The organism is Streptomyces sp. NPDC096105, assembly GCF_044763335.1.
Lineage (GTDB): Bacteria > Actinomycetota > Actinomycetes > Streptomycetales > Streptomycetaceae > Streptomyces.
Window position 1 is genome coordinate 54,734 of record NZ_JBIWGC010000011.1, and the last position, 114,735, is coordinate 169,468.

95 protein-coding genes and 3 pseudogenes (2 of these 98 only partly in view) are annotated in these 114,735 nt (G+C 74.4%); 48 read left to right on the forward strand and 50 right to left on the reverse strand.

The genetic code is table 11. From position 1 onward, the window contains the following. On the forward strand, positions 1-214 hold the 3' portion of the coding sequence (locus ACIQ8B_RS19145) for a DUF4440 domain-containing protein (protein ID WP_403548161.1). The gene continues 176 nt to the left of window position 1, outside the view; 214 of the gene's 390 nt are visible here — the last part of the coding sequence; its start codon lies off the left edge, out of view; the stop codon is at positions 212-214. Positions 215-253: 39 nt separating this feature from the next. On the opposite strand, the gene ACIQ8B_RS19150 is transcribed toward ACIQ8B_RS19145, so the two are convergent. After that, positions 254-1,138: a LysR family transcriptional regulator gene (locus ACIQ8B_RS19150; protein ID WP_403548163.1), complete on the reverse strand. Its 885-nt coding sequence runs from the start codon at positions 1,136-1,138 to the stop codon at positions 254-256. A gap of 120 nt (positions 1,139-1,258) precedes the next feature. On the opposite strand from ACIQ8B_RS19150, the gene ACIQ8B_RS19155 reads away from it, so the two are divergent. The 4 genes from ACIQ8B_RS19155 to ACIQ8B_RS19170 all read left to right on the forward strand — a co-directional run bounded on the left by ACIQ8B_RS19155 (position 1,259) and on the right by ACIQ8B_RS19170 (position 5,798). Further along, positions 1,259-1,930 carry a succinate dehydrogenase gene (locus ACIQ8B_RS19155; protein WP_290003399.1) on the forward strand — a complete coding sequence of 224 codons (672 nt, stop codon included), beginning with the start codon at positions 1,259-1,261 and terminating at the stop codon, positions 1,928-1,930. A gap of 2 nt (positions 1,931-1,932) precedes the next feature. Further along, the gene (locus tag ACIQ8B_RS19160; protein WP_403548165.1) at positions 1,933-3,882 is read left to right on the forward strand and encodes a fumarate reductase/succinate dehydrogenase flavoprotein subunit; all 1,950 of its coding nucleotides are present in this window, start codon (positions 1,933-1,935) and stop codon (positions 3,880-3,882) included. Next, entirely contained in the window at positions 3,879-4,628 is a 750-nt protein-coding gene (locus tag ACIQ8B_RS19165) for a succinate dehydrogenase/fumarate reductase iron-sulfur subunit (protein ID WP_403548167.1), read from the forward strand. The genes ACIQ8B_RS19160 and ACIQ8B_RS19165 overlap by 4 nt, the downstream gene beginning before the upstream one ends. A 198-nt stretch (positions 4,629-4,826) precedes the next feature. Further along, positions 4,827-5,798: a DUF2382 domain-containing protein gene (locus ACIQ8B_RS19170; protein WP_403548169.1), complete on the forward strand. Its 972-nt coding sequence runs from the start codon at positions 4,827-4,829 to the stop codon at positions 5,796-5,798. Positions 5,799-5,838: 40 nt separating this feature from the next. Here ACIQ8B_RS19170 and ACIQ8B_RS19175 read toward each other — a convergent pair whose 3' ends face one another. Further along, positions 5,839-6,858: an LLM class flavin-dependent oxidoreductase gene (locus ACIQ8B_RS19175; protein ID WP_290003074.1), complete on the reverse strand. Its 1,020-nt coding sequence runs from the start codon at positions 6,856-6,858 to the stop codon at positions 5,839-5,841. Between the two features lie 59 nt (positions 6,859-6,917). Between ACIQ8B_RS19175 and ACIQ8B_RS19180 the strand changes: the two genes are divergently transcribed. After that, positions 6,918-7,427, forward strand: a complete 510-nt coding sequence (locus ACIQ8B_RS19180; protein WP_403548172.1) for a hypothetical protein — start codon at positions 6,918-6,920, stop codon at positions 7,425-7,427. Positions 7,428-7,438: 11 nt separating this feature from the next. On the opposite strand, the gene ACIQ8B_RS19185 is transcribed toward ACIQ8B_RS19180, so the two are convergent. Continuing rightward, positions 7,439-7,654, reverse strand: coding sequence for a dodecin (locus ACIQ8B_RS19185; protein WP_106411160.1), 216 nt, complete (start codon positions 7,652-7,654; stop codon positions 7,439-7,441). A gap of 213 nt (positions 7,655-7,867) precedes the next feature. Between ACIQ8B_RS19185 and ACIQ8B_RS19190 the strand changes: the two genes are divergently transcribed. Beyond that, on the forward strand, positions 7,868-9,118 hold the full coding sequence (locus ACIQ8B_RS19190) for an extracellular solute-binding protein (protein WP_403548174.1): 1,251 nt from the start codon (positions 7,868-7,870) through the stop codon (positions 9,116-9,118). Between the two features lie 30 nt (positions 9,119-9,148). Here the strand turns inward: ACIQ8B_RS19190 and egtD are convergent, their stop codons facing one another. Genes egtD through egtA form a run of 4 tightly spaced genes read right to left on the reverse strand, consistent with a single transcriptional unit; the run spans position 9,149 to position 13,516 of the window. Then, positions 9,149-10,111: an L-histidine N(alpha)-methyltransferase gene (egtD, locus tag ACIQ8B_RS19195; protein WP_403548176.1), complete on the reverse strand. Its 963-nt coding sequence runs from the start codon at positions 10,109-10,111 to the stop codon at positions 9,149-9,151. Beyond that, a complete protein-coding gene (gene egtC / locus ACIQ8B_RS19200) occupies positions 10,108-10,863 on the reverse strand; it encodes an ergothioneine biosynthesis protein EgtC (RefSeq protein ID WP_106411157.1) in 756 nt (251 codons plus the stop codon). Before egtC ends, egtD begins: the two co-directional genes overlap by 4 nt. After that, positions 10,863-12,182, reverse strand: coding sequence for an ergothioneine biosynthesis protein EgtB (gene egtB, locus ACIQ8B_RS19205; protein WP_403548179.1), 1,320 nt, complete (start codon positions 12,180-12,182; stop codon positions 10,863-10,865). Before egtB ends, egtC begins: the two co-directional genes overlap by 1 nt. Then, on the reverse strand, positions 12,179-13,516 hold the full coding sequence (egtA, locus tag ACIQ8B_RS19210) for an ergothioneine biosynthesis glutamate--cysteine ligase EgtA (RefSeq protein WP_403548181.1): 1,338 nt from the start codon (positions 13,514-13,516) through the stop codon (positions 12,179-12,181). The genes egtB and egtA overlap by 4 nt, the downstream gene beginning before the upstream one ends. A gap of 297 nt (positions 13,517-13,813) precedes the next feature. On the opposite strand from egtA, the gene ACIQ8B_RS19215 reads away from it, so the two are divergent. Next, a complete protein-coding gene (locus ACIQ8B_RS19215; RefSeq protein WP_403548183.1) occupies positions 13,814-14,674 on the forward strand; it encodes a TIGR02452 family protein in 861 nt (286 codons plus the stop codon). Here ACIQ8B_RS19215 and ACIQ8B_RS19220 read toward each other — a convergent pair. Both ACIQ8B_RS19220 and ACIQ8B_RS19225 read right to left on the reverse strand, forming a co-directional pair. Further along, a complete protein-coding gene (locus ACIQ8B_RS19220) occupies positions 14,649-15,095 on the reverse strand; it encodes a type II toxin-antitoxin system PemK/MazF family toxin (RefSeq protein WP_365421146.1) in 447 nt (148 codons plus the stop codon). The genes ACIQ8B_RS19215 and ACIQ8B_RS19220 overlap by 26 nt on opposite strands. A gap of 94 nt (positions 15,096-15,189) precedes the next feature. Next, positions 15,190-15,426 (reverse strand): annotated as a pseudogene (locus ACIQ8B_RS19225) (pyridoxamine 5'-phosphate oxidase family protein); the annotation flags it as partial. A 101-nt stretch (positions 15,427-15,527) separates the two neighbouring features. On the opposite strand from ACIQ8B_RS19225, the gene ACIQ8B_RS19230 reads away from it, so the two are divergent. The 3 genes from ACIQ8B_RS19230 (at position 15,528) to ACIQ8B_RS19240 (ending at position 17,477) form a co-directional block, all read left to right on the forward strand. Then, positions 15,528-16,064, forward strand: coding sequence for an isochorismatase family cysteine hydrolase (locus ACIQ8B_RS19230; RefSeq protein WP_290003099.1), 537 nt, complete (start codon positions 15,528-15,530; stop codon positions 16,062-16,064). Between the two features lie 40 nt (positions 16,065-16,104). After that, positions 16,105-16,890: an aminoglycoside adenylyltransferase domain-containing protein gene (locus ACIQ8B_RS19235; RefSeq protein ID WP_290003102.1), complete on the forward strand. Its 786-nt coding sequence runs from the start codon at positions 16,105-16,107 to the stop codon at positions 16,888-16,890. A 191-nt stretch (positions 16,891-17,081) separates the two neighbouring features. Beyond that, positions 17,082-17,477 (forward strand): hypothetical protein, encoded by a 396-nt coding sequence (locus ACIQ8B_RS19240; protein WP_403548186.1) that lies wholly within the window; start codon positions 17,082-17,084, stop codon positions 17,475-17,477. A 176-nt stretch (positions 17,478-17,653) separates the two neighbouring features. Here the strand turns inward: ACIQ8B_RS19240 and ACIQ8B_RS19245 are convergent, their stop codons facing one another. Then, entirely contained in the window at positions 17,654-18,889 is a 1,236-nt protein-coding gene (locus tag ACIQ8B_RS19245; protein WP_403548188.1) for an MFS transporter, read from the reverse strand. Positions 18,890-19,123: 234 nt separating this feature from the next. Then, the gene (locus ACIQ8B_RS19250) at positions 19,124-19,579 is read right to left on the reverse strand and encodes an archease (protein WP_106411148.1); all 456 of its coding nucleotides are present in this window, start codon (positions 19,577-19,579) and stop codon (positions 19,124-19,126) included. 122 nt (positions 19,580-19,701) lie between these two features. Here ACIQ8B_RS19250 and ACIQ8B_RS19255 point away from each other — a divergent pair, with 122 nt between their 5' ends. Continuing rightward, positions 19,702-20,352 (forward strand): phosphoribosyltransferase, encoded by a 651-nt coding sequence (locus tag ACIQ8B_RS19255; protein WP_403548190.1) that lies wholly within the window; start codon positions 19,702-19,704, stop codon positions 20,350-20,352. Positions 20,353-20,525: 173 nt separating this feature from the next. On the opposite strand, the gene ACIQ8B_RS19260 is transcribed toward ACIQ8B_RS19255, so the two are convergent. Together ACIQ8B_RS19260 and ACIQ8B_RS19265 are read right to left on the reverse strand one after the other, a co-directional pair. Further along, positions 20,526-21,716 carry a CaiB/BaiF CoA transferase family protein gene (locus tag ACIQ8B_RS19260; RefSeq protein WP_403548192.1) on the reverse strand — a complete coding sequence of 397 codons (1,191 nt, stop codon included), beginning with the start codon at positions 21,714-21,716 and terminating at the stop codon, positions 20,526-20,528. A gap of 125 nt (positions 21,717-21,841) precedes the next feature. Beyond that, positions 21,842-22,081, reverse strand: coding sequence for a hypothetical protein (locus ACIQ8B_RS19265; RefSeq protein ID WP_290003111.1), 240 nt, complete (start codon positions 22,079-22,081; stop codon positions 21,842-21,844). A 134-nt stretch (positions 22,082-22,215) separates the two neighbouring features. Here ACIQ8B_RS19265 and ACIQ8B_RS19270 point away from each other — a divergent pair, with 134 nt between their 5' ends. Together ACIQ8B_RS19270 and ACIQ8B_RS19275 are read left to right on the forward strand one after the other, a co-directional pair. Continuing rightward, positions 22,216-23,121, forward strand: a complete 906-nt coding sequence (locus ACIQ8B_RS19270) for a LysR family transcriptional regulator (RefSeq protein ID WP_403548194.1) — start codon at positions 22,216-22,218, stop codon at positions 23,119-23,121. A gap of 286 nt (positions 23,122-23,407) precedes the next feature. Further along, positions 23,408-23,494: pseudogene (locus ACIQ8B_RS19275) on the forward strand (XdhC family protein); the annotation flags it as partial. Positions 23,495-23,897: 403 nt separating this feature from the next. Here ACIQ8B_RS19275 and ACIQ8B_RS19280 read toward each other — a convergent pair. Next, the gene (locus ACIQ8B_RS19280; protein WP_403548196.1) at positions 23,898-24,464 is read right to left on the reverse strand and encodes an NADPH-dependent FMN reductase; all 567 of its coding nucleotides are present in this window, start codon (positions 24,462-24,464) and stop codon (positions 23,898-23,900) included. Positions 24,465-24,583: 119 nt separating this feature from the next. On the opposite strand from ACIQ8B_RS19280, the gene ACIQ8B_RS19285 reads away from it, so the two are divergent. Beyond that, positions 24,584-25,237: a TetR/AcrR family transcriptional regulator gene (locus ACIQ8B_RS19285; RefSeq protein WP_290003116.1), complete on the forward strand. Its 654-nt coding sequence runs from the start codon at positions 24,584-24,586 to the stop codon at positions 25,235-25,237. Positions 25,238-25,331: 94 nt separating this feature from the next. Next, positions 25,332-26,369 carry a LacI family DNA-binding transcriptional regulator gene (locus ACIQ8B_RS19290; RefSeq protein ID WP_403548198.1) on the forward strand — a complete coding sequence of 346 codons (1,038 nt, stop codon included), beginning with the start codon at positions 25,332-25,334 and terminating at the stop codon, positions 26,367-26,369. Between the two features lie 257 nt (positions 26,370-26,626). Here the strand turns inward: ACIQ8B_RS19290 and trxA are convergent, their stop codons facing one another. Continuing rightward, positions 26,627-27,079, reverse strand: a complete 453-nt coding sequence (gene trxA, locus ACIQ8B_RS19295; RefSeq protein WP_403548335.1) for a thioredoxin — start codon at positions 27,077-27,079, stop codon at positions 26,627-26,629. Positions 27,080-27,136: 57 nt separating this feature from the next. Between trxA and ACIQ8B_RS19300 the strand changes: the two genes are divergently transcribed. Next, positions 27,137-28,594, forward strand: a complete 1,458-nt coding sequence (locus ACIQ8B_RS19300; protein WP_403548200.1) for a dihydrolipoyl dehydrogenase family protein — start codon at positions 27,137-27,139, stop codon at positions 28,592-28,594. Positions 28,595-28,618: 24 nt separating this feature from the next. Here ACIQ8B_RS19300 and ACIQ8B_RS19305 read toward each other — a convergent pair whose 3' ends face one another. From ACIQ8B_RS19305 to rhaI, 9 genes are all read right to left on the reverse strand, one after another. After that, the gene (locus ACIQ8B_RS19305; RefSeq protein ID WP_403548201.1) at positions 28,619-29,263 is read right to left on the reverse strand and encodes a peptide deformylase; all 645 of its coding nucleotides are present in this window, start codon (positions 29,261-29,263) and stop codon (positions 28,619-28,621) included. Between the two features lie 4 nt (positions 29,264-29,267). Next, positions 29,268-29,621 carry a tetratricopeptide repeat protein gene (locus tag ACIQ8B_RS19310; protein WP_403548203.1) on the reverse strand — a complete coding sequence of 118 codons (354 nt, stop codon included), beginning with the start codon at positions 29,619-29,621 and terminating at the stop codon, positions 29,268-29,270. A gap of 106 nt (positions 29,622-29,727) precedes the next feature. After that, positions 29,728-30,117, reverse strand: a complete 390-nt coding sequence (locus ACIQ8B_RS19315) for a VOC family protein (RefSeq protein ID WP_403548205.1) — start codon at positions 30,115-30,117, stop codon at positions 29,728-29,730. A gap of 197 nt (positions 30,118-30,314) precedes the next feature. Further along, positions 30,315-30,947, reverse strand: coding sequence for a lactate utilization protein C (locus ACIQ8B_RS19320; protein ID WP_403548207.1), 633 nt, complete (start codon positions 30,945-30,947; stop codon positions 30,315-30,317). Beyond that, positions 30,944-32,422 carry a LutB/LldF family L-lactate oxidation iron-sulfur protein gene (locus ACIQ8B_RS19325; protein ID WP_403548209.1) on the reverse strand — a complete coding sequence of 493 codons (1,479 nt, stop codon included), beginning with the start codon at positions 32,420-32,422 and terminating at the stop codon, positions 30,944-30,946. Before ACIQ8B_RS19325 ends, ACIQ8B_RS19320 begins: the two co-directional genes overlap by 4 nt. Then, positions 32,419-33,174 carry a (Fe-S)-binding protein gene (locus ACIQ8B_RS19330; protein WP_290003136.1) on the reverse strand — a complete coding sequence of 252 codons (756 nt, stop codon included), beginning with the start codon at positions 33,172-33,174 and terminating at the stop codon, positions 32,419-32,421. Before ACIQ8B_RS19330 ends, ACIQ8B_RS19325 begins: the two co-directional genes overlap by 4 nt. Before the next feature lie 74 nt (positions 33,175-33,248). Continuing rightward, a complete protein-coding gene (locus tag ACIQ8B_RS19335) occupies positions 33,249-34,697 on the reverse strand; it encodes a rhamnulokinase family protein (RefSeq protein WP_403548211.1) in 1,449 nt (482 codons plus the stop codon). Further along, complete coding sequence (locus ACIQ8B_RS19340) at positions 34,694-36,730, reverse strand: bifunctional aldolase/short-chain dehydrogenase (RefSeq protein WP_403548213.1); 2,037 nt, start codon at positions 36,728-36,730, stop codon at positions 34,694-34,696. The genes ACIQ8B_RS19335 and ACIQ8B_RS19340 overlap by 4 nt, the downstream gene beginning before the upstream one ends. Positions 36,731-36,845: 115 nt before the next feature. Then, positions 36,846-38,006 carry an L-rhamnose isomerase gene (gene rhaI / locus ACIQ8B_RS19345; RefSeq protein ID WP_403548215.1) on the reverse strand — a complete coding sequence of 387 codons (1,161 nt, stop codon included), beginning with the start codon at positions 38,004-38,006 and terminating at the stop codon, positions 36,846-36,848. A 262-nt stretch (positions 38,007-38,268) separates the two neighbouring features. On the opposite strand from rhaI, the gene ACIQ8B_RS19350 reads away from it, so the two are divergent. The 9 genes from ACIQ8B_RS19350 to sigJ all read left to right on the forward strand — a co-directional run bounded on the left by ACIQ8B_RS19350 (position 38,269) and on the right by sigJ (position 47,517). Next, positions 38,269-39,786, forward strand: coding sequence for a sugar ABC transporter ATP-binding protein (locus ACIQ8B_RS19350; RefSeq protein WP_403548217.1), 1,518 nt, complete (start codon positions 38,269-38,271; stop codon positions 39,784-39,786). Beyond that, positions 39,783-40,823 (forward strand): ABC transporter permease, encoded by a 1,041-nt coding sequence (locus tag ACIQ8B_RS19355; protein WP_403548219.1) that lies wholly within the window; start codon positions 39,783-39,785, stop codon positions 40,821-40,823. The genes ACIQ8B_RS19350 and ACIQ8B_RS19355 overlap by 4 nt, the downstream gene beginning before the upstream one ends. After that, positions 40,816-41,832, forward strand: coding sequence for an ABC transporter permease (locus tag ACIQ8B_RS19360; RefSeq protein WP_290003154.1), 1,017 nt, complete (start codon positions 40,816-40,818; stop codon positions 41,830-41,832). Before ACIQ8B_RS19355 ends, ACIQ8B_RS19360 begins: the two co-directional genes overlap by 8 nt. Positions 41,833-41,860: 28 nt before the next feature. Continuing rightward, positions 41,861-42,943, forward strand: a complete 1,083-nt coding sequence (rhaS, locus tag ACIQ8B_RS19365; protein WP_403548222.1) for a rhamnose ABC transporter substrate-binding protein — start codon at positions 41,861-41,863, stop codon at positions 42,941-42,943. Between the two features lie 35 nt (positions 42,944-42,978). Further along, positions 42,979-43,299 (forward strand): L-rhamnose mutarotase, encoded by a 321-nt coding sequence (locus tag ACIQ8B_RS19370; protein WP_106411127.1) that lies wholly within the window; start codon positions 42,979-42,981, stop codon positions 43,297-43,299. Positions 43,300-43,402: 103 nt separating this feature from the next. Continuing rightward, the gene (locus tag ACIQ8B_RS19375) at positions 43,403-44,422 is read left to right on the forward strand and encodes a LacI family DNA-binding transcriptional regulator (RefSeq protein WP_106411126.1); all 1,020 of its coding nucleotides are present in this window, start codon (positions 43,403-43,405) and stop codon (positions 44,420-44,422) included. Between the two features lie 100 nt (positions 44,423-44,522). Then, positions 44,523-45,824: an alpha/beta fold hydrolase gene (locus ACIQ8B_RS19380; protein ID WP_106416118.1), complete on the forward strand. Its 1,302-nt coding sequence runs from the start codon at positions 44,523-44,525 to the stop codon at positions 45,822-45,824. A 47-nt stretch (positions 45,825-45,871) separates the two neighbouring features. After that, positions 45,872-46,615, forward strand: coding sequence for a PIG-L deacetylase family protein (locus ACIQ8B_RS19385; RefSeq protein WP_403548225.1), 744 nt, complete (start codon positions 45,872-45,874; stop codon positions 46,613-46,615). Further along, a complete protein-coding gene (sigJ, locus tag ACIQ8B_RS19390) occupies positions 46,612-47,517 on the forward strand; it encodes an RNA polymerase sigma factor SigJ (RefSeq protein ID WP_403548227.1) in 906 nt (301 codons plus the stop codon). The genes ACIQ8B_RS19385 and sigJ overlap by 4 nt, the downstream gene beginning before the upstream one ends. Before the next feature lie 266 nt (positions 47,518-47,783). Here the strand turns inward: sigJ and ACIQ8B_RS19395 are convergent, their stop codons facing one another. Next, entirely contained in the window at positions 47,784-49,301 is a 1,518-nt protein-coding gene (locus tag ACIQ8B_RS19395) for a cytochrome P450 (protein ID WP_403548229.1), read from the reverse strand. Between the two features lie 111 nt (positions 49,302-49,412). Here ACIQ8B_RS19395 and ACIQ8B_RS19400 point away from each other — a divergent pair, with 111 nt between their 5' ends. Next, positions 49,413-50,021 (forward strand): TetR/AcrR family transcriptional regulator, encoded by a 609-nt coding sequence (locus ACIQ8B_RS19400; RefSeq protein ID WP_403548231.1) that lies wholly within the window; start codon positions 49,413-49,415, stop codon positions 50,019-50,021. A gap of 86 nt (positions 50,022-50,107) precedes the next feature. Continuing rightward, positions 50,108-50,836 (forward strand): DUF2470 domain-containing protein, encoded by a 729-nt coding sequence (locus ACIQ8B_RS19405; protein ID WP_403548233.1) that lies wholly within the window; start codon positions 50,108-50,110, stop codon positions 50,834-50,836. Here the strand turns inward: ACIQ8B_RS19405 and ACIQ8B_RS19410 are convergent. From ACIQ8B_RS19410 to ACIQ8B_RS19420, 3 genes are all read right to left on the reverse strand, one after another. After that, on the reverse strand, positions 50,804-51,988 hold the full coding sequence (locus ACIQ8B_RS19410; protein ID WP_403548235.1) for a lactonase family protein: 1,185 nt from the start codon (positions 51,986-51,988) through the stop codon (positions 50,804-50,806). The two genes, ACIQ8B_RS19405 and ACIQ8B_RS19410, sit on opposite strands and share 33 nt — an antisense overlap. A gap of 130 nt (positions 51,989-52,118) precedes the next feature. Further along, positions 52,119-53,360 carry an aromatic acid exporter family protein gene (locus tag ACIQ8B_RS19415; RefSeq protein WP_290003167.1) on the reverse strand — a complete coding sequence of 414 codons (1,242 nt, stop codon included), beginning with the start codon at positions 53,358-53,360 and terminating at the stop codon, positions 52,119-52,121. Positions 53,361-53,458: 98 nt separating this feature from the next. Then, complete coding sequence (locus ACIQ8B_RS19420) at positions 53,459-53,947, reverse strand: FBP domain-containing protein (RefSeq protein ID WP_403548237.1); 489 nt, start codon at positions 53,945-53,947, stop codon at positions 53,459-53,461. Between the two features lie 207 nt (positions 53,948-54,154). Here ACIQ8B_RS19420 and ACIQ8B_RS19425 point away from each other — a divergent pair, with 207 nt between their 5' ends. Then, complete coding sequence (locus ACIQ8B_RS19425; protein WP_403548239.1) at positions 54,155-55,147, forward strand: phosphotransferase family protein; 993 nt, start codon at positions 54,155-54,157, stop codon at positions 55,145-55,147. A 196-nt stretch (positions 55,148-55,343) separates the two neighbouring features. Here ACIQ8B_RS19425 and ACIQ8B_RS19430 read toward each other — a convergent pair whose 3' ends face one another. The 4 genes from ACIQ8B_RS19430 to ACIQ8B_RS19445 all read right to left on the reverse strand — a co-directional run bounded on the left by ACIQ8B_RS19430 (position 55,344) and on the right by ACIQ8B_RS19445 (position 58,959). Next, positions 55,344-55,616: a hypothetical protein gene (locus tag ACIQ8B_RS19430; protein WP_106411116.1), complete on the reverse strand. Its 273-nt coding sequence runs from the start codon at positions 55,614-55,616 to the stop codon at positions 55,344-55,346. Positions 55,617-55,679: 63 nt separating this feature from the next. Continuing rightward, entirely contained in the window at positions 55,680-56,711 is a 1,032-nt protein-coding gene (locus ACIQ8B_RS19435) for an SDR family oxidoreductase (RefSeq protein ID WP_403548241.1), read from the reverse strand. 339 nt (positions 56,712-57,050) lie between these two features. Further along, positions 57,051-58,256, reverse strand: a complete 1,206-nt coding sequence (locus ACIQ8B_RS19440; protein WP_403548243.1) for an aromatic acid exporter family protein — start codon at positions 58,254-58,256, stop codon at positions 57,051-57,053. 46 nt (positions 58,257-58,302) lie between these two features. Next, the gene (locus ACIQ8B_RS19445) at positions 58,303-58,959 is read right to left on the reverse strand and encodes an HAD family hydrolase (protein ID WP_290003177.1); all 657 of its coding nucleotides are present in this window, start codon (positions 58,957-58,959) and stop codon (positions 58,303-58,305) included. A 357-nt stretch (positions 58,960-59,316) separates the two neighbouring features. On the opposite strand from ACIQ8B_RS19445, the gene ACIQ8B_RS19450 reads away from it, so the two are divergent. Both ACIQ8B_RS19450 and ACIQ8B_RS19455 read left to right on the forward strand, forming a co-directional pair. After that, on the forward strand, positions 59,317-60,126 hold the full coding sequence (locus ACIQ8B_RS19450) for an SDR family oxidoreductase (RefSeq protein WP_403548246.1): 810 nt from the start codon (positions 59,317-59,319) through the stop codon (positions 60,124-60,126). A 66-nt stretch (positions 60,127-60,192) separates the two neighbouring features. Further along, entirely contained in the window at positions 60,193-60,468 is a 276-nt protein-coding gene (locus ACIQ8B_RS19455) for a hypothetical protein (protein WP_290003180.1), read from the forward strand. A 62-nt stretch (positions 60,469-60,530) separates the two neighbouring features. Here the strand turns inward: ACIQ8B_RS19455 and ACIQ8B_RS19460 are convergent, their stop codons facing one another. From ACIQ8B_RS19460 to ACIQ8B_RS19470, 3 genes are all read right to left on the reverse strand, one after another. Then, the gene (locus ACIQ8B_RS19460) at positions 60,531-61,007 is read right to left on the reverse strand and encodes a VanZ family protein (protein WP_403548248.1); all 477 of its coding nucleotides are present in this window, start codon (positions 61,005-61,007) and stop codon (positions 60,531-60,533) included. A gap of 71 nt (positions 61,008-61,078) precedes the next feature. After that, positions 61,079-61,741: a DUF4230 domain-containing protein gene (locus ACIQ8B_RS19465; RefSeq protein ID WP_403548250.1), complete on the reverse strand. Its 663-nt coding sequence runs from the start codon at positions 61,739-61,741 to the stop codon at positions 61,079-61,081. A 124-nt stretch (positions 61,742-61,865) separates the two neighbouring features. After that, the gene (locus tag ACIQ8B_RS19470; RefSeq protein ID WP_290003184.1) at positions 61,866-62,240 is read right to left on the reverse strand and encodes an STAS domain-containing protein; all 375 of its coding nucleotides are present in this window, start codon (positions 62,238-62,240) and stop codon (positions 61,866-61,868) included. 234 nt (positions 62,241-62,474) lie between these two features. Here ACIQ8B_RS19470 and ACIQ8B_RS19475 point away from each other — a divergent pair, with 234 nt between their 5' ends. Continuing rightward, positions 62,475-62,867, forward strand: a complete 393-nt coding sequence (locus ACIQ8B_RS19475; RefSeq protein ID WP_290003185.1) for a VOC family protein — start codon at positions 62,475-62,477, stop codon at positions 62,865-62,867. A 94-nt stretch (positions 62,868-62,961) separates the two neighbouring features. Here ACIQ8B_RS19475 and ACIQ8B_RS19480 read toward each other — a convergent pair whose 3' ends face one another. Then, a complete protein-coding gene (locus ACIQ8B_RS19480) occupies positions 62,962-63,273 on the reverse strand; it encodes a DUF4235 domain-containing protein (RefSeq protein ID WP_290003187.1) in 312 nt (103 codons plus the stop codon). A gap of 57 nt (positions 63,274-63,330) precedes the next feature. Further along, positions 63,331-64,356, reverse strand: coding sequence for a glutathione S-transferase family protein (locus ACIQ8B_RS19485; RefSeq protein WP_403548252.1), 1,026 nt, complete (start codon positions 64,354-64,356; stop codon positions 63,331-63,333). A 112-nt stretch (positions 64,357-64,468) separates the two neighbouring features. Here ACIQ8B_RS19485 and ACIQ8B_RS19490 point away from each other — a divergent pair, with 112 nt between their 5' ends. Continuing rightward, the gene (locus ACIQ8B_RS19490) at positions 64,469-65,416 is read left to right on the forward strand and encodes a cation diffusion facilitator family transporter (protein ID WP_403548254.1); all 948 of its coding nucleotides are present in this window, start codon (positions 64,469-64,471) and stop codon (positions 65,414-65,416) included. A gap of 76 nt (positions 65,417-65,492) precedes the next feature. Here ACIQ8B_RS19490 and ACIQ8B_RS19495 read toward each other — a convergent pair whose 3' ends face one another. Both ACIQ8B_RS19495 and ACIQ8B_RS19500 read right to left on the reverse strand, forming a co-directional pair. Next, positions 65,493-65,936: a nitroreductase family deazaflavin-dependent oxidoreductase gene (locus ACIQ8B_RS19495; RefSeq protein WP_403548256.1), complete on the reverse strand. Its 444-nt coding sequence runs from the start codon at positions 65,934-65,936 to the stop codon at positions 65,493-65,495. A 192-nt stretch (positions 65,937-66,128) separates the two neighbouring features. After that, a pseudogene (locus tag ACIQ8B_RS19500) lies at positions 66,129-66,754 on the reverse strand (LysE family transporter). A gap of 165 nt (positions 66,755-66,919) precedes the next feature. Here ACIQ8B_RS19500 and ACIQ8B_RS19505 point away from each other — a divergent pair. Then, positions 66,920-67,444 (forward strand): flavoprotein, encoded by a 525-nt coding sequence (locus tag ACIQ8B_RS19505; RefSeq protein ID WP_403548257.1) that lies wholly within the window; start codon positions 66,920-66,922, stop codon positions 67,442-67,444. A gap of 177 nt (positions 67,445-67,621) precedes the next feature. Here the strand turns inward: ACIQ8B_RS19505 and ACIQ8B_RS19510 are convergent, their stop codons facing one another. Further along, entirely contained in the window at positions 67,622-70,000 is a 2,379-nt protein-coding gene (locus ACIQ8B_RS19510; protein WP_403548259.1) for a SpoIIE family protein phosphatase, read from the reverse strand. A 242-nt stretch (positions 70,001-70,242) separates the two neighbouring features. Here ACIQ8B_RS19510 and ACIQ8B_RS19515 point away from each other — a divergent pair, with 242 nt between their 5' ends. From ACIQ8B_RS19515 to ACIQ8B_RS19530, 4 genes are all read left to right on the forward strand, one after another. Beyond that, positions 70,243-72,486: a glycoside hydrolase family 9 protein gene (locus tag ACIQ8B_RS19515; protein WP_403548261.1), complete on the forward strand. Its 2,244-nt coding sequence runs from the start codon at positions 70,243-70,245 to the stop codon at positions 72,484-72,486. 130 nt (positions 72,487-72,616) lie between these two features. After that, positions 72,617-72,862: a hypothetical protein gene (locus ACIQ8B_RS19520; protein ID WP_033275293.1), complete on the forward strand. Its 246-nt coding sequence runs from the start codon at positions 72,617-72,619 to the stop codon at positions 72,860-72,862. A 3-nt stretch (positions 72,863-72,865) separates the two neighbouring features. After that, complete coding sequence (locus ACIQ8B_RS19525; protein ID WP_290003203.1) at positions 72,866-73,243, forward strand: toxin Doc; 378 nt, start codon at positions 72,866-72,868, stop codon at positions 73,241-73,243. Between the two features lie 469 nt (positions 73,244-73,712). Next, positions 73,713-75,374, forward strand: a complete 1,662-nt coding sequence (locus ACIQ8B_RS19530) for an RICIN domain-containing protein (protein ID WP_403548263.1) — start codon at positions 73,713-73,715, stop codon at positions 75,372-75,374. Between the two features lie 41 nt (positions 75,375-75,415). Here ACIQ8B_RS19530 and ACIQ8B_RS19535 read toward each other — a convergent pair whose 3' ends face one another. Continuing rightward, entirely contained in the window at positions 75,416-76,585 is a 1,170-nt protein-coding gene (locus ACIQ8B_RS19535) for a lactate 2-monooxygenase (protein WP_290003206.1), read from the reverse strand. A gap of 446 nt (positions 76,586-77,031) precedes the next feature. Here ACIQ8B_RS19535 and ACIQ8B_RS19540 point away from each other — a divergent pair, with 446 nt between their 5' ends. After that, positions 77,032-77,466: a subtilase-type protease inhibitor gene (locus tag ACIQ8B_RS19540; protein WP_290003207.1), complete on the forward strand. Its 435-nt coding sequence runs from the start codon at positions 77,032-77,034 to the stop codon at positions 77,464-77,466. A gap of 166 nt (positions 77,467-77,632) precedes the next feature. On the opposite strand, the gene ACIQ8B_RS19545 is transcribed toward ACIQ8B_RS19540, so the two are convergent. The 3 genes from ACIQ8B_RS19545 to ACIQ8B_RS19555 are packed head-to-tail and all read right to left on the reverse strand — an operon-like array spanning position 77,633 to position 79,566. Then, positions 77,633-77,896, reverse strand: coding sequence for a CDGSH iron-sulfur domain-containing protein (locus tag ACIQ8B_RS19545; RefSeq protein ID WP_290003209.1), 264 nt, complete (start codon positions 77,894-77,896; stop codon positions 77,633-77,635). Further along, positions 77,877-78,506: a HemK2/MTQ2 family protein methyltransferase gene (locus ACIQ8B_RS19550; RefSeq protein WP_403548266.1), complete on the reverse strand. Its 630-nt coding sequence runs from the start codon at positions 78,504-78,506 to the stop codon at positions 77,877-77,879. The genes ACIQ8B_RS19545 and ACIQ8B_RS19550 overlap by 20 nt, the downstream gene beginning before the upstream one ends. A 46-nt stretch (positions 78,507-78,552) precedes the next feature. Then, complete coding sequence (locus ACIQ8B_RS19555; protein WP_403548268.1) at positions 78,553-79,566, reverse strand: iron-containing redox enzyme family protein; 1,014 nt, start codon at positions 79,564-79,566, stop codon at positions 78,553-78,555. On the opposite strand from ACIQ8B_RS19555, the gene ACIQ8B_RS19560 reads away from it, so the two are divergent. Further along, complete coding sequence (locus ACIQ8B_RS19560; protein ID WP_403548270.1) at positions 79,565-80,254, forward strand: flavodoxin family protein; 690 nt, start codon at positions 79,565-79,567, stop codon at positions 80,252-80,254. The genes ACIQ8B_RS19555 and ACIQ8B_RS19560 overlap by 2 nt on opposite strands. Before the next feature lie 62 nt (positions 80,255-80,316). Here the strand turns inward: ACIQ8B_RS19560 and ACIQ8B_RS19565 are convergent, their stop codons facing one another. The 6 genes from ACIQ8B_RS19565 to ACIQ8B_RS19590 form a co-directional block, all read right to left on the reverse strand. Beyond that, complete coding sequence (locus tag ACIQ8B_RS19565) at positions 80,317-80,502, reverse strand: hypothetical protein (RefSeq protein ID WP_403548272.1); 186 nt, start codon at positions 80,500-80,502, stop codon at positions 80,317-80,319. A 69-nt stretch (positions 80,503-80,571) separates the two neighbouring features. Further along, the gene (locus tag ACIQ8B_RS19570) at positions 80,572-81,579 is read right to left on the reverse strand and encodes a Ppx/GppA family phosphatase (protein ID WP_290003216.1); all 1,008 of its coding nucleotides are present in this window, start codon (positions 81,577-81,579) and stop codon (positions 80,572-80,574) included. 128 nt (positions 81,580-81,707) lie between these two features. Beyond that, positions 81,708-84,533, reverse strand: a complete 2,826-nt coding sequence (locus tag ACIQ8B_RS19575; RefSeq protein WP_403548274.1) for an NHLP bacteriocin export ABC transporter permease/ATPase subunit — start codon at positions 84,531-84,533, stop codon at positions 81,708-81,710. Position 84,534: 1 nt separating this feature from the next. Further along, positions 84,535-86,757, reverse strand: coding sequence for an NHLP family bacteriocin export ABC transporter peptidase/permease/ATPase subunit (locus tag ACIQ8B_RS19580; protein ID WP_403548276.1), 2,223 nt, complete (start codon positions 86,755-86,757; stop codon positions 84,535-84,537). Further along, on the reverse strand, positions 86,754-87,560 hold the full coding sequence (locus tag ACIQ8B_RS19585) for an HlyD family efflux transporter periplasmic adaptor subunit (RefSeq protein ID WP_403548278.1): 807 nt from the start codon (positions 87,558-87,560) through the stop codon (positions 86,754-86,756). Before ACIQ8B_RS19585 ends, ACIQ8B_RS19580 begins: the two co-directional genes overlap by 4 nt. 111 nt (positions 87,561-87,671) lie before the next feature. Continuing rightward, complete coding sequence (locus ACIQ8B_RS19590) at positions 87,672-87,887, reverse strand: type A2 lantipeptide (RefSeq protein WP_290003225.1); 216 nt, start codon at positions 87,885-87,887, stop codon at positions 87,672-87,674. Between the two features lie 568 nt (positions 87,888-88,455). Between ACIQ8B_RS19590 and ACIQ8B_RS19595 the strand changes: the two genes are divergently transcribed. From ACIQ8B_RS19595 to ACIQ8B_RS19630, 8 genes are all read left to right on the forward strand, one after another. Then, entirely contained in the window at positions 88,456-89,811 is a 1,356-nt protein-coding gene (locus tag ACIQ8B_RS19595) for a S1 family peptidase (protein WP_403548280.1), read from the forward strand. 247 nt (positions 89,812-90,058) lie between these two features. Beyond that, positions 90,059-92,506 (forward strand): SpoIIE family protein phosphatase, encoded by a 2,448-nt coding sequence (locus tag ACIQ8B_RS19600; protein ID WP_403548282.1) that lies wholly within the window; start codon positions 90,059-90,061, stop codon positions 92,504-92,506. Positions 92,507-92,590: 84 nt separating this feature from the next. Further along, positions 92,591-93,010: a CBS domain-containing protein gene (locus ACIQ8B_RS19605; protein ID WP_403548284.1), complete on the forward strand. Its 420-nt coding sequence runs from the start codon at positions 92,591-92,593 to the stop codon at positions 93,008-93,010. Between the two features lie 107 nt (positions 93,011-93,117). After that, positions 93,118-93,297, forward strand: coding sequence for a hypothetical protein (locus ACIQ8B_RS19610; RefSeq protein ID WP_290003230.1), 180 nt, complete (start codon positions 93,118-93,120; stop codon positions 93,295-93,297). Between the two features lie 396 nt (positions 93,298-93,693). Continuing rightward, positions 93,694-94,446, forward strand: a complete 753-nt coding sequence (locus ACIQ8B_RS19615; RefSeq protein ID WP_403548286.1) for a thioesterase II family protein — start codon at positions 93,694-93,696, stop codon at positions 94,444-94,446. Positions 94,447-95,430: 984 nt separating this feature from the next. Then, complete coding sequence (locus ACIQ8B_RS19620) at positions 95,431-96,555, forward strand: cytochrome P450 (RefSeq protein ID WP_403548288.1); 1,125 nt, start codon at positions 95,431-95,433, stop codon at positions 96,553-96,555. Between the two features lie 87 nt (positions 96,556-96,642). Then, the gene (locus ACIQ8B_RS19625) at positions 96,643-97,998 is read left to right on the forward strand and encodes a serine hydrolase domain-containing protein (protein WP_403548290.1); all 1,356 of its coding nucleotides are present in this window, start codon (positions 96,643-96,645) and stop codon (positions 97,996-97,998) included. Between the two features lie 194 nt (positions 97,999-98,192). After that, positions 98,193-114,735 carry the 5' portion of a non-ribosomal peptide synthase/polyketide synthase gene (locus ACIQ8B_RS19630; RefSeq protein WP_403548292.1) on the forward strand. 2,096 nt of this gene lie beyond the right edge of the window, so the window shows 16,543 of its 18,639 coding nt (coding positions 1-16,543); the start codon lies at positions 98,193-98,195; its stop codon lies beyond the right edge, outside the window.

Below are 114,735 nucleotides of genomic sequence, written 5' to 3' on the forward strand. Positions count from 1 at the left end.
CGGCCACCCGGGCAGCGCGGCGGACGGCGCGGTCCACGAACCGTCGGACATCACCGGCGTCCTCCTCGCGCCCGGCCTGGTGCACCTCACCTACGAGACCCGCTTCGAGGGCCGCCACGCCCGCCGCAGCTCCCTGTGGCGCAAGCGCGACGGGGAGACGGGCTGGCGCATGTACTACCACCAGGGCACCCCCGTGCCGCCGGACGTCCCCTAGGCCACCTGGGTCCGGTTCCGGCGGCACCGGCGCCCGGTGTCACCGCTCCAGCAGCATCCGCTGCAGTTCCCGTGCCGCCCGGGGCGGCGCCACGTCGCTGCGATGGGCCAGGGCGATCGTCCGGTGCAGGCCCGGGCGGGCCAGCGGGGTCACCCGCAGGCCCAGGCCGGAGCGGGCGGCCACCATGCGCGGCACCACCGCCACGCCCAGTCCCGCCCGCACGAAGCCCAGCACCGCGTCCATCTCGCCGCCCTCCACCGCGAACTCCGGCTCGAACCCCTCCGCCCGGCAGGCGGCCACGGTCAGCTCCCGCAGGTCGTAGCCGTGGCGGAACATCACCAGGCGCTCGCCCTCCAGGTCGGCGACGCGCACGGCGTGCCGCCCCCGGCCCGGGTGCGGGGCGTCCGGGGAGGAGACCACCACCAGGTCCTCGCGCAGCAGCTCCACCGTGGTCAGCGCGGGGGAGGGCGTCGGCAGCGGCAGCACGACCAGGGCGAGGTCCAGCGCGCCGCGGGCCAGCTCCCGCACCAGGTCGTGCGAGCCGCTCTCCTCGACCAGCAGCCGTACGCCCGGGTAGCGGTCGTGGAAGGCGCGCAGCACGTCCGGGAGCAGGCCCGTGCACAGGCTGGGCGTGGCGCCCAGCCGCACCCGGCCGCTGCGCAGCTGCGCCACCTCCTGCACCTCGTGCCGGGCGGTGTCCGCGTCGGCCAGGATCCGCCGGGCCAGCGGCAGCAGCGCCTCGCCCGCGTCGGTCAGCGTGATGTTGCCGCGCGCCCGCCGGAACAGGTCGGCGCCCAGCTCCCGCTCCAGCGCCTTGATCTGCTGGGAGAGCGACGGCTGGGCGACGTGGACCAGCTCCGCGGCGCGCGTGAAGTGCCGGGTCTCGGCCACGGCCACGAAGTACTGGAGCTGCTGGAACTGCATGCGGTCATGATAGGCACTCCCTATCGAATCGAGCTGTACCATGTCTTGGACCGATGGGGCCCTCTGGCCCTACCGTCTGATGCCATGGCTCTGGCAACGCGGACGGACCGACGGCCGTCCATGGCACGCACCGTGTGGGACTCGACCGTCGGCAAGAAGACAGTGATGGCGGTCAGCGGCCTGATCATGCTGCTGTACCTGGTCGTCCACATGCTCGGCAACCTGAAGATCTTCTTCGGGGCCGGGGAGTTCAACCACTACGCCCACTGGCTGCGCACCCTGGGCGAACCGCTCATGCACTACGAGTGGACGCTGTGGGCCGTCCGCGTCGTCCTCGTCCTCGCCGTGGTCGCCCACGCCGTCTCCGCGTACCAGCTCAGCCGCCGCGACATCAAGGCGCGCCCCACCAAGTACGTGCACAAGAAAGCGCGTGCCAGCTATGCCACCCGCACCATGCGCTGGGGCGGCGTCATCCTCGCCCTGTTCATCGTCTGGCACATCCTGGACCTGACCACCGGCACCGTCCACTCCGGCGGCTTCGAGTCCGGCAAGCCCTATCAGAACGTCGTGGACACCTTCTCCACCTGGTACGGCAACACCATTTACATCGTCGCGATGCTGGCCGTCGGCCTGCACGTCCGGCACGGCTTCTGGAGCGCCGCCCAGACCCTCGGCGCCGGCAGCCGCACCCGCGACCGCGCCCTGAAGACCACCGCCAACGCCCTTGCGCTGCTGCTCACGGCCGGCTTCCTCGCCGTCCCCGTGGGCGTCATGACCGGAGTGGTGAGCTGACCATGACCTCGTACACCGACTACACGACCGGCGCCCCGGTCGCCGACACCAAGGCCCCCGCCGGCCCCGTCCACGAGCGCTGGGACAAGCGCCGCTTCGAGGCCAAGCTGGTCAACCCCGCCAACCGGCGCAAGCACACCGTCATCGTCGTCGGCACCGGCCTCGCCGGCGGCTCCGCCGGCGCCACGCTGGCCGAACAGGGCTACCGCGTCGTCCAGTTCTGCTACCAGGACTCCCCGCGCCGGGCCCACTCCATCGCCGCGCAGGGCGGCATCAACGCGGCGAAGAACTACCGCAACGACGGCGACTCCGTCCACCGCCTCTTCTACGACACCGTCAAGGGCGGCGACTTCCGCGCCCGCGAGTCCAACGTGCACCGCCTCGCGCAGATCTCCGTCGAGATCATCGACCAGTGCGTCGCGCAGGGCGTGCCCTTCGCCCGCGAGTACGGCGGCCTGCTCGACACCCGCTCCTTCGGCGGCGTCCAGGTCTCCCGCACCTTCTACGCCCGCGGCCAGACGGGCCAGCAGCTCCTCCTCGGCGCCTACCAGGCACTCAGCCGGCAGATCGCGGCCGGCAACGTGGAGATGCACCCGCGCACCGAGATGCTCGACCTGATCGTCGTCGACGGCAGGGCCCGCGGCATCGTCGCCCGGGACCTGATCACCGGGAAGATCTCCACCCACTTCGCGGACGCGGTCGTGCTGGCCACCGGCGGCTACGGCAACGTCTTCTACCTGTCGACGAACGCCATGAACTCCAACGCCACCGCGATCTGGCGCGCGCACCGGCGCGGGGCGTACTTCGCCAACCCCTGCTTCACCCAGATCCACCCCACCTGCATCCCGCGCACCGGCGACCACCAGTCCAAGCTCACCCTGATGAGCGAGTCGCTGCGCAACGACGGCCGCATCTGGGTGCCCAAGGCCAAGGGCGACACCCGGCCGCCCGCGCAGATCCCCGAGGACGAGCGCGACTACTACCTGGAGCGCATCTACCCGTCCTTCGGCAACCTCGTGCCCCGCGACATCGCCTCCCGCGCCGCGAAGAACGTCTGCGACGAGGGCAGGGGAGTGGGCCCCGGCGGCCAGGGCGTCTACCTGGACTTCGCCGACGCCATCGAGCGCATGGGCCGGAAGGCCGTCGAGGCCAAGTACGGCAACCTCTTCGACATGTACCAGCGGATCACCGACGAGGATCCGTACGAGGTGCCGATGCGGATCTACCCCGCCGTGCACTACACGATGGGCGGCCTGTGGGTCGACTACGACCTGCAGACCACCGTCCCCGGCCTGTTCGCGATCGGCGAGGCCAACTTCTCCGACCACGGCGCCAACCGGCTCGGCGCGTCCGCGCTGATGCAGGGCCTGGCCGACGGCTACTTCGTGCTGCCGGCGACCCTCAACGACTACCTCGGCCGCAACCCGAAGCCGGCCGAGGTGACCGGCGACCACCCCGCGGTGCGGGAGGTGCTGGCCGAGACCGAGGACCGGCTGGGCCTGCTGCTGTCCGTCGACGGCGACCGCACCCCCGACTCGTTCCACCGCGAACTGGGCGAGCTGATGTGGGAGTTCTGCGGCATGGCGCGCAGCGAATCCGGACTGCGCAAGGCCCTGGAGCGCATTCCGCAGATCCGTGAGGAGTTCTGGCGGCGGATCAAGGTCCCCGGCACCGGCGAGGAGTTCAACCAGTCGCTGGAGAAGGCCAACCGCATCGTCGACTACCTGGAGCTCGCCGAGCTGATGTGCCTCGACGCGCTGCACCGCACCGAGTCCTGCGGCGGGCACTTCCGCGAGGAGTCCCAGACGCCGGACGGCGAAGCGGCCCGCAAGGACGACGAGTTCGCCTACGCGGCCGCCTGGGAGTTCACCGGGACCGGCGAGGCTCCGGTCCTGCACAAGGAAGACCTGGTCTTCGAGTACGTCCACCCCACCCAGCGGAGCTACGCATGAAGCTCACCCTGCGCGTCTGGCGCCAGAGGAACGCCGACGCCGACGGCGCCATGTCCACGTACGAGGTGGACGGCATCTCACCCGACATGTCCTTCCTGGAGATGCTCGACACCCTCAACGAGGAGCTCATCCTCAAGGGCGAGGACCCGGTCGCCTTCGACCACGACTGCCGCGAGGGCATCTGCGGCGCCTGCTCGCTGGTCATCAACGGCGACGCCCACGGGCCCGAGCGCACCACCACCTGCCAGCTGCACATGCGGTCCTTCAAGGACGGCGACACCATCGACATCGAGCCGTGGCGGGCCGCCGCCTTCCCGGTGATCAAGGACCTGGTGGTCGACCGCTCCGCCTTCGACCGCATCATCCAGGCCGGCGGCTACATCACCGCGCCCACCGGCTCCGCCCCCGAGGCGCACGCCACGCCGGTGCCGAAGCCGGACGCGGACTTCGCCTTCGAGCACGCCGAGTGCATCGGCTGCGGCGCCTGCGTCGCGGCCTGCCCCAACGGCGCGGCGATGCTGTTCACCTCGGCCAAGATCAACCACCTGAACGTGCTGCCGCAGGGCGCCCCCGAGCGGGAGACCCGGGTGCTGGACATGGTGGCGCAGATGGACGAGGAGGGCTTCGGCGGCTGCACCCTCGCCGGGGAGTGCGCCACCGCCTGCCCCAAGGGCATCCCGCTGACCTCCATCACGGGGATGAACAAGGAGTGGCTGCGGGCGACCCGCAGGACGGGCAAGCGGTAGTCACCCCTCACCGACGTTCGCCGGAAGGTGCGGACGGGCGGGGCCGGAAGAGGTGCTCCTTCCGGCCCCGTCTCGCGTTCCCGGGCACCCGCGTACCGCACTGTGGAAAATAAAGTGCATTTCTTCGCCTTTGTTCCGTTTTTTACCTCCTGATCAGGAGAACCGGAGAGGAGTGACCCGAGAGGAGGGTGATGACCGATGATCACCCGCGATGAGATCCCGATCCTGCTGGACCACCCCGTGTACGACGGGGACGGCAACAAGATCGGCGACGCGAAGCACGTCTTCCTCGACGACGCGAGTGGACGCCCCGAGTGGGTGACCGTCAAGACCGGGATGTTCGGCTCCAGCGAGTCGTTCGTGCCCATCCGTGACGCCTCCCTGGTCCAGGACCACCTCGAGGTGCCCTACCCCAAGGACAAGGTGAAGGGCGCCCCGGCCGTCGACATCGACGCGGGCGGCCATCTGTCGGTGGACGAGGAACACCGGCTGTACGAGTACTACGGCGTCAACTGGGACAACGTCCTCGGCGACGCCCCCGGGGACAGCGGCGGCACCACGGGCGAGGCCGGAACCGCCGGGACGTCGGGAACCGCCGGAGCGGCGGGCGCGGCCGGTGCCGCGGGCGCGGCGGCCGGACGCCGCGGCGACACGTCCGGCACGACGGGCGCCAGGGGCACCACCGCCGACCGGTCCGGCACCGCCGGGGCCGCCGGCGCCATGTCCCACCGCGGCGAGGCCGGGAAGCACGGCACCGACGACGCGATGACGCGCTCCGAGGAGCGCATGCACGTCGGCGTCGAGCGCCACGAGACCGGCCGGGCCCGCCTGCGCAAGTACGTGGTGACCGAGGAGGTGCAGCAGACCGTCCCGGTCCGCCACGAGGAAGTGCGCGTGGAGCGCGAGCCGATCACGGACGCCAACCGCGAGGAGGCCGAGTCCGGTCCCGCCTTCAAGGAGGACCAGCACGAGGTCACGCTGCACGAGGAGCGCCCCGTGGTCACCACCGAGGCGGTGCCGGTCGAGCGCGTCCGGATGACCACCGAGGAGAAGGTCGAGGACGAGACCGTGCGCGGCCAGGTGCGCAAGGAGCGCATCGAGGCCGAGACGGAGATGACCGAGGAATCCGGCCGCCGGGGCCGCGACGTCCCGGGCCGGGGCCGCGAGTAGCGCCCCCGTCCCCGCTCCCCCCCGCGACGCGCCGGTGAGCTCACCGGCGCGTCGCGCTGCCGTCGAGCCCCGCGAGGGCGGCGAGCCGCCGGTAGGAGTCCAGCAGCGCCTCGCGGTCGTAGGTGCTGGTGGTGACGAGGACCTCCTGGGCGCCGGTGTCCCTCAGCAGCGCCTCCAGCTCCCGCTCCACCTCCTCCTCCGTGCCGGCGAGCTGTCCGGACAGCCCCGCCTCGTAGAAGCCGCGTTCCTTGGCGCCCAGGGCGAGGGATGCGACGCGCTCGGCGGGCGGCAGCGGGGGGAAGGTGCCGTGCGTGCGGGAGTACGCCATCGACCAGGCCTCCGGGATCAGCAGCCGCCGGGCCCGCTCGGCCGTGTCCGCCACCGCCACGGTGCCGGAGATCACCACGTACGGCTCGTCCGCCCACGCGGAGGGGCGGAACCGCGCGCGGTAACGGTCGATGCCGCGGCGCATCCGGTCGCGGTCGCGCAGGTCGCCGATGACCATCGGCAGCCCGGCGCGGGCGGCGATGTCCGCGCCCTCGCCCATGGCCAGGACGAACGGCGGCACGGTCAGCCCCTCGGACGGCCGGGCGCGCACCCCGGTGGGGGAGGTGCCGCGGAACCAGCCGAGCAGCTCGTCGATCTGGCCGGCGAAGTCCTCCGCGTCGCCCTTGTCGCGCCCGAGCGCCTTGCGCACCCCGTCGGTGAACCCCACCGAGCGGCCCAGGCCCATGTCGATGCGGTCCGGGAACAGCGAGGCGAGCACCCCGAACTGCTCGGCCACGACCAGCGGCCGGTGGTTGGGCAGCATGACCCCGCCGGTGCCGACGCGGATGGTGCGGGTCGCCCCCGCGACGGCCGCCGCCAGCACGGTCGGCGCCGAACCGGCCACCCCGGGCACCCCGTGGTGCTCCGCCACCCAGAACCGGTGGTACCCGAGCCGCTCCGCCTCCCGTGCCAGGCTCACCGTGTCCCGCAGGGCCTCGGGTGCGGTGTGTCCTTCGCGGACCCGTGAGCGGTCGAGGACGGAGAAGCGGGTCGTGGCGATCACGGAACTCATACCGGGTCCAACACCGGGGAGCCGCCAGGATTCCTGCGCGGGCCGCCTAGGGTGTGAGGGTGACCGACCGCACCGATCGCACGGACCGGGTCCCGCGTCCGCTGGCCGTGTTCGACCTGGACAACACCCTCGCCGGCACCGCGCACCGCCAGCACTTCCTGGAGCGCGGGCCACGCGACTGGGACGGCTTCTTCGCCGCCGCGCCGCACGACCCGCCGCTCGCCGAGGGCATCGCGCTGGTGCGGGACAGCGCCCGTGAGTGCGACATCGTCTACCTCACCGGCAGGCCGGAGCGCTGCCGCCGCGACACCCTGGACTGGCTGGCCGCGCAGGGGCTGCCCGAGGGGGAGCTGCGCATGCGCGGCAACGCCGACCGCCGGCCCGCCCGGTTCACCAAGCTGGCCGTGCTGCGCCGCCTGGCCCGCACCCGGGAGGTGCGGATGCTGGTCGACGACGACGAACTGGTCTGCGAGGACGCCCGCCGGGCCGGGTTCACGGTCGTCCAGGCGCGCTGGGCGACCCCCTCGGGCGAGCTGAGGGACGCGCAGGAGTGCGAGGGCCGTACCTGACCCTGAGCGGCTCAGCCCGTCTCCTCCAGCCGGAAGCCCACCTTCAGTCCCACCTGCCAGTGCGCGATCCGTCCCTCCTCGATCTGTCCGCGCACCTGCGTCACCTCGAACCAGTCCAGATGGCGCAGCGTCTGCGACGCCCGCTCGATGCCGTTGCGGACGGCCGCGTCCACGCCGTCCGGCGACGTGCCGACGATCTCGGTGACCCGGTAGGTGTGGTTCGACATGCTCTGCTCCTCTCACGGCGGCCCCACCGCCTGTGGCGCACGTCACTCCACCGTGCCTCACCCGGGGTCCGGACGCGAGACGTCCACCCCGTTCGCCCGACGGCCTTGACCCAGGCATTGGTCCATACCAAGATGCTGGGCACCCGTCCGAGCTCCTGCTCGCCCCCACGTCGGGCCCCGCCCTGTCCGCCAGACAGAGAAACAGGACCTCACGTGAGACGCCGACTGCTCGCCCTCGTCTGTGTGTCCGCCTCCCTGCTCACCGGCTGCGGGGTGATGTCCGACAGCGCGGCGGAGCGGCGCACCGTCACCGTGTGGCTGATGCAGCACAGCGCCTCGCAGGACTTCCTGGACCGCTTCACCGAGGAGTTCGAGCGGGAGCACCGGACGCTCGACCTCGACATCCGCGTCCAGGAGTGGACCGGCATCGGCGAGAAGGTCCAGCAGGCCCTGCGCGGCAAGGACCCCGACGGGCCCGACGTCATCGAGGTCGGCAACACCCAGGTGTCCGCCTACGCCGAGGGCGACGGCCTGCTCGACCTCACGCTGGAGTCCATGCGCGACTGGGGCCGCGACGACTGGCTGCCCGGCCTCGCCGAACCCGGCCGCTGGGGCTCCCAGCAGTACGGCATCCCCTGGTACGCCGCCAACCGCGTCGTCGTGTACCGCAAGGACCTGTTCCGCGCGGCCGGCGTCACCCCGCCCGAGACCCGCGACGAGTGGCTGGAGATCACCGAGCGGCTCGACACCGGCGACACCCAGGGCATCTACCTCGCCGGACAGGACTGGTACACGCTGGCCGGCTTCATCTGGGAGGAGGGCGGCGAACTCGCCACCGAACGCGACGGCGTCTGGCGGGGCGCCCTGGACAGCGAGGCCGCCCTGCGCGGCATGGACTTCTACCGCCGGCTCCAGCGGCTCGGCGACGGACCCGTCGACGCCGACGAGGAACACCCGCCGCAGGCAGGCGTGTTCGCCGAAGGGCGGGTCGCGCAGATCGTCGCCGTCCCCGGACTGGTCCGCGCGATCGTCCAGCGGAACCCCGGACTCGAGGACGAGATCGGCTACTTCCCCGTCCCCGGCAAGGAGGCCGGCCGCCCCGGCGCCGTCTTCACCGGCGGCTCCGACCTCGTCGTCCCGGCCAACACCGACGCCGAGGACGCCGCCGTCGAGGTCGTCGCCGCCCTCACCGGCGCCCGGTGGAACACCGAACTCGCCCGCACCATGAACTACGTCCCCAACAAGGCGGACCTCGCCGACGCGGTCGCGGGGGAGGAGGGGCTGGAGGCCATGGCGGCCGGCGCGGCACGGGGCCGGGCGACCCCGGCCACGCCCCGGTGGAGCGTGGTCGAGGCCGACAACCCGATCAAGGAGTACATGACCAGGGTGCTCACCGGCGCCGACCCCGCGAAGGAGGCCGAGCGCGCCGCGCGCCGCATCACCGAGACCCTCGCCTTCGACTGAGGGCGTCCCCGCGCGCCGCGCGGCGGCCGGTCAGCGGACGACGCTCAGCGACAGCGCGAACCGCCGCTCGCCGTCCGTCCACCACCGGGCCAGGTCCAGCCCCGCGGCCGCCAGCTCCGCGCGCACGCCCTCCCGCCGGAACTTCGCCGACACCTCGGTGCGCAGCTCCTCGCCCTCCGCGAAGTCCACGGCCAGTCCGAGCGCCGGGATCTTCACCGACTGCGCGGTGCGCGAGCGCAGCCGCATCTCGATCCACTCGTGCTCCGCGTCCCACAGCGCCACGTGGTCGAAGGCGTCCGGGTCGAAGTCGGCGCCCAGCTCCCGGTTGACGACGTTCAGCACGTTCTTGTCGAACGCGGCCGTCACCCCGGCCGCGTCGTCGTACGCCCGGACCAGCGTCCCCTCGTCCTTCACCAGGTCCGTGCCCAGCAGCAGCGCGTCGCCCGGGGCGAACAGGGCGCGGACGGAGGCGAGGAACGCGGCCCGCTCGGCCGGCGGCAGGTTGCCGATGGTGCCGCCGAGGAACGCCACCAGGCGCGGCCCCGGGGTGTCCGGCAGGGTCAGCTCCGCGGTGAAGTCCGCGACCAGCGCGTGCACCTCCAGGCCGGGCCGTTCGGCCGCCAGCGCCCGCCCGGCCCCGGTCAGCGCCGACTCGCTGACGTCGACCGGGACGTACGCGTGCAGCCCGGTGAGGGCGGCGATCAGATGCCGCGTCTTCTCCGAGGAGCCGGAGCCCAGTTCCACCAGGGTGCGGGCGCCGGACGCGGCGGCGATCTCGTCGGCGCGGGCGAGCAGGATCTCCCGCTCGGCGCGCGTCGGGTAGTACTCGGGCAGCGCGGTGATCTCCTCGAACAGCTGGCTGCCCCGGGCGTCGTAGAACCACTTGGGCGGCAGCGTCTTGGGGCTGCCGGTCAGTCCCGCGCGGACGTCGGCGCGCAGCGCGGCGGCGGTGGCGTCCTCGGGGAGGGTGCGGGTGAGACGGAACGGGCTCACGTGAAGGGCTCCTTGAGCGGGGTGAGCAGCACCTCGGTGCGGCTCGCGGCGAGCAGGGTGCGGTCGGGCACCTCCTGCCAGTGCGGGTCGTCGTCGTAGGGCTCGGAGGCGACGACGGCGCCCCCGCCGGGCCGGACGAGGTACCACAGGGTGTCCCCCCAGGCGGTCGCGGCGACGGCGGCGCCGTCGGTGAGCAGCAGGTTCAGCCGGGCCGTGGGCGCCGCCCGGGCGACCTCGGCGACCGTGTCGGCCAGCGCCTGCCCCAGGGCGTCGCCGGCCCGCAGCCGCGCCAGCACCAGCGCCCACACGAACGCCGAGTCGGTGCGCGCCTCCAGCGACAGCAGGTCCCCGGCCGGCACCGTGGCGGCCAGCGGCGCGAGCGAACCCGGCCAGCCCGGCACCGCGCCGTTGTGGCTGAACAGCCACGCCCCGGACGCGAAGGGCGCCGCGGCCGCCTCCGCGTCGGCGCCGGACAGTGTCGCGTCGCGCACGGCCGCGAGCAGCGCCTCCGTCCGCACCACCCGCGCCAGGTCCGTGAACGACAGGTCCGCCCACACCGGCCCGGCCCTCCGGTACCGGGCCGGAACCGGGTCGCCGGCGGCGTACCAGCCCACGCCGAAGCCGTCCGCGTTGACCGTGCCGTGCCGCTGCCGGCGCGGCGCCCACGACTGCCGGTACAGACCGTGCGGCGGCCGCACCAGCAGCGCGCCCAGCGGCTCCTCGGGCCCCACGTACGCGAGGTGGCGGCACATCAGGCGCCCTCCACCGAGCGGGCGGTGCGGAAGCCGGAGAAGATCTGCCGCCGGACCGGAAGGTCCCAGTTGCGGAACGTGCCGCGGCAGGCCACCGGGTCCACGGCGAACGAACCGCCGCGCAGCACCTTGTGTTCCGGCCCGAAGAAGACCTGCGAGTACTCCCTGTACGGGAACGCCTCGAAGCCGGGGTACGGCAGGAAGTCGCTCGCCGTCCACTCCCACACGTCGCCGATCAGCTGCCGCACGCCCAGCGGCGACGCCCCGGCCGGGTAGCCGCCGGCCGGCGCCGGACGCAGATGGCGCTGGCCGAGGTTGGCGTGCTCGGGCGTCGGATCGGCGTCGCCCCACGGGTAGCGCCTCGAACGGCCGGTCGCCGGGTCGTACCGGGCGGCCTTCTCCCACTCGGCCTCGGTGGGCAGCCGGCGCCCGGCCCAGCGGGCGTACGCGTCGGCCTCGTACCAGCACACGTGCAGCACGGGCTCGTCCGGCGGGACCGGTTCGGTGACGCCGAAGCGGCGGCGCAGCCACACCCCGCCCTCCCGGCGCCAGTACAGCGGCGCGGTGAGGGAGGCGCGGCGGACGTGCGCCCAGCCCTGGGGCGTCCACCAGCGCGGGTCGTCGTAGCCGCCGTCCTCGACGAACGCCTGGTACGCGCCGTTGGTGACCGGCGTGGCGTCGATCCGGAACGGCGCCACCTCGCGGCGGTGCGCGGGCCGTTCGTTGTCCAGCGCCCACGGCTCGGCCGAGGCGCCCATGGTGAACGGGCCGCCCGGCACCAGGACCTCGGCCGGCCCGGCGTACGGCGTGACCGGCTCCGGGCCGGGCGCGGTGAGGGCGGCCGGGCCCTTCCGGAGCTGGTGCGTGATCAGCATGGTCTCGCCGTGCTGCTGCTCGTGCTGGGCGACCATCCCGAAGACGAACCCGGCCTCGGTCAGCCGGTTCCCGCCGAACGCCGTGCGCTCCAGCACGTCCAGCACCCGTCCGCGCACGTCGGCCGCGTACCGGCGGGCCTCCTCGGGCGACAGCAGGGGGAGGCCCGGGCGTTCGGCGCGCGGGTGCTCGAAGGCGTCGTAGAGGCTGTCGATCTCCGGGCGGATCGCCTCCTGGCCGGCCACCGCGCGCAGCAGCCACTGCTCCTCCTGGTTGCCGACGTGTGCCAGATCCCACACCAGCGGCGACATCAGCGGCGAGTGCTGCGCGGTCAGGTCGGGGTCCTCCACACAGCTGGTCAGCAGCGTGGTGCGGTCCCGCGCGACAACCAGGGAGGCGACCGCGCGCTCGCGCAGGGTCTCGGCGTCGAGGGCGGGGTCGGTCATGGGACGACGTCCTTCCCGTGCGGGCGGGGGGTGAGGGACGCGCCGGACGCGGTACGCCCGTCGTGCTCCGCGCGCCACGCGTCGAGCAGGTCGTCGGCGGGGCAGCGGCCCCGGGCGACGTAGCGGTCCCGGAACGCCGCGACCCGGTCGACCAGGGCGGTCGCGGCCCCGAGCCGGGGCAGCGCGTCGAGCGCCTCCGCGAAGCAGACGGCCGCCGCCTCCCGCAGCTCCGGGTCGGCCAGACCGTCGCGGGCCGCGTCCCGCCACAGCGGGTTCTGCGGCGCGGGCACGCCCCGCGTCCGCTCGGCCAGGGGCTTCACCGTCCGGTAGGCGGTCTCGGCGGCCCCCGGGTCGTCGAACAGCGCCGCCGTCACGGCCAGCGGCACCGTCCAGCCGTCGTCGCCGGGCTGCGCGTCCATCATCCGCAGCTCCAGATGGCCACGCGGCCTGACCGGCGGGAACAGGGTGGTGACGTGGTAGTCCAGGTCGTCGTGCGTGGGCGCGCGCGGCGACCGGCGGCGCGTCCAGTGCCGGAACGACAGGTCCTCCGGCACCTCCCACGGCCCGTCGTCGGCCCGGCGTACGCACATCACGGGCGCGTCCAGCACATGCCGGGCCCAGGCGCCGCGCGGGTCGGCGTCCAGCGCGGGGGCGCCGGCCCGTCCGGCGCCGATCTGCGCCCAGCGCAGCTGCCGGGTGGACCGCCAGCCGGTGGGCCGGCCGGCGGAGACGGGGGAGTTCGCGAAGACCGCCACCAGGACGGCGCCCAGCAGATGGGCCAGCCACCAGCGGCGTACGTGGCCGAGCGGGCCGGGCTCCTCGTGGCCGGCGTCCACGCACACCTGCACCGAGGCGGAGGTGCACATCATGTACCGGCCGGCCGCGCCGGTGCGGTCGAGGGCGGCCTCCATCGCGTCGTAACGCGGCCGGCGGAGATAGCGGCGGGGGGTCCGCCAGGGGTCGTGGCCCATGCCGGCCAGGGCGAGGCCGTCCCGGCCGAGGACCGCGCGGACGGCGTCCAGGTCGGCGGAGACGGTGGTCAGGCACTCGGTGAGGGAGGCGGCGGGCGGCGAGCTGAGCTCGAGCTGGCCGCCGGGTTCGACGGTGAGCGCCGAACGCAGGGGCACCGCGCGCAGTGCGGCGTAGGCCGCTTCGAGTCGTTCACGGGAGACGGGGAGCCGCGGGTCGCGCAGCTCGTGGACCAGCCATTCGACTTCCACACCGAGGCGGCGGGGCGGTCCGGTCTTGAAGCAGATGCCCCGTATCAGGGCCTCCGCCTCGGCTTCGGTGACGGCCGTGCGGGACGGCGCCCAGCCGCTCGACGGATCTGACATGCGGGAATCCTCCTGAGACACCACCATGTCGCCGGCCCGGAGCCCGGAGCCCGGCCGGCACCAACGCGTCCACCCAAAACCCTCGGGCCGCCCGGCACAAGGGCGCCCGGCGGGGCGTGAGGGGGCGGTCACCTCCGCGTCCCGCCCGCCACCGGGGCCTTCCGCCACCGGTCCCGGACCGTCCGGGGCGGCGGAAACCGCGTTGCGCCGCGTGACCAGCATCACTCAGGATGCTCGCGTGAGCACGACGAGGGAGGACGCGCGGGGCGCGGTCACGGCGGCTACGGGGGTGGCGCCGTGAGCGCGCGCCTGCGGGGCATCGCCCGGGAGACGGAACAGATCGTGGCGGAGGGCGCCTACCGCGCGCCGGACGGCCGCGAGGTGCGGATCGGGCCCGCCGTCGAGGCCGCGCGGCAGGGCACCACCCTGCACGGACCGGAACCGGTCGCGGTGCCGCGGTCCAGCCCGGTGCGGACCCGGTTCGAGGTGACCGGCGAGAGCAGTACGGGCGCCGCCCGTCGCCTCACCGGCGCGGATCCCGTGGCCGTGCTCGGTTTCGCCTCGGCGCGCAACCCGGGCGGCGGCTACCTCAACGGCGCGCAGGCCCAGGAGGAGGCCCTGTGCCGCGCCTCGGCGCTGTACACGTGCCTGCTGCGGGCGCCCGGCTTCTACGAGCACCACCGCGCCCACCGGGACCCGTTCTACACCGACCGGGTGATCCACGCGCCGGCCGTGCCGGTGTTCCGCGACGACCGGGGCGGCCTGCTGGACGCCCCCTTCACGGTCGGTTTCCTCACCTCGCCGGCGCCCAACGCGGGCGTGATCCGCTCCACGGCGCCCGAGCGGCTGGGGGAGCTGCCCGGCGTGCTGGCCCGCCGCGCGGGCCGTGTCCTGGAGACGGCGGCCGCCCACGGTTACCGGCGCCTGGTGCTCGGCGCGTGGGGCTGCGGGGTGTTCCGCAACGACCCGGCACAGGTGGCGGAGGCGTTCCGTGCGTCCCTGGGCCCCGGCGGACGCTTCCACGGCGCCTTCGGGCACGTGGTGTTCGCCGTCCTGGACCGCACCCGCGACGGCGAGGTCCGCGCGGCGTTCGAGCGGACCTTCGCGGACCTGCCGGCCGGGCCGGCGGCGGTCAGCTCCAGCCGTGGCGCTCCCTGAGCCGCTGCCGCACCAGGTTGAACCGCATCCGGTCCAGCGCGCACGCCTCCCGGCGCATGCCCTGCTCGTGCAGCCGCAGCACCCGGTCGACGTCCACCCAGGACTCACGCCCCGACCGGTCCCACGGCCCGCTGCCGATCGGCACCCACTCCCGGTCGCCGGTGCGCCGCTTGCTCGACAGCTGCACGGCGAGGAACGTCCCGGCCGCCTCGCGGGCGACGACCAGCACCGGCCGGTCCTTGCCCCGGCCGTCGTTCTCCTCGAACGGCACCCAGGTCCAGACGACCTCCCCGGGGTCCGGGTCGCCGTCGTACGCCGGCGAGTACTCGGTGCGCACCCGGCCGACGGAGCGCGGCTCGGTCTCGAGCGTGGCGTACGGGCCGTAACGGCCCGGGGTGTTCTCAGGGGTGTAGGCGGTCACAGGCGGTACCGTACGTCACCCGTACGGCGGTGCCGCGCAAGGGGATTGACCGTCCACCGGACGCCTGCGGTCAGTCCCCGGTCCCTGTCGGGTCCCGCCCGGTCACCACCACGCTCCAGCCGGACCGGCTCCCGACGTGGAAGTCGTCCGCCTCGACCGCCACCACCACACCGTCGACGGCCCGCACCAGGTAGGAGTCCGCGGAGGTGCACAGCACCACGGACGCGTCCGTGTCCAGGACGAAGTCCGCCGGCAGCGCCTGCCGGGTGCGCACGACGCGACCGGCCGGCGCCTTGCCCGGCAGGCGCGGGCACTCCTGCCGGTCGAGCACCCGGAAGCCCGGCCGGACACGGAGAGCGCGGGCCTGAGGGCGTTCCGATCCCGGATGCGCCGGGGATGCCTGATTGCGCGCCCCGGTGGAACCCTGAAGGCATGGGCAAGACCGCACTGATCGTCATCGACATGATCAACACCTACGACCACCCGGACGCCGACCAGCTGCTCCCGTCCGCCGAGACGGTGGTCCCTGTGATCTCCGGCCTGCTGGAGCGGGCGCGGCGGCAGGACGCGCCGGTGATCTACGTCAACGACAACTTCGGCGGGTGGCGCTCCCACCACGGCGAGCTGCTCGACAAGGCGCTGGCGGGACCGCACGCGCGCCTGGTCGAGCCGCTGGTCCCCGACGAGTCCTCGCTCTTCGTGGTCAAGGCCCGGCACTCGATCTTCTTCGAGACCCCGCTCGGCTACCTGCTCTCCCAGCAGGACATCGACCGGCTCGTGCTGTGCGGCCAGGTGACCGAGCAGTGCGTGCTGTACTCCTCGCTCGACGCGCACATCCGGCACTTCCAGGTGACCGTCCCCCGGGACGCCGTCGCGCACATCCACGCCGACCTGGCGGACGCGGCCCTGCGGATGATGGAGCGCAACATGGGCGCGACGGTGTGCGACAGCGACGAGCTGTGGGCGTGAGAACCCGGACCGGTCGCGCCTCCTGGGGGACACTGAGGGCATGAGCCGTCCCTCCCCGCCGCCGGAACTGCGCGCCTATCTGGAGGAGCTGGTCCGCCGTACCTCCGCCGTCTGCGGGGACAGCCTGGTGAGCGTCCTCGCCGTCGGCTCGCTCGCCCTCGGCGACTACCGCCACGGGCGCAGCGACGTCGACGTGACGGTCGTGGTGGACCCCGCGCTGCCGCGCGCGGACCTCGCCTCGCTGGCCGGGACGCTGGCCCACCCCGCGCTGCCCTGCCCGGCCGCCGGCCTGGAACTGGTCGTCTACCCGGCCGACTTCGCCGCCCGCCCGTCGGGTGAGGCGGGATACCTGCTGGACCTCAACACCGGGCCCTTCCTGCCCGAACGGGCCGATGACGACTCCGCCGGCGCAGCGGCCTTCTGGTACGTGATCGACCGCTCCGTCGCCCACCAGGCGGGACTCCCGCTGTACGGCGCGTCGGCGCGGGACGTGATCGCGGCACCGGAGCGGCCCACGGTGCTCGCCGCGCTCCGCGCCTCCGTGCGGGAACACGCCGGCGGAGAGGGACACCTGTCCGACAACCGGGTGCTCAACGGCTGCCGCGCCACCGTCCACTGCCGTACCGGCCGCTGGTTCGCCAAACGCAGGGCGGGGGAGATCGTCGCCGCGGCCGAACCCGCCTTCCGGCCCCTGATCACCGAGGCGCTGACCAGCTTCGAACGCCCCCGCGCGGAGGCGGCCACCCTGCCCGCCGCCGACGTGCGGGCGTTCCTGGCCTGGGTGACCGCACGCGTCGAGGAGGCGGCCGCGAACGCCGACGGGTGAGCGACGCCGTCATCCGACCCCGGCAACTGTCAGGTGCCGCGGCGGTCCTGACGACCCGTACGGTCACGGCACCGGGCCTGCGGCCCCCACCGAGGGCGCCGGCCGTGAACGCCGTTCGGCACACAGAGAAGAGGCATCATGAGCCGCCGATCGCTCAGGATTCTGCCGGCCGCGGGGGCGCAGCCGCAGTGATGGCCCTCCTGCCCACGTCCGTCCACGCCGCGCCGCACTCGGGCGGCAACTACGGGGCCTTCGCCAGGGAGGGGCAGTACCCCACGGTCCCCGGCTGTGCGGGCACCTTCCGCCAGGTCGGAGCCACCCGGTCCTTCGAGGGCATGAGGCTGAAGTACTTCTCCTCCGACGCGTGCGGGTCCTTCGCGCGCATCGAGAACGCGCGCACCAACTGCGCGGCGGTGCTGGAGCGTTCCAACAGCGGTGCGGGCCGGGCCGACGGCTGGGTCTCCGAGACCGTGGACCCCGGCCTCACCCACGCCTGCACGAGGATCGGGAACAACCTCGACGGGCGTGTCTCGCGCGCCGTCCTCGCGTGTGACGGGCATCCGCTGGTGAACACGGGCTGGTACTGAGCCGTTCCGGCCCCGAAGCGCGCATGAGGGAGGGAGGGGACGGGCCGGAACACCGGCCCGCCCCCTCCCTCGTGCATCCAGACGTCAGGTGAGCCCGCCGGAGGCCGGGGCGGCCGCGGCGGACCGGGTGGCGTACCGGTGCGTCGGACGGGGGACACGGGTGCCCCTGACGACTGTCAGGGGGCCGAGGGGCCCTGATGTGCCTCGTCGGCGTGACGGGGGAGCAGCAGCGGGGTGGCCAGGAGCAGGACGCCCGCGAGGGCGATGGCGGTGCGGGGGCCGGTGAGGCTCGCCAGCAGGCCCCAGAGCGCGGTCAGCGGGGCGATCGACGCCTTGCCGGTCGCCGACCATGCCGACAGCGTGCGGACGACGCGGTCCGCCGGGGTCCGCTCCAGTCGGCGCGTCGCGAACACCGGGTTGAACACGCCGATGCTCGTGATCAGCCCGAACTCGATCACCATGACCAGGACCAGACCGGCCGTGCCCGGCCCGACGAACGCCAGCCCGAGCGGCCAGCACGCCCGCAGCGTCCCCGTGACGCGCAGCACCCGCCGCGGCCCGAACCGCGCCACCAGCCGCCGCGACAGCCGCGCGCCGACCAGCCCGCCCAGACACGGCACCGCGAAGGCCAGACCGTACTGCCAGGGAGCGAAACCCAGGGGGCCCACCATCAGCACGACCAGCAGCGGCGACGATGCCATGATCAGCCCGTTGACCAGCACCGTGTTGAGGAACAGCGGACGCAGTTCCCGGCTGCGCAGGATGTGCCGCCACCCGTCCAGCAGGTCGCCGGCCCGCAGCCGGGGCCGCGCGTCCGGCCGCTCGGGCCGCCGGTCGCCGCCGCCCGCCGCGCCCAGCGCACCGGCCGACAGCAGGTAGCTCACGGCGTCGGCGAGCACCGTCGTCACCGGGCCGAACCAACCGATCGCCGCCCCGCCGAGCGGCGGGCCCAGCATGGTCGCGGTCCAGGCCGTCGACTCCAGCCGCCCGTTCGCCCGCAGCAGCTCCTCCTTCGGCACGACGTCCTTCACGTACGCGCCGACCGCCGCCTGGAAGGTGATGTCGGCCGCCGCCACCGTCACCGACACCACCAGGAGCTGTCCCACGGTGAGCGCGTCGACGGCGTACGCGACGGGCACGCTGAGCAGCACCGCGCACCGGACCACGTCCGTCGCGATCATCACCGGGCGTTTGCGGCGGTGCTCCACCCACGGCCCGAGCGGCACCGCGAGCACCGCGCCGACCGCGGGGCCCACCGCCGCCAGCAGCGACACCTCCGCCGGGCCGGCGTCCAGCACCAGCAGGGCGACCAACGCGAACGCGTCGAACGCGAACCGCGTGCCGAAGGCGCTGACCCCGTACGCCGCCCACAGCCACCCGAACCGCCACCCCGGCGACCGCCGCCCGTCCACCCCGGCCCCCACCCCGCCGACCCGGCCCCCGGCGGCCGCCGGGGGGACCGGCCCATCCAAGCGAGCGGGGGGCGGGCCGGGCAAACCGAGGCGGTTCCCACGGCACGCGGAGAGCTGCGCGGGCCCTCACGGGGAGGGCGTGCGCCCCGACGGCACCACCGGCCACGCCGTCGAGCGGCCATCAGCCGCGCCACGCCGGCCCACTGAGCGTGCCGCTTCGGCTGCGTACCGGTCTCAGCCGTCGATGGTCACCGCGCACGACCAGCCGTACGGTCCCGGCCGCAGCCGCAGGTCCTCCCAGCCGACGTCCGTCGGCACCTCCCCGGTGACCCGCACGTCCGCCAGGCCCGCGACCGCCAGCCGTACGTCCAGGCCGCCCTCGGCCTCGTCCGCCTCCACGTCCACGGGAACGTGACCATGGACCTCCAGGCGGTACAGGACCTCGTCGAGCAGCGCGGCCAGCAGGTCGTCGTCGCTGGCCTCCTCCAGGCGGATGCGGCCCACGCCGGTCGGTCTCACGCCGGAGACGTCGGCGAAGCACTCCACCATCGCCACCACGGCCTCCGCCAGGCAGTGCTCGCGGCTCGCCGCCCAGGCCTCGATCCGTACCTCGTCCTCCTGCGCCACCGAGCGGTGCCCGCTGCGGTCCGGTCCTGGCGCCTGCCCCGGGTCACCCGTGTCACCGACCATGCACCACGACTGCCCGAGCGCACGGGCCCCATGCCCCGTGGCGGTGCATCGCGCACCGGGGGAGGGGTACGCGGACGCCGACCGGGGACCTGTCCTGGCCGTACGGAGGGAGGCCGACCGTCATGCGGTTCCGTGATCGCCGGCAGGCCGGACGCGAACTGGCCGCGCGGCTGCGTCAGGAGCGGGACGCGGGCGCCCTGCCCGATCCCCTCGTGCTGGCGCTGCCCCGCGGCGGTGTCGCCGTCGCCGCCGAGGTCGCCGAGGCGCTCGGCACGCCTCTCGACGTCCTCGTGGTCCGCAAGGTGGGCGTCCCCGGGCACGAGGAGTACGGCGTCGGCGCCATGGCCGGCGACGGCGTCCCCGTGTACGACGACGAGGCCCTGCGCGGCCTGGGCCTGACCCACGCCGACCTCGCACCCGTCGTCGAACGGGAACGCGCCGAACTGCGGCGACGCGAACGGCTCTACCGGCAGGGCAGGCCCGCGCCCGACCCGCGCGGCCGTACGGTGATCGTCATCGACGACGGTCTGGCCACCGGCTCCACCGCCCGCGCGGCCCTGCGCGCCCTCCGCGCCCGCGCCCCGGGCCGCCTCGTCCTGGCCGTCCCGGTCGCCTCCCCGGCGGGCGTCGCGTCCCTCCGCCCCGAGACCGACGACCTGATCTGCCTCCACGCACCGGCCGCCTTCATGGCCGTCGGCCAGTGGTACGACGAGTTCGACCAGCTGACGGACGAGGAGGTGCTGGGGGCGCTGCGCGGGCGGAAGCAGGCGTAGCGCGAGGCGCCCTGGCGGTGCTCCGCCGCCCAGCTCACCGGCACGTGGCCGCGAGGGGGTCTCCCCGCGGCGCGACCACGGCCACGGGCGCACGCCGGCGGGCGTGCGGCTTCCCGGCGGTGTCTCGCTGGACCCCGCTGTCCGGCGTACCACCCGGGCGCCGCCCGACCGGGTCAGATCACCCCGTCCCCCCGCAGAGCCGCGATGTCCTCAGGGGTGCGGCCCAGGCCGCGCAGGATCGTTTCCGTGTGTTCGCCCACCGCCGGGACCGGATCCATGCGCGCCGGGATGCCGGCGAGGTCCGCCGGCGGGAGGAGCGCCTCCGCGGTGCCGCCCGGTACCCCGATCTCACGCCACCGGCCGCGCGCGGCGAGCACCGGGTGGTCGAGGAACGCCGCGACGTCGTTGACCCCGGCGCAGGCGATGCCGATGCCCTCCAGGCTCGTGAGCAGGTCCGCCGCGTCGTCGCGGGCACAGCGGTCCGCCACGATCGCGTTCAGTTCCTCCCGGTGCGCCACGCGGTCCGGACCCGTCGCGAACCGCGGGTCGTCGGTCAGCTCCGGCCGGGCGAGGAACTCCCGGCACAGCGCGGCCCACTCGCGTTCGTTCTGGATGGAGAACAGCACCTCGCGGCCGTCCGCGGCCCGGTACGTGCCGTACGGGGCGATCGTCGCGTGCTGGGTGCCCAGCCGCGGCGGCTGGGCACCGCCGTACCGGGTGTAGTAGGCGGGCTGCCCCATCCACTCCGCCAGCGCCTCGAACAGGGACACCTCCACGGGGTGCGCCTCGCCGGTGGTGGCGCGGGTGTAGAGGGCGGTGAGCACACCGCTGTAGGCGTACATCCCGGCGGCGATGTCGGCGACGGAGATGCCCGTGCGGGCGGTCTCCTCCGGGGTGCCGGTGAGCGACACCAGACCCGTCTGGCACTGCACCAGCAGGTCGTACGCCTTGCGGCCGGCCCACGGGCCGGTGGTGCCCCAGCCGGAGATCGTGCAGGGGATCAGCCGCGGATGACGGCGGGTCAGGTCCTCGGCGCCCAGTCCGAGCCGGCCGGCCGCGCCCGGCGCGAGGTTCTGCACGAACACATCGGCGTCCGCGAGCAGTTCGTGCAGGATGTCCAGTCCGCGCGGATCCTTCAGGTCGAGGGTGAGGGACTCCTTCGAGCGGTTGATCCACACGAAGTAGCTGGACGTGCCGTGCACGGCGGTGTCGTAGCGACGGGCGAAGTCGCCCTCGCCCGGCCGCTCCACCTTGATCACCCGGGCGCCGAGATCGGCCAGCTGCCGGGTGGCGTAGGGCGCGGCCACGGCCTGCTCCACGGTCACCACCGTCACCCCGGACAAGGGGAGTCTCCGCACGTCCACGCCTCCTGCCCGCACCCGGGTCCCCGGTCGCCGGCCGCCCTCGGCCGGTACGCGATCACTACGCGATGAGTACGGCCGGGGCGGACCGCCTGTCAAGCCGGTCCGCTCACTCGCTCACCCGCTGGTCACCTGCCGTCGGTCCGGACCCCCGGGACGTCGGCGGGCCGGCTGCGGGACACGACGCGCATGCCCCGCGCGTCCACCGCGCGGACCTGCAGCGAGCCGCAGCCGCAGCGCGTCCACACGGTGCTGCCCGCCGCGGTGGCGTGCCGCGAGACGACCCGGAACGGCTCCGCCCGGTCCGGCCACCCGCAGTAGGGGCAGGCGGTGCCGGTCGTGCCCGTGGTGCCGGTCGTGCTGGTCATGGCGACTCCTCGGATCCTCACGTGCCTCATGTGACTCGTGTGCCTGTCGTCGGTCGTGACACGTCAAGGGTGCGCCGTCGGTTATGTTCACGTCCAGGTTGACTTTGTGTACGCCACTGTGAAGCCTCGGCTTCATGATTGACCTGCGCCGGCTCCACGTCCTCCGAGCGGTCGCCCACTACGGCACGGTCACCGCGGCCGCCCGCGCCCTGCACTTCACGCCCTCGGCCGCCTCCCAGCAGATCCGCCAGCTCGCCCGCGACCTCGGCGTCGACCTGCTGGAACCCCAGGGCCGCGGGGTACGCCTCACCCCGGCCGCCGAGAGCCTGCTGGCGCACGCCGACGCCATCCAGGCCCGCTGGGACCAGGCCGAGCTGGATCTGCGCGCCGACCACGGCGACCCGGCCGGGGTGCTGCGGGTGACCGGCTTCCCGGTGGCCGTCTCGGTGCTGCTCGCGCCGTTGGCGGCCCGGCTCGGCGAGCGCCACCCGAGGCTGTCGGTACGGATCACGGAGGCGGCGGTACCGGGCATCTTCGACCTGCTCTTCGAGGGCACCGCCGACCTGGCCGTGGTGGAGTCCACCCCGCACAACCCGCCGATGAGCGACACGCGGTTCGACCAGCAGCCGCTGCTGGACGACCCGTTCGACCTGGTGGTGCCGGACGGGCACGCGCTGGCCGGACGGGACCGGATCGGCCTGGCCGAGGCGGCGCGCGAGCCGTGGATCGCCCCGGTGCCGGAGAGCCCGTGCCGGCTCCAGGTCATGGCCGCGTGCGGCGCGGCCGGCTTCGCCCCGGAGGTCGTCCACCACGCCGGCGACTGGAACGCGACGGCGCATCTCGTGGCCCACGGCCTCGGCGTGGCCCTGATCCCACGCCTGGCCCACGTCACCCCGCACCTCCCGATCACCCGCGTCCGCTGCACGGGCGGCCCCCACCGCAGACTCCTCACCGCCACCCGCACCGGCGGCCACGCCCGCCCGGCCGTCGCGGCGGCCCTCCACGGACTGCGCGAACTGGCCCCGGCGGCGGTCGCCTGACCCGCCGCGCCCGCCCGGCCCCGCGCCACCGCGGCGCCCGCACGACCGCGCACGTCACACCGTCCCGCAGACCGCACGTCCAGCACAGCGCCACCCGGCCCCGGGCGCCCTCCACGGCGCCGACCCGGCCGGCTGCCACGTCGCCCCCCACGCCGACGCCGGACGTCGAGGCCGTCCGGATCGAGGACCACGGCCCCGGCGGCCCGGCCGGCATGCTCGACCTCGCCGGCGACCTGCGGCGCCGCCGGCCGGGGGCCGGGAGTTCGCCGTGGCCACGGTCGTCCCCGTGGGCGGCAGCGCGCCCCGCGGTCCGGGCGCCGCCCTCGCCGCCGACCGGGACGGCACGGTGACCGGTTCGGTGCCCGGCGGCTGTGTCGAGGGCGCGGTGCACGACCTGTGCGTCGAGGCCCCCGCGGGCGGGATGAGCAGGACCGGGCGTCTCGGTCACGGCGACGAGGACGCCTCCGCGGTCGGCCACGACGCCGACGCCGGTCCACCACGCCGGGCGGCCTGCCACGGCGGCGGTGCGAGCGGGGGACGGCCGGGGTCCGTCCGTCCGGTGACGCGGGATCCGGGGAGACCTCCGGCCTGCGTGAGCGCCCCGTGGTGTCCGGTGGCCGGGGCGGCCTCGCGGACCGGCCGCGAGGGGCGTCCCGGGCGGCCGGCTGCCGGCGTGAAGGGCGGCGGGACTGGTTCCGCCGGTCCCGCCGACGGCGCCCCCGAGCGCTGGGAGGGGCCGGAAGCGGATGCTTCCGGCCCCTCCCAGGACGCGTGCGTCAGGCCGCGGTCCGCTCGCCGTCGACCAGGGCGTGCAGGCGGTTCAGGACCTCCGCCAGCTGCTCGGCGACCTCGCTGTCGTCGGCCGGGTGGGTCTCGGCGAAACGGGTCACGGAGCCGGGGATGGACAGCTTGATGTCCTCGACGACCTTGCCGCCGGCGATGCCCACGGCCTTGCGGGCCTCGTCCTGCGCCCAGACGCCGCCGTACTGGCCGAAGGCGGTGCCGACCACGACGACCGGCTTTCCGCCGATGGCGCCGGCGCCGAACGGCCGGGACAGCCAGTCGATGGCGTTCTTCAGCACGGCCGGGATCGTGCCGTTGTACTCCGGGGTGAAGAGCAGCAGCGCGTCCGCGCCCGCGGCGGCCTCGCGCAGCCGGGCGGCGGTGGCCGGCACGCCGCCCTCGACGTCGATGTCCTCGTTGTAGAACGGGATCTCCGCCAGCCCCTCGTGGAGTGCGATCTCGACGCCCGCGGGGGCGAGCTTGACGGCGGCCTCGGCCAGCTGACGGTTGTGCGAACCGGCGCGGAGGCTGCCGACGAGGGCGAGGATGCGAACAGACATGAGGAACTCCAAGGGGGACTATGACCTGCGACACGATGCGGACCGGGGTCCGATTTGCAGTTGTAGCACCCCAACCGGACTGCGGTCCAGTTTCATTCCCGATGCTTTACCCTGGCTTCATGTCCGCCGCGCCCCCGTCCGCCCCGACGCCCCCGGAGCCCGTCGAGCCGCAGCTGCTGCAGCTCGGTCCCGGCGGCGACGAGCCCTGCCTGCGCGCCGACGCCGCCCGCAACCGGGCCCGCCTGCTGGAGGCGGCCGCCGGACTCGTCGCCGCGCGCGGGGCCGACGCCGTCACCATGGAGGAGGTCGCCGCGGCGGCCGGCGTGGGCAAGGGCACGGTCTTCCGCCGCTTCGGCGACCGCACCGGCCTGCTGATGGCCCTCCTCGACCACAGCGAGAAGAAGCTCCAGGCCGCCTTCCTCAGCGGCCCCCCGCCGCTGGGTCCGGGCGCGCCCCCGGCCGAGCGGCTGCGCGCCTTCGGCCGTGCCGCCCTGCACCGCACCGTGGAGGACCTGGAGCTCCAGCTCGCGGCCGAGCCGGACGCGGGCCGCCGCTTCACCGTCCCGCCCTACCGGGTGCGGCACCACCACGTCTCCCTGCTGTTGCGCCAGGCGGTCCCGGACGCCGACTGCGACCTGCTCGCCCACACGCTGCTGGCCCAGCTCGAGCCCGCCCTGGTCCACCACCTGACGCACCAGTGCGGCATGTCCCGGCAGCGCCTGGAGGACGCCTGGACCGACCTGGTCGACCGCATCACGGGCACCACCGCCTGACCTCCCCGGACGCCCCCGCCCGCACCCCGGCCCGTCCCTCCCAACTCCCCCGATTCAAGGCCGCGTTACGGCTTCTGCGAAGATGCCGTACGTCATGGTGCAGATACCGAACCCGCCCGCCCCCGCGCCCCCCGCACCGACGCGCTCCGTGCCCACGAGCGCCGATGTGGCCCGCCTGGCCGGCGTCTCGCGCGCGACCGTCTCCTACGTGCTGAACAACGCCCGGGCCGTACGGATCAGCGAACCCACCCGCCGCCGCGTCCGCGAGGCCGCGCGCGAGCTCGGGTACGTCCCGCACGCGGCCGCCCGCAGCCTGCGCGCCGGGCACAGCCGCATGGTCCTGATGCCCGCGCCCGCGTTCCCCGTGGGCCCGCTGTACAGCAAGTTCATCAACGATCTGCACGCCGCGCTGAGCCTGCTCGACTACACGGTCGTCCAGTACGGCACCGTCGGCGTGCACGACGACGAGGCCGCCCGTGCCTGGGCCGAGCTGCGCCCGGTGGCGGTGCTGGTGCCCGGCTCCGGGCTCGGGCCGCGCGGCGTGGAGGTGCTCAAGCGCTCCGGGGCGCGGGCCGTCGTCACGCTCGGCCCCGAGACCGTGCAGGGCGCGTACGCCCTGCTCATGGACCACGACGTGGTCGGGCACAGCGCGGGCGCCCACCTGTTCGACCGGGGGCGCCGACGGATCGGCGTGGTCGTGCCGGGGGAGCCGGGCCTGGACACGTTCTCCGCGCCCCGCCTGGCGGGGGTGCGGGCCGCGGTGCACGGCACGGACGCCACGGTGACCGAGCTGCCGCTCGCGTACGACGAGGAGGCCGCCGCCCGGCTCGCCGCCCGCTGGCGGGACCTCGGCCTCGACGCGGTGTTCACGTACAACGACGAGTACGCGATGCTGCTGATGAGGGCGCTGCAGGACGAGGGGATCCGCATCCCCGAGGAGACCGCCGTGGTCGGCGCGGACAACCTGACGCTGGGGCGGCTGCTGCGTCCTCGGCTCAGCACCGTGCACCTCGAGTTACCGTCCGGTCAGGAACTGGCCGACCTGGTCGACCGAGCCGTCCGCGACCCGGCTGCCGCGCCGGAGGCGCACAAGGTGCTGGGGGCGTCGGTGGTGCGGCGGGAGTCCAGCTGACCCTCGACGCCCGGCAGGGTCCGGCTCACCGGGGGCGTGCCCGGGGAGGCGCACGACCGGGAGCGCTCGATGCGGTGCGTGCGGATGGCGTCGCTGCGGGCGCGCGTCGACCGCCGCAGGCCGCGGGCGCTCATGCCGCCGCGGCGGCACGGGCGGGCGCGACGGCGCCCCGCCGGCGCCGGGTGGCGCGAACCCCCGGCCCGCCGCCCCGCACGCCGCGCGTCCGGGCGCAGGCCCGGCTCCGAGGCTCCGGCGGCTCAGGCGCCCTGACCGTCGCCCTGCTGCTGCGCCTGCTGCTCGGCGATCTGCTGCCGCACCTGGTCCATGTCCAGCTTGCGGGCCTGGCCGATGACGTCCGTCAGCGCGGCCTCCGGCAGGGCGCCCGGCTGGGCGAACACGGCGACCTGGTCGCGGACGATCATCAGCGTCGGGATCGACTGGATGCCGAAGGCGGCGGCCAGCTCGGGCTGCGTCTCGGTGTCCACCTTGCCGAACACCAGGTCCGGGTTGTTCTCGGCCGCCTTCTCGTACACCGGCGCGAACTGCCTGCAGGGCCCGCACCACTCCGCCCAGAAGTCGATCAGCACGAACTCGTTGTCGGTGACCGTCTGGTCGAAGTTCTCCTTGGTGAGTTCGACGGTGGCGCTCATGGTCTGGTCCCTCTTCCTGCTGTCGGCTCGGGTGTCGGCACAACACGGCCGACCGGTCACGTATTCCGCGCCCCTACCCGTGTGGCCGTCGGGCACACCACCCACCAGACTGACGTCATGACGGAAACGCGAACGACGCACACGGAGACGCACACGGAAGCGACCGCCTACGACGTCGTGGTGATCGGTGCCGGACCGGTCGGCGAGAACGTCGCGGACCGCACCCGCGCCGCCGGGCTCTCCACCGCCGTGGTGGAGAGCGAACTGGTCGGCGGCGAGTGCTCCTACTGGGCCTGCATGCCCAGCAAGGCCCTGCTGCGCCCGGTCCTCGCCCAGGCCGACGCCCGCCGCCTGCCCGGCCTGAGCGCGTCCGTCCAGGGCCCCCTGGACACCGCCGCCGTGCTCGCCCGGCGCGACTCCTTCACCTCCGGCTGGAAGGACGACGGTCAGGTCCAGTGGCTGGAGGGCACCGGCGCCGACCTGTACCGCGGCCAGGGACGCCTCAGCGGCCCGCGCACCGTCACCGTCACCGGCCCCGACGGCGGCCGCCGCGTCCTCACCGCCCGCCACGCCGTCGCCGTCTGCACCGGCAGCCGCGCCCGGCTGCCCGATCTGCCCGGACTCGACGAGGTCCGCCCCTGGACCAGCCGCGAGGCCACCGGCGCCCGCTCCGCGCCGGACCGGCTGGTCGTGGTCGGCGGCGGGGTCGTCGCCACCGAGATGGCCTGCGCCTGGCGAGCGCTCGGCTCGCGCGTCACCGTCCTGGTGCGCGGCGAACGCCTGCTCGGCCGCATGGAGCCGTTCGCCGGCGAGCTGGTCGCCGAGGCCCTCACCGAGGCCGGCGCCGACATCCGCACCGCCACCTCCGTGAAGTCCGTGACCAGGGAGAACGGCACCGTCGTCGTCCTCACCGACACCGGCGACCGGATCGAGGCCGACGAGATCCTCTTCGCCACCGGCCGCGCCCCCCGCACCGACGACCTCGGCCTGGAGACGATCGGCCTGGAGCCCGGCTCCTGGCTGGAGGTGGACGACACCCTCCGGGTGACCGGCCACGACTGGCTGTACGCCGTCGGCGACGTCAACCACCGAGCCCTGCTCACCCACCAGGGCAAGTACCAGGCGCGCATCGCGGGCGCCGCCATCGTCACCCGGGCCGCCGGGGAGCCGGTGCGGAACGAGGACTGGGGCGCGCACACCGCCACCGCCGACCACGCGGCCGTCCCGCAGGTCGTCTTCACCGATCCCGAGGCGGCCTCCGTCGGCCTCACCCTCGCCGAGGCCGAGCAGGCCGGCCACCGGGTGCGGGCCGTGGACGTCGACCTGTCCTCGGTGGCGGGCGCGAGCCTGTACGGCGACGACTACCGGGGCCGGGCGCGCATGGTCGTCGACCTCGAGGACGAGATCGTGCGCGGTGTCACCCTCGTCGGTCCCGGCGTCGGCGAGCTGATCCACGCGGCGACCGTCGTGGTGGCCGGCCGCGTCCCGGTCGGCCGGCTGTGGCACGCCGTCCCGTCGTACCCCACCGTCAGCGAGGTGTGGCTGCGGCTGCTGGAGTCCTACCGGGACGCCTGACCGGCACCTCCGACAGGGGCGGGCTCACGGCAGGTCGAAGCCCAGCGCCCGCGCCGCCTCCCCGGCCGTCGGCTGCGCCCAGTACCGGGCCGCCGCCTCGTTGGAGGACAGCGAGCGCAGCTCGGCCCGGTCCAGGTACAGCGTGCCGTCCAGGTGGTCGGTCTCGTGCTGCACGATCCGGGCGGGCCAGCCGGTGAACACCTCGTCCAGCGCCCGCCCGTCCTCGTCCTGCCCGGTCAGTCGCACCGACGCGTGCCGCGCCACCACCGCCTGGTAGCCCGGCACGCTCAGACACCCCTCGAAGAACGCGGCCCGCTCCGCGCCGACCGGCTCGTACCGCGGGTTCACCAGCACCCGGAACGGCTGCGGCTCCCGCCCGCGCGCGACCCGCACCTCCTCGGGCACCGGCGCCGGGTCCTCGATCACCGCGATCCGCAGCCCCACCCCCACCTGCGGCGCGGCCAGCCCGACACCGGGCGCCGTGCGCATGGTGATCCGCAGCGCCTGCACGAACCGCGCCAGCAGCACCGGGTCCAGCTGTCCGTCGTACGGCTCGGTGCGGCGCCGCAGCACCGGATGCCCGGCGGCGACGAGGGGCAACGGCCCCTCCTCGGCGAGAAGCCGCTCGACCCTCTCGGCCAACGGCACGCGATCGCTCGGAGTGTCCATCACGTCAGGATCGCATGCCCGTCGGCTCGTGCCCCAGCGCGGCCGCGAGCCGCAGATGCGGCTGCGCCTCGGCGTCCCGCCCCTGCCGCTGCAGGGTGCGGCCGAGCATCAGGCGGGCGTAGTGCTCCACCGGGTCCCGTTCCACGATGATCCGCAACTCGGTCTCCGCACGGCGCAGTTGAGCCGAGTGGTAGTAGGCGCGGGCGAGCAGCAGACGCGGACCGGTCTGCTCCGGCACCTCTTCGACCAGGCTGCTCAGGACCCGCGCGGCGGCGGTGTAGTCCTTGGCGTCGAAGAACATCCCCGCGCGCTCCCAGCGCTCGGCGGGCGTTCCGTGGTCGTAGTACGTCGTGTCCACCTGGCACCTCCTTCGCGCCCGGCAACCGGACCGGCCGCCCCGGTATTCCCTCCGCCCCGCGGAGGCCGGCCCCGGCGACGTCGCCGGGGCCGCCCGTCGGCCGCGGTCAGCCGAGGTAGTGCGCGCGCCCCTCGTCGTCGAGTTCGAAGGGCCCCGCGGGGATGACGCAGAACTCGTTCCCCTCGGGGTCGGCCATCACCAGGAACCCGCCGTCGTCGTACCCCTCCAGCCGCCGTCCGCCGAGCCCTTCGATCCGGCGCTGCTCGGCGGCCGGATCGGGGGCGGCGATGTCGAAGTGCATCCGGTTCTTGCCGGACGCGGGCGCGTCGGTGCGCTGGAAGCCCAGCCCGAGGCCGTTCTCCCGGCGCAGCCAGACGTACGGGCCCGTGCGCCCCACGACCGGCCTGCCGAGCACGTCCGACCAGAACGCGGCGAGACGCTCGGGGTCCGTCGCGTCGACGATGAGGGCGTTGATCTGAGCTGAGGAATCGGTCATGCCCCGATCCTCTCGCGATCCGGCGTGCGGGACGGTCCCGGCGCGGCCCGCGGACGACGTCGTGCGGCGGTCGCGCGTCCTCGTGGAGGACGCCGGTGCCGGGTCCGCGCGCGACCCGCCGCTCACCGGTCCGGACGTGGGCACGTGTCGCGTGCCCTTGTGACGGCGTGGGCCGCCTCCGTCTCCCGGCGGGCCGTTCACCGGACCAGCACGACCTCCAGGGTGCGCGGCCCGTGCACGCCCTCGACCCGGTCCAGCTCGATGTCGCTGGTCGCGGAGGGGCCGGAGATCCACGTCAACGGGCGGGTCGGGTCCAGGCGTTCGAGGGCCTGCGGGACGGACGCCACCACCTGGTCCGGGACGCGCACCACGCAGATGTGGTGGTCGGGGATCAGGCTGATGCGGCGCCGGCCCTGGTCGGGGGAGCCGTCGAGCACGAGGGTGCCGGTCTCGGCGACGGCCACGGCGCAGCCCGTCACCACGCTCTCCACCTCGTCCAGCTCCCGCGGAGTGCTGACCGCGCGGTCGTGCACGCGCGTGGGGCCGGCCGCCGACATCCACTCCGGTGGCAGCCCCGGCGGCACGAGCACGTACCGCGGTCCGCGCTGGGCGAGCAACCGCATGATCAGGTACGGCAGTTCCCCGGCGTCCGTACGGTGCACGACCGCCCGGTAGTCCGCCAGGTTCTCCGCCAGCAGATCCACCGTCTCCTCGACGGTCCGCTCCCCGTGCTCGCGCAGGTAGTCCCGCTCGACCGTCGCGTCCTCACCCGGCGGTACGTCCGCCAGCGCCCGGCGCACCCGCCCCAGGATCCGCTCCCTGCTGTTCACGAGGCATCCCCCCTTCCGCCGCGCGTCCGCTGCCACCAGTCCCGGAACGGCTCCGCCGGCACCGGCGGCAGGTCCCGGGTCCCGCTCCACGCCCGGCCGGGCCCCGGCAGGGTGCGCGGATGCAGCCGTCGGGTGCGCGAGGCGAGCCGCTGTCCGGTGCGCAGCACGCCGGGCCGGGTGAGCGCCCAGCGGGCCGCGCGCATCGCGGCCCGCTCGGCGGCGTGGCCCTTCGCCGGCCGCAGCAGCACCTTGTTGCCCTCGCGGACGGCCCCGCCGCCCTCCACCACCCGCTCCCGCAGACGCACCAGCACCTCGGGGATGTCGATGGCGACCGGGCACACCTCGTAGCAGGCCCCGCACAGCGACGACGCGAACGGCAGGGACGCGTCGATCTCGCTGCCCGTACCCCGCAGCTGCGGGCTGAGGACGGCGCCGATCGGGCCGGGATACACCGACCCGTACGCGTGGCCGCCGGCCCGCTCGTACACCGGACAGACGTTCAGACAGGCGGAGCAGCGGATGCAGCGCAGCGCCTGCCGTCCCACCTCGTCGGCGAGCGTGTCGGTGCGGCCGTTGTCCAGCAGCACCAGATGGAAGGCGCGCGGCCCGTCCCCGTCCGTGGTCCCGGTCCACATCGAGGTGTACGGGTTCATCCGCTCGGCCGTGGAGGAGCGGGGGAGGGTCTGCAGGAACACCTCGAGGTCCTGCCAGGTCGGCACGATCTTCTCGATGCCCACCACCGAGATCAGCGTCTCCGGCAGGGTCAGGCACATCCGTCCGTTGCCCTCGGACTCCACCACGACCAGCGTGCCGGTCTCGGCGACCATGAAGTTGGCGCCGGAGATGCCGACCTTGGCGCGCAGGAACTTCTCCCGCAGGTGCAGCCGCGCCGCCTCGGCCAGGTCGGCGGGCGTGTCCGTCAGCCCTTCGGGCGCGGGGCGGCCCCACTCGCCCATCTCCCGGGTGAAGATCTCCCGGATCTCCCCGCGGTTGCGGTGGATCGCCGGGACCAGGATGTGCGACGGCCGGTCCTCGCCCAACTGCACGATCAGCTCGGCGAGATCGGTCTCGTAGGCGCGGATGCCCTGCGCCTCGAGCGCCTCGTTGAGGGCGATCTCCTGGGTGGCCATCGACTTGACCTTGACGACCTCCGTCTCACCGGTCGCCTTCACCAGCTCCGCGACGATCCGGTTCGCCTCGTCGGCGTCGGCGGCCCAGTGGACGGTGCCGCCCGCCGCCGTCACCGACTCCTCCAGCTGCACCAGATAGCGGTCGAGACGGCGCAGCGTGCGGTCCTTGATCCGCCTCCCGGCCTGCCTCAGCCGTTCCCAGTCCTCCAGCTCCGCGACCGCCCGCGCCCGCTTGGCGCGGATGGTGTGCGTGGCGTGCCGCAGATTGCCCCGCAGGGTGGTGTCCCGCACGGCCTCCCGGGCCGCCGCGGGGAAAGCGGGCATGCCGACGAACGTTCCGCTCATACGGCCGGGTCCTCCTCCGTGCTCGCCAGGATCTCCGCGATGTGCACCGGCCGCATGCCGGTCCGCAGCCGCGTCATCGTGCCGCCGATGTGCATCAGACAGGAGTTGTCCGCCGCGCACAGCACCTCCGCGCCCGTCGACTCGGCGTTGCGCACCTTGTCCGTGCCCATCGCCGCCGACACGTCGGCGTTCTTCAGCGCGAACGTGCCGCCGAACCCGCAGCACTCGTCCGCGCCCGGCAGCTCCACCAGCTCCAGCCCCCTCACCGCGCGCAGCAGCCGCAGCGGCCGCTCGCCGAGCCCGAGCGAGCGCAGCCCGTGACAGGTCGGGTGGTACGTCACCCGGTGCGGGTAGTACGCCCCGACGTCGGTCACCCCCAGCACGTCCACCAGGAACTCGGTGAGCTCGTACGTCTTCGGCACCACCGGCGCCAGCACCGTCGCGAGACCGTCCCCGCGCCCTTCCGACCGGGCCCGCTCACCCATCCGCGGGTACAGCTCCCGCACCATCGCCCCGCACGACCCGGACGGCGTCACGATCGCGTCGTGGTCGCGGAAGACGCCGGCGAAGTGACGGGCCATCGGCTCTGCCTCGTGCCGGTACCCGGTGTTGTAGTGCGCCTGTCCGCAACAGGTCTGCGCCACGGGGAAGTCGACGTCGACGCCCAGCCGGGTGAGCAGCTTCACCACGGCACGGCCGGTGTCCGGGTACAGCGTGTCGTTGACGCAGGTCAGGAACAGTGCGACACGCATCGCGGCTCCTCGTCCGGTCGATCATCGGGTGATGGGCAGGGTAGTGCGGGTCCGGGCGCCTCGGGGAGACCCGGTCAGTCCCCGGTGAGCCGGGCGCGGGCCGCCTCCCACCGCCGGGCGTCGCCGCGCGGCTCGTAGCGGGTGAGCGGCTGGGTGGCGGCCAGCAGCCGCCGCGTGCCGGGAAGATCGCCGGCCCGCCCCTGGGCGCGGGCCTGCACCAGCACGTTGCCGAACGCCGCCGCCTCGGTCGGCCCGGCCACCACCGGCAGCCCGCAGGCGTCGGCGGTGAGCTGGCACAGCAGGGCGTTGCGGGCGCCGCCGCCCACGACGTGCACCACGTCCACGCTCCGTGCGGCGAGCCGCTGCGCGTCCTCGACGGCGGTGCGGTGGGCCAGGGCGAGCGAGTCGAGGATGCAGCGCACGGTCGCGGCGGGGGAGTCCGGCACCGGCTGACCCGAGGCGCGGCACGCCTCGGCGATCCGCTCCGGCATCCGCCCCGGCGCGAGGAACGCGCTGTCCCCGGCGTCCACCACCGACCGCAGCGCCGGCGCCCCGGCCGCCTCCCGCAGCAGCGCGCCCAGGTCCGGCTCGCCCCAGGCCCGCAGGCACTCCTGGAGCAGCCACAGGCCCATGATGTTGCGCAGGTAGCGGACCGTGCCGTCGAGCCCCAGCTCGTTGGTGAAGTTCGCGGCCCGGCTCTCCTCGGTCAGCACCGGCGCGTCCAGCTCCAGCCCGGCCAGCGACCAGGTGCCGGTGCAGATGTACGCGAACCGCTCGCCGTCCGCCGGCACCGCGGCCACCGCGGACGCCGTGTCGTGCGAGGCGACCGCCGTCACCGGCACCGGCCCGGTCAGCCCGGTCTCCTCCAGCACCTCGGGCCGCAGCATCCCGGCCGGGTCGCCGGGCAGGCGCAGCGGCGGGAACAGCCCGAGGTCGATGCCCAGCCGCTCCGCCACCCCGTGCGCCCAGGTGCGGGTGCGGGGGTCGATCAGCTGGGTGGTCGAGGCGTTGGTCAGCTCGGTGCCCTGCTCCCCGGTCAGCCAGTACGCCAGCAGGTCGGGCATCAGCAGCAACCGCTCGGCCTGCGCGAACTGCCGTGTGCCGCGCGCCGCGACGAGCTGGTACAGCGTGTTGAACGGCGCGTACTGCAGTCCGGTCGCCGCGTACAGCTCCTCGGCGGGCACGGTCGCCCACACCTTCTCGGCGACCGTGTCCGTCCGGCCGTCGCGGTAGTGCACGGGATTGCCGAGCAGCGCCCCGTCCGCGTCCAGCAGCCCGTGGTCGACGGCCCAGCTGTCGATGCCGACGGAGTCGGCCGCGCCGGCCGCCCGCAGCCCGTCCAGCACCCCGGCGTACAGCCCCAGCACGTCCCAGCGCAGCCCCTCCGGCACCCGCACCGGGCGGTTCGGGAACCGGTGCGCCTCCGTCAGCTCCAGACGGCCGGGGCCGACCCGGCCGACCATGACGCGCCCGCTGGACGCCCCGAGGTCGACCGCCGCGTACGCCCCCACCCCGCCGCTCATCGCAGGAAGGCGGCGGCGACGCCGGCGTCGACCGGGACGTGCAGTCCGGTGGTGTGGGTGAGGTCGCCCCCGGTGAGCGCGAACACGGCGTTCGCCACGTGCTCCGGCAGCACCTCCCGCTTCAGCAGCGTCCGTTGGGCGTAGAACTCGCCCAGCTTCTCCTCCGGCACCCCGTACACGGCCGCCCGCTGCGCACCCCAGCCGCCCGCGAAGATCCCCGAACCGCGCACCACACCGTCCGGGTTGACGCCGTTGACCCGGATGCCGTGCCCGCCCAGCTCCGCCGCCAGCAGCCGCACCTGGTGCGCCTGGTCGGCCTTGGCCGCCGAGTACGCGATGTTGTCGGGGCCCGCGAACACGGCGTTCTTGCTGGCGATGTACACGATGTCCCCGCCCAGCCGCTGGGCGGTCATCACCCGCGCCGCCTCGCGCGACACCAGGAAGGAACCGCGGGCCATGATGTCGTGCTGCAGATCCCAGTCCTCCGCCGACGTCTCGAGCAGCGGCCTGGAGAGGGAGATCCCGGCGTTGTTCACCACCAGGTCCACCCCGCCGAAGGCGAGCACGGCCTCCTGGAACGCGGCGGCGATCTGCTCCTCGTCGGTCACGTCCACGGTCACCGCGACCGCCTTGTCCGGCCCGCCCAGCTCCTCCGCGACCAGAACCGCGTTCTCCCCGTTCAGATCGGCCACGACGACACACGCGCCCTCGGCGGACAGCCGCCGCGCGATGGCCTTCCCGATCCCGCTGCCCGCGCCGGTCACCAGCGCCACCCGGGCGGCCAGCGGCTTCGGCGGCGGCATCCGCCGCAGCTTGGCCTCCTCCAGCGCCCAGTACTCGATGCGGAACTTCTCCGCCTCCTCGATCGGCGCGTACGCCGAGACCGCCTCGGCCCCGCGCATCACGTTGACGGCGTTGAGGTAGAACTCGCCGGCCACCCGCGCCGTCTGCTTGTCCTTGCCGAAGCTGAACATCCCCACGCCCGGCACCAGCACGATCGCCGGGTCGGCGCCGCGCATCGCGGGGGAGTCCGGTTCGGCGTGCCGCTCGTAGTAGGCGGCGTACTCCGTGCGGTAGGCCGCGTGCAGCTCCTCCAGCCGGGTCACCGCCTCGTCGAGCGGCGCGGACGGCGGCAGATCGAGCACCAGCGGGCGCACCTTGGTGCGCAGGAAGTGGTCCGGGCAGGACGTGCCCAGCGCGGCCAGCCGTGGGTGCTCGGCCCGTGCCAGGAAGTCCAGCACGGCGTCGGAGTCGTCGAAGTGCCCCACCTGCGGCCGGTCCTGCGAGGCGATCGCCCGCACGTACGGCGCCAGAGCGGCCGCCCGCTCCCGGCGCTCCTGCTCCGGCAGCGCCTCGTACCCCTCGATCACCGGCCCGAATGGCTCGGGCCGGCCCCGCTCGGCGAGGAACCGCTCGGCGGTGCGGATGATGTGCAGCGAGTTCCGCTCGCACTCCTCCGAGGTGTCGCCCCACGCGGTGATCCCGTGCCCGCCGAGCACGCACCCGATGGCCTGCGGATGGGCGGCCCTGACGGCGGCGATGTCCAGCCCCAGCTGGAACCCGGGCCGCCGCCACGGCACCCACACCACGGTGTCGCCGAAACACTCGGCGGTCAGCTTCTCCCCGTCGGCGGCACACGCCAGCGCGATGCCCGGGTCGGGGTGCAGGTGATCGACGTGCGCGGCGTCGACCAGCCCGTGCATCGCGGTGTCGATGGAGGGCGCGGCGCCCCCCTTGCCGTGCAGGCAGTAGTCGAACGCGGAGACCATCTCGTCCTCGCGCTCCCCCCCGGGATACACGTCGACGAGCGCCCGCAGCCGGTCCAGCCGCAACACGGCCAGTCCGTCCTCGGTCAAGGTCCCGAGATCCCCACCGGACCCCTTGACCCACATCAGCTCCACGTCACCCCCGGTGACGGGATCCACCTCCCGCCCCTTGGCGGAGGCGTTCCCCCCGGCGTAGTTGGTGTTCCGCGGATCGGCCCCCAGCCGATGCGACCGAGCGAGCAGAGCAGCGACTTCGCTGTTGATCATGACAACCAGTCCTTGAAGAAGAGGGTGGGCAAAACGCCCCTCCAGGGGCGCGGGGAACTGCGCGACCAGCCGGGACGAACCCGCAGTCCGCGACGAACAGGAAACCGGCAGACGCTCACGCCCCCCAGCCGGCCTGCTCCCCGCCGATCCGCTCGGCCACGATCTTCTCGGCCCACCCCGACCGCGCGTACGCCGCCATGGGATCGGGGTCGAGCCCCATCTCCTCCCGCACCTCCCGCAGCAGCGGACGCACGTCCGTGTTGAACGCGTCCATCAGCACGGCGTTCGCGCCGAGCACATCCCCCGCGCGCTGAGCCTCGGCCAACGCGTCCCGGTCGACCGACAACGCCTTGGCGGTGGCTTCCTGCACGTTCATGACGGACCGGATGATGGCGGGAATCTTCGATTCCACGTTGTGGCACTGATCCAGCATGAACGCCACGTCCCCCGACAACCCGTCCCCGCGGACCACCTCGTACATGATCCGGAACAACTGGAACGGGTCGGCCGCGCCGACCATCAGGTCGTCGTCCGCGTAGAACCGCGAGTTGAAGTCGAACCCCCCGAGCCTCCCCTCCCGCAGCAGCGTCGCCACGATGAACTCGATGTTGGTGCCGGGCGCGTGATGCCCCGTGTCCACCACCACCTGAGCCTTCGGCCCCAGCTTCAGACAGTGTGCGTACGCCGTCCCCCAGTCGGGGACGTCCGTCGTGTAGAACGCCGGCTCGAACAGCTTGTACTCCAGCAGCATCCGCTGGTCGTCGCCGAGCCGCTCGTACACCTCGGCGAGCGCCTCCGCCAGCCGGTCCTGCCGGGCCCGGACGTCGTCCTGGCCGGGATAGTTGGTCCCGTCCGCGAACCACAGCTTGAGATCCTTGGAGCCGGTCGCGTCCATGATGCCGACGCACTCCAGCAGATGGTCCACGGCCTTCCTGCGCACGGCCGCGTCCGGGTGGCAGACGGAGCCGAGGCGGTAGTCGTCGTCCTGGAAGGTGTTGGAGTTGATCGCGCCGAGCCGCAGCCCGAGGTCCTCGGCGTACCGGGCCAGCGCCGCGTAGTCGTCGACCCTGTCCCAGGGGATGTGCAGCGCCACGGTCGGCGCCACGCCCGTGAACTCGTGCACCTTCGCCGCGTCGTCCAGCTTCTCCCGCGGATCGCGGGGGACGCCCTGCTGCGCGAACACCTTGAACCGGGTGCCCGAGTTGCCGTACGCCCACGACGGCGTCTCGACGGCCTGGGTCTTGAGGGCGGCTTTCACCGCGGCGCGCTCGGTCACGTCAGGGCTCCTGTGACATCGGGTCGTGACGACCACTGGATGAAACGATTCAGAACGCGAAGCTAGGTGCCCCCCGCAGAGGTGTCAACCCCTGCGGTCGCGCCGGTCCGCCGTGACCTGCGCGCAATCCGAAGCCGCCGAAAGTTTTTCGACCGGGACCCATTGACGTGACATGCGTGACGCGCCTAACGTCCCGGCAATCCAGTTGAAACCTTTCACGACGTCGTCAGGGACGCCCCGCCGACGTCGTCGAGGAGCCCTCATGACCCACCCGTCCGACACGGGTCCGGCCCCGGTTCTCGCGCTCAAGGGCATCTCCAAGTCCTTCGGCGCGGTCCGTGCGCTGCGGGACGTCTCCCTGGAGCTGTTCCCCGGGGAGGTGCACGCCCTGGCCGGAGAGAACGGAGCCGGCAAGTCGACCCTCATCAAGACGCTCGCCGGAGTGCACCGGCCGGACGCCGGCCAGGTGCTGCTCGACGGCGAGCCCGTCGTCTTCCACGGGCCCGGCGACGCGCGCGACGCCGGCATCGCCGTGATCTACCAGGAGCCGACGCTCTTCCCCGACCTGTCGATCGCCGAGAACATCTTCATGGGCCGCCAGCCCCGCCGCGCCCTGCGCCGCATCGACCACAAGGCCACCCGTGACGCCACCACCGCCCTGATGCGGCGGCTCGGCGTCGAGCTGGACCCGGACCGGCCCGCCCGCGGACTGTCCATCGCCGACCAGCAGATCGTGGAGATCGCCAAGGCGCTCTCCTTCGACGCCCGTGTCCTGATCATGGACGAGCCCACCGCCGCCCTCACCCACAGCGAGGTCGCCCGCCTCTTCGGCGTCGTGCGCGCCCTGCGCGACCAGGGCGCCGCCGTGCTGTTCATCTCGCACCGCCTGGAGGAGATCTTCGAGATCTGCCGCCGCGTCACCACCCTGCGCGACGGCGCCTGGGTCGCGAGCGAACCCCTCGACGGCATGACCGAGGACGACCTGGTGCGCCGCATGGTCGGACGTGACCTGGCCGAGCTCTACCCCAAGCAGGCCGTCACACCCGGCGAGGTCGCTCTCCGCGTGCGCCGACTCACCCGCGAGGGCGTCTTTACCGACGTCTCCTTCGACGTGCGGCGCGGCGAGATCGTGGGCCTCGCCGGACTGGTCGGCGCCGGACGCACCGAGGTGGCCCGCGCGGTCTTCGGCATCGACCGCCGGGACGCCGGCGAGGTCGAGGTCGACGGGCGCAAGCTCACCGACAGCGCTCCGTCCGCCGCCATGGCCGCCGGTCTCGCCCTGGTCCCCGAGGACCGGCGCGCCCAGGGCCTGGTGATGGACATGTCCATCGAGCGCAACATCGGCCTCACCGGCCTCGGCGCCACCGTGCGGGCCGGCCTGGTGGACCGCGGCGCCGAACGCAGCCGCTCCCTCGACTGGGCCGTCAGGCTGCGTGTCAAGTACGCCCGGATCGCCGACACGGTGACCACCCTGTCGGGCGGCAACCAGCAGAAGGTCGTCCTCGCCAAGTGGCTCGCCACGCGGCCCAAGGTGCTGATCGTGGACGAGCCCACGCGCGGCATCGACGTCGGCACCAAGGCCGAGGTGCACCGGCTGCTGTCACAGCTCGCCGCCGACGGCGTGGCCGTCCTGATGATCTCCTCCGACCTGCCCGAGATCCTCGGCATGGCCGACCGCGTGCTGGTGATGCACGAGGGCCGCCTCACCGCCGAGATCCCCCGCACCGACGCCACCGAGGAAACCGTGATGGCCGCAGCCACCGGGAGGGCCGCCGCATGACGGTCACCGCCCCGGACGAAACCCCCGTCGCCGAGGCGCCGCAGGCCGGCGTCACCCGGCTGGTGGACCGCGTCTTCAAGATGCGCGAACTCGCCATCCTGGCCGTGTTCCTGGTGATGATCGCCGTCACCCAGGCCGGCAACAGCGCGTTCCTGTCCGAGCAAGGCGTCAAGGACCTGCTGCTGAACGCGACCATCCTGGTGCTGGCCGCCACCGGCCAGGCCCTGGTCGTCATCACCCGCAACGTCGACCTGTCCGTCGGCTCCACCCTCGGCATCAGCGCCTTCGCCGCCGGCCTCCACCTCCAGGACGGAGGGAACCCGTTCACCGCCGTCGCCCTCGCCGTGCTGCTCGGCACCGGCTTCGGCCTGCTCAACGGCCTGCTCGTCTCCCTCGGCCAGGTGCCCGCCCTCGTCGTCACCCTCGGCACGCTCTACATCATCCGCGGCATCGACTCCGTCTGGGTGGGCTCCCGCCAGATCACCGCCGCCGACCTCCCCGGCGGGTTCGTCGACTTCGGCTCCGGCGGCATCTCCGCCGTGCCCTACCTGGCGCTCGTCGCGCTCGCGGTGCTCGTGGCGACGGCGTACTACCTGCGGCACTTCGGCGGCGGGCGCGAGCTGTACGCGCTCGGCTCCAACCCGGAGGCGGCCCGGCTCGCCGGCATCCCGGTGCGCAAACGGATCCTCGCCGCGTACACCTTCAGCGGCGCCCTCGCCGGACTGGCCGGCGCGCTCTACCTCGCCCGCTTCGGCAACGTCGACTCCGGCACCGGCAGCGGCTACGAACTCACCGTCGTCAGCGCGGTCGTGGTCGGCGGCGTCGTCTTCACCGGAGGCTCCGGCAGCGTGTACGGCGCCGCCCTCGGCGCGCTGCTGCTGACCTCCGTCAACAGCGTGCTGCCCGCCCTCGGCGTCAGCTCCGTGTGGGTGCTCGCCATCAACGGCCTCCTGCTCGTCCTCGCCATCGCGGTCGACCGGATCGTCGCGCTGCGCGTGGCCTCCGCCCTGAAGAAGAGGAACGCCCGCCATGCCTGACTCCCTCACGCGCGCCGTTCGCTGGGACACGGTGGTCGGCGCCCTGCTCGTGGTCGTCCTGCTGCTGTCGTTCACCACCGTCGACGGCTTCGGCAACGCCCTCAACCTGTCGTTCCTCATCGGCAACACCCTGCCGATCGCGCTGATCGCCCTCCCCATGACGCTGCTCGTGGTGTCCGGCGAGATCGACCTGTCCGTGGCGTCCACGGCCGGCCTGTCCGGCGCGGTGATGGGCGCGCTGTGGAACCAGGGCATGGCCATCGAGGCGATCATTCCCGTCTGCCTGCTCCTCGGCGTGGTCTGCGGCCTGGTCAACGGCCTGCTGGTGACCCGGCTCGGGCTGCCCTCCCTCGCCGTCACCATCGGCACCCTCGCCGCCTACCGGGGCATCGCGCAGATCGTGCTCGGCTCCGACGCGGTCACCGACTTCCCCTCCGCCTACCTGGACTTCGCCGCCGGACGCATCGGCGACACCTTCGTCCCGTACGCCTTCCTGCCCTTCCTGGTGCTGCTCGCGATCGCCGTCGTCGCCCTGCACGCCACCCCGTTCGGCCGGTCGCTGTTCGCGATCGGCGCCGGCGAGGAGGCCGCCCGGTTCGCCGGCATCCGCGTCAAGCGGCAGAAGCTGATCCTGTTCACCGTGACCGGCCTGATGTCGGCGCTCACCGGCGTCTTCTGGGCGCTGCACTACGCCAGCGCCCGCTACGACAACGCCACCGGCCTCGAACTGTCCGTCGTGGCCGCCGTGCTGCTCGGCGGCATCGACTTCGACGGCGGCAAGGGCACGCTCGGCGGCGCCGTCGCCGGTGTGTTCCTGCTGGGCGCGCTGCAGAACGTGATGAGCCTGCAGGACGTCTCCGCCCAGTCCCAGATCGTCGTCACCGGCGTGCTGCTCGTGCTGTCCGTCCTCGGCCCGCGCGTCGCCCGGCAGATCGCCGTCGCCCGCGCCGGACGGAGAGCGGCCGGCGCCCCCGCCCCGGATCCCACGACGCCCGCACCGACTCCCTGACCGCCCTCCTCCCCGTAAGGAACCCGCCATGCGCACAGCACCGCTCCGCCGTACCTGCGCGGCGCTCGCCGCCGTCACCTCCCTCGCCCTGGCCGCCACCGCCTGCGGCGGCACCACCAAGGAGGACGTCAAGAACGAGGGCGGCGCCGCCGCCTCCGCCGGCAAGGCCGACCCGGACGCCGCGACCAAGAAGGGCCTGACCGTCGGCTTCCTGCCCAAGCAGGTCAACAACCCGTACTTCACCACCGCCGACAAGGGCGGCGAGAAGGCCGTCAAGGAACTCGGCTCCACCTTCAAGGAGGTCGGCCCCACCAGCGCCACCGACACCGCGGGCCAGGTGTCCTACGTCAACACGCTCACCCAGCAGCAGGTCGACGCGATGGCCGTCTCCGCGCAGGACCCCGGCGCCCTGTGCACCGCGCTCAAGCAGGCCATGAAGAACGGCATCAAGGTCGTCACCTACGACTCCGACACCACCCCCGGCTGCCGCAACGCATTCGTCTCCCAGGCGTCCGCCGAGGACCTCGGCCGCACCGAGGTGCAGCTGCTCGCCGAACAGATCGGCTACAAGGGCGAGATCGCGATCCTGTCCGCCGCGCAGACCGCGACCAACCAGAACACCTGGATCGAGTTCATGAAGGACGAGCTCGAGGATCCCAAGTACAAGGACATGAAGCTGGTCGAGGTCGCCTACGGCAACGACGACGCCCAGCAGTCGTTCCAGCAGACCCAGGGCCTGCTCCAGGAGCACCCGAACCTGAAGGGGATCATCTCCCCGACCACCGTCGGCATCAAGGCCGCCGCCCAGTACCTGTCCGGCTCCACGTACAAGGGCAAGGTCAAGCTGACCGGCCTCGGCACCCCCAACGACATGCGCCAGTACGTCAAGAACGGCACCGTCGAGGCGTTCGAGCTCTGGGACCCGGCGAAGCTCGGCGAGCTGGCCGCCCGTACCGCCGTCGCCCTGGCCTCCGGCCAGATCACCGGCAAGGAGGGCGAGACCTTCACGGCCGGCGCGATGGGCGAGTACACCATCGGCGAGGACGGCGTGATCAACCTCGGCAAGCCCACCGTCTTCAACGCCGACAACATCGACCAGTTCGACTTCTGACCCCCACCGGGCTGCTTGAGGAAGGGCGGTGCTCCGTGCGACGCGTCTGTTTCCTGCTCAAGGTCCGCCAGGACCGCATCGACGAGTACCGCGCACGCCATGCCGCCGTGTGGCCCGAGATGCGCGAGGCGCTCTCGGCCACCGGCTGGCACAACTACTCCCTGTTCCTGCGCGACGACGGCCTCCTCGTCGGCTACCTGGAGACCGACGACTTCGAGGCGGCGAAGGCCGGCATGGCGGCCACCGGGGTCAACGCCCGCTGGCAGGCCGAGATGGCGCCCTTCTTCGAGTCCCTCGACGGCTCCCGGCCCGACGAGGCGATGACCCCGCTCACCGAGGTCTTCCACCTCGACTGACGGTCACGGTCCCCTCCCGTCCGTGGCCGGAAAGGGGCGGACGTGCGGGTAGTGTGAGGCCCGCCGCCGCCCCCTCTCCCGTAGCCCTGGAGGTCCCTGTCCGATGGCCCAGTCGGTGGGTATCAAGGACGTCGCCCGCGTCGCCGGAGTCTCCGTCGGCACCGTCTCCAACGTGATCAACCGCCCGGACACGGTCGCCGCCGGGACCCGGGCCCGGGTGCTGTCCGCCATCGACCGGCTCGGCTACGTCCGCAGCGAGTCCGCCCGCCAGCTGCGCGCCGGCCGCAGCCGCATCATGGGCCTGCTCGTCCTCGACATGGGCAACCCCTTCTTCGTCGACGTGGCGCGCGGCGCCGAGCGGGCCGCGCGCGCGGCCGGCCTCGGCGTCATGGTCTGCAACAGCGCCCAGAGCCCCAGCGAGGAGGCCGAGTACCTGTCGCTCTTCGCCGAGCAGCGGGTGCGGGGCGTGCTCCTCACCCCCGCCGACGCCACCGGCCGCACCATCGAGGCGTTCCGCCGGCACGGCATCCCGTTCGTCCTGGTCGACCGGGTCGCCGAGGGCACCACCGAGTGCTCGGTCTCCGTCGACGACGTGGCCGGCGGCGCCCTGGCCGTGCGGCACCTGGTCGACGCCGGGCACCGCTCCCTCGCGTACGTCAGCGGCCCGCCCGGACTCCATCAGGTCAGGGACCGCCGCACCGGCGCGCTGAACGCCCTCGCCGAGGCCGGGCTCGGCCCCGACAGCCTGCACGAGCTGCCCACCGAACGGCTCGACGTGGCCGCCGGACGCGACGCGGGCGCCCGGCTCCTCGGCCTGGCCCGCCGCCCCACCGCCGTGTTCTGCGCGAACGACCTGCTCGCCCTCGGCGTGCTCCAGGCGATGTACGCGGCCGGCGTCGGCGTCCCCGACGACCTGGCCATCGTCGGCTACGACGACATCGAGTTCGCCGCCGCGGCGGCCGTGCCGCTCACCTCCGTGCGGCAGCCCGCCGTCACCATGGGGGCGCTGGCGGCCGAACTGCTGCTGGAGGAGACCGAGACCACGGACACCCCGCACGAGCACCGCCGGGTCGTGCTCGCCCCGGAACTGGTGGTGCGGCGCTCCAGCCTGTCGGCGCGCTGACCGCCGTTCAGAAACATTTTCATGATCCCGGGGTCGTTGGCCGCAGGAACATGTGCTGAACTGGTCGCGGCCCGACAATCCGTACGTCCCGGGAGTCCCGTTGACCGCCACCTACCGCCAGCCCGGAGTGGTCCTCACCGACCGCCGGTTCACCGTGCCCCTCGATCACGACAACCCCTCGGGCGAGACGATCGAGCTGTACGCGCGCGAGGTCGTCGCGAGCGAGAAGGCGGACCGGGACCTGCCCTGGCTGCTCTACCTCCAGGGCGGCCCCGGCTTCGGGGCGAACCGTTTCGTCGGAAAGCAGGCCTGGCTCGGCCGCGCCCTGGAGGACCACCGGGTGCTGCTCCTCGACCAGCGCGGCACCGGCAGCTCGACCCCCGCCAACCGGCAGACGCTCCCGCTGCGCGGCGGCCCCGCCGAGCAGGCCGACTACCTCACGCACTTCCGCTCCGACTCGATCGTGCGGGACTGCGAGGCCATCCGCCCCCAGGTGACCGGCGGCGCCCCGTGGACGGTCCTCGGCCAGAGCTTCGGCGGCTTCTGCACCGTCGCCTACCTCTCCCTGGCCCCCGAGGGCCTGGACACCGCCCTGATCACCGGCGGCCTGCCCTCCCTCGACGCGCACGCCGACGACGTCTACCGGGCCGCCTACCCGCGCATCGAGCGCAAGGTCGCCGCCCACTACGCCCGCTACCCGCAGGACGTCGAGCGCGCCCGCCGCATCGCCGACCACCTCCTCACCCACGACGTGGTCCTGCCGAACGGCTACCGGTTCACCGTCGAGGCGTTCCAGTCCCTCGGACAGATGCTCGGCAGCGGCGACGGCAGCCACCGCCTGCACCACCTCCTCGAGGACGCCTTCGTCCCCACCCCGGCCGGCCCCGCCCTCTCCGACGCCTTCCAGGAGCAGGCGCAGGCCCTGCTCTCGTTCGCCGGGCACCCCCTCTACGCACTGGTCCACGAGGCGATCTACGCCCAGGACGCCCGCCCCACCGCCTGGTCCGCCGAACGCGTCCGCGCCGAGTTCCCGCGGTTCGACGCGGCCAAGGCGCTCGCCGGCGACGAACCCCTGCTGTTCACCGGGGAGACCATCCACCCCTGGATGTTCGACTGCGACCCGGCGCTGCGCCCGCTGCGCGAGACCGCCGAACTGCTCGCCGCGCGCACCGACTGGACCCCGCTGTACGACCCGGCCCGCCTGGCCGCCAACGAGGTCCCGGTCGCGGCGGCCGTCTACCACGACGACATGTACGTCGACACCGCGCACTCCCTGGCCACCGCCCGCGCCGTCCGCGGCCTGCGCACCTGGGTGACCGACGAGTTCGAGCACGACGGCGTCCGCACCGGCGGCCCCCGCGTCCTGGACCGCCTGCTCGCCCTCGCCCGCGACGAGGTCTGACCGCGCGCCCCCGTGCGCTGTCGGCGCACGGGGTTAAGGTGCCGGACATGACCGAGCCGACGATCAGTCAACTCCAGCCCATGCCCGACGACTGGCAGCGCGCTCTGGCCGTGGTCGCCCACCCGGACGACCTGGAGTACGGCTGCGCGGCGGCCATCGCCGCCTGGACCGACGCCGGGCGCGAGCTCTCCTACCTGCTGGCGACCCGCGGCGAGGCCGGCATCGACACCCTGGAGCCGGCGCGGTGCGGGCCGCTGCGCGAGCGCGAGCAGCGGGCGAGCGCGGCCGTGGTGGGCGTGTCCGAGGTCGCCTTCCTGGACCACGCGGACGGCGTGATCGAGTACGGTCCTGCCCTGCGCCGGGACATCGCGGCGGCGATCCGCCGGTACCGCCCCGAGCTGGTCATCACGTTGAACCACCGGGACACCTGGGGCGGCCACACCTGGAACACCCCCGACCACGCGGCCGTCGGCCGGGCCACGCTCGACGCGGCCGGGGACGCGGGCAACCGCTGGATCTTCCCCGAGCTGACCGAGCAGGGGCTCGAGCCCTGGGACGGCGTGCGCTGGGTCGCGGTCGCCGGTTCCGACACGCCCACCCACGCGGTGGACGCGACCGACGGACTGGAGCGGGCGGTGCGCTCCCTGCTGGAGCACCGCACCTACATCGAGGCGCTCACCGACGAGGACCCGGAGACGTACGCGCGCACGCTGCTGACCGGCTTCGCCGAGGAGACCGGGAAGCGGTTCGGCAACCGTCCGGCGGTCGCCTTCGAGCTGTTCCCCCGGTGAGCGTCGTAGGGGGAGAGGAGGAACGGCTCGCGCGGAGCTTCGAGGAGCACCGCGCCCACCTCGAGGCGGTCGCCTACCGCATGCTCGGCTCGCTCGCCGAGGCGGAGGACGCGGTGCAGGAGGCGTGGCTGCGGCTGGGCCGGGTGGATCCCGCCGGGATCGACAACCTCGGCGGCTGGCTCACCACCGTGACCGGCAGGATCTGCCTGGACCTGCTGCGCTCGCGCACCGCCCGCCGGGAGCAGCCGATGGACGACACGTTCGTCCCCGACCCGGTGATCCGGCCGCTGTCCCGGGTGGACCCGGAGCAGGAGGCGCTCGAGGCCGACTCGGTGGGCATCGCCCTGCTGGTCGTCCTGGAGAGCCTCGACCCCGACGAGCGGCTGGCGTTCGTGCTGCACGACATGTTCGCCGTGCCCTTCGACGACATCGCACCGGCGGTGGAGCGGTCGCCGGCCGCGACACGGCAGCTCGCCAGCAGGGCCCGCCGCCGGGTCCGCGACTCCGCCCCGCCGTCCGACCCCGACGCGGGGCGGCAGCGGCAGGCCCTCGACGCCTTCCGCGCCGCCGCGCGCACCGGGGACTTCGAGGCGCTGCTCGCCGTGCTCCACCCGGACGTGGTGCTGCGCGCGGACGCGGGCGCGCTGGTCCAGGGCGTGGCCGGCTCGAAGCGGCTCCAGGGCGCGCGGCGCGTGGCCGAGTCGGCGATGCTGTTCGCCCGCTACAACGCGACCGCCCGCATGGTCCTGGTCAACGGCGCCCCCGGCCTGGTCAGCGTGGTCGACGGCCGGGTCCGCTCGGTCCTGACGGCCACCGTCCGGGACGGCCGCATCACCGCCCTCTACATCCTGGCGGACCCGGACCGGCTGGCGGGGGTGGTGCTGCCGGACGAGGGGGAGTGAGGTGCCGGACGGAAGTGCCGGAACGCGTCGGTCGTGCGCTCCGGGATCGCGGAATGAGCGATCTTCACCTCACGGTCCTGGGCTCCGCGACGCCCTGCCCGAGCGTGGACCATCCGTGTGCCGGCTCTCCGGTGCCGAGCGGGGGCACCCGCGTCCGGGCGGACGCGGGCAGCGGGACGCCCGGCCCGCTCCAGCGGCACGTGCGGCTGGACGAGCTCGACGCCGTCCGGATCTCGCATCTGCACGCCGGCCCCGGCGCCGCCTTCTCAGTCGGCCGGGCCGCCGCTGCCCCGGGGCGCCGCCCCGCTGTCCGTCCGCTGCGCCGGAATGTCCGGGTGCGGCGCACGGCGCCGTACCGGGCGCAGCCGCAGCCCTTCCGGCATGAACGTGAGCCGTTCCGTCACGCGGAGGCGGTACCCGGGGTCGGGGCGCAGGTCGTAGCGGCGGAGGAGGAGGCCCAGGACCAGGGTCGCCTCGTGCAGGGCGAACTGGCGGCCGATGCAGGCGCGGGCGCCCGTGCCGAACGGCTTGTAGGTGTGGGGCGGCCGGGACCGTACCGCCTGCGGCTCGAAGCGGTCCGGGTCGAAGGCGTCGGCGTCCGTGCCCCAGACCTCGGGGTCGCGGTGCAGCATCGGGACGAGCACCATCGTCCACGCCCCGCGCCGCATCGGGTGCTCGTCCGCCAGCACCGTGTCCTGCGTCGCCTCCCGTGAGTACGCCGGCGCGGTCGGCCACAGCCGCAGCGACTCGTCGAGGACGCGGCGGACGTGGCGGAGCCGGGCGACCTGTTCGTAGGCGGGCGCGTCCGTGTCGCCCCAGACGCGGTCCACCTCGGCGCGGGCGCGGTCCGCCACGTCCGGGTGGCGGGACAGGTGGTGCAGCGCGAAGGACAGCGCGCCCGAGGTGGTCTCGTGCCCGGCGACCAGGAAGGTGATGACCTGCCGGCGCACGTTCTCCGGCGACAGGCGCTCCCCGGTGCGCGGGTGCGCGGTCTCCAGCATCCGGTCCAGCAGGTCGCCGTCCGCGTGCCCGTCCGCGCGCCGGCGGCGGACCACCTCGTCGACGATGCGGCCGAGCCGCGCGATGTCCTCGGCGTTGCGCCGGTTCGCCCGTCGCAGCAGCAGCGGGGCCAGCGGCGGCGGCACGTTGTTCAGCCGCTGCGCGTGGGAGAGGGTGCCGACCATCGCGGTGACGAAGGGGTGCGGACGGGACCGTTCGAAGGAGCCGAAGTCGTGCCCGAACCCGGTGCGGGCGATCGTCTCCAGCGTCAGCTTGGTCATGTCGCCGGGCACGTCCACCCACCGTCCGTCCGCCGCCGCGCGGTCCCAGTGCTCGGTGAGGCGCGCGGCCACCGACAGCATCATCGGGTGGTAGCCGGCCATGGCCTCGCGGCTGAACCCGGGCGCCAGCACGTCGTGCGCCAGCTGCCAGTTGGGCTCGTGGTTGTGGGCGGTGAACAGCCCGTCGCCCGCGAGCGGGCGCAGGTTGGCCACGCCCAGCCCCACGTGTTTGGCGAACCGCGACTCGTCGGCCAGGTCGGCCACCAGCCGGGGGCCCCAGGTGAACACGAACTCCCTGCCGAAGGCCCGCCGCCGGAAGATCGGCCCCAGCCGCCGGGCGATCCGCACCGTGTCCTGCACGGGCGTGCGTCTGCCCGTCCCGAGGACGTCGCCGAGCAGCGGCAGCCGGTGCGGCGGGTGCGGTATGCGGTGCAGTGCGGGCCAGCCCTGCTCCGCGCTGCGGAACCCCTTCGGCACAGCGGCCCGTGCCGTCGTCTCCGCCATGACGCGGTCTCCTTCGGTCCGGCGAGCGAGTGGCGACGTGTTGCACATGAGTTCAATAACGCGGACCCAGTCTGGTCCGGCGGCCGGACCGGCGTCAACTACAGTGCGGGAATGGCCGTGGACCAGGGCGGGCGCGCACGCCGTCGGCTCAGCACCGAGGAGCGTCGGGAGCAACTGCTCGCGGTGGGCGCGCGGTTGTTCTCCGAGAGCCCGTACGACGAGGTGTGGATCGAGCAGGTCGCCGAGATCGCCGGGGTGTCGCGCGGGCTGCTGTACCACTACTTCCCGGCCAAGCGGGACTTCTTCGCGGCCGTGGTGGAGCGGGAGAGCGAGCGGATGCTCCGGATGACGGCGCCCGTGCCGGGCGTCCCGGTGCGCGCGCAGCTCACCGCCGGGCTCGACGCCTACCTGGAGTACGTCGAGGCCCACGCGCACGGCTTCCGCGCGTTCCACCGCGCCGACGGGGCGGGGGACCGCGCGGTGCGGCGGGTGTACCGGCGGGCGCTGGCCGCGCAGGAGCGGCAGATCCTCGCCGCCCTCGCCGCCGACCCCGAGTTCGGTCCCGTGCTGGGGGAGCGGCCCGACACCCGGCTCGCGGTGCGCGGCTGGCTGGCGTTCACCACGGCGGTCTGTCTGGAGTGGCTGCGCGGGGCGCAGTTGGGGCGCGACCAGGTGCGCGACCTGTGCGCACGCGCGCTCCTGGGCGTCCTCACGCCCTGAAAGGTCCCGAAAGGATCGCCGGAGGCGGTTGGCGCACGCCCCGATCTTCGATAACTTAGGCAAGGCTTACCTAAGAGGAGGTTGGGATGGGTGACCACACGCACGGCTGGGCCGCCGCGCCGGGCGCGGCCGAGCGGGCCCGCTCGGTGCTCGCCGCGGCATGGTCCTGCACGGTGACCGCGGAGGGCACCCGCGAGGAACTGGTCGGCGCGCACACCGTCACGGACGACGGACGGGTGCTGCTGGAGGTGCCCGAGGACAGCGCGCTGCTCGCCGCCGCGCTCTGCGCGCCGCGCGGAGAGCCGTCCGCCGTGCTGGAGTGCGCCGACGTCGCACCCGTCCCCGTGCGCGACCGGATCCGCTCCCGGGTGCGGCTCGCCGGACGGTTCTCCGTCCACGACGGCCGGCTCGCCTTCCGGCCCACCCGGGTGGTGCTCCGCCGGCCCTCCGGCGCGCTGACGGTCGGACCCGACGAGTTCGCCGTCGCCGCGCCCGACCCGTTGGCCGGCGCCGAGGCGCGGCTGCTGACCCACCTCGCGGACTGCCACGCCGACGCCGTCGACCGGCTCACCCGTCTGGTGGACCCGGCGAGCCTGCGGGGCGCGGTCCGGGTGCGGCCGCTCGCCGTGGACCGGCACGGACTGACCCTGCGCATCGAACGCGCCCGCACCGACGGCGACGTACGGCTGCCGTTCCACGCGCCCGCCGACGACCTCTCGCAGCTCACCGAGCGCATGCACGTCCTGCTCTCCCAGGCGAGCGCCGCCTCCTGCCCCCGGCCGCTACAGCGGCAGCGCGCAGACGGCGACGGGTGACGCGAACGGCTCGCCCGCCGGCCGCAGTTCACCGCTGTCCGCGTCCACGTGGAACACCGTCACGTCGCCGGACCTCTGGTTCGCCGCGAACAGCAGCCCGCCGTCGGGGGAGAGGGCGATGTGGCGGGGGAAGTCGCCGCCCACCGGCACCGTGCCGAGCAGTCGCAGCCGGGCCCCGTCCTCCTCGACGGCGTACCGGGCGAGGCTGTTGTGCCCCCGGTTCGCGAGGTACGCGTACCGGCCGTCGCCGGTGACGACGAGCTGCGCCGGGTAGTTGGTGCCGGACCCCGAGCCCGTCGGCTGCGGCTCGCCGATCGTCAGCCGGCCCGACCCGGGCTCGTACGCGCACACCGCCACCGTGTCGTCGAGCTCGTTGGCGAGGTAGGCGTACCGGCCCCCGGGATGGAAGGTCAGGTGGCGTGGTCCCGCGCCGGGCCGCGCGGTCGCCCGGGAGACCTCGGTCAGGGTGCCGGCCCGTTCGTCCAGGCGGTACGTGTACACGGTGTCCGTGCCCAGGTCCACGGCGAGGACGTGACCGCCGTCCGGAGCGGTGACGCACTGATGGGCGTGCGGGCCCTGCTGGCCCGGGCCCGGCGGCGGCTCGGAGTGGGTGACCGTCTCCGTGCGCTCGCCGAGCGCACCCGACGCCCGGATGCGGTGCACCGCGACACTGCCCGAGCCGTAGTCGGCGCTCAGCAGGAACCGGCCACGGGGGTGCACCGACAGATGGCAGGGGGAGGCGCCGCCCGTGGCGCTGCTGCCCAGGACCTCCCGGTCGGACAGCCGCACGGCGGTCACGGCGCCGTCCTCCCGCTCGTTCACCGCGTACAGCGTGCGGCCGTCCGGGTGCACGGCCAGGAACGACGGGTCGCCCACCCCGCCGACGACGCCCGCGCCGGTGATCCGCCCCGTCGCCGGGTCGTACGCCGCCAGACCGATGCCCTCGCCGCCGCCGTCGGCCGAGGTGTACGTGCCCAGGTACAGCGGGCGCGGTCCCGAGGGCGTCGCGCTCGGCGCCGGCGGGCCGGTCGCCGTGGCGGGAGCCGGCGGGACCGGCGCGCCGGACGGCGGGGAACCGCCGTCGCAGGCGGACAGCGACACCCCCGCGGCCGCGCCCACGAAGCGGCGCCTGCTCAAGTCGGCCCTGTTCATCACACGCACCCTCGGTCGTCTCCCGTCCCGCTCGCCACGGGCAACCTTGGCGTCGATCACCCGTCGGACGCAAGGGAACCCCGCGTACCCGGGCGGGTTGTCGTCCATGGGCGGCGCGGAACCGCCCGTCTCAGCGCCGCGCGGACTCCCCGTCCCGGTCGCGGCGGAAGCGGGACAGCCGGTCCCGCACCCGGGTGAGCCGGGGAAGCCGTTCGCGCTGCTCGCGCGAGTGGCGGTCCAGCTCCTCGAACAGCCGCCGGGTCCGGTGCTCGGTGTCCATCTCGTCGAGGATCCGGTTGACCTCCGTCAGCAGGGCGCCCAGCAGCTGCCACCGCTGCGGGTCGCGCCCGGCCTCCTCGTACAGCAGCTCCGCCAGCTTGTCGCGGGTGCCGGCCGCCTGCCGCAGCTGCGAGGCGAGCCGCTCCTCCGCCGACTCGGCGTTGGCGCTCACGCTCGTGGTGACCAGCACCGCGAAGCTGACCACGGCGTCGGCGATCTCCGCCAGCAACTGCTCGAAGACCTGCCCCGTCTCCTCGCTGAAGAGACGTTCCGGCTCCCGCTCCTTCGCCAGGTCGGTGAGGGTGCGGGCCAGCACCCGCAGCACCACCGTGCAGATCTCCAGCGTGTCCAGACCGGTGCGCAGCACCACCCGGTGCAGCAGCCCCTCCCGCACCCGGGGGTTGAGCCGCAGACTCTCCTCCGCCTGCCGCAGGTCCGCGTCGACCTCGCTGATGTCGTGGTCCAGCCGGCGGGCCTCGTGCAGCCGGGCCGCCGCGCGCGCCGCGGGCGGACGGCCGGCGGCCTCCTCGCCGATCCGCAGCATCAGCTGCCGCACCCGGCGCGCCAGCTCCTCGATGGAGGCGCCGGCCTCCTCCACCCACACGGGCGGCGCCAGCAGCAGGTTGAAACCCATCCCGACGACGGCCCCGATCAGCGTCTCCACGATGCGCGCCCAGGCGGTGTCCCCGTGCGTGGTCACCCCGAGCACCAGCATCGCGCTGATCGCCACCTCGGGCACGAACTCGCCCGCCCGCACCACATGGCCGGCGACCAGTGCCGCGAGGATGAGCAGGCCGAGGCTCCACCAGGTCAGACCCACCAGCAGGCTGAAGAGGATCGCCAGCACCACGCCGGTCACCACGGAGTTCACCCGGCGCAGACCGGTGGTCAGCGTGGAGTACAGGGTGACCTGGACGACGAGCAGCGCGGTCAGGGGGGCGGTGAGCGGCGCGGCCTCCGGGCTCAGCCGGACCGCGATGACGTAGGCGAGTGTCGCCGCGGCCGCCGACCGCACCGTCTGCACGGTCAGCGGATCACGGTGTTGCTTGAGGAACCGGACGGCAGGCGTGGTCATCTGGCGTACGACGTGCATCTTCGGACGGTTCCCCCTCCCCGCGTGTGACGAACGTGTTCTCGTGTGACGGCAGTCCCCCGGGGGACGGACGCCGGGCCCCCGGCCGTCCGGCGGGACTACAGCTTGTCGACGAAGGCGAGGAGATTGCTCCGTGTGCGGTCGATCTGCTCCTCCAGGGTGAGGCTCTCCCCGAACCGGACCCCGGTCTCCGGCACCTTCAGCCCGCGCAGGTACAGGGAGCAGGCCAGGTCGGTGCACATGTAGGCGCCGACCGAGTTGCCCTCCCGGCCCGCAGGGCCCGACTTGCGCGCGGTCATCAGCGAGACTCCGCCGCGCGGATGGGTCGTCAGGCACAGGGAGCACATGCTGCGGTGCAGGAAACCCCGCTGGGCGGGCTGGAAGCGCAGGGCCACTCCGACGAGCCGGTCCCGCCGCTCGACGACCAGATAGCTGCGGTCGGGTGCGCCGGGATCGCCCCAGCCGAGGAAGTCGAGGTCGTCCCACGGACGCTCGGCCAGGTCGCGGGGCACGGACAGCCGCTTCGCCTCCCCCTTCGAGCAGTTGATGAAGGAACCGCGGATGTCCTGCTCGGTGAGTGCTCTCATGAGGTCGTCTCCTGTGACGTTCCGGCAAACCTAGGAGGTCTAGGTTTCGGCGGCCAGCGTAAGGACCCGCCCCGCGCGGGAGCCAACGGTTTTCCCGCCCGCGCCCCGCCCCCTCCCGCCCCGGGCCCCACCCGGTACCGTCCCGCACCGCGCCCGGGACCGCGCCGTACGCTGTACCGCAGCCGCCGAGGGGGAGGGGTGCGCACGATGGGGGACTCACGGGAACGGGCCCGCCGGGTGCTCGCGGGCGCGGGCCTGCCGCCCGACGCCCTGGCCGGGGTGCGCCCGCTGACCGGGGGCACCTACAACACCGTCGAGGAGATCCTCCTGACCGACGGTACCCGCTACGTCCTGAAGGTCCCGCCCCCGTCCGGCGTGCCCGGCCTGCGGCACGAGCGGCGGCTGCTGGTCGCGGAGGCCGCGTTCTGCGCGGGCGCGGAGCAGGCCCGGGTGCCCGCGCCACGCGCCGTGTCCCTCGCCCCGGACGACACGGCGCCGCACCTGCTGATGACCGCCTGCCCGGGCGTGCCCTGGCCCGAGGCGGACCCCACCGACGAGGAACGGACCGGCCTGCGCACCGAACTGGGCCGCCAGGTGGCGCGGCTGCACCGGGTCACCGGTACCGCGTTCGGCCACCCCTCCGGCGCGCTCGGCCCGCTCGCCCCCGACTGGCGGTCCGCCTTCACCACGATGACCGGCGCCGTGCTCGCCGACGCCCGCGACCACCGCCCCTGGCTGCCCCGCCCCGTCGACGAGGTGGCCGCCGTCCTCCGGGCCGCCGCTCCCGCGCTCGACGCGGCCGGCGTGCCGGTGCTGGTCCACTTCGACCTGTGGCCGGGCAACATCCTGGTGGACCGCCCGGCGGACGGCCCCGCCCGGATCGGCGGACTGATCGACGGCGAGCGGATGTTCTGGGGCGACCCGCTCGCCGACTTCGTCTCCCTGGCGCTGCTCGGCGACATCCGGCGGGACGACGCCTTCCTGGCCGGCTACGCGGAGGAGGGCGGCCCTGCGGTCCTCGACGGGAGCGCCCGTCTCCGTCTCGCCCTGTACCGCGCCTACCTCGACCTGATCATGCTCACCGAGACCGTGCCCCGGGCCGTCGGCGCCGAGGACGCGCGCCGGGTCCGGGAGAGTGTCGGCCCGCACCTGGCGGCCACGCTGGACGAGATCACCGCTCTGAGCACGTGCGCATCGTGACCTCGTGCACTGAAGGGGGAGGGAGCGTCGCGCCGAGCCGCCGCTCGGCGGTGTGCGCGGGCCGGGCCGCGTCCACGGGAGGCGAGCCGGAGGCGGCGGGGAACGGACCCCGCGACCTGCCCGGGGGCGTACGCGGGCGCCGAGCCGCCGCTCGCCCGCCGGCGCGACGCCGCTCCGGGCCGGACCCGGGGGAGGATCAGCCGGTGGACTCGTCCGGCACCGGGGCCTCCGGGTAGGACGCCGCCGAGTGCGGCGCGCCCTGGCGGCCCGTGCCGGCCTCGTCCGTGTCCGGCACGTCGTCGGCGGAATCCGGCCTGTCCGCTTCCTCGGCCTTGCGCTCGCTCTCCCGCTCCGCGGCGGCCGGCGCGACCTCCCAGGGGTCCTCGTCGGGGCCGGCCTGCTGGTCCGGCATGTCCCTGGGGACACCCGCTCCGTTCTCACCGGGACTGTCGATGCGGTGGTCGGTCACGACGCTCTCCCTTCATCCGTACAGCACTCGCGGGTACCCCGCGCGGGCCCGCGCACGCGCCGCTCAGCCGACCGCGCTGCCGTGCAGCGGCGCCGTGTTCTCCCCGGCGCCCTGCCGCATGCCCAGCAGGAACTCCTCCACCACCTGCGTCGCCGTGCGCGTCGGCTGCCAGCCGAGCTCCACCCGCGCCCGGGTGCAGTCCATCAGCGGCAGCCGCAGCACCGCGTCGAACAGGTGCGGGGACGCGGGCAGCAGCCGCAGCCCCCAGGCCGCGGCGACCGCCGACCGGGCCGCGGCGCGCGGCAGCCGCACCCGGCGCGCGCCGAACATCTCGCCCAGCAGCTCCACGTCCACCGTCGGCTCCGCCGCCAGGTTGTACGGCCCGCGCGCCTCGGCGGACAGGACGGCCAGCCGGTACGCCTGCGCCGCGTCGTCGGTGTGCAGCACCTGCATCCGCAGCCCGGGGACGTCCGGCAGGAACGGCAGCAGATCGGGGCGGGCCAGCTGCCCCGGCAGGTAGCGGCCGCCGAAGATGCGGCGCTGCTCGCTCGCCGACTCGCGCTTGAAGAGGAACGCGGGCCGCATCCGCACCACCCTGAGGGCGGGCCGGTCCCGCTCCACGATGTCCAGGGCACGCTCCAGATACGCCTTCTCCCGGCAGTACGCCGCGTCCGGCCAGCCGTGCGTCGGCCACGTCTCGTCCACCGCGTGGTCCTTCGGGCCGGGGGAGTACGCCCCCACCGACGAGGCGTGCACCAGCGTCGGCACCTCCGCCCGGGCCACCGCGTCGAACACCCGCATGCTGCCCAGCACATTGCTGCGCCAGGTGGTCGCGGGGTCGTGCGTGGGCTGGAACGCCCAGGCCAGATGGATCACCGCGTCGGCGCCCGCGAACTCCCGCACCAGGTCGAACCGGTCCGAGGCCAGGTCCACCGCCGACCACTCGGTCTTCGGCGGCGACCAGTCGGGGATCCGCCGGGCCAGCCCCCGTACGGAGGCGACCTCCGGTTCCTCCGCGAGGGCCCGCACCACGCTGGTCCCGACGTTTCCGGTGGCGCCGGTGACGACGACCCTGAGTCCCGCTGCGCTGCTCACCCTTCCACTCCCTCCGGCCGGTCTGCTTGGCGGAACCGTCCGGGTACCCCGCACACGCGCGGGCTCACGCGCGCCGCGAGGGCGTGGGTGCAAGGGAGAGCCCCGGCCGTGACGGGGGGAGCACGGCCGGGGCGGCAAGGAGGCGGGTGCGCATGGCGGTCGCCTCGCGGCGAAAGGCTCCACAGGGCTTCAGCCGAACGATCGTCCCTGTGGGCGAATGGTGAGGCCCGGGGACACTGTCCCATCCGCACCCACGGTCGGTTCAACGGGAAACCGCCACCGTGTGTTCCGCCCACGGTCCCGTTCCGCGGTGACGTGTGTCACCCCGTCCGGCGGCGGTCAGCGGCCCCGCGCGTCCGGGTCGAGGTCCGCCCACAGGTTCTCCGCCTGGAGCACCAGCGTGCCCAGGACCGCCGTCCGCGCCGCGCCCTGCCCGGCCTCCGCCCTCAGACCCTCCTGGAGCCGGGTGTGCAGGTCCCGCATGGCCGCGTCGGTCCGCTCGTCCAGCAGCGGATCCGCCGTCCCTTCCTCGCCCAGCAGCCGGTCCGCCTCCGCGCGGCAGCTGTCCCCGAGGAGTTCCAGCAGCTTTCCGTAGGAGCGGAGCACCTCCGGGTCCGGCGCGGCCGGGGAGCGCTCCTCGTCCGCGGCGACGGCCAGGCTGCGGGTCAGCGCCGTGACATGGCCGGTGATCCGGCCGAAGCGTTCGTCCTCGTCCTGTGACGGCAGCGCCTCCGCCGGCGCGCGGTGCAGCTTGCGCAGCAGACCCGACGTCAGCCGCAGGCTCTCCCTGCTCCAGCCGCGCGCCGAACGCAGCGAGTCCAGCCGGTCCTGCAGCCGCTTCGCCGCGCTCAGCCGGTTGGCCGCCGTCTGCGCGTCCCAGTCGCCCTCGCGCAGGTCCTCGGCGACGGCGTACAGCACCTCGCCCGCCTCCCGGGCCAGCGCCGCGAGGTTCTCCCGGACGTCCCGGAGGTGGACGGGCGGCAGGACGAGCGCGTTCACCGCGACGCCGATGGCCGCGCCGAGCGCCGCCTGCCCCAGCCGGTGTCCCACGGCCTCCGCGCTCACCGTGCCCGTGGCGATGGTGAACACGGCCGTGGTCGCCGCGTAGATGCCCTGGTCGCCGAAGCGCGGCCAGTTCGACAGCAGCACCAGGACGGGCACCGACAGGGCGATCGCGCCCGTGGTGTCGTCGGTGACCGCCTGCGCCCCCGACGCCACCAGCGCGCCGATGCAGATCGCGGCGAACTGCCGCGCCCCCTGCACCAGCGAGCTGTACACCGTGGCCTGCACCAGTACCAGCGCGACCCAGGGCGCCATCAGCGCCATCGGGTCGCCGAGCCACACCTGCGCCACCAGCCAGGCCAGCAGCGCCGCCAGAGCCGCCTTCAGCGACTGGACCAGCAGGTCCCGCTCCCGCCCCGGCCCGCGTAGGGCGGCCCGGGCCGCCCGGCCGACCGAGCGCGCCTCCCACCGCACGGCATCCGCCGCCCGGGCCAGCCGTCCGCCCGGGTCCTCGTTCTCCGTCCCGTCGATCACCCGCGTCATGAGCTGCGGGTTCCCCCGGCACACCGGTGATGAAGCATGCGGGACCTCACGCCAGGGGGGAGTCCGCCAGCGAGGCCAGCAGATGCGCCGGGTCGTCGTACACCACGTCCGCGCCCGCCTCGGTCAGGTCGGCGCGCGGGATGCCGCCGCACAGCAGGCCCACACAGCGCACCCCGGCCCGGGCGGCCGCCCGCATGTCCCACACCGTGTCACCGACGAACACCGCGCGTTCGGCGGGCACCCCGGCCAGCTCCAGCGCGTGCTCCACGGGCTCGGGCGCCGGCTTGCCCTCGTCGACGTCGTCGGCGCTCGCCGTGGCGGAGATCGCCCGGTCCGCGTCGACCGCCCGGCGCAGCGCGCCCAGCTCCGCCCCGCCCGCCGAGGTGGCGAGCACCACCGTCCAGCCGTCGTCGTGCAGCCGCTCCAGCAGCCGCCCGGCGTCCGGCAGCGCCGGCAGCCGGTCGAAGTACTGCCCGTACAGCGTCTTGTGCGCGGCGCTCAGCCCGGCGTCCTGCGAGGTGTCCCGGTCCTCGCCGAGCAGATGCGCGATCAGGTCGGTGGAGGGCAGGCCCACCGCGCGGTGGATCGCGTGCATCGGCACCTGGTGGCCGGCCTGCCGGAACGCCTCCCACCAGGCCGTGACATGCAGATGGTTGGTGTCGGCCAGAGTGCCGTCGACGTCGAACACCGCCGCACGGTTCATGACGGTTCTTCCTCTCCTCGCGGACCGGTACGGGTACCACCGCGACCGCCCGCCACGCCGGCCGGCGTCCCGCGCTTCCGGGCCCGCGCCGGCAGCCCCTCCGGCGACCGGGCGGCGCCCACCCGCTCAGGCGGCGCCCCGCACCCCTCGGCGCGGACGCGGTACGCCGGAGCCGGCGACCGACCGCTCCGGCGGGAACGCGACGTCCTCCAGCGCCTCGACGGGGGCCGTGGCCACCTCCTCGCTCCAGGGTTCCCCGGGGCGGACGGGGCCGCACGCCGCGTCCGGGACGGTTGGCCCGCGCCGGCGCGGGTACTGCGACCCGGCACCCCGGACACCGACGACGAGGAGGCACGCATGGCACTCTCCACCCCCGTCAACGGCAAGGTCGCCGTGATCACCGGCGCGGACTCCGGCATCGGCCGGGCCACCGCCGTACGGCTCGCCGCCGCAGGCATGGACGTGGGCATCACGTACCTCAGCGACCGTGAGGGCGCGGAGGAGACCGCGGAGGAGGTGCGAGCGCACGGCTGCCGCGCCGAGGTCGTCCGCCTCGACCTGACCGAGCTGCCCGGCGCCGCCGACACCGTGGACGACCTGTGCGAGCGGCTCGGCCGCGTCGACGTGCTGGTCAACAACGCCGGCACCGGCACGAGCACGCCCTTTCTCGACCTGGCGCCCGAGAAGGTGCGGGAGGTGCTCGACGTCGACCTGCTCGGCCCGTTCCTGTGCTCGCAGAAGGCGGCGCGGCACATGATCCGGCAGGGCGACGGCGGCCGGATCGTCAACGTGACCTCCGTGCACGAGCACCAGCCCCGGGTCGGGGCCGCTCCGTACTGCGCGGCCAAGGGCGGCCTCGGACTGCTGACCCAGGTGATGGCGCTGGAGCTGGCCGAGCACGGCATCACGGTGAACGCGGTCGCCCCCGGTGAGATCGCCACCCCGATGACCGGCCAGGAGGACACCGACCCGCACACCGAGAGCCGCCCCGGCATCCCCCTCGGCCGGCCCGGCGACGCCCGTGAGGTCGCCGCGGTGATCGCCTTCCTCGCCGGCCCCGACGCCTCGTACGTCACCGGCGCCTCGTGGAGCGTGGACGGCGGGATGCTCCGCATGGGACCGCAGGCCGGCTCGCACCTGACGAGCGACGACTGGCGGCGTCCCTGAGGGACGGTTCCGGGCTGCTGTGTCCGAGAGGCCGGGTTCGTGTTGTTTGGGGCTACCCTCGGAGGCATGACCGAAAGCGCGAGTCCGTACATGTCACAGCCGCGGATCACGGTGCTCGGAGTGCAGCCCGGGTCCCCGCCCTTCCGGATCGTGGAGATCGACGGAGAGATCGTGGGTGAGGCCAGGTCGGTCACCGACGTGCTCCAGGCGGCCGTGGTGTACGGCATCACGGTGCACGACCTGGACGACCCCGACACGGTCCGCTGGGTGGGCGGGGACAAGTTCACCTGGTCCTCGCGCCAGGCCCCCCGCGTCCGCGAGGAGCAGAGGGAGAAGCCCTAGACGGCGTACGCCTCCGCCCGCGGGGGACGGAGGCGTACGTACGGCGTGCGGCGGCCCTCGGGTCACTCCTCGGAGCGGCGTGCGTGCACGGCCCTGCTCATCCGCCGGCCCACGAGCAGGTAACCGATCAGCGCCCCGGCGGTGTTGAGGATGACGTCGTCGATGTCGAAGGCGCGGCCGGTGACCAGCGAACCCTGCGCCACCTCGACCAGCAGCATCACCACGGCCGTCAGGACCAGGATCCGCAGGAAGCCCCGGGTGCGCGGCGCGACGACCGGCGCGAGCACCCCGAAGGGCACGCCCAGCAGGATGTTGCCGCCGATCTGCTTCACCGCGTCCCGCAGCGCCGGCTGGTCCAGATAGGCCCGCAGGGAGCGGCCCGGATGCAGGTTGGTGTGGGTCAGGGACTCCGAGGCGGGGGACGGCTGCAGCGTGAGCCGGGCCAGCACCACCGCGAAGAGCACCATGAAGGCGAAGGCGCACAGCATCACCAGCAGCCGCAGGGGCAGCGGGAGCGGATGGCGGGCGGCGCGGGCCATCGGATGTCCTCCAGTCGTCAACGTCCTTGAGTGTTACGGCGGTTACCCCCGGCCGGGCCGGACAGTCCGGGTCAGCCGGCGAAGCTGACGCGCACCCGCTCGAAGCCCAGGGAGCGCAGCAGGCCCTGGAGCATCTCCCGGGTGTTGGCCTCCGCCCGCGCGGTCAGCCCGCTCTCCTCGGCCGCCTCCCGGATGTGGCGCACCGCGAGCTTCTGCACGGCCTGTTCGCCGTTCGGGTTGTCCGAGAAGAGATCCCCGAGCCGGTCGAGCAGGCCGCGCTGCTTGGAGACGGCGTAGGAACGGTCCACGTCCAGCGCCGGGGCGTCCAGACGGGCTCGGGGCAGCCGCAGCGTGGCGGAGGTGCGGTCCTCGTCCACCCGGACGTCGCCCTCCTTCAGCCCGCCGAGGTCGACGTACGCGTCCACGGTGCCCGCGCCCACGTACAGGGTGCGGCTGCCGCGGACCGCGTCCGGCAGGAACTTGGTGTCCTTCTCCAGGTCCACCACCACCTGGAAGGCGCCCGAGGCGGCGTCGTAGCGGCTGATGTCCTGGATGGACTCCAGCAGCGCGGGACCCGAACGGTCGCGCGTCTCCGTGCCGAACAGGTCCTTCAGCCCCGGCAGCACGCTCAGCCGGATCCCGGCGAACAGCACGGCCAGCAGCACCACCGTCGCGCCCAGCACCTTCACCCAGCCGGGCACGCGCGCGGTCGGTCCCTCCACCGGAGTCGTCATGGCGACGGCCCTCCTTCCTTCCGTCCGGATGCCCGTCATCCCGCGGAACAGACAAGGCGATCGGGGGACGGCCATCGGCACCCGGAGCACGGAGGGGCGCACGGGCGGGCGGGCCCGCGAAGGGCTACACCGGCCCGGACCTCGATCCGGGGGCGGTCAGCGCCGCCTCCAGGGTGGGCCACGGAGGCAGCAGGCGGGACAGCCCGGTGATCCGCAGCATCCGCAGGGTCAGTGGATGGGCGCACACCAGGTGCAGCCGTCCGTCGGCGAGGCGGTGCCGGGCCCGGTGGACCAGGCGCAGCCCGGAGAGGTCGAAGAACGCGACGTGGGTCAGGTCGATGACCACGCGGGCGTCCGGCTCGGCGGTCGCCAGGTCGAGGTGCGGCACGATCTCCGCGGCGGCCGCGATGTCGATCTCGCCGTGGAACTCGAGCACGGTGTGGCCCCGGTCGCGGCGCACGCGCAGATGCCGCGTCAGCGGCGGGGGTTCGTACCGCACGACGCCGTCGCCTCCGGTCTGCTCCGTGCTCCGGGGAGGGCAGCCGGCCCCAACACCGGTCCCCGGCACGCTGGTTACTCGCGGACGACTGCATTTGAGCATGTTCGAATGACATATGTCTTCGTCTTGCGGCCGAGTTTTTCACCACTGTGATCGATGAGTGAAAACGGCGAGCGCGGACAGGTGTCACCGGGCGGGGCCGGACCGTCCCGCATCCGACGCCGCGGAGGAGACATGGCACTGGTGACCACGGGCGTGGTGGTGCTCGACTGCGCCGAACCCGAGAAACTCGCCGATTTCTACAAGGAGTTGCTGGAGGCGGACCACGTCGACGCGAGCGCCAACCGGGTGGAGATCCGCACCGCCGACGGCTTCCGCCTGGCCCTGCGCCGCGACGTGAACGCGACCGCGCCGAGCTGGCCCCGCCCGGAGAACTCCCTCCAGGCGCACTTGGAGTTCATGGCGGACGACCTGGACGGGGTGGAGCGGAAGATCGTGAGCCTGGGCGGCCGCCCGACGGAGAGCGGTGACTCGTCCGGCTCCACCGAGGAGCGCGGGTACGCCGATCCGGCGGGGCATTCCTTCACCGTCCGCCGGGGCACGCCGACAGCGCCCAAGCAGGGCTGAAACGCCGGAGGGGCTGAAACGCCGGAGGGGCTGAAACGCCGGAGGGGCTGAAACGTCAGCCCCTCCGGCGTTCCGACGAGCGCGACCGTCCGGGTCAGTCACGGCCCCCTTGGTCCGGTACCGGCCAGGTCCCGGTGGACCGCTCGATCGCCTTCGCGCCCGCGCGGTCCACCGCACTGCGCACCACCGCGAAGATCGCCCCCTGGATCGCCGCCGCCAGCAGGATCTCGCCCCAGCTGCGGTCGCGGTCCAGCGCGTCCGGCGCGTTGTCCTCCTTTTTGATCACCTTCCAGGTCTTCTGGAAGGCCAGGCCCGCCACGGTGCCGCTGGTCCAGCCCAGCGCGAAGCCGATCGGCTTGTACGCCAGGGGCAGCTTCTTCTTCGCCTTCTTGTTCTTCCTCGCCACGTCGCCTCTCCTAGGTCGGCTGTTTCGAGTGGGATGGGTGGTCGGCCGGGCCGGGCGTCAGGGGCGGCCCCGCGCCGGGATCTCCTCACCGGGCGGCACCGGACCGGGCGGGGTGCCGTCGCCGAACGGCCGGCCGCCGAGCTCCTCGCGGTGGTGGGGAGACGTCCAGCCGGCCAGGTCGGGCCCGAGCGGGACGATCCCGGACGGGTTGATGCCGGTGTGCACCTGGTAGTAGTGCCGCTTGATGTGGTCGAAGTCGACGGTGTCGCCGAACCCCGGCGTCTGGTACAGGTCGCGGGCGTATCCCCACAGCACCCGGCTCTCCGTCAGCTTCCAGCGGTTGCACTTGAAGTGCCCGTGGTACACCGGATCGAACCGCACCAGGGTGGTGAACAGCCGGATGTCCGCCTCGGTGAGGGTGTCCCCGACCAGGTACCGCTGCCGCTCCAGCCGCTGCTCCAGCGACTCCAGCCGCCCGAACAGCGCCGTGCAGGCGGCCTCGTACTCCTCCTGCCCGGTGGCGAAACCCGCCCGGTACACCCCGTTGTTGACGTCCCGGAAGATGTCGTCCATGACCGCGTCGATCTCGTCGCGCAGCTTCTCGGGATACAGGTCGGGCGCCCCCTCGCGGTGCAGGGCCGTCCACTCGGTGGCGAAGTCCAGGGTGATCTGCTGGTAGTCGTTGGTGACCAGCTTCCCGTTGGGCACGTCCACCACGGCCGGCACGCTCACCCCGCCCGGATGGCCCGTCTCCCGCCGGTCGTAGGCCTCGCTGAGGTAGCGGATGCCGAGCACCGGGTCACGGCCGTCGGGGTCCAGGGTGAAGCACCAGCTGCGGTCGTCCTGGACCGGGTCCGCGACGGCCAGGGACACCGCGTCCTCCAGCCCCAGCAACCGCCTCGACACCAGTGCCCGGCTCGCCCAGGGGCAGGCGCGGCTCACCACCAGCCGGTAGCGCCCGGCCTCCACCGGCCACCCGTCCCGCCCGTCCGCGGTGATCCGGTCCGCGAAGTGCGCCCGGGACCGCTTGAACGCCTTCCTGCCGTACGAGCTGTTGCCGCCCGAGTCGTCGCGGCCGCTCATGGTGGTCTCCCTCTGTCGTGGTTGCGTCGTCCCTGTGACCGCGTTCCCCGTTGTTCCCCGTTTTCCCCCGACCGCACGGTATGAGCTGGACCGGCCGGGGCAATCGCCCGACGTGACTACACGATCGGATCGCAGAACACGGGTCACCGTCCTGGTGGCGCTCGCGGCCAACCTCGTGATCGCCGCCGCCAAGGCCTTCGGCGGCCTGGCCGCGTCCTCCCCGGCGCTGCTGTCGGAGGCGGCGCACTCGGTGGCCGACAGTCTGAACGAGATCTTCCTGCTCGCGGCCCTCCGCCGCAGCCGCCGTCCGGCCGACACCCGCCACCCCTTCGGCTACGGCAAGGAACGGTTCTTCTGGTCGCTGCTCGCGGCCGTCGGCATCTTCGTGATGGGCGGCTGCTTCTCCTTCTACCAGGGCGTCGACGCGCTGCGGGGCGGGGGGGACGAGCACCTGAGCGGTTACGTCGCCGGGCTCGTCGTGCTCGGCGTGGCCCTCCTCGCCGAGGGCGCCTCGCTGCTGCGCGCCCTGTACCAGGTGCGCCGGCAGGGCGGCGGCCTCGGCGACCCGGCGCTGCGCACGGTCGTCGCCGAGGACGGCACCGCGGTCGTCGGCGTCACCCTGGCCATGGCCGGCATGGCGCTGCACATGACCACCGGACAGGTCGTGTGGGAGGCGTCCGCCTCGCTCGCCATCGGCGTCCTGCTGGTGTACGTCGCCTACCGGCTCGGCCGCGAGGCCCGGGACCAGCTCATCGGCGAGGCCGCCGACCCGCGGGCGAGCGAACGGATCCGGGAACTGCTGCGCGCTCAGCCCGAGATAGACAGCGTGGAGGCGCTGTTCACCATGAAGACCGGGCTCGACACCGCGCTGGTGGCCGCCCGGGTCGACCTGGTGCCGGGGCTGGACAGCGAGCGGGTGGAACAGGTCGCGGTGCGCATCAAGCGGTCCATCGCCCGGGTGGTCCCCGAGGCCGCCCAGGTGTTCCTCGACGTCACCGACCGCGGCGCGACGGAGGCATGGGAGGGCCCCGCCGCGACGGGGGAACGCGGCGGGGCCTGAGGCCCGTGTGCCCGGCGGCCGGGGCTTCATGCGCGACCGGGCCGGGATTTCCTCCCGGCCCGCCGCACCGGCCCCGTCAGCCCTGGCCGGGCCGCTCCAGCACGAACACCGGGATCTCCCGGCTGGTCTTCTGCTGGTACTCCTCGTACGGCGGGAAGGCCGCGACCGCGCGCTTCCACCACTCGGCCTTCTCCTCACCGGTGACCTCACGGGCCGTCATGTCCCACGTGTGCGGGCCGTCCCGGAGTTCGACGTGCGGATCGGCCTTCAGGTTGTGGTACCACACCGGGTGCTCGGACGCGCCGCCCAGCGAGGCGACCACCGCGTAGCGGCCCTCGTGCTCCACCCGCATCACCGGGGTCTTGCGCAGTTTGCCGCTCCTCGCTCCCCGGCTGGTCAGCACGACCACGGGTCTGCCCTGCAGCGTCGTCCCCTCCGTGCCGCCGGACCGCTCGATCAGTTCCACCTGTTCCCGCACCCAGGCCGTCGGGCTGGGTTCGTACTCGCCTTCGAGAGGCATGGCATCCGTCCCATCGTTCTCGCGTCGTACGGCCGAGTCGATCATCGCTCCGGACGCACCGCACCCGGAAGCCGTCCGGACCCGGGCGTGTCCCGGCCGCTGGGGACCGGTGCCCCGGAAACCCGGTCCGATCCCCGCCCGCGCAGGCGTCCGCACCCGCACGGGACGGGCAGGTCTGCCGCCCCGGCCCCGTCAGCCCGGAGCCGACGCCGTCCGCAGCGCGAGCGCCGGCGTCACACCGCTCGCCACCAGCCCCGTCACCAGCCGCCCCCGGTGACCGGTCAGCGCCCGCCCCAGCAGGGCGCCGCCGCCGGTCAGGAGCACCTGCCGGCTCGCGGAGGCCGCGAAGGCCGCCGTCACGAACACGGCCCGTTCCGCCGCCCCGGCAGCCGTCCCGCCCTGCGAGCCGAGCACGAGCGCCGCGAAACAGATCACCGTGGCCGGGTTGAGCAGGGTGATCCCCAGCAGCGTCAGGTACGCCCGCAGGGCGGTCGGGGGCGCCGTCGCGGAGCGGACGGCGAGCCGCCGGCCGCGGTACTGCCGCGGAGCGCGCCGGCCGCGCCCCACGCCGCCAGCACCAGCACGCACACCCCGCGCAGCGGACCCAGCGCGGGACGCAGCGCCGAGGCGAGGGCGGAACCGCCGAGGACGGCGGCGAGCGCGTACAGACCGTCGGCCGTGGCGACGCCGAGGGCCGCGCACACCCCGGTGCGCAGGGACGTACGGGCGGTGAGGGGGACGAGGTGGGCGCCGACGGCGCCGTCGGGAACGGCGATGCCGTAACCGGCCGGCAGCCCCGTCGGCAGCGCGGCCGTCACAGGCGCGGGCGAGTCGTGCCTTCCCGGGCGCCGCGCTGCCGCTGCCGGCCCGCGACGAGGGCGAGGACGGACGACGACCGCGGGAACACGAACGTGGACATGGGAGGGACCCTGGGGCCTGCCGCCCGGTACCGGCAACCGGTTTTGGCTGGCTAGGGTGCCCGGGTGACCGACAAGCCCTTCCTCTACGTCGTCGTCTGCGCCGCCGGAGTCGCCGCGGACGTCGGCAAGCTGATCACCGCCGCGCAGGAGCGGGGCTGGGAGGTCGGTGTCCTCGCCACCCCGACGGCGATGAGCGGCTTCTTCGACGCCGCCGCCGTCGAGACGCGGACCGGCCGCCCGATCCGCTCCGCCTGGCGCCGCCCCGGCGACCCGCGCCCCTTCCCGGCGCCCGACGCCGTGGTGGTCGCCCCGGCCACCTTCAACACCGTCAACAAGTGGGCGGCCGGCATCGCCGACACCCTCGCCGTCGGCACCCTGTGCGAGGCCGCCGGGCTCGGCGTGCCGATCGCCGTCCTGCCCTGCGTCGCCGACGCGCTGGCCGCCCATCCCGCCTACCGGGACAGCGTCGCCCGGCTGCGCGGCATGGGCGTCCGCTTCGCCGACCCGCACGAGGGGGAGGCCGGAGGGGACGGCGGACGGCGGGAGTTCGGCTGGGAGCGGGCCCTGGACCTGCTGCGGAACGGCTGAGCGGCACCCCGCACCCTGACGGACGAGGAACCCCAGGAACTCGCCGAGCCCCGCCCCCCGCACCCGATCGCGGGCCACTGACGGGACGGTGACGCCGGGACGCGGCCGGGGAACACCCGGTCGGCGCCCGCCGCGGCGAGAGGCGCGAGCCTCACCGGGGAGTGACTTCCGCCGAGGTCACTCCCTGTCCGCCAGGGCCAGTTCCGCCCAGATCGTCTTGCCCTCCGTCGTGTGCCGCGTCCCCCACCGCTGGGTGAGCTGGGCGACCAGGAGCAGGCCGCGGCCGCCCTCGTCCCAGGTCTTGGCGCGGCGCAGGTGCGGAGCCGTGTGGCTGCTGTCGGAGACCTCGCAGATCAGCGTCGACGCGTCGTGGATCAGGCGCAGCCGGATCGGCGGGGCGCCGTAGCGGATGGCGTTGGTGACCAGCTCGCTCACCACCAGCTCCGCCGTGAACGACGCGTCGGTGAGCGCCCATGCGGCGAGCTGGTCGAGGACCTGCTTGCGGATCGGGGCCACCAGCGCCGGATCGGCCGGGATGTCCCAGGTGGCGACCTGTGAGGACGGCAGGCCCCGGGTGCGGGCCAGCAGCAGCGCCACGTCGTCCGCCGAGCCGCCCGGCGCCAGCACGCTGTTCAGCACACGGTCGCACGTCTCGTCGAGCGGGCCCGACGCGCCGGACAGCGCCTCGCGCAGCGCGGCCTCGCCCTGCTGGTCGCCCCGCCCGGGCGAGGTGACCAGTCCGTCGGTGTAGAACGCCAGCACGCTGTCGTCGGACAGCTCGAACTCCGCCGACTCGAACGGCAGCCCGCCCAGCCCCAGCGGCGGCCCCGACGGCAGTTCCAGGTGCCGGGCCGGTCCGCCCGGCGGGATCAGCACCGGCGGCGGATGGCCCGCCCGGCACAGGGTGCAGCGCCGCGACACCGGGTCGTACACCGCGTACAGACAGGTCGCGCCGACCTCTCCGGGCCCGGAGTCGCCGCCCGCCTCCTCCGACAGGTGCAGCACCAGGTCGTCGAGGTGGGTGAGCAGCTCGTCGGGGGCGAGGTCGATGTCGGCGAGGGTGCGCACGGCCGTGCGCAGCCGGCCCATCGTCGCCGAGGCCTGGATGCCGTGGCCCACGACGTCCCCGACGACCATGGCGACCCGCATCCCGGACAGCGGGATCACGTCGAACCAGTCGCCGCCCACACCGGAGCGCGCGGCCGGCAGATAGCGGGTGGCGGCCTCCAGGGCGGCCGTCCGCGGCAGGGACCGGGGCAGCAGGCTGCGCTGGAGGGTGAGCGTCGTCTCCCGCTCCTGCGAGTAGCGGCGGGCGTTGTCGATGCAGACGGCGGCGCGCGCGGTGACCTCCTCGGCCAGCAGCACGTCGTCGTGGGTGAACGCCTCCGGCCGGCTGAAGCGGGTGAAGACGGCCACGCCGAGGGTGGTACCGCGCGCCTGGAGCGGCACGGACAGCATCGAGTGCACGCCGTACTCCTCGATCCGCCGGGCCCGCGTCTCGTCCACCGACAGCCACGGGTCGAGGTCGCCGGACGGCACGGAGGCGAGGATGCTGTGGCCGGTGACCAGCGAGTCCGCCTGCGGCGAGTCCTCCGGGTAGGCGACCACCTCGCCCACCCGCGCGACGCTCTCCGGGGCGCCGGCCGTCAGGGACCGCTGGGCGACCCGGCGCAGCGGGACCGGCGGGGACAGCGGACCGGCCGCCTCGCTCCCGCTCTCCTCCGGCTCCAGCAGCTCCACGCTGACGAAGTCGGCGAGCGCCGGTACGCACACGTCCGCCAGCTCCTGCGCCGTCCGGGTGACGTCCAGGGTGGTGCCGATGCGCATGCTGGCCTCGTTGACCAGCTGCAGCCGCTCCCGGGCCCGGAACTGCTCGGTGAAGTCGTGCGAGGTCACGCACACGCCCCGCACCCGTCCGGACCGGTCGGTCAGCGGCGCCAGCCGGGCCAGCCAGGCGTGCGCGTGGCTCTCGGCCCTGGCCTTCATGTGCGTCTGCATGTCGTGCGGCCGCCCGGTGCGCAGCACCTGCCGCAGCTGCCGTTCCAGCTCGCTGTGCTGCGGGCGGCTCCCGATGTCGGTGGGCCGCAGCCCGCGCAGGTGGCCGGCGGGCAGGCCGAGGAGCTGGGCCATCGCGTCGTTGACCCCGCGCAGCCGCAGCCCCTGGTCGAAGACCATCGTGGCGCACGGCGACTGGAAGACGGCCTTCCTGACCAGCGGGTCGTCGGGCAGATCGTGGTCGGTCGCCTCCAGCGGGGTGACCGCGAGCCACTCGCCGGGGCCGTCGCCGGAGGGCTGCCGGTGATGGGCGAGCACCCACACGCTCACCGTGCCGCCGTCGCGGTGGCGCAGCGCCAGCGTGCCGTTCCACCGGTCGGACGGCAGTGGGAGCGGTCCCGAACCGTCGGCCAGCAGCTCGGCGGCCGGGCGGCCGACGACCTCCTCGGCCCGGTGTCCCAGCAGCAGTCGCGCGCCCTCGCTCCACCGCGTGAGCGTGCCGTCGGCGGTGATGACGGCCCGGGCCGTCACGGCATCGTCGAACGGGTCGTCCGGCCTCATCGTCGCCACTCCATCGCGCCCACTCACCGTGAACCGGTGCATCGCCAGGGTCCCAGCCTAGTGCGTCGGAGCATGACATGAACGGGAACCGGGGCCGCCGCCTCCGCGACATCCGGAGGGCGCTTGTCGTGTCACGACCGTTGACGGGGCGTCACATCTGCCACAACCATGGGCGGCGCACGGAGTTGGGAGCGCTCCCATTCGCGCCCCGTACCCCCGTACCTCCGCAGAGGAGCCCAGACGTGAAACGACGCAGAACCGCGCTGCTGACCCTCACCGGTCTGCTGGCGACCGCGCTCACCGCGCTGCCGGCCGCCCCGGCCGGGGCGGACGAGGCCGAGCAGGTCCGCAACGGCACCTTCGACAACGGCATCGAACCCTGGTGGGCCTCCGAGGGGGTCACCGCGGGCGCCTCCGACGGCCGCCTGTGCGCCGACGTGCCCGGCGGCACCGCCAACCGCTGGGACGCGGCCGTGGGCCACAACGACATCACCCTGGTGGAGGGGGAGACCTACCGCTTCTCCTTCAGCGCGACCGGTTCGCCCGCGGGCCATGTGGTCCGGGCGATCGTCGGCCTCCAGGTGGAGCCCTACGACACCTACTACGAGGTGTCGCCGCAGCTCAGCGTCTCCGGCGACACCTACTCGTACACCTTCACCGCGCCGGTCGGCACCGAGCGGGCGCAGGTCGGCTTCCAGCTCGGCGGCAGCCCCGACCCCTGGCGGTTCTGCGTGGACGACGTCTCCCTGCTGGGCGGCGTCGCCCCCGAGCCGTACGAGCCGGACACCGGGCCGCGCGTCCGGGTCAACCAGGTGGGCTACCTGCCCGCCGGGCCGAAGAACGCCACGCTGGTCACCGACGCCACGCAGAAGCTGCCCTGGCGGCTCGAGGACGGCCGCGGCCGGGTGGTCCGCACCGGCTGGACCGTGCCGCGCGGCACCGACGTCTCCTCCGGGCAGAACGTGCACTCCGTCGACTTCGGCTCCTACCGGGGACGCGGCACCGGCTTCACCCTCACCGCGGACGGCGAGACCAGCCACCCCTTCGACATCGACGCGAGGGCGTACGAGCGGCTGCGGCTGGACTCGGCGAAGTACTACTACACCCAGCGCAGCGGCGTGGAGATCCGCGAGGACCTGCGCCCCGGCTACGGCCGCCCGGCCGGCCACGTGGACGTCGCGCCCAACCAGGGCGACGGCGCGGTGCCCTGCCAGCCGGGGGTCTGCGACTACACCCTCGACGTCACCGGCGGCTGGTACGACGCCGGCGACCACGGCAAGTACGTCGTCAACGGCGGCATCAGCACCTGGGAGGTGCTCAGCACCTACGAGCGCGCGCAGCACGCCCGCACCGGCCGGCCGCACAAGCTCGGCGACCGGACGCTGAACATCCCGGAGAGCGGCAACAAGGTCCCCGACATCCTCGACGAGGCCCGCTGGGAGCTGGAGTTCCTGCTCAAGATGCAGGTGCCGGACGGCGAGCCGCTGGCCGGCATGGCTCACCACAAGATCCACGACGAGCAGTGGACCGGGCTGCCCCTGCTGCCCAGCGACGACCCGCAGAAGCGCGAGCTGCACCCGCCGACGACCGCCGCCACCCTGAACCTCGCCGCCACGGCGGCGCAGGCGGCCCGGCTCTACCGCCCCTACGACAAGGGGTTCGCCGACCGCGCCCTGGCGGCGGCGCGCAAGGCCTGGGCGGCCGCGCTGGCCCACCCGGACCGCCTCGCCGACCCGGACGACGGCATCGGCGGCGGCGCCTACCCCGACGACACCGTGTCCGACGAGTTCTACTGGGCGGCCGCCGAGCTCTACCTCACCACCGGTGAGCGCCAGTTCAAGGACCACCTGCTGAAGTCCCCGGTGCACACCCAGGACATCTTCGGCCCGATCGGATTCGACTGGGCGCGCACCGCCGCGGCCGGCCGGCTCGACCTCGCCACGGTGCCGAACAGGCTGCCCGGACTCGACAAGGTCCGCCGCTCCGTCATCGAGGGCGCCGACCGCTACCTGGCCACCCTGAAGGCGCACCCGTACGGGATGCCGTACGCGCCGGAGGGCAACCTCTACGACTGGGGCTCCAGCCACCAGATCCTCAACAACGCCGTCGTCCTCGCCACCGCCTACGACCTCACCGGCGCGGCCAAGTACCGGGACGGCGCGCTGCAGAGCATGGACTACATCCTCGGCCGCAACGCCCTGAACATGTCCTACGTCACCGGCTACGGCGAGGTCCACGCCAAGAACCAGCACAGCCGGTGGTACGCCCGCCAGCTCGACCCGAACCTGCCGAACCCGCCCGCCGGCACGCTCTCCGGCGGACCCAACTCCAGCATCCAGGACCCGTTCGCCCAGTCGAAGCTGCAGGGCTGCGTCGGACAGTTCTGCTTCATCGACGACATCCAGTCCTGGTCGACCAACGAGCACACCATCAACTGGAACGCGGCCCTGACCCGCATGGCCTCCTTCGTGGCCGACCAGGGCTGACCCGCTTCCTTCTCGCGCGGGCCGGTGACCGACAGGGTCACCGGCCCGCGCCCGTACCCCCGGTACCCCAACGCATACGCTCTGACCTGCGGGTATTTACTGTTCAGTACCCGAGCGGTACCGTAAGTCCATGCCAGCTCTCAACGTGGAGTTCAGCGACCGCGAGCTCGAGGACCTGCGGCAGATCGCCAAGGAACGCGGTACGTCCATGAAGGCGCTCGTACGGGAGGCGGCAGCGGCGGACATAGCCCGCCACCGCGCCCTCCAGGAGGGCGCCGAGGCCTTCCGCCGCTTCTTCGCCACGCACGCCGACGAGTTCGCCGCCGCGTTCCCCGACGACGAACCGCCCGTCAAGGGCGCGGGCCGGGCCGCCTGACCGATGACGCCCGTGCTGCACATCGACGTGCCCTGGCTGCTCCAGCGGCACGAGGAGGTCCTCCCGGACCAGCCCACGATCAACGACTTCTCCGCTCTCGTGGCGGCCGTCGCCCGGCACCGCGTCGATCCGCCCCGGCTGGGCGTGAACTCCGACGCCGCCTGGCGGGCCGCCGCCCTGCTGCACACCCTCGCCGTGCTCCGCCCGCTGCCCTCGGCCAACGCCCGTTTCGCCTGCGCCACGGCCGTCGCCTACATGTACGTCAGCGGCGCCGGCATCGACCCGCCCTACGGCGCCCTGGTCGACCTCGCGCGCGACCTGATCTCCGGCGCGGTCGACGTGTACGGCGCCGCCGACCGGCTGCGCTCCTGGCAGATCTGACACCCGGGCCGCCACGCCTGCGCGGCCGGGCGCGCCGCTGCGGACGCGCCGTTCACCCGGGGCGCGCGCCGTGGAAAGGGCGCACCGGGGGAGTGGTGTGCCCGCCTTCCCGTCACGTCTTCCCGCCGCGTCTTCCTGTCACCGCTTTTCGCGGCACCCCGCGCGAACTCCGAAAAGGCGCCGTGAATGCCGAACACGGATCGCGGACCGCCTTCTCCTTTTGACTTTCTGTCAACGTGGGAATGTTGCCCGACCGCCTTGTTGGCCGCGTGCGGGTTGTGCGAGAGTGAGCCACCCGTGAGGGGGTGGAGGCCGGGGACGCTCGCCCGTCGATGAACCGGGCCGGAAGCGCCGTCGGACAATTCCCGCCCCCCGCGCCACACCAAAGAGGTACGCCCGACTCGGGCATCCCTTTTCGGTGCCGGAAACGCTCGAATGTCACATGCGCTGTGGGAAGGAACCAATCTCAGTGCACACCCCCCGCCCCCCTCGACCTCCCTGTCCCCCGCCGGGCGGTGATCCCGGGGAATCCGACGAGGCGCTCGCCGCGCGGCTGCGGGGGCGTCCGGAGGCCGAGGCGGCCCGTTCCGCCGCCCTGCTGACGGCGCGCCACTGGCACGCGATGCACGACTACGCGACCGTGTGCCTCGCCTCGGGCGGGCGCACCGCCGCCATGGTCACCGGGGCCGCCCTGCACCGGGTGCTCGACCGGGTCGCCCTCGGCGAGTCCGCCGTCGCCCTCCGTCCCGTCCTGCTCGTGGGGGTGCGGGACACGGTCCGCGAGTGGGCGGCCGACGACCGCGTGACCGAGGTGCTGCCGGGACTGCTGAAACCGGTGGGCGGGCGGGGCATGCGCGCGGCGACGACCATGACGCCGGAGAACCGCGCACTCGCCCAGCGGGCGTTCCGGTCCCTGCCCGCGCCCGCGCGCTGCCTGCTCTGGCACGTCGAGGTCGAGGCCGAGCCGGTCTCCGTGCCCGCCGGTCTGCTCGGCACGGACGCCGACCTCGCGTCGGGCGCGCTCGACCAGGCACGCGAGAAGTTCCGCCAGGGTCTGGTCCGCGCCCATCAGGAACTGGCGCCCACGCAGGAGTGCCGCTTCCACAACCGGCTGCTCGACGTGCCCATCCGCCGGGGCGGCGAACTGCTGCCCGACGTGCGGCAGCACATGGCCGAGTGCCGCTACTGCCGCAACGCGGCCGAGCAGCTCGGCCACTTCCCGTCCGGACTGGGCACGCTCCTCGCGGAGGCGGTGCTGGGGTGGGGGGCCCGGCGCTACCTCGACTCACGGCCGGGCCGTGCCACGGCCGGTCCGCGCTCCGGCCGGGCCGGACGCCGCCGGCGCCGCGGCGGCGGGGACGGACACGGGCACACCGACGGCCGGCGCCGGCTGCTGGCCCGGTTCCCGGTGCCCGACCGGCTCGCCATGGCGCTGCCCGACCCGGTGCGCTCCACCCGCACCCTGCTCACCGGCCTCGGCGCGGTGTCCGCGGGCGTGCTGGTCAGCGTGCTCATCGCCGGGTCGTCCACCCCGGACGGCGGCACCACCGGCCCGACGGGCGCCACCGGTGCGGGCGGCCGGGCCGCCGTGCCGTCCGCCTCGCCGCCCGGAGCGGCCGGCCTGCCCTCCGCGCCGAGCCGCACCCGGCTGCGCAACATCGCCTCCGGGCTGTGCCTGGACACCCGCGACGAGCCCCGGGACGGCTCCGGCACCCGGCTGGCGAAGTGCTCCACGGCATGGACCCAGCAGTGGACGTACGAGGAGGACGGGCTGCTGCGCAGCGTGGCCGACCCGGGGCTGTGCCTGGACTCGCACAAGGACGCCGGTGTGGTCGTCCTCGGCGCCTGCGCCGACGCCGGCGACCGCACCGCCGACGACGTGCGGTACGACCTCACGGCGCAGGGCGAGCTGGTGCCCCGGTGGGACGTGCGGACGGCGCTCGCTCCGTCGGCCCTTGACGCGGACGCCGACATCGTCGTCAAGGTGCGCGACCGGACCGTGGAGCAGCGCTGGGCCGCCGAACCGGTCCGCTCCGCCGGCGAGTCCGGCGAGTCCGGCGAGTCCTTCTCCGTCACCGGCCCGACGGCCCCCTCCGCCCGCTACGCCGACCTGGCGGAACCGGTGAGCTGAGCCGCGCGCCCCGGGGCGGCCGCCGGGCCGCCCCGGACGGGTCAGAGCGCCGCCTCCGTGAGGTCGGCGGGCCCCACCGTGCCCGGACCGGAGTGGCCCGACAGGGCGAGGGTGAGGTCGAGTTCGGCGAGCAGACAGCGGATCACGTGCTCCACGCCCGCCTGCCCGTCGAGGCCCAGCCCGTACACGTACGGCCGCCCCACCAGCACCGCGCGGGCGCCCAGCGCGAGCGCCTTGAAGACGTCGTCGCCGGTGCGCACCCCGCTGTCGAACAGCACGGTGAGCCGGTCGCCGGCGGCCCGCACCACCTCGGGCAGCGCGTCCGCCGCGGCGATCGCGCCCGCCACCTGGCGGCCGCCGTGGTTGGACACCACCACCCCGTCCATGCCCGCGTCGGCGGCCATCCGGGCGTCGTCGGGGTGCAGCACGCCCTTCAGGACGATCGGACCGTCCCAGTTCTCCCGCAGGAACGCCAGATCCGGCCACGTCTTGGCGGGGTCGGCGAACATGCCCACGAAGTGCATCACCGCCGCGTTCGGATCCTCGTGCACCGGCTTGGCGAGCCCCGCCCGGAACGCGGGGTCGGAGAAGTAGTTCGCGGTGCCCACACCGCGCAGGAACGGCAGGTACGCCTGGTCCAGGTCGCGCGGCCGCCAGGACAGCAGGGGCGTGTCCAGGGTGACGACCAGCGCCGAGTATCCGGCCGCCTTCGCCCTGTCCAGGAAGGACCGCGCCACCTCCACGTCCTTCGGCCAGTACAGCTGGAACCAGCGCTCCGCGTCCCCCATCGCCTCGGCGACCTGCTCCATCGGCGTGCTGGACGCCGACGACAGCACGAACGGCACGCCCTGCGCGGCCGCGGCGCGGGCGGCCGCCGGCTCGGCGTCCGGGTGCATGATCGACAGCACCCCGACCGGCGCGAGGGCGAGCGGCGCGGGCAGCGGGCGGCCCAGCACCTCCACCGACAGGTCGCGCTCGTGGACGTCCCGCAGCATGCGCGGGACGATCCGGCGGCGGTCCAGGGCGGCCCGGTTGGCGCGGGCGGTGCTGCCGTCGCCCGCGCTGCCGGCGACGTACCCGACCGGGCCGGGGCCGAGGCGCCGCTCGGTCAGCCCCTCCAGGCGGGTCAGGTCGGTCGGCAGCCGCGGCACGGCGCCCGTCATCCCGTTCAGGTAGATCTCGTACTGGAAGTCGGCCCAGTGCTTCGCCATCCGTCCCGCCCTGTCTCGTCGTGGATCGTGGTCCCGACGCATACTGGCCGGTATGCGCCGGTGGCGTCCAGCGTCCGGTGACAGGACGCCCCCTCCGCCGGAGGAGACGCGCGGTGTGCCCGAAGGTGACCGCGAAGCATCCCTTTCATGACCGCAAGGGGTTTCTATTCAGCCTGCGCACGGCGGAATCGGAAAGTTTCAGGCCGATTGACGAGCGACGGATATCCGGCCATCTGGCCGTTTCCCTTGCGCGGGGGCCGCGAGTTCACGGGGTCGACGCGCGTCCGTTTGGTGACTTCACGCCACTGATTCAATACGCAATGTTACTGAAATGCATGGGGTCGAGATGAGTTTCCGCCGGGGACTCGGCAGACTCCGGCACGCCGGTCCGGCACCACCGAGCACGGGCCGGCGAACGGAAGAAACGAAGCGGAAGGATGCACACAATGCGGAACACCGCGCGCTGGGCCATCACCCTCGGCCTCACGGCCACCGCCGTCTGCGCCCCCCTCTCCGGGGCCGCGCTCGCCGCCCCGGAAGACGCCCCCTCCGCGCTCTACGCCCCCTCTGCCCTGGTGTTCACCGTCGGCAAGGGCGTCAGCGCCACGACCGCCACGCCGGAACGCGCGGTCACCCTGACCTGTGCCCCGGGCCCCGAGGGCACCCACCCGGCCGCCGGCTCCGCCTGCGCGGAGCTGGCCGCCGTCGGCGGCGACCTGAACGCCCTGACGCGGAACGACGACGTCATGTGCCCGATGGTGTACGACCCGGTGCTGCTCACCGTGGACGGCGTCTGGCAGGGCAAGCGCGTCTCCTACGAGCGCGTCTTCTCCAACGAGTGCGAGCTGAACGCGCACGGCGCGAACGTCTTCGCCTTCTAGAGACCGGGATCGCACGGTTCCCGTGACCGCGTGGCGGCCCGCGGACTGGGGAGTACGGGGCACCGCGCGGACAGTGCGATCCCATGGGAGGCCGGCGGGCGGAGTGGGGCCGCCCGCCGGCCTCGGGGCTGTTCACCGGGCCGTTCCCCGGCCGCTCGGGGAATGGTCAGGCGCGGTCGCGGTGACTGGTGTCGCACCAGGGGTAGCGCCGGCTGCGCCGGCAGGTGCACAGGGCCACGCGGAAGCGGTCGGAGGACACCACCGAACCGTCCTCCAGCTCCACCTCCACCGGGCCCTCCACCAGCATCGGCCCCTTGCGCCGCACGGTCACGCGGCGCGCGTCGCCGGACGCGGGGTCCGGGGCCCCGGAGGGAGTGCCGGACCGGACGGCGGACGGGGACCGCGCGGGATCAGACGGGGAGTTCGGCACGGACCACCACCAGCTCTTCCTCGTTCTCGTCCGGGGACAGCAGCCCACGCTCCCGCAGCCACTCCACCCGGGTCCGCAGCACCGGCCCGAAGGCGATCCGCTGCCGCTGCGTGACCGCGGACTTCAGCCCCGCGGACCGCAGACAGTCCACGGTCAGCCCGGGATCGCTGAGCGCCGACTGCACCAGCAGCAGCACCCCGCCCGGCCGCAGCAGTCCCGGCGCCTCGTGGCAGATGCGGTCGAGCACCAGCCGCCCGTCGCCGCCCGCGTCCCAGGCGCGGGCCGCGCCGCGCGGCGGCCGGTGCGCCCGGGGCGCGGGGACGTACGGGGGATTGGCGAGGACCAGGTCGAACGACCGTCCCCGCACCGGTTCGAACAGATTCCCGCGCAGGACCTGGACGGACAGACCGGCCCGCAGGGCGTTCAGCCGCGCCGCGCACACGGCCCGCCGCGACACGTCGACCGCGGTCACCCGGGCGCCGCGCCGGGCGGCCGCCAGAGCCAGGGCGCCGGAACCGGTGCCGACGTCGAGGACGGCGGCGCCCGGCGCCACCGGCTCGTCGGCCAGGGCCGCGGACAGCAGCTCGGTGTCCTCTTGAGGGGCGTACACGCCCGGAGGTGCGAGACTTTTCACAGGCGGCCGGGTACCCCGTTGGTCAAGAGACATGGGTCGTCTCCTGTGACAGGGGAGTGCGCAGCGCGGAGCGGCCCTCGCTCCAGTCGGCGAGCAGCCGGTCGCCGAGCCGGTCCTCCGTGAGGACCGTGGCCGCCACACCGAACGCGATGTCCGGCGCGAGGTGCGGCTCGTCCTCCAGCAGACCGCCGATGACGTCCTTGCGGACCACCTGCTCGTGCACCGCGTCCGCCTCGACGTGCTCGTCGTAGAAGTGCTCGGCGGCGGGGCCGGCGCCGGTGCGCCGCATGGCCTCCGCGAGCCGCCGGGACCCCGGCGAGGAGGTGATCTCGACCGTCGCGAAGTGGCCCACCAGGGCGCCCCGCAGGGTGCGGTGCAGCCCGAACAGCGACATCAGGTTCACCGTGACCAGCAACTCCGCGCAGGCCGCGTCCAGATACCGGCCGTACGTCGTGTCCAGCCCCAGATCCGTCATCAGATCGGCGAACAGCCGGGCGTGCACCCGGTCGTCCCGCCCGCCGCCGTACTCGTCGAACTCCACTGCCGCCATCGCCGCCTTGGCCCGGCCGCGCAGCCGCGGCAGCACCCAGGCGTGCGGGTCGGCCTCCTTCAGGTGGTACAGCGAGCGCAGGGCGGCGTACTCGCGCAGATGCCACAGCTCGCCCTTGTCGCGCAGGAAGTGGCTGACGCCCGTGCCGTCCACCGGCTCGACGAGGATCCCGGCGAGCGCGTCGTCGACGCTTTCGTGGCGCGGGGCGTCCTCGCGGAGCGCGGCGAGGAAGCGCCGCTCCATGGCGGCCCGCACACGCAGCAGGTCCGGGTCCCATTCCAGGGTGGGCGCCACGCCCGCGAAGCCGCGGTAGTGCAGTTCGTAGCAGAGGTAGAGGGCGAGCTGGAGGTCCTCGCCGTACACCGGGGCGGCGGCCACGTCCTCCTCGGAGGGCAGCGGGCCGGCGCCCCGCAGATACGTCGTCACGGCGCGGCTGAGCGGCCCGCGCGGCGCGGGCAGCAGAGGTTCGTCTCGAGGGTCGTCCATGGACCCCGTGTACCCGGACGGCGTACGGAAACCCCTGCCGGTGCGGCGGGGGCGGACGCGCGGGGTACGCCATGACGTCACGAAGGCATGGGTGATCAACTGCACGCTCAAGAAGTCGCCGGAGACCTCCGGCACCGAGGCGCTGTTCCGGACCGTCACCGAGCGGCTGGAGCGGGAGGGCGTCGAGGTCGGCGTCGTCCGCGCCGTGGACCTGGACATCGCCCCGGGCGTGGTCAGCGAGGCCGTGCACGAGGGCGACGACTGGCCGGGAGTGCACGAGAAGCTGCTCGCGTCGGAGATCCTCGTCATCGCCTCGCCGACCTGGCTGGGCCGGCCGTCGTCGGTGGCCGAGCGCGTCCTGGAGCGCATGGACGGGATGATGTCCGAGACCGACGACGACGGACGCCCGGTGGCCTGCGACCGGGTCGCCGGCGTCGTCGTCACCGGCAACGAGGACGGGGCGCACCATGTGATCAGCGAGATCACGGGCGCGCTCCACGACATCGGCTACACCGTCCCCGGCCAGGCGTGGACCTACTGGAACCAGGGCCCGGGCCCCGGGCCGAGCTTCCTGGAGGGCGGCAGCGGCCAGGACTGGTCGCGCAGCACGGGCCGCGCGATGGCCGCGAACCTGCTGGGCGTCGCCCGCGCCCCCGCGGCCCACCCGCTCGGCGCTCCGCCGCAGTAGGGGCGGTCACGGGGCTGCCGTCCAGGTCCTCCCGGAACCCGGGCGGCGGTGTCCGCGCGCGTCTACTCGCCCTCCGCCTCCTCCTGCGCCCGGACGTTGGGCGTGACCGCATCACCCGCCTCGCCGTGGTGACGGCGGTCCTCGTCGGTGTCCCGGGTGCGGCGCTCGGCCTCCTCCACCTCGCGCAGCACCTCCTCGAGGGCCGACTCGGACGGCTTCGGGGTGTCGTCGTGCTCGTGCTCGGACAACGGGCTCTCCTCACGTCGTGCTCGGTCGTGCTCGGTCGTGCTCGTCGCTCCCGGCCCCGCGGGCGGGAGTCAGGGCCGGGCGGCGGCGATGCGCAGCGGCACCAGGTCGGCGCCCTCCGCCTCCTCGTTGCGCCGGGTGATCTCCGCCCACCAGGAGGGGCCGTCCTCCACGTGGCGCAGCAGCACCCCCTCGCGCAGTGCCCAGGGGCAGATCGTCACCGTCGCCAGGCCGGTCAGCTTCATCGCGGTGTGCGCCACCACGGCCCCCGCCAGGCTCTGCGTCGCGCGGGGCGCGGAGATGCCGGGCAGCCGGGCGCGTTCGGCGGCCGGCAGGGCGGCCAGCCGGTCGATCGCCCCGCGCAGGTCGGCGACGGACAACTCCCGCTCCACAAACGGGCCGTGTCGGCCGGGCGCCGCCCCGCACAGCCGGCCGAGCTGCTGGAAGGTGCGGGAGGTGGCGACCGCCGTGCGCGGCCCCTCCCAGCGGATCCGGGCCGCGGCGTCGCGCAACTGGTGACGCACCCGCCGGCGCAGGGCGCGCACCCGGTCGGGCGAGGGCGGGTCCTCGTCCCCGAAGTGCTCGTGGGTCAGCCGGGCCGCGCCCAGCGGCAGCGAAGCGGCGAAGTCGGGCAGCCGGCCGCGCCCGAAGGCGACCTCCAGCGAGCCGCCGCCGATGTCCAGCAGGGCCAGCGGCCCGCAGCGCCAGCCCATCCAGCGGCGCGCGGCGAGGAAGGTCAGCTCCGCCTCGACCTCGCCGGGCAGGGTGCACAGCGCGACGCCGGTCCGCTCCCGGACCGTGCGCAGCACCTCACGCCCGTTCGAAGCCCCGCGCACCACGGCCGTGGCGAAGGCCAGGGGACCGGCGGCGCCCCAGCGCGCGGCGGCCCGGTCCGCCGCCGCGACGGCCTCCACCAGGTCCTCCACGGCGCGGTCCGGCACCGGCCCGCCGGGCGTGACCTGCTCGGACAGCCGCAGCCGCCACTTGGCCGTGTGCACCGGCAGCGGCGCACCGCCCTCCGTGTCCGACACGACGAGCCGGACGGTCTTCGACCCCACATCCACCACGCTGGTCCGCATGGCCCGTGGGTACCCATTTACCGCCCCGTCCAACGGACGGATCGCGCGGAGGGCCGCATACGCGCCACGGTGTGCGTGCCCCGACGGGAGGGGGACCGCGCCGTCCCCGGGGGCCGACGGCCGACGGCTCAGGCCAGCTGCCTGCGCACCAGCTCGTGCAGCCGGCCCCGGGTGTCGGCGAGGAGCTCGGACGGGGCGCCCTGCTGGACCACCTTGCCGGCCTCCATCACCACCACCCGGTCCGCGTCCAGCACCGTCGACAGCCGGTGCGCGATGACGACGCGGGTCGCCCGCAGCGCCTTGGTGCTCTCGATCACCGTGCGCTGCGTCCCGTTGTCCAGGGCGCTGGTCGCCTCGTCGAAGAAGAGGATCCGGGGCCGGCGGATCAGCGCCCGGGCGATCATCAGCCGCTGACGCTGGCCGCCGGAGACCGCGCCGCTGCCGGACACGACGGTGTGCAGCCCCATCGGCATCCGGCGGATGTCCTCGGCCAGCCCCGCCATCTCCGCCGCCGCCATCGCCTCCTCCGGCGTGTACGGCTCGCTGCCGCAGATCACGTCCATGATCGACCCGGTGAACGGCTGCGCGTGCTGGAGCACCACACCGCACTGGCGGCGCACCGCCGACGGGTCCAGCGCCGCGAGGTCCTGACCGTCGTACAGCACGCTGCCGGACAGCGGGCGGTCGAAGCCGATGAGCAGCCGCAGCAGCGTCGACTTGCCGCAGCCGCTCGGGCCCACGACCGCCACGAACTCGCCCGGCCGCGCCTCGAACGACACGTCGTCCAGCACCAGCGGGCCGTCGTCGGAGTAGCGGAAGGACACCCGCCGCGCCTCGATCGCGCCGGTCAGCGGGCCCGGCCGGGTGCTCGCCGCGCGCACCTCGGGCGCCGCGTCCAGCACCGGCCGGATCTGTTCGAACAGCGGCAGCGCGGCGACCGCCGAGACGAACGAGCCCGTCAGCTGGGTCACCGACGTCAGCACCATCGTCACCGACGTGTGGAAGGTGAGGAACTCCGCCGCCGTCATCGACCCGCGCGCCGGGCCCGCCAGCAGCATGAACATCCCCAGCGTGCACAGCGGCAGGTGGACCGCGCCCAGCACCGCGGTCAGGTTCTTGATCCGGCCCGCCTTCCGCTGCAGCTCACGGCTGCGCGCGAACTGCGACGCCCACGCCGCGTACGCGTAGTTCTCCGCCGCCGCCACCCGCAGCTTCGGCAGGCCGCGCAGCGTCTGGAACGCCTGGTTGTTCAGCTTGTTGGTGAGCACCACCAGCCGCCGCTGCCAGCGCACCTGCCACAGCCCCAGTCCCAGGAACACGCCCGCGATCACGGCCAGCATGCCCAGCGCGGCCAGCGCCATCGGCACGCTGAACCACAGCAGCAGCGCCAGGTTCACCGCGCCCACCGTGACCGACTGGGCCACCGTGGGCCCCACCCCGGCCAGCATCCGGCGGATCGCGCTGATGCCCATCGCCGCGCTCGCCAGCTCACCGGTGGACCGTTCGGTGAAGAACCGCGCCGGCAGCCTGAGGAGCCTGTCCCACACCGCCGGCTGCAGCGCGGCCTCCACCCGGCCCTCCAGCCGCAGCAGGGTGAGGTTCTGCAGCAGCATGAACGCGGCCGCCACCACACTGCTGAGGATCACCGCGAGACACACCTGCGCGATCAGGTCCGTCCGCGCCCTCGGCACGTACGCGCCGAGCACCCGGCCCGTCGCCAGCGGCACCAGCGCGCCGAGCACCACCGTCACCAGGCCGCTCACCAGCAGCCCCGCCAGGTCGCCCCGGGCGCCGCCCAGGCAGAACCGCATCAGCCGCAGCGGGCTCAGCCGCCGCTCGGGCAGCGGACGGTAGAACATCACCGCGCGCGGCTCGAACTCCCCGGCGTTCGCCTTCTCGACCGGGGTCTCCCGCCCGGTCGACGGATGCACGGCCACATAGCCGCCGCGCCGCCACAGCAGCGCCACCGGCGCCCCCGACAGGGCGCGGTGACCCACCAGCGGCCCCGCGTCGTCGCGCCACCACCGGCCCTCCAGGCGCACCGCCCGGGTGCGTAGCCGTGAGGCCAGCGCGACCTGCTCCACCGGGTCCAGCCGGTCTCCGCCGGCACCGGTCCGCGCGGGCGCGGCCAGGGTGATCCCGGCCGCCCGCGCCACCAGGTCGCAGGCCGCGTACGTGGCGTCCGCGTCCGCGGCCGTCGTGCGCCGCCCCGACCGCCTGCCGATCGCGGCGAGCAGCGTCCGGTCGGCCCGCGCCCGCGCCGCCTCGCCGGCCGCGATGCCCCGCGCGGTCCGCGTCTCGTGCGTCTCCTCCAGTTGCTCGATCCACCGGTCCAGCGTGGTCATCAGGCGGTACTGCTGGCCGACCATGGTCTGCCACAGCGCCGGGTCCATCAGCAGGTCGGCCGCGGCCTCCGCGCCGTACACGGAGCCGTACTGCACGCTGCCTGGCGGCACCCGCATCCAGAACACGTCGTCGTCGGTGGGCGCCGCCGCCCGCTCCGTCGCCATCGGCGCCTGGAACAGCACGGCCAGGCTCCGGCCCACGCCCAGGGCGAGCGCGTACTCCAGCGGGCTCGTCGCCGGCGGCACGTGCCGCGGGTCGCCGTACGCGTCGTACGACCAGGTCCGGGTGCCCGCCGGCTGGTACAGCTCGCGCAGCGCGATGCGGCGCACCACGCAGTCCCGCAGCGGGCGCGCCACCAGGGTGTGCGCGGGACCGGCGACCGGGCCCGGCACCAGCGAGCCCGCCCCGAGGCGGCCCAGGTGGTGCCAGTGGCCCTGCTGCCCGGCGTCCACCGCGAACAGGTCCACGGCGCCGGACGCGATCAGCCACAGCACCTGCGGCCCCTCCAGGTCCAGCCGCCCGGACCCGGAGCAGTCGACCGGGGTGCCCAGCGCGCCGAGCGCGCCCAGGACGACGTCGCCGCCCTGCCCTTCCCGCACGGCAGTCATCTCATCGCTCCCTGACCAGCGCCGCGTACGCGCCGCCGCGCGCCACCAGTTCCTCGTGCCGCCCGCGCTCCACGACCGTGCCCCGGTCCAGGACGACGATCTCGTCGCTGTCGCGGACCGTGGACAGCCGGTGCGCGATGACCACGCACGCGCAGCCGCGGCGGCGCAGGTTGTCCATCACCACCTGCTCGGTCTCGGCGTCCAGCGCGCTGGTCACCTCGTCGAGCACCAGGATGCTCGGCCGCCGCACCAGCGCCCGGGCGATCTCCAGACGCTGCCGCTGACCGCCGGAGAAGTTCCGGCCGTCCTGCTCGACCGGGCTGTGGATGCCGCCCGGCCGCCGCGCGATCACGTCGTACAGCGCCGCGTCCCTCAGCGCCTCCACCACCGCCTCGTCCGGGACCGACGGGTCCCACAGCGCCACGTTGTCCCGCACCGTGCCCTCGAACAGGAACACGTCCTGGTCGACGAAGGAGACGGACGCGGCGAGCGCCCCGCGCGGGATGTCCTCGATGCGCCGCCCGTCGATGCGGATCACGCCCTCCCACGGGGTGTACAGCCCCGCGATCAGCCGCGACACCGTCGACTTGCCGCTGCCCGAGCCGCCCACCAGCGCCACCTGCCGGCCCGGACCCACGGTCAGGTCGAACCCGGTCAGCAGCGGCTCGTCCAGCGGGTTGTAGCCGAAGGCGAGGTTCTGCAGCTCCACATGGCCGTGCAGCCGCCGCGTCGCCCCGCCGGCGCCCGGACGGCCGTACAGCGGGTCCGCCCGGAAGTTCTCCACGTCCTTCAGCCGGGCCACGTCGGCGGCGAAGTCCTGGATGCGGCCCGCCACCCCGTTCAGCCGGGTCAGCGGCGCGGTGAACCGGGTGACCAGCGCCTGGAAGGCGACCAGCAGACCGACCGAGAGGTGTCCCTCGACCGCCCGCATCCCGCCGATCCACAGGATCAGCGCGCTGTTGAGCGTGGCGAGCGTCGGCGCGACGACGCCGAGCCACGCGCTCGGCACCCCCAGCCGCTGCTGCTCCTCCAAGGTGGTGGCGTGCTGCCCCGCCCACTTGCGGAAGTAGCCGTCCTCACCGCCGGTCGCCTTCAGCGTCTCGATCAGCTGCAGCCCCGTGTACGCGGTGTCGGTGAGCCGTGCCGTGTCTGCGCGCAGCTTCGCCGTGCGGGTGGCGCGCAGCCGGATCACGATCCGCATCGCCGCGATGTTCAGCAGCGCCACCCCGATGCCCACGAACGTGAGCTGCGGGTCGTACGTGTACAGCAGCACCGCGTACAGCACGACCACCACCGCGTCGACGCCCGCCGCCGACAGGTCACGGGCCAGCGTCTCGGCCACTGCGTCGTTGGACTGCAGGCGCTGCACCAGGTCGGCGGGGCCGCGCTGGGAGAAGAACGTCACCGGCAGCCGCAGCAGATGGCGCAGGAACCGCGCGCTGGACAGCGTGGACGAGATCAGCCGGCCGTGCAGCAGGCTGGCCTGCTGCAGCCAGGTCAGCAGCAGCGTGAGCAGCACGCAGGCGCCCATCGACGCGAACAGCACGTCCAGCGTCGCCGTCCGCCGCCCGATGAGGAACTCGTCGACGAAGGTGCGGCTCAGGCCGGGCACCGCCGCGCCCACCGCCACCAGCAGCAGGCTGGTCAGCACCACGACGGGCAGGGTGCCCGCGGTGCCGCGCAGCCGGGCCGGCATCGCGCCGAGCACGCCCGGCCTGCGGCCGCCGCGGGTGAAGTCCTCGCCGGGCTCCATCACCAGCACCACGCCGGTGAAGCTGCCGTCGAACTCCTCCAGCGGCACGAACCGGCGGCCCTTCGCGGGGTCGTTGACGTACACCCCGCGGCGGCCGAAGCGGCGGGCCATGCCGTCGTAGACGACGTAGTGGTTGAACTCCCAGAACAGGACGGCCGGCGCCGTCACCTCGGCGAGGGCCGCCAGGTCCATCTGCATGCCCTTGGCGGTCAGCCCGTAACTGCGGGCCGCCTTCAGCAGGTTGCCGGCGCGCGAGCCGTCCCGTGAGACGCCGCACGCGACGCGCAGCTCCTCCAGCGGCACATGACGGCCGTGGTGGCCCAGCACCATCGCGAGCGAGGCGGCGCCGCACTCCACGGCCTCCATCTGGAGCACGGTGGGCGTACGGACGGTCTTCGCGCGGGACGCGGGCGCCGTGCGGCGGGGCGGGGCGGCACGGCGTCCGCCGCGGGTCTTCTGTGCGGTGCTCACGGCAGCAGCCAATCCACGGGACGCCGGTCGGCCAGCCGGACGGAACCGGTGGCCAGGGTCATCGACGTCAGCTCGAACGGCGGGCCCTCGGCCGACGACCACGCGTAGCCGCTCCTCGTGCGGGAGGAACGCTTCAGCTTCACGGTGACCGCCACCGGCCTGCCGTCGCGGGTGAACTCCTCGCCGAGCTGGGCGTCACCGAGGAACGCGGCGATCTGCCGCGGGGACCGCGCGGAGCGGTCCACCTCCGTCACCTCGCCGCGCAGCACGCCGTACTCCTGGCTCGGCACCGACTGCACCGTCAGGTCGACGGAGGCGTGCTCGGGGATGCCGGCGGCCTGCTGCGCGGGGACGTACACCGTCGCGTACAGCGGGGCCTTCGCGCCGCTGACCTTCTCCACGGCGGCGACGTCCGCGCCGGTCGCGATGATCTGCCCGGCGTTCGCGGCGAGCGCGGTGATCCGGCCCGCCTGCAGGGTGCGCACCACCCGGTCGCCGTCCGGGGTGCGGACCTTCAGCACGGGGGAGCCGGCCGGCAGCCGCTCGCCCTCGCGCGCGAGCACGGCGGTGACCTGGCCCGCGACGGGGCTCTGCAGCACGTAACTGCCCCGCCCGTACGTGAGGATGGCGGGCGCCTGGACGGTGGAGGCGACCGAGCCGGTCAGCGCCCACACGGACGCGGCGGCCATCGCGATCACGGTGACGCACAGCACCAGCCGGCCCTGCGGGCGGGCGAAGCGCACCGGCAGGTCGAGTTCCTCCGGCGACCGGAGCCTGGCGAGGGCCTGTTGGCGGAATTGCACGGGTCTTCCCTCACCTGGACGAACGGTGCGACGTGACGGAAGGACTGCGGACGCGCCGCCGGGTCCCGGAACAGGGGAGCGGCTCCGGGACCCGGCGGGACAAGGGCGCGATCAGAGACCGGCGACCAGGTTGGTGACCGGGGCCGTGTTCAGGCCGGTGACGCCCTCGACGGTGCCGACGGCCGTGTCGGCCAGGCCGGACACCGGGGCGACGCTGTCCAGGGCGCCGGTGACGGTGTGCACGGCGTTCACGGACAGACCGCCGGAGACGGCGTCGAGCTCGGCGTCGGAGATCTCGGCGGTCTCGACCTGGGGGACGGAGTTCATGGCGGAACTTCCCTTCGTATGGACTTTCACAAGGGGGAACGGCCCCCTCCGGGGACGGATGAAGGCCGCGGCCGCAGGCGTCCGAGCGCCCGTCGCCGGGGGCCCGGAACGGCCTCGCGGTGCGATGGATCAAAGCACGCGGCGTCCGGCGGCTTCCATTCGCTCACCCGCCTCACCAGGCGAATTGCGACCATGAGGTACGCAGGAGTGCAGACGAGGGCACGGCTCGGCGGCGACTTCTTCACAGGGGCCACGGCGTGTGCGCATCCGGCCACGTGCGGCCCGTGGCCGGAATCCGGCACACCGGCCGCAAAGGCGTGTCCCGGATGAGTGCCCCGTGCACGCATCTCGGATCCGGTGACCGGGTCGGGCATGCGCTGTGCAGATTCCCCGAAGCCGGGATCCACGGCGGGACCGGGCACCGGGCGCCCCCGGACGGTGACGGACGGTGAGGGCCTGGAAGGCGTTGAACACCTCTCGGCTCCCTTGCGTACCAACGACCGTCCAGGCGCCCCGAACAGCCGCCGGACGGCGGCACGACTCCGGTCCCCCCAGGAGGTCGAGAAGTTTGAGTCACAAGCGAATCCCGAAGCGCAAGGCCGCGGCAGCGGTGGGCGCTGTGGCGGCCCTCGGCGCCGCCGTGATCCTGCTCCCCAGCGCCGGTGCGTCCCAGGACGGCGCGCCGGACGACGCCGCGGCCGCGCCGAGGACCCTCAGGGCGGGTGACGCCTCGGACCTCGCCACCCGGCTCGCCGGCATGCTCGGCGACGCGTACGCGGGCGCCTGGTACGACGGTGAGGACAAGCGGCTCGTCGTCAACGTGGTGCGCGGCGAGGGCGCCATGGCCCGGAAGGCGCGCGGCGCGGGCGCGGAGGTCCGCGAGGTCGACCACAGCATGGCCGAACTGGAGGCCGGGGCGCGGACGTTGAGGACGGAGGCGACCATCCCGGGCACCTCCTGGGCGGTCGACCCGCGCACCAACAAGATCCTCGTCACCGCGGACAGCACCGTCACCGGCGACACGTGGGACCGGCTGGAGTCCACCGTCGAGGGCCTCGGCTCCGGCATGGCCACCCTCAAGAAGTCCGCGGGCACCTTCCGCACCTTCGCGTCCGGCGGTGACGCCATTTTCGCGGGCGGCGCCCGCTGTTCGCTCGGCTTCAACGTCACCGCGGGCGACGGCAGCCCGGCGTTCCTCACCGCCGGGCACTGTGTCGCCGCCGGCGACGAGTGGTCCGACCGGCAGGGCGGCGAGCCCATCGCCACGGTCGGCCAGGCGCTCTTCCCGGGCGCGGGCGACTTCGCGCTGCTCACCTACGACGACCCGGCCGTCGAGGCCCCGAGCGAGGTGAACGTCGGCGGCCAGACGGTCCCGGTCGTCCGGGCCGCGGACGCCACGGCCGGACAGCAGGTGTTCCGCATGGGCAGCACCACCGGCCTCGCCGACGGACAGGTGCTCGGCCTCGACGCCACGGTGAACTACCCCGAGGGCACGGTCACCGGCCTCATCCAGACCGATGTGTGCGCGGAGCCAGGCGACAGCGGCGGCCCGCTGTTCACCCAGGACGGTCTCGCCCTCGGCCTGACCTCGGGCGGCAGCGGTGACTGCACCGTGGGCGGCGAGACCTTCTTCCAGCCCGTCACCACCGCCCTGGAGGCGGTCGGCGCGACCCTCGGCGCCGACGCCGGCGCGGACGGCCAGGCCGGCGGCCAGGCGCAGGGCGCGGGCGAGGGGACCGGCGACGGCCAGGCGGGCGCGGACGGCCGGGCGGACGCCGGGGACCGGACGGGTGGTCAGGACGTCGGCGCCGGCCAGGACGGCGGGGGCGGGCACCACGGTGCGCCGGAGCGGAACGGCACGGGCTCCGGCCGCCACTCCGGGCCCGGCTCCGGGACGGACTCCGGGCCGGCCCCGTCGCACTGACCCCGTGGGCGGGAGGCGCCCCGGCCGTGTGCGGGCCGGGGCGCCTCCCCGCACGGCCCGCGCCACCGGGCCCGCACGGCCCTTCGCGCGCACCCCTGCGCGCACCCCTGCGCGTACCCCGTTCTGCCGCCGTGAGGCCCGCGCCCGCCGTGCCGGCCCTGACGGACCCCCGCGAACGGTTCCCGGGGTGGTCCGCCCGGGAGCCGTTCGCGCACAGGGGCTGCGCCCGTGTCCCTTTGGCGCTGTAATGGCCAACGTGGTCGGTGAGGGCGCTGCGGGAGGCGGCACGAGAACGCTGCGTGCCGAGGGCGCCCTGAGCGCGATCGCGGCGGATCCGCAGGCGCCCGACCGGCTGCGCAGGACCCTGGAGCAGGCCCTCGTCTTCGCCGGCGCCCTGTTCGCCGGCGTCTACGCCCCCGGCGAGGACGGCGAGCTGCTGTGTCTGGCGGAGGCCGCCGGGGTGCCGCGGACCCTGTGCGGGGTGCGCGACTGCTACTCCGCCACCGGCCGCGGCCCCGTCGCCGAGGCCCACCGCGGACGCGCGGTGTGGCTCGGCCCGAGGGACCTGGCCGCCCAGTCCCAGTCGCGGCGCACGCCCCGCCGCGACTTCCACCTCGCCGCCCTGCCCGTGCGCCACGACGGCGGCGGCTGTCTGCTCGCGGTGAGCGAGCGGCCCGGCGGGTTCGACGCCGACGACCGGGCGTGCCTCGGCCTTGTCGCCGACGCCGTCGCCTTCCCCGCGCCGCCCGTCACCGCCGAGGGCGCGGACCTGCCACCGGGCGGCTTCAGCCTCGCCATGGACACCGGCCGGGTCCGGGTGCACGACGACGTCCTGGACCTCTACGGACTCGACCCGGACGACTTCGACGGGCGGATGGAGACCCTGCTCGGCCTGGCCGTCCCCGAGGACCTGCCCTCGCTGATGTCCGTGGTGGAGGCCGACCACATGACCATCGGCGACCGCGAGCTGGAGTTCCGGGTGCTCCAGCCCGCCGGACCGCCCCGGTGGCTCCGGCTGCGCGGCCGGCTGGCGCCCGGCGGCGAGGGAGGCCCGGCCCGGCTCGTCGGCACCGTCGCCGACGCCTCCTCGCTGCGCGCCGACGTCACCGACGTGGCGCGGGTGCAGCGCCTGGCCGCCGCCCTGTCCACCGCCGTGACCGTGCGGGACGTCGGCAAGGCCGTGGTGGCGGCGCTGCGCCGCCCGCTGCGCGCGGACCGGATGGCGCTGGCCGAGCTGGAGAGCGACCGGCTCGTCGTCACCGTCCTCGACCCGCCCGAGCCGGAGGCCTGGCCGGAGCTGTGGCGGTCGGAGTGGCGCACCGAGTGGCCCGACGCGCCCGTGCGCACCATGCCGACCCTGGCCGCCGCGCTGCGCGACGGCCGCCCCGTGATGTGGCCGGCCGGCTCCCCGCTCGAACCGGCGCTCGCCGGGGTCGGCCCGGGCGGTCTCGCGGTGCTGCCGCTGCCCGCCGGCAACCGCATGGCCGGCGCCTGCCTCGTCGGCTGGGACGCCCCGCACGACATCGGCGCGGACGAGCGGACCCTGCTCACCGCCGCCGCCAACCTGGCCGGGCAGGCGCTGATGCGGGCCCGTGCCTTCGACGCCGAGCACGAACTGGTCGGCATGCTCCAGCGCCAGCTGCTGCCGCGCCGCCTGCCCCGGCTGCCGGGCGCGGTCGCCGTCGCCCGTTACCTGCCCAGCACCGCCGGACTGGAACTCGGCGGCGACTGGTACGACGTCATCCCGCTGGCCGACAACCACGTCGCCCTCGTCATCGGGGACGTACAGGGCCACAGCGCCGGCGCCGCCACCCTCATGGGACAGATGCGCACCGCCCTGCGCGCCTACGCCGTCGAGGGACATCCCCCGGACGTGGTGGTCTCCCACGCCAACCGGCTTCTCGTCGACATGGAGACCGACCTCTTCGCCACCTGCTGCTACGTCGACGTCGACATGGAGGCGGGCGCCGCCTGGTGCGTGCGCGCCGGGCATCTGCCGCCGGTGCTGCGCCACCCGGACGGGCGCACCGAGATCGCGGAGGCGGAGGGCGGTCCGCCGCTCGGAGTGGTGCGGCAGTGCGACTTCCCGATGAACCCGCTGCGGCTCCAGCCCGGCACGCTGGTCGCCCTCACCACGGACGGCCTGGTCGAGTCGCCCGACTCCGACATCGACACGGGCATGGAGCGGTTCGCCCGGCAGGTGGCCGCCGCCGACCCCGCCGACCTGGGGCCGGTCGCGGACACGCTGCTCGGCAACGCGCTCCGCAGCGACGACGTGGCGCTGCTGCTGATGCGCTACGACGGCATGGACACCCGTCCGCTGCGGGAGAGCTGGACCGTGTGGCGGGTGCCCCAGGCGGTCGGTCACGCCCGCCGCTTCACCCGGCGCACCCTGCGCTCCTGGGGCGTCACCGAGGAGATCGACGCGCCGCTCCTCGCCGTCTCCGAGCTGGTCACCAACGCCCTGGTGCACACCGACGGCCAGGTGCGCCTCGACCTCGCCCTGATCGGGGACCGGCTGCGCCTCGCCGTCGCGGACGCCTCCCCGCGCTCGCCGGTGAGGCCCACCGGCATCGGCTGGGAGGCCACCGGGGGCCGCGGCATCCTGCTCGTCGAGGCGGTGGCGGCGTCCTGGGGAACCCTGCCGGTCAGCGGCGGCAAGCAGGTGTGGGCGGAGTTCACCGTACGGCGCTGACGGTGCCGTCCGCCGCACGGCGGGTACCCGGGTCCTTCACCGAGCCGGCGAGGACGCCGAGCAGGCCGAGGAAGGGGACACCTCATGACCCAGTACGTCCGCGACATCATGACCGCCGCGCCCGTGACCGTCGGGCCGCACACCTCCGTCGCGCAGGTCGCCCGCATCATGCGGGACCGCGACCTCGGCGCCGTGCTGGTCACCGACGAGGGGCGGCTGCGGGGACTGGTCACCGACCGGGACCTGGTGGTGCGTTCGGTCGCCGAGGGCGTCGACCCCGAGGAGACCACCGTGGCCCGCGCGTGCAGCGACGACCTGGTGACCGTACGGCCCGACGACGAGCTGGACCTCGCGGTGCGGCTGATGCGCGAACACGCCGTGCGCCGCGTCCCGGTGGTCGACGACGAACACCCGGTCGGCGTCGTGTCGTTGGGGGACGTCGCCATGGAGCGCGACCCGGAGTCGGCGCTCGGTGACATCAGTGTCGCCCGTCCGCACACGTGAACCCCTCACATTCGTAGGGGAGCCGCATGAATGCGCGGTGTGGGGTTCGGCCTCCGTGGCACCGGGGGACCCGGCCCGCCGGCGCCACGGAAGGAAGATGATGTGACGTGATCACGGAGAGTACCGACAAGCCCCGGACCCGCCGTCCGGAGACCGGCTGGGCGCGCGCACGGCGACTGCGTGGTCAGGAACCGCTGCGGACCTGCCTGCCCGCGGTCGACCGGAACACCACACCGGCCGCCCCGGTCACCTGGGCCGAGGGGAACATCGTGCGCGGCGAGGACTGACCCCCGCCATCACCGGGCCCGCACCCACGGGGTGTGCGGCCCGGCGGCGTGTACGCGCCCCCACCCGCCCCGGCGTCCAGGCCGCCCACCACACGCTCCTCGACGGTGGCCGCGGCCTTGTCGATGTCACTCGCCGGGTGCCTGGTCACCGGCTGCACGTGCCCGATCCACCCGCCGTGGTGCTGCAGCACCGCACACCGCACGGCGAAGCGCCACTTCGTCCACCGGGAGGCCGTCCGCTTCGGTGCGGGTGGTGACCGATGCGCTCGCAGGGTGGTGCGCCGGGGTGTTCTCGGCCCCCTCGACGGTCGGAGGGTGGGCACCGTACCGTCGACGACGGTCACAAGGGGGACCGGTGGGCGGGCCCGGCCGCATGACGAGGGGTGAGGAGTGGCGATGGTGGGCAAGGACCCTTGGATCAGGCCACTGCGCGGTGCCGCGGATGCCCGGGCGCGCGTGGTGTTCTTTCCGCACGCCGGAGGCGCCGCCTCGTTCTACGCTCCGTTCGCGCGGCGGTTCCCCGACGGGTACGACGTGGCAGCCGTTCAGTACCCGGGGCGGCAGGAGCGTTGGGGCGAACCGTTCGTGACGACCGTCGAAGGCCTTGCCGGCCGGCTGCTGCCGTCCCTGCGGCGATGGGCGGCAGAGCCCGTGCCGCTCGTCCTCGTCGGTCACAGCATGGGAGCGTCCGTCGCCTTCGAGTCGATGCTCCGGCTCGGGCGCGACCGGTTGACGGCCCACTGCCGCCTGGTCGTCTCCGGCCGCGCCGCCCCGTCGGTGACGCGAGAGGCCCAGGCGTTCGACTCCGACCGGGACCTGCTCGACCACCTCGCACGCCTCGGCGGAACCGACACGGCGATCCTGAGCAGCCCGGACCTGATGGACCTGACGCTGCCCGCCATACGCAACGACTACCGGGCAGTCACCCGGTATCGGCCGGTCCCCGACGCGGTGGTGGCGACGCCCGTCCTCTGTCTGACCGGGGACCGGGACCCGCAGGTGACGCCGGAGGAAGCCGCGGCCTGGAAGAGTCACACCACGGCCGGCTTCCGGCTGGAAATGCTCCCCGGCGGACACTTCTTCCTGTCGGACCACCAGGACACCGTCGTGCGCCTCGTCGCCGAGTGCGCCGAGGCCGGCGACCGATGACGGGCGGTGGGCCCGCAGCGCGCCGGGGCCGCGCCGGGCTGCTGCTCTCTCATTGACGTGGCGCCCACGCACGTGGGCGAGCGCGCGTGTCCTCGGTTTTCCGCGCGCGCCGGGCCGGCCCCGACGCCGTGGCCGTGCCGGTGACCGGACGACCCGGCGGGGCCCGGGGCGACCCGCGCCCGGTCTGGCCGAAACCCGTGGTGCGGACGGCCGTGTGATCGAGGCGGTGGTCGCGGGGGTGAGGGGGGTCGTGCCCCGCGGTGTGGAGGGCGTGTGAATTCTCTTCGACAGCACCAGGTTTGAATGTGAAACGCCGGGATACACGCCCTTCTTGGCGAGGTGCCTGACGGCTCTCCCCCTTCGATTTCGGGGGGTTGCGATCTCGTCACCCGACGTGAAAACTGTGAGCGCGCTCGGCCCGGACGAATCGTGTTGAAGGCGTGTTCTTGGCATGTGAAGTGCGGGATCGTGGGTCAGGGGAGTTCCCGCGCGGGGTTGCTGCACGGGAGAAGTCACGGGGGGATGTGTTGATGTCTGTTCGTCGGTCCCCGGGGTGTGTGCTGCCAGGCTGCGCAGGTGCGGGCCTGTCCGCTGCTCGGCGGGCTTCCGGACCGCTCGGAGCCGCATCCCCGCCGTCCGAAAGCTGTCCTCGGATGTGCTGACGCCCGGGCCGGCATGCCGTGAGCCGGCGGACCGGCAGGCCGCTCCCGGCCCGGCCCCCGGGGGGGGCGGGCCGCGGGGCGGCCCGCGGCGCGGAGCGCGAGCCGTCCAGTGGCGCCACGTCCGGTGGCCGAGGGCAATGCCGGCCACCCCTGCCCGCGGCGGCCCACGGCGTCGTCGCACCACGGCATCGTCGGTGACCCACCGCCGGGCCTGCGTGTTCTCACCCAAGGAGAAACGGTGACAAGCACAGAACTGACCGGGGCGGAATCGCCACTCGACGTGTTACCCGAGAGATGGCGCTGCTTACGCGACGCGGGCCCCGTGGCGTACGACGAGGAGCGGCAGCAGTGGCACGTCGTGGACCACCAGGGCGTCGCTGCCGTCCTGTCCGACCCGGCGACGTACTCCTCCGACATGACGCCGATCGCCCCCACCCAGGAGGACTTCGAGGCCTTCACCCAGGGCAACTTCGTCGGCATGGACCCGCCGGAGCACCGCAAGCTCCGCACCCTGGTCAGCCAGGCCTTCACCCCCCGCGTGGTCCACGGACTCGCACCTCGTGTCGAGGCCGTCTGCGCGCGGCTGTTCGACGGTGTCGCCGACCGCGACCGCTTCGACCTGGTCGACACCCTCGCCTACCCCCTGCCGATCATCGTGATCGCCGAACTCCTCGGTGTCCCCGCCGAGGACCACCGGCTGTTCCAGGAGTGGGCCGCGACCCTCTTCGGCGGCGACCAGCTCGGCGACAGCCTCGACATGGCCGACCTGGAACGGGCGCTGGAGGCCATCGCCCCGACCGTGCGCGAGATGAACGGCTACGTGCTGGACCACATACGCCGCCGCCGCGCCGACCCCGGTGACGACCTGACCACAAGACTCCTCTCCGCCGAGGTCGACGGGACGCGGCTGGAGGACCAGGAGATCGTCGGCTTCGTCGCCCTGCTGTTGGTCGCCGGGCACATCACCACCACCGCGCTGCTCGGCAACGCCGTGGTCACCTTCGACCGGCACCCCGGCACGTTCGACGCACTGCGCAAGGACCCGGACCGGGTGCCCGCCGCAGTGGAGGAAGTCCTGCGGTTGCTCCCGCCCTTCCCCGAGCTGGGCCGGCGCACCACCCGGACCGTGGAACTCGGCGGTCACGAGATCCCGGCCGGCACCCTGCTGATGGTCCACCTGGGAGCCGCCAACCGCGACCCCTCCCGCTTCACCTCGCCGGACGTCTTCGACCCGGCCCGCGATCCCAACCCCCATCTGACTTTCGGGCACGGCATCCACTTCTGCTTCGGCGCCCCCCTGGCTCGACTGGAAGCCCGTATCGCCCTGCGGATGATGACGGATCGTTTCCCCGACATCGAGGTGCCCTCGTACGACGACGTCACGTACCAGAACCCGGCTGTCATCGTCGGCGTACGCCACCTGCCGATCGCCGTCACCAGGCCGTAAGCACGTCGACGCGCACCCCGCACCGCTCACCGCGGGGCCGGCGCGTCCGCTCTCCCCGCACCCGCTCTCACCAGGAGTCACGTCCCCATGACCTACTCGACCGCCGCGCCGACCACCGACCGGCCATCGGCCGTCTCACACCACGAGTTGCGCAGTCACCTCGAATCCCTCGCGCGCATACACCTCGTGCCCGGGGCCCAACTCGCCGTCCACACGGGAACCCACCTCGTCAGCCTGCACACCGGCACGGCCGACGCCCTGACGAACACCGCGTTCACCGCGCGGACGGCCGTCCCCCTGGGGTCCGTCACCAAGGTCGCCACCGCCACCGCCGTCCTGCTCCTCGCCGATGACGGCGACATCGACCTGGACGAGTCCGTCAGCGACCTCCTGCCCGACTTGCGCGGCGAGTTACCCGATGTGACGGTCCGTCACCTTCTGAGTCACACTTCGGGCCTCCCCACCGGACCCGACTCCGACAGCGCCGTCGGCGCCACCGCCTCCCGCTACCTCTCGGCCGTCTGGACCGCCCGGAACACCCTCTTCGCGCCGGGCACCGGATTCTCGTACTCCAACGCCGGCTACGTCGCCGCCGGCCGCATCCTGTCCGAAGTGACGGGCATGACCTGGCAGGAAGCGGTGACGGCGCTCGTCCTGGAACCCCTGGGCATCGTCCCCGCGTTCCTCGGCGACACCGCCCCCTCGCGGCCGCTCGCCAGCGGCCACGCCCTCAACACGGCCACGGGCCTGGTGCGCCCGGCCCACCAGAACCTCGCCCCGGTGGAGGCCCCCGCCGGAGCCCTGCTGGCCAGCGCCGAGGACCTGGTCACCCTGGGCAGAGCCCTGATCGGCCGATCGGCCGCGCTGCCGGCCGCCGTCGCCGACCTGATGCGCCACCCCGAACCGGCCGCCGACGCCGGTGCGCTGGCGGACTCCTGGGGCCTGGGCCCCGCCCTCTTCCAGCAGGACGGCCGGGTGTGGTGGGGCCACGACGGCAACGCCCAGGGCACCTCCTGCCACCTGCGGGCCGACGCCGACACGGGCATCGTGGTCGCCTTCACCGGCAACGCCGGTGCCGCCACCGCCCTGTGGCGCGACATCGCCGCCGAACTCGCCCGGTTCACCGGCATCCGCGTGCCCACCGGCCCGTCCGCCGGCACCCGCCGCGGACCCGCCCTGACCCTCACGGACTGCGCCGGGACGTACCGCAACGGGGGCATCGAGTACACGGTCAAGCTGGACGGGGACGGCAAGCCGACCCTGTCCGTCGACGGCGACTACCCCATTCCGCTGGTGTGCTACGCGGACCTGTCCTGCGACCTGGTGGACCCGTCCACCGGCCGGCTCGAACCGGGCGGCCGCTTCCACCGCGACCCGGTCACCGGGGCCATCGACCGGCTGCAGATATCCGGGCGCACCGCGCGCCGAACAGGCACCGGCTGACCGCACCGCGCGCCTTACCGCCGTCGGTTGACCGCACCGTGAGCCGCGCCGCCGCCGTCCGACCGCGTCCCGCGCCACCCGTCACGCACCCGCCCCGTACGCGAAGACCCCGCACCGCTCCGGTGTGCCCGCGCGCCGCCCGCGAGCGGCGCGCCGGGTCCGCGCCCCGCCACCGCCCGAAGGACTGCTCCCCGATGACGGACCTGCACGCCCCGCGCCCCGCCACGCCCGCTTCCCCAGCGGCCGGTCCCGTCCCGCCGGCCCGTGCCGACCACGCCACACGGCACGTCCCGCTCCGTGAGGTGTTCACCGGCTGGGTGACGCGCGACCCGCACGCCCCCGCGGTGACCGACGGCCGCCGCACCTGGTCGTACGGCGAACTCGCCCGGCGGGCCCGCCTGCTCGGCGCCCACCTCGCCGCGAACGGCGCCGGACCGGAGCGGACGGTGGCACTGGTCCTGCCGCGCTCGATGGAACTGATCGCCGCCGAGCTGGCCGTGGCCCTGACCGGTGCCGCCTTCCTGCCCGTCGATCCCGACTACCCCGCCGAACGGCGGGAACTGATGCTCGCCGACGCCGCACCGGCCATCGTCCTGGACGACCGCGACCGGGTCCGCGCACTGCTGGACGACGAGGACCGCGAGGCGACCGCGCCCGCGCCCCCGGTACTGCCCGACCATGCCGCGTACGTCATCTTCACCTCCGGCTCCACCGGCACCCCCAAGGGCGTCACCGTCACCCACCGGGGCATCGCCGGTTTCGCCGCGGCGGCCGCCGAACGCTACGCCGTCGGCCCCGGCGACCGCGTGCTGCAGTTCTCCTCGCCCAGTTTCGACGCCTCCGTGCTGGAGCTGTTCATCTCCGTGCTGTCCGGCGCCACGCTGGTCGTCCCGCCGCACGGGCCCTGGCTGGGCGACGAACTGGCCGCCGTCCTGGCCGAACACCGCATCACTCACACCCTCATACCGCCGGCGGCCCTCGCCACCCTGCCCGACCCGGCGGACCTCGGCGGTCTGCCGTCGCTGCGCACCCTGATCGTCGGCGCCGAGGCGTGCCCGGCCGCCCTCGTCGACCGGTGGGCCCCCGGCCGCCGCATGATCAACTCCTACGGGCCGACCGAGGCCACCATCGTCGCCACCTGGACCGGACCCCTGACCGCGGGCACCGGGACGCCCACCATCGGCGGCCCGCTGCCCGGCACCGAGGCACACGTCCTGGACGCGGCACTGCGCCCGGTGCCGCCCGGCGGCGAGGGCGAGCTGTACGTGGGCGGCGACGGTCTGGCCCGCGGTTACCTCAACCGCCCCGGACTGACCGCGACACGGTTCGTCGCCCACCCCTTCGGGCCGGCCGGCGCCCGTCTCTACCGCACCGGCGACCGGGTACGCCGGCGCGACGACGGCGAGCTGGAGTTCCTCGGCCGTGCCGACCGGCAGGTCAAGGTGCGAGGCTTCCGCATCGAACCCGGTGAGATCGAGGCCGCCCTGACCCGGGACCCGCAGGTCCGCGAGGCCGTCGTCGTGGTCCGTGACCAGGATCCGGGCCGCGGCCGGCTCATCGGCTACGTCACCCCCGCCGCCCCCGCCCGCAGACCCGAGCCGGCCCGGCTGCGCGCCGCCCTCGCCGCCGCGCTGCCCGCGCACATGGTGCCCTCCGTGATCGTCGTGCTGGACGCGCTGCCGCTCACCCCGCAGAACAAGATCGACCTCAGGGCACTGCCCGCCCCCGGTGCGGCGCCGGCCGAGCGGCACGTCGCACCGCGCACCGACGGCGAACGGACCCTGGCCGCGATCTGGGCCGACGTCCTCGGCGTGGACACCGTCGGCATCGACGACGACTTCTTCGACCTCGGCGGCGACTCGATCCTCGCGGCCCGCGTGCTGACCCGCATCCGGGAGGCATCCGGCGCCCGGCTCACCCTGCGCGACGTGTTCACCGCGCGGACCATCTCCGCGCTCGCCCCGCTGACCGCCGAGCCGTGCGCCGCCCCGCCGGAGCCGATCCCCGCCGCCCCGCGCTCGGAACCCGTCCCGCTCTCCAGCGCCCAGCGGCGCCTGTGGTTCCTCGACGACCTCACCGACGGCGGCACCGAATACAACACCGGCGTCGCCCTGCGCCTGCGCGGCCCCCTCGACACGCCTGCCCTGGAACGCGCCCTGCACCGGCTCGCCGCCCGCCACGACTCCCTGCGCACCACCTTCGCCACGGTCGACGGGCAGGGCGTCCAACGCGTCGCCTCCGAGCCGGACCTGCCGCTGCGCACCGCCGACGTCGGGCACGTGCCCGCCGACCGGCGGGACAGCGCCGTCGAGCGCCTGCTGACCGAGGAACTGCGCCGCCCCCACGACCTGACGACCGGGCCCCTGACGCGGGCGCTGCTCGTCCGCCGGGCACCCGAGGACCACGTGCTGCTGCTGGCCCAGCACCACATCGTCACCGACGGCTGGTCGGTCGGCGTCCTGACCCGGGACCTGGCCGCCCTCTACCGCGCGGAGGCCGCCGGCGAACCCGACGGGCTGCCCGAACAGGCGGTGCAGTACCCGGATTTCGCGCTGTGGGAGCGCGGCCGGCACACGGCCGACGCCCACGCCGACGACCTCGCCTACTGGAGACGCCACCTCGCCGGCCTCCAGCAGCTCGAGCTGCCCACCGACCGGCCGCGCCCCGGGGTGCGCACCACCGCGGGCGCCGCCCACCGCCAGGACGTGCCGCGCCACCTGGTGGACCGGCTGCGGCAGCTGGCCGCGGGCCGCGACACCACCGTCTTCACGGTGTTCGCCGCGGCGGCGGCCGTGCTGTTCGCCCGCCACTCGGGACAGCGGGACGTCGCCTTCGGCACCGTCACCAACGGTCGGGACCGCCGCGAACTCGAGGACGTGACCGGCTTCTTCGCCAACACCGTCGTGCTGCGCGGTGAGGTCGACGACGCCGTCACGGTCGACCGGTTCGTGCAGAGCATGCGCGCGACCGTGCTGGACGCGTTCGCCCACGACGGCGCGCCCTTCGACCGGGTGGTCGAGGAGCTGGCCCCGCCCCGCGACCCCAGCCGCACCCCGCTGGTGCAGGCGCTGGTGGTCCAGCAGGCCGCCCCCGCCCGGCCGCCGGTCGCCGCCGGACTGCGCATCGACGACCACCCGCTGCCCCGCCCGGCCGCCCGCTTCGACCTGGTGCTGGAGTTCGCGCCGCGCGCCGACGGCGGGCACGAGCTGACGGTCGAGTACAACACGGACCTGTTCGACGCGGCGACCGTGGCCCGGATGGCCCGACAACTGCACCACCTGCTCGAAGGCATGGCGGACGGCCCGCAGCGGACGCTGGCCGACCTCCCGCTGCTGTCCGACGACGAGCGGCGCGTGCTCCTCGACTCCTGGAACCCGCCCGCGTCGGCCGCGGATCCGGCCGCCGGCACCACGCTCCCCGCGCTGTTCGAGGAGCAGGTGACCAGGACGCCCGATCGGACCGCCGTGACCTGCGGTGACGCCCGGCTGGACTACGCCGGCCTGAACCGGCGCGCCAACCGGCTCGCCCGCCTGCTCGCGGCGCGCGGCGCGGGACCGGAGTCCCTGGTCGCACTGTGCCTGCCGCGCACCGCCGGCCTGCTGCCGGTGCTGTGGGCCGTCCTGAAGTCGGGCGCAGGCTACCTGCCCGTCGACCCCGCCTACCCGGCCGAGCGCATCCGCTTCATGCTCACCGACGCGGCCCCCGCCCTCGTCCTCGCCACCCGGGAGACCGCGCACGCGCTGCCCGAGGGCTGCGAGCCGCTGCTGCTGGAGGACGTGGCGCCCTTCGTCACCGGCACCACGACCGACGCCCCGGCCGGCACCGCGGCCGGCTTCGCGGACCCGGCCGGCGCCGAAGCCGACCTCACGGATGCCGACCGCACGGCGCCCCTCCACGCGTCCCACCCCGCCTATGTCATCTACACCTCCGGCTCCACCGGCCGGCCCAAGGGCGTGGTCGTCACCCACCGCAGCGTGGCCGCGCTGGCAGCCTGGGCCCGGGACACGTTCGGAGCGCGCGGCTTCTCCCATGTCGTCGCCTCCACCTCCCTCAACTTCGACGTGTCCGTCTTCGAGCTGCTGTGCCCCCTGACGGCCGGCGGCAGTGTCGAGGTGATCGCCGACCTCACCGCGCTGGCCGATCTCACCGACGGTTCCCGGCCGGGCCGGGCCGGACTCCTCAGCGGCGTGCCGTCCGCGCTGTCCCGGGTGTTCGGCGGCGACGGCGCCCTGGAGGCGGACACCGTCGTCCTTGCCGGGGAGGCCCTGCCCGCCCGCACCGTCCGGGACCTCAAGGACGCGATGCCCGCGGCCGAGGTGGCGAACATCTACGGCCCCACCGAGGCAACCGTCTACGCCACCGCCTGGTTCGCCGGCGGCACCGTCCCCGAGCAGGCTCCGCCCATCGGCCGTCCCATCGCCCGCACCCGCGCCTATGTCCTGGACCGTCTGCTGCGCCCCCAGCCGCCGGGCGTCACCGGCGAGCTGTACCTCGGCGGCGGCGGACTCGCGCGCGGGTACCTGCACCGCCCCGGTCTGACCGCCGCCCGCTTCGTCGCCGACCCGTTCGGCGCTCCCGGGGAGCGCATGTACCGCACGGGCGATCTGGTGCGCTGGAGCGCCGACGGCCAGCTGGAGTACCTGGGCCGCCTCGACCAGCAGGTCAAGGTGCGCGGTTTCCGCATCGAACTCGGCGAGGTCGAGGAGGCCCTGCGCGGCTGCGCGGGCGTCGCCGAGGCCGCGGCCACCGTCCGCGACGCCGACGGCCACCGCCGCCTCGCCGGGTACGTCGTCCCCGCGCCCGGCGCCACCGTGGAGCCCGAGGCCGTACGCCGTGCCCTCGGGCGCACCCTGCCCGAGTACATGGTGCCCTCGGCCGTCGTGGTGCTGCCCGCCCTGCCGCTCAACCCCAACGGCAAGCTGGACCGCGGCCGGCTCCCCGACCCGGCGCCCGCCGAACGCGCCGCCCGTCACGTCGCGCCCCGCACGGCCACCGAACGGACCCTCGCCGCCATCTGGGCCGGTGTCCTGCACGTGGAACGGGTCGGCGCCGACGACAACTTCTTCGCGCTGGGCGGGGACTCCATCCTCAGCATCCAGGTCGTGGCCCGGGCCCGGCAGGCGGGCCTGACGATCAGCTCGCGGGACCTGTACCAGCACCAGACGCTCGCCGCCCTGGCCCGCCGCGCCGACGAGGCCGGCAGCCGGCGCGGGGCCGCTCCGGCCGCCCCCGTCGAGGCCACCGGCCCCGCGCCGCTGACCCCCATCCAGCGCTGGCTGTTCGACAGCGCCGCCGAGCGGGCCGGGCACTTCGCCCAGACGCTGTCGCTGGACCTGCCCGCCGACGTCGACGAGAGCGCGCTCCAAGCCGCACTGGACGACGTGGTCGCCCACCACGACGCGCTGCGGTCCCGCTTCCTTGCCGACGGGGCGGGCGTACGGTGGCTGATCGACGGCCCGGCCGCGCGCTGCCGCCTCACCCGCCACACCGGCCCGGACACCGACTCCCCGCACCTCGGCCCGTTCGACCTGGCCCACGGCCCGCTGTTGCGCGCCGTCCTGCACGACCGGGGCGACGGACGGCCGCCCGTCCTGCACCTGTCAGTCCACCACCTCGTCGTGGACGGCGTCTCCTGGCGCCTGCTCCTGGAAGACCTCGAACACGCCTACCACGCACGCCGTGACGGCCGCGACGGCGCGGCCGCGCTGCCCCGCAAGTCCTCACCGCTGCGGCAGTGGGCCGAGCGGCTGGCCGCGCACACCGCCGCCGGCGGCTTCGCCGCGGAGAAGGCGTACTGGACCCGGGAGACCGAGGGCGCCCTGGCCGCCCTGCCTGCGGACCGGGACGGTGCCAACACCTACGCCTCCCAGCGCTCGGTGACGGTGCGGATCGGCCCCGAGGACACCGACCTGCTGCTGCGAACCCTCTCCGAGACGTACCGCACCCGGGCCAACGACGTCCTGCTCGCCGCGCTCGGCCGGGTGCTGTGCGGCTGGAGCGGCCACGAGCGGGTCCTGGTCGACGTCGAAGGGCACGGCCGCGAGGACCTGTTCGCCGACGTCGACACCAGCCGCACCGTCGGCTGGTTCACCACCCGCCACCCCGTCGCCCTGGCCGTCCCGCCCGAGGACGGCTGGGACGGCGTGCTCAAGCGGGTCAAGGAACACCTGCGCGCCGTGCCCCGGCACGGCATCGGCCACGGCGCCCTGACCCTGCCGGGCCTCGACGGCGCACCGCTCCCGGCGACCAGCGCGCAGATCAGCTTCAACTACCTCGGCCGGTTCGGCCTGTCCGGGACCTCCGCGGAGGGACTGTTCCGCGGGCTGGCCCGTCCGCTGGAGCTGGAGGCCGACCCCGCCTCGACGCGCCCGCACCCCCTGGAGGTGGTGGGGCGGCTCGACGGGGACAGCCTGGAGTTCACCTGGTTCTACTCCGGCCGGCTGCACCGCCCGGAGACCGTCGCGGATCTCGCGGAACGTTACGCCGACGCGCTGGCCGGTCTCGCCCGGCACGCGGCCCGTCCCGGCGCCGCCGGACGCACCCCCTCGGACTTCCCGCTGGCGCGGCTCGACCAGAACCACGTCGACCGGATCGCGGGGGAGGACCCGGCGGGCCTGGAGGACGTCCACCCGCTCACGCCCACCCAGGCCGGCATGCTCTTCCACCGGCTCTCCCAGGCCGACCGCGGCGTGTACTTCCAGCAGTTGACGTTCGTCCTGGACGGAGTGCCCGACCCGGCGGTGCTGGCCGACGCCTGGCAGCGGATCACCGACCGCACCCCGGTGTTGCGCGCACGGGTGGTGTGGGAGGACGTGCCCGAGCCGCTGCTCGCGGTGCAGCGCCGGGCCGCCGTACCGGTGGAGACCGCCGACTGGCGCGGCCTGACCGCGGCCGAACAGGACGAGCGGCTGCGCGACCTGCTCGAACGCGACCGCGCCCGGGGCGTCGACCTGACCCGCGCCCCGCTCCAGCGCCTCGTGCTGGCCCGGGTCTCCGACACCGCGGTGCGCGTCGTGTGGTCCTTCGACCACCTGATCCTGGACGGCTGGAGCCTGTTCCAGGTGCTGTCCGACGTGTTCGCCTGCCACGCGGGCCTGTCCGGCAGCGCACCGATGACGCTGCCCGAGCGCCGCCCGTTCCGTGACTACGTCGCCTGGCTGCGGGAGCACACCGACGGCGCCGAGGGCGAACGCCACTGGCGGGCCCGCCTGAACGGCCTGGCAGAGACGACCGCGCTGCCCTTCGACCGCGAGCCCCGCGAGAGCCACCGCGCCGAGTCCACGGAGGCGGTGCGCGTCACCCTGCCCGAGGCCGTCACCAAGTCCCTGGAGGACGTGGCCAGGACGGCAGGCCTGACGCTCAACACGCTTGTCCAGGGCGCCTGGGCCGTGCTGATGAGCCGCCAGGCAGGCCGCGACGAGGTGGTGTTCGGCACCACCGTCTCCGGGCGGCCGCCCGAGCTGCCCGGCTCCGACGCCATCACCGGCCTGTTCATCGCGACCCTGCCCACCCGCGTGCGGGTGCCGCGCGACGAGCCGCTGCTCACCTGGCTGGCCCGGCTCCAGCAGGAGCAGAGCGAGGACCGGCGCCACGACCACGTGCCGCTGAACCGGATGACGGCGTACACCGACCTGCCTGAGCGGGCCGCCCTCTTCGACAGCATCGTCGTGTTCGAGAACTACCCGGTCGACGACGACCTGGCCGCCGCGCACGGCCTCCGGCTGAGCGGCCTGGAGGGCATCGAGACCACCAACTACCCGCTCAGCCTGGTCGCCTACCCCGGCGCGGAGCTCGCCCTGCGCCTCGGCTACGACCCCGACCTCTTCGACGCCGCCACCGTCGAGCGGATGGCCGAGTACCTCACCGTCCTGCTGGAGAGCTTCGCCACCACCCCGCGGTCCACCCCCGCCCGGCTGTCCCTGCTGACGGCCGCCCGCCGCGAGCAGGTGCTGCACACCTGGAACGACACGGCCACCGACGCGCCCGTCACGACCACCGCGGACCTCTTCGCCGCCCAGGTGGAACGCACCCCGGACGCCGTCGCCCTGCTGGCCGGCGACGAGCGGCTGACCTACCGCGACCTCGACGCCCGGGCGACGGCCCTGGCCGGCCGGCTGGCCGCGCTCGGGGTGCGGCCCGAGGTCGCCGTCGGCGTGCTCATGGACCGCTCGACCGCCCTCGTCGTCGCCCAGCTCGCCCTCGCCCGCCTCGGCGGCGTGTACGTCCCGCTCGACGGCCGGGCCCCCGCGGACCGGCTGCGCACCATGCTCGCCGAGGCCGGCGCCGACCTGCTCCTCACGGACGCCGAGTGGCACGGAACGGCCGCGGACCTCCTGCCCGAGGGACGCGTCCTGCGCCCGGACCTGGACACTGAAGGGCCCGCAGCGGATCTCACCACCGTGCCGCGCGTGCACCCGGACCACGTCCAGTACCTCATGTTCACCTCCGGCTCCACCGGCAGCCCCAAGGGTGTGGCCGCACGGCAGCGGGACGTCGCCGCGCTCGCCCTCGACCGTGCCTTCGCGAGCCACGACCGCGTCCTCGTGCACTCCCCGCACGCCTTCGACGCCTCCACCTACGAGCTGTGGGTGCCCCTGCTGCGCGGCGGCACGGCCGTCCTCGCCCCGCCCGGGGAGCTGGACGCCGCCGCCGTACGCTACGCGATCGCCGAACAGGGCGTCGGCTGCGTCTTTCTGACGATCGGCCTGTTCCGCCTGTTCGCCCAGGAGGACCCCGCCTGCCTGCGCGGCGCCCGCGAGGTGTGGACCGGCGGTGAGGCCGTGCCCGGCGCCGCCGTACGGCGCGTGCTGGACGCCTGCCCCGACCTCACCGTCGTCGACGTCTACGGCCCCACCGAGACCACCACCTTCGCCACCCGCCGGCCCTTCCGCGCCGGTGACACCCTGCCCGCGGCGCTCCCCATCGGCCGCCCCCTGGACGACACCCGCGCCTACGTCCTGGACGGCGCCCTCCAACCGCAACCCCCCGGCGTGCCGGGGGAGTTGTACCTCGCGGGTGCCGGACTGGCCCGCGGCTACATCGGCCTCCCCGGCGCCACCGCGGCCCGCTACCTGGCCGACCCTTACGGACCGCCCGGCGGGCGGATGTACCGCACCGGCGACATCGTGCGCTGGGGCGCCGACGGTGATCTGCACTTCGTGGGACGCGTCGACGACCAGATCAAGATCCGCGGCTTCCGGGTGGAGCCCGCCGAGATCGAGGCCCGGCTCACCGCCCACCCCGCGGTCGCCGAGGCGGTGGTGTCGGTGTCCCGGCACGAGGGCCGCAAACGCCTGGTCGCCCACCTGGTGCCGGCCCTCGGCGCCGCCGTGCCGCGGACGGCCGAGCTGCGCGCCCACGTGGCTGCCGAGCTGCCCGACTACATGGTCCCGGCCGCTTTCGTCCCCCTTACCGAGCTGCCCCTGACCACCAACGGCAAGGTCGACCGGCGCCGGCTGCCCGCCCCCGAGTGGTCGGCGGCGACCGACAGCGCCTACCGCGCACCGCGCACCGAGGCCGAGCAGGTGCTCGCCGGCATCTGGGCCGAGCTGCTGGGGGTGGAACGCGTCGGCCTGGACGACCACTTCTTCATGCTGGGCGGCGACTCGATCGTCAGCATCCAGGTCGTCTCCCGGGCCCGCACCGCCGGGCTCGCGCTGACTCCGAGGGACCTGTTCCGCCACCCCACGCTCGCCGCCCTGGCCGCCGCCTCGACCGGCGCCGCCGCGACCGTCGCGGGCACCGGGCCGGTCGCGGGCGAGGTGCCCCTCACCCCGATCCAGCGCTGGTTCCTCGACGCCGCGCTGCCGCGCCCGGAGTACTTCAACCAGTCGGTGGTCGTCGAGACCGGTGAGGACGTGGACCCGGATGCACTGCACGCCGCCCTGGCCGCGCTGTGGTCCCATCACGACGCCCTGCGCGCCCGCTTCACCCGTACGACGGACGGCACCTGGCGCCAGGAGTACGCCTCCGCGGACGCCGACGTGCCGGAGCTGCTGCGGGCGCACGGCCTGAGCGGCCAGGACGCCGACGTCGCCGCACAGACCGAGGCCCGCCTCACCCACGAGGCGCACACCGGCTTCCGGCTGGACACCGGACCGCTGATCGCCGCACGCCTCTTCACCGGCGGCGGCCGGCCACCGCGCCTGCTGCTGACGGCCCATCACCTGATCGTCGACGGCGTCTCCTGGCGCGTCCTGCTGGAGGACCTGGAGACCGCCTACCGGCAGGCCGGGAACGGCGAGCCGGTCCGGCTGCCGCAGCGCACCACGTCCGTGCGGGAGTGGGTGCGGCGGCTCACCGCACGCACCGGCGAGGCGGACCTCGCCGCGCAGCGCGCCCACTGGGCCGACGTCTCCCGGCACTGCGCCGCACCCCTGCCCGAGGACCTCGACGGCGGCAACACCGTCGCCGACCTGCGCGCTGTGACCGTACGCCTCGACCGACGGCGCACCGAGGACCTCCTGCGCAAGGTCCCCGGCGTGTACCGCACCCGCGTCGACGACGTCCTGCTGACCGCCCTGGGCCGCGTCCTGGCCGACTGGACCGGCCGGAGCACCGTCGCCGTGGGACTGGAGGGCCACGGGCGCGAGGACCAGCACTTCGACGACCTCGACCTGTCCCGCACGGTCGGCTGGTTCACCAGCCTCTTCCCGGTCGCCCTCGACCTGCCCGACGGCGACTGGGGCACCGCGCTGAAGGCCGTGAAGGAACAGCTGCGGGCCGTGCCCGACCGGGGCATCGGCTACGGCGCGCTGCGCCACCTCGCGGGCGACGAACACCTCGCCGGAGCACCGCTTCCCGGCATCAGCTTCAACTACCTCGGCCGGTTCGACTGGTCCGCCGCCGACGCCGAGCTGGTCCGGGCCGTGCCCGGCGGCCTGGACGGCGCGGAGGACCCCGGCGCGCCCCGGCCGCACCTGCTGGACGTGGTGGCCCGCGTCGAGGACGACCAGCTGGAGATCACCTGGCACTACAGCGGCGGCCGCCACCGCGAGGAGACCGTCGCCTCCCTCGCCGAGGGCATGCTGCGGTCCCTGGAGGAGATCGTCGCGCACTGCGCCGCCCCGCGGGCCGGCGGCCGCACGCCGTCGGACTTCCCGCTGGCCCGGCTCGACCAGGCCGCCGTGGACCGGGTCGTGGGCGACGGCCGCGGCGTCGAGGACGTGTACCCGCTGACCCCGATGCAGGCGGGCATGCTGTTCCACAGCCTGATGGACCCGCAGGGCCGCACCTACGTCAACCAGGTGCAGGTCGTCCTGCACGGCGTCACCGACCCGCACGCCCTCGCCGGGGCCTGGCAGGACACGGCGGACGCCAACGCCATCCTGCGCACCCGCCTGGTGTGGCAGGAGACCGCCGAACCCCTCCAGGTGGTGGAGACGCGGGCCGCCGTGCCCGTCACCCACCACGACTGGACCGGCCGGACCCCCGAGTGGTGCGCACGCGAGACGGAGGCGCTGCTCGACGCCGACCGCGAGGCCGGCATCGACCTCGGCGCGGCCCCGCTGATGCGGCTCGCACTGATCCGGCTGGCACCGGACCGGGTGCGCATGGTGTGGACGTTCCACCACGTGCTGCTCGACGGCTGGAGCGCGGCCCAGGTGTTCGACGAGGTGTGCGAGCGGTACGCGGCCCGGACCGCCGGCCGCCGCCCGCAGGTGCCCGACCGGGCCCGCTTCGCCCGCTACCTGGAATGGCTGGCCGTTCAGGACACCGCCCGGGCGGAACAGCACTGGCGCGACACCCTCGCCGGGTTCGCCGTGCCCACCGAACTGCCCCGCGACCGGCGCCCCGCCGACACCCACGGCGCGTCCTCGTCGGGCACGGTGCGGGTCGCCCTCGGCACGGAGGTGTCGGCACGGCTCAGGGACACCGCCCAGCGGGCCGGGCTGACCGTCAACACGGTGCTTCAGGGCGCCTGGGGCCTGCTGCTGCACCACTACGGCGGCGGCGACGACGTCGTCTTCGGCACGACCGTGTCCGGCCGCCCCGCCGAACTGCCCGGCGTGACCTCGATGGTGGGCCTGTTCATCAACACCCTGCCCACCCGGCTGCGCGTCGACCGGCGGCGCCCGGTGCTGGAGTGGCTGCGCGAACTGCAGGCCGCCCAGGCCGAGTCGCGCCGCCACGACTTCGTGTCCCTCGCCCAGCTCCAGTCGTGGAGCGAAGTCCCCGGCGGCACCGGCCTGTTCGACAGCATCGTCGTCTTCGAGAACTACCCGTTCGACGTGGGCGCCCTGGCCCGGCACGGACTCGCCGTCGAGCAGGAACGCGACGTCGAGCCGACCAGCTACGCGCTCAGCGTGGTCGTCGCCCCCGGCGACGACGTCACCGTGAGCCTCGACTACGACCCGGCCGCCTTCGACACGGCCACCGTCGAGGGGATCGGCGCGAGCCTGCGCACGCTCCTGACGCAGTTCGCCGCCGACGCCGACCGCAGCCTGGCCGACCTGGCCCCGCTCGAACCGGCCGACGGACGCCGCCTCCTGGACCGCCTCGCCGGACCCGGGGCGCGACTCCCGCGGCGCACCCTTCCGGACGCCTTCGCGGACCAGGCCGCCCGCACCCCCGACGTGCCCGCCGTCAGCTCCGGCGCCGACCACCTCACGTACCGGCAGCTCGACGAGCGTGCCAACCGGCTCGCCCGCCTGCTGATCGAGGCCGGCGCCGGGCCGGAGCGGTTCGTCGCCCTGGCCCTGCCCCGCACCGCCGACCTGATCGTGGCACTTCTCGCGGTCCTCAAGAGCGGCGCCGCCTACCTGCCGGTCGACCCCGGCTACCCGGCGGAGCGCATCGCGTTCCTCTTCGAGGACGTACGCCCCGACGCGGTGATCACCAGCGCGGAGACCTCCGCACGGCTGCCGGACGGCCCGTACACGCGGATCGCCCTGGACGACCCGGACGGGGCCGCCCGGCTGGCCGCCGCGTCCGCCGCGCCCGTCGGCGACGGCGAGCGGCGCGGCAGGCTGCTGCCGGACCACCCGGCCTACGTCATCCACACCTCCGGCTCCACCGGCCGGCCCAAGGGCGTCGTCGTCCCCCACGCCTCGGTGGTGGCGCTGACCGACTGGGCCGCCGCCGAGTTCACCGGCCGCGGGCTCGCCCACGTGGTGGCGTCCACCTCGCTCAACTTCGACGTGTCGGTCTTCGAGATCTTCTCGCCGCTGCTGGCGGGCGGCCGGGTCGAGGTCGTCCGCGACCTGCTGGCCCTCGCCGAACGGTCCGAACCGTGGCGGGCGGGGCTGCTCAGCGCCGTGCCGTCCGCCCTCGGCCGGCTGCTGGCCGAGGACACCGTGCACGTCGGCGCCGACACCGTCGTCCTGGCCGGCGAGGCACTGCCCGCCCGCGCCGTCCAGCAGGTACGGGCGGCGGTGCCCGGCTGCCGGGTGATGAACATCTACGGCCCCACCGAGGCCACCGTCTACGCCACCGCCTTCACCTGCGACCCGGCCGACCCCGACCGCGTCCCGCCCATCGGCCGCCCCGTCGGCGGCGCCCGCGCGTACGTCCTCGACGCCCGCATGCGGCCCGTGCCCGTCGGGGCGCCCGGCGAGCTGTACCTCGCCGGGACCGGGGTGGCCCGCGGCTACCTCAACCGGCCCGGTCTGACCGCCGGCCGCTTCCTCGCCGACCCGTTCGGCCCGCCCGGCAGTCGCATGTACCGCACCGGCGACCTGGTCCGCTGGACCGCCGACGGCGATCTGCTGTACCTGGGCCGCACCGACGACCAGGTCAAGGTGCGCGGCTTCCGCATCGAACTCGGCGAGCTGGAGGCCGCGTTGGCCCGGCACCCGCAGGTCGCCGCGGCCGCCGCCCGCGTCGTGGAGCACGGCGGCCACAAGCGCCTCGTCGGCTACGCCGTGCCCCGGGCCGGCGACCTCCCCGCACCGGCCGAGCTGCGGGAGTTCCTCGCCCGCACCCTGCCCGACCACCTGATCCCGGCGGCCGTGGTGCCCCTGGAGCGGCTGCCGCTGGGCGCCACCGGCAAGCTGGACCGGCGCGCCCTGCCCGAACCGGTGTGGTCCGCGGCCGTCACCCCGCAGGACACCCGGCCCCCGCGCACCGCGACCGAACAGACGCTCGCCGCGATCTGGGCGCAGGTGCTGGGCGTACGCGAAGTGGGCGCCACGGACAACTACTTCGCGCTCGGCGGGGACTCCATCCTCGGCATCCAGATCGTCTCCGCGGCCCGCCGGGCCGGACTGACCCTGACACCTCGTCACCTGTTCGCCCATCAGACGATCGCCGAGTTGGCCGCCGCGGTCGACACCTCACCGGCCGGCCCCGCCACCGCCACGGCCGACCAGGGCCCCGTCGTCGGCGACGTTCCCCTCACGCCCGTGCAGCACTGGCTGTTCGACACCCTCACCGGTGACCCGGCCCGCTTCACCCAGGCGGTCTCCTTCGAGGCGGCACCCGACACGGACGAGACGCTGCTGCGCGCCGCCCTCGCGGCGGTGCTGGAGCAGCACGACGCGCTGCGCATGCGCTACGAGCCCTCGGGCGACGGCCGATGGCGGCAGGTGGGCACCCCGCCCGGCGCCGCACCGCACCTGGAGGTGCACCGCGCCCCTGAGGAACCAGCCGACGTGGCCGCCGAGTTGTGCTCCGCGTTCGACCTGGCGGGCGGGCCGCTGCTGAAGGCCGCCCTGTGCCACCGGGACGGCGACCGGCCGCCCGTGCTGCTGCTGGCCGCCCACCACCTGGTCGTCGACGCGGTGTCCTGGCGGGTGATCCTCGAAGACCTTGAGGCCGCCCACCGGGCGCTGCGCGCCGGCGGCACCCCCGACCTGGGCGCGAAGACCACGTCCTTCCGCGACTGGGCCCGGCGCCTGGCCGCGTACACCGCCGACGACGGCTTCGACGACGAGGTCGCCCACTGGAGCGCCCTGCACCCCACCGACCTGCCGACCGATCGGCCCGGCGGCAACACCGCCGCCGACGAGGAGACCGTGACGGTGGCCCTCGGCGCCGAGGAGACCCGGCGCCTGCTGACGGAGGTCCCCGACGCCTACCGCACCCGCGTCAACGACGTCCTGTTGACCGCCCTCGGCCGGGTCCTCGCCCGCTGGACGGAGCAGGACCGGGTGGTGGTCGCCCTGGAGGGCCACGGCCGCGAGGACCTCTTCGACGGCGTCGACCTCTCCCGCACCGTCGGCTGGTTCACCACCATGTACCCCGTCGGCCTCGACGTGCCCCGCGGCGCCGACCTCGGCACCGCGCTCAAGACCGTCAAGGAGAACCTGCGGGCCGTACCGCGCGGGGGAGTGGGCTACGGCGCGCTGCGCCACCTGCACCCGACGGCGGGAGCCGGGCTGCCCGCCCTGCCGCAGGTCGGCTTCAACTACCTCGGCCAGCAGGACCGGAAGGGGGGCGGGGACGGTCTGCTGCGGGCGCCCCACGAGGGCCTGACCGGCGGCATGGACCGCTCGGCGCAGCGACCCCACCTCATCGACGTGCTCGGCCGGGTCACCGACCGGCGCCTCGAGTTCACCTGGTCGTACTCCCGGGCGGTGCACCGGCCGGAGACCGTCGCCCGTCTCGCCGAGGAGACAGCGGAGGAGCTGCGCCGGATCGTCGCGCACTGTGCCGAGCCCGGCGCGGGCGGCCGCACCCCGTCAGACTTCCCGCTGGCCGCTCTGGACCAGGCCGCCGTGGACCGACTCGTCGGCGACGGCCACGACGTGACGGACGTCTACCCGCTCACCCCCACCCAGACCGGCATGGTCGTGCACGGCATGGACGAGCCCGGCGAGGGCCTGTACGTCGAGCAGATCACCCTCGTCGCCGACGGCGTGCGCGACCCCGCGCTGCTCGCCGACGCCTGGCAGCACGTCGTGGACGCCACGCCCGTGCTGCGCACCGCCGTCGCCCTGACCGGAGCCCCGGTGCCGTTGCAGACCGTGCACCGCCGGGTACCGCTGCCCGTCACCCGGCTCGACTGGAGCGACCTCGACCCGGAGCGGCAGGAGAACGCGCTGCGGCGGCTGCTCGACGAGGACCGGGCCCGCGGCATCGACCTGGACCGCCCCCCGCTGCTGCGGGTCACCCTGATCCGGCTCGGCCCCGATCAGGTGCGCGTGGTGTGGACCTTCCACCACGTCCTGCTGGACGGCTGGAGCGTCTTCCACGTGCTGTCGGACGTCCTGGAGGCACATGCCGCGCTCGCCGCCGGAACCGAGCCCCGCCTTCCGGGACGGCGGCCCTTCGCGGACTACGCCGCCTGGCTGGCCGGCCGGGACAGCGCCGCCGCCGAGGAGCACTGGAAGGCCGCCCTCGCCGGGTACGCGGCGCCCGCCCCGCTGCCGTACGACCGCAGGCCCGCCCCGGGCGCCGCCGCCCGGTCGGGCACCTGGCTGACGCAGCGGCTCGACGCGGCCGGCACCGCCCGGCTGACCGATTTCGCCCGCCGTCACCGGCTCACCCTCAACACCTTGGTCCAGGGTGCCTGGGCGCTGCTGCTGGCACGCTCCGGCGGCGAGCGGGACGTGTGCTTCGGCACGACGGTCTCCGGGCGGCCCGCCGACCTGCCGGGCGCGGACACCATCACCGGCCTGTTCATCACCACCCTGCCCGCGCGGGTCACCGTGGACGACTCCATGCCGTGTCCCGCCTGGCTGCGGGAGGTGCAGGCCGCCCGTGCCGAGGACCGGCGCTTCGACCACGTGCCGCTGACGGACCTCCACCAGTGGAGCGAACTGCCGGCCGGTACCGCGCTGTTCGACAGCCTGCTGG

What these genes read in the sequence shown, in the direction of transcription:
- ACIQ8B_RS19150 (WP_403548163.1), bottom strand. Translation starts at nt 1,138, where the DNA reads ATGCAGTTCCAGCAGCTCCAGTACTTCGTGGCCGTGGCCGAGACCCGG.
- ACIQ8B_RS19155 (WP_290003399.1), top strand. Translation starts at nt 1,259, where the DNA reads ATGGCACGCACCGTGTGGGACTCGACCGTCGGCAAGAAGACAGTGATG.
- ACIQ8B_RS19160 (WP_403548165.1), top strand. Translation starts at nt 1,933, where the DNA reads ATGACCTCGTACACCGACTACACGACCGGCGCCCCGGTCGCCGACACC.
- ACIQ8B_RS19165 (WP_403548167.1), top strand. Translation starts at nt 3,879, where the DNA reads ATGAAGCTCACCCTGCGCGTCTGGCGCCAGAGGAACGCCGACGCCGAC.
- ACIQ8B_RS19170 (WP_403548169.1), top strand. Translation starts at nt 4,827, where the DNA reads ATGATCACCCGCGATGAGATCCCGATCCTGCTGGACCACCCCGTGTAC.
- ACIQ8B_RS19175 (WP_290003074.1), bottom strand. Translation starts at nt 6,858, where the DNA reads ATGAGTTCCGTGATCGCCACGACCCGCTTCTCCGTCCTCGACCGCTCA.
- ACIQ8B_RS19185 (WP_106411160.1), bottom strand. Translation starts at nt 7,654, where the DNA reads ATGTCGAACCACACCTACCGGGTCACCGAGATCGTCGGCACGTCGCCG.
- egtC (WP_106411157.1), bottom strand. Translation starts at nt 10,863, where the DNA reads ATGTGCCGCCACCTCGCGTACGTGGGGCCCGAGGAGCCGCTGGGCGCG.
- egtB (WP_403548179.1), bottom strand. Translation starts at nt 12,182, where the DNA reads ATGACCGACCCCGCCCTCGACGCCGAGACCCTGCGCGAGCGCGCGGTC.
- egtA (WP_403548181.1), bottom strand. Translation starts at nt 13,516, where the DNA reads ATGTCAGATCCGTCGAGCGGCTGGGCGCCGTCCCGCACGGCCGTCACC.
- ACIQ8B_RS19230 (WP_290003099.1), top strand. Translation starts at nt 15,528, where the DNA reads ATGGGCAAGACCGCACTGATCGTCATCGACATGATCAACACCTACGAC.
- ACIQ8B_RS19235 (WP_290003102.1), top strand. Translation starts at nt 16,105, where the DNA reads ATGAGCCGTCCCTCCCCGCCGCCGGAACTGCGCGCCTATCTGGAGGAG.
- ACIQ8B_RS19240 (WP_403548186.1), top strand. Translation starts at nt 17,082, where the DNA reads ATGGCCCTCCTGCCCACGTCCGTCCACGCCGCGCCGCACTCGGGCGGC.
- ACIQ8B_RS19250 (WP_106411148.1), bottom strand. Translation starts at nt 19,579, where the DNA reads ATGGTCGGTGACACGGGTGACCCGGGGCAGGCGCCAGGACCGGACCGC.
- ACIQ8B_RS19255 (WP_403548190.1), top strand. Translation starts at nt 19,702, where the DNA reads ATGCGGTTCCGTGATCGCCGGCAGGCCGGACGCGAACTGGCCGCGCGG.
- ACIQ8B_RS19265 (WP_290003111.1), bottom strand. Translation starts at nt 22,081, where the DNA reads ATGACCAGCACGACCGGCACCACGGGCACGACCGGCACCGCCTGCCCC.
- ACIQ8B_RS19270 (WP_403548194.1), top strand. Translation starts at nt 22,216, where the DNA reads ATGATTGACCTGCGCCGGCTCCACGTCCTCCGAGCGGTCGCCCACTAC.
- ACIQ8B_RS19280 (WP_403548196.1), bottom strand. Translation starts at nt 24,464, where the DNA reads ATGTCTGTTCGCATCCTCGCCCTCGTCGGCAGCCTCCGCGCCGGTTCG.
- ACIQ8B_RS19285 (WP_290003116.1), top strand. Translation starts at nt 24,584, where the DNA reads ATGTCCGCCGCGCCCCCGTCCGCCCCGACGCCCCCGGAGCCCGTCGAG.
- ACIQ8B_RS19290 (WP_403548198.1), top strand. Translation starts at nt 25,332, where the DNA reads ATGGTGCAGATACCGAACCCGCCCGCCCCCGCGCCCCCCGCACCGACG.
- ACIQ8B_RS19300 (WP_403548200.1), top strand. Translation starts at nt 27,137, where the DNA reads ATGACGGAAACGCGAACGACGCACACGGAGACGCACACGGAAGCGACC.
- ACIQ8B_RS19305 (WP_403548201.1), bottom strand. Translation starts at nt 29,263, where the DNA reads ATGGACACTCCGAGCGATCGCGTGCCGTTGGCCGAGAGGGTCGAGCGG.
- ACIQ8B_RS19315 (WP_403548205.1), bottom strand. Translation starts at nt 30,117, where the DNA reads ATGACCGATTCCTCAGCTCAGATCAACGCCCTCATCGTCGACGCGACG.
- ACIQ8B_RS19325 (WP_403548209.1), bottom strand. Translation starts at nt 32,422, where the DNA reads ATGAGCGGAACGTTCGTCGGCATGCCCGCTTTCCCCGCGGCGGCCCGG.
- ACIQ8B_RS19330 (WP_290003136.1), bottom strand. Translation starts at nt 33,174, where the DNA reads ATGCGTGTCGCACTGTTCCTGACCTGCGTCAACGACACGCTGTACCCG.
- ACIQ8B_RS19335 (WP_403548211.1), bottom strand. Translation starts at nt 34,697, where the DNA reads ATGAGCGGCGGGGTGGGGGCGTACGCGGCGGTCGACCTCGGGGCGTCC.
- ACIQ8B_RS19340 (WP_403548213.1), bottom strand. Translation starts at nt 36,730, where the DNA reads ATGATCAACAGCGAAGTCGCTGCTCTGCTCGCTCGGTCGCATCGGCTG.
- ACIQ8B_RS19350 (WP_403548217.1), top strand. Translation starts at nt 38,269, where the DNA reads ATGACCCACCCGTCCGACACGGGTCCGGCCCCGGTTCTCGCGCTCAAG.
- ACIQ8B_RS19355 (WP_403548219.1), top strand. Translation starts at nt 39,783, where the DNA reads ATGACGGTCACCGCCCCGGACGAAACCCCCGTCGCCGAGGCGCCGCAG.
- ACIQ8B_RS19360 (WP_290003154.1), top strand. Translation starts at nt 40,816, where the DNA reads ATGCCTGACTCCCTCACGCGCGCCGTTCGCTGGGACACGGTGGTCGGC.
- rhaS (WP_403548222.1), top strand. Translation starts at nt 41,861, where the DNA reads ATGCGCACAGCACCGCTCCGCCGTACCTGCGCGGCGCTCGCCGCCGTC.
- ACIQ8B_RS19375 (WP_106411126.1), top strand. Translation starts at nt 43,403, where the DNA reads ATGGCCCAGTCGGTGGGTATCAAGGACGTCGCCCGCGTCGCCGGAGTC.
- ACIQ8B_RS19385 (WP_403548225.1), top strand. Translation starts at nt 45,872, where the DNA reads ATGACCGAGCCGACGATCAGTCAACTCCAGCCCATGCCCGACGACTGG.
- ACIQ8B_RS19395 (WP_403548229.1), bottom strand. Translation starts at nt 49,301, where the DNA reads ATGGCGGAGACGACGGCACGGGCCGCTGTGCCGAAGGGGTTCCGCAGC.
- ACIQ8B_RS19400 (WP_403548231.1), top strand. Translation starts at nt 49,413, where the DNA reads ATGGCCGTGGACCAGGGCGGGCGCGCACGCCGTCGGCTCAGCACCGAG.
- ACIQ8B_RS19405 (WP_403548233.1), top strand. Translation starts at nt 50,108, where the DNA reads ATGGGTGACCACACGCACGGCTGGGCCGCCGCGCCGGGCGCGGCCGAG.
- ACIQ8B_RS19410 (WP_403548235.1), bottom strand. Translation starts at nt 51,988, where the DNA reads ATGAACAGGGCCGACTTGAGCAGGCGCCGCTTCGTGGGCGCGGCCGCG.
- ACIQ8B_RS19415 (WP_290003167.1), bottom strand. Translation starts at nt 53,360, where the DNA reads ATGCACGTCGTACGCCAGATGACCACGCCTGCCGTCCGGTTCCTCAAG.
- ACIQ8B_RS19420 (WP_403548237.1), bottom strand. Translation starts at nt 53,947, where the DNA reads ATGAGAGCACTCACCGAGCAGGACATCCGCGGTTCCTTCATCAACTGC.
- ACIQ8B_RS19425 (WP_403548239.1), top strand. Translation starts at nt 54,155, where the DNA reads ATGGGGGACTCACGGGAACGGGCCCGCCGGGTGCTCGCGGGCGCGGGC.
- ACIQ8B_RS19440 (WP_403548243.1), bottom strand. Translation starts at nt 58,256, where the DNA reads ATGACGCGGGTGATCGACGGGACGGAGAACGAGGACCCGGGCGGACGG.
- ACIQ8B_RS19445 (WP_290003177.1), bottom strand. Translation starts at nt 58,959, where the DNA reads ATGAACCGTGCGGCGGTGTTCGACGTCGACGGCACTCTGGCCGACACC.
- ACIQ8B_RS19450 (WP_403548246.1), top strand. Translation starts at nt 59,317, where the DNA reads ATGGCACTCTCCACCCCCGTCAACGGCAAGGTCGCCGTGATCACCGGC.
- ACIQ8B_RS19455 (WP_290003180.1), top strand. Translation starts at nt 60,193, where the DNA reads ATGACCGAAAGCGCGAGTCCGTACATGTCACAGCCGCGGATCACGGTG.
- ACIQ8B_RS19460 (WP_403548248.1), bottom strand. Translation starts at nt 61,007, where the DNA reads ATGGCCCGCGCCGCCCGCCATCCGCTCCCGCTGCCCCTGCGGCTGCTG.
- ACIQ8B_RS19465 (WP_403548250.1), bottom strand. Translation starts at nt 61,741, where the DNA reads ATGACGACTCCGGTGGAGGGACCGACCGCGCGCGTGCCCGGCTGGGTG.
- ACIQ8B_RS19475 (WP_290003185.1), top strand. Translation starts at nt 62,475, where the DNA reads ATGGCACTGGTGACCACGGGCGTGGTGGTGCTCGACTGCGCCGAACCC.
- ACIQ8B_RS19485 (WP_403548252.1), bottom strand. Translation starts at nt 64,356, where the DNA reads ATGAGCGGCCGCGACGACTCGGGCGGCAACAGCTCGTACGGCAGGAAG.
- ACIQ8B_RS19495 (WP_403548256.1), bottom strand. Translation starts at nt 65,936, where the DNA reads ATGCCTCTCGAAGGCGAGTACGAACCCAGCCCGACGGCCTGGGTGCGG.
- ACIQ8B_RS19510 (WP_403548259.1), bottom strand. Translation starts at nt 70,000, where the DNA reads ATGAGGCCGGACGACCCGTTCGACGATGCCGTGACGGCCCGGGCCGTC.
- ACIQ8B_RS19520 (WP_033275293.1), top strand. Translation starts at nt 72,617, where the DNA reads ATGCCAGCTCTCAACGTGGAGTTCAGCGACCGCGAGCTCGAGGACCTG.
- ACIQ8B_RS19525 (WP_290003203.1), top strand. Translation starts at nt 72,866, where the DNA reads ATGACGCCCGTGCTGCACATCGACGTGCCCTGGCTGCTCCAGCGGCAC.
- ACIQ8B_RS19535 (WP_290003206.1), bottom strand. Translation starts at nt 76,585, where the DNA reads ATGGCGAAGCACTGGGCCGACTTCCAGTACGAGATCTACCTGAACGGG.
- ACIQ8B_RS19540 (WP_290003207.1), top strand. Translation starts at nt 77,032, where the DNA reads ATGCGGAACACCGCGCGCTGGGCCATCACCCTCGGCCTCACGGCCACC.
- ACIQ8B_RS19560 (WP_403548270.1), top strand. Translation starts at nt 79,565, where the DNA reads ATGGACCCCGTGTACCCGGACGGCGTACGGAAACCCCTGCCGGTGCGG.
- ACIQ8B_RS19555 (WP_403548268.1), bottom strand. Translation starts at nt 79,566, where the DNA reads ATGGACGACCCTCGAGACGAACCTCTGCTGCCCGCGCCGCGCGGGCCG.
- ACIQ8B_RS19570 (WP_290003216.1), bottom strand. Translation starts at nt 81,579, where the DNA reads ATGCGGACCAGCGTGGTGGATGTGGGGTCGAAGACCGTCCGGCTCGTC.
- ACIQ8B_RS19575 (WP_403548274.1), bottom strand. Translation starts at nt 84,533, where the DNA reads ATGACTGCCGTGCGGGAAGGGCAGGGCGGCGACGTCGTCCTGGGCGCG.
- ACIQ8B_RS19590 (WP_290003225.1), bottom strand. Translation starts at nt 87,887, where the DNA reads ATGAACTCCGTCCCCCAGGTCGAGACCGCCGAGATCTCCGACGCCGAG.
- ACIQ8B_RS19600 (WP_403548282.1), top strand. Translation starts at nt 90,059, where the DNA reads ATGGCCAACGTGGTCGGTGAGGGCGCTGCGGGAGGCGGCACGAGAACG.
- ACIQ8B_RS19605 (WP_403548284.1), top strand. Translation starts at nt 92,591, where the DNA reads ATGACCCAGTACGTCCGCGACATCATGACCGCCGCGCCCGTGACCGTC.
- ACIQ8B_RS19615 (WP_403548286.1), top strand. Translation starts at nt 93,694, where the DNA reads ATGGTGGGCAAGGACCCTTGGATCAGGCCACTGCGCGGTGCCGCGGAT.
- ACIQ8B_RS19625 (WP_403548290.1), top strand. Translation starts at nt 96,643, where the DNA reads ATGACCTACTCGACCGCCGCGCCGACCACCGACCGGCCATCGGCCGTC.